115 protein-coding genes, 3 tRNA genes and 3 pseudogenes (1 of these 121 running past the window's edge) are annotated in these 113,015 nt (G+C 66.0%); 47 read left to right on the top strand and 74 right to left on the bottom strand.

Annotated elements, in window-relative coordinates:
- Positions 1–3: 3 nt before the first annotated feature.
- The 14 genes from AC5Y4C_RS18970 to AC5Y4C_RS19035 form a co-directional block, all read right to left on the bottom strand.
- Positions 4–64 (bottom strand) — tRNA-Ala (locus AC5Y4C_RS18970).
- 201 nt (positions 65–265) lie between these two features.
- Complete coding sequence (locus AC5Y4C_RS18975) at positions 266–592, bottom strand: hypothetical protein (RefSeq protein ID WP_499965143.1); 327 nt, start codon at positions 590–592, stop codon at positions 266–268.
- A complete protein-coding gene (locus AC5Y4C_RS18980; RefSeq protein WP_499965145.1) occupies positions 592–1,704 on the bottom strand; it encodes a phage major capsid protein in 1,113 nt (370 codons plus the stop codon). Before AC5Y4C_RS18980 ends, AC5Y4C_RS18975 begins: the two co-directional genes overlap by 1 nt.
- Before the next feature lie 104 nt (positions 1,705–1,808).
- Positions 1,809–1,988 (bottom strand): hypothetical protein, encoded by a 180-nt coding sequence (locus tag AC5Y4C_RS18985; protein WP_499965147.1) that lies wholly within the window; start codon positions 1,986–1,988, stop codon positions 1,809–1,811.
- A gap of 9 nt (positions 1,989–1,997) precedes the next feature.
- The gene (locus AC5Y4C_RS18990; protein WP_499965196.1) at positions 1,998–2,390 is read right to left on the bottom strand and encodes a hypothetical protein; all 393 of its coding nucleotides are present in this window, start codon (positions 2,388–2,390) and stop codon (positions 1,998–2,000) included.
- Between the two features lie 52 nt (positions 2,391–2,442).
- The gene (locus AC5Y4C_RS18995) at positions 2,443–3,099 is read right to left on the bottom strand and encodes a hypothetical protein (protein WP_499965149.1); all 657 of its coding nucleotides are present in this window, start codon (positions 3,097–3,099) and stop codon (positions 2,443–2,445) included.
- Complete coding sequence (locus AC5Y4C_RS19000; protein WP_499965151.1) at positions 3,096–4,451, bottom strand: phage portal protein; 1,356 nt, start codon at positions 4,449–4,451, stop codon at positions 3,096–3,098. The genes AC5Y4C_RS18995 and AC5Y4C_RS19000 overlap by 4 nt, the downstream gene beginning before the upstream one ends.
- Positions 4,448–5,905 (bottom strand): terminase large subunit domain-containing protein, encoded by a 1,458-nt coding sequence (locus AC5Y4C_RS19005; protein ID WP_499965153.1) that lies wholly within the window; start codon positions 5,903–5,905, stop codon positions 4,448–4,450. Before AC5Y4C_RS19005 ends, AC5Y4C_RS19000 begins: the two co-directional genes overlap by 4 nt.
- On the bottom strand, positions 5,902–6,219 hold the full coding sequence (locus AC5Y4C_RS19010; protein ID WP_499965198.1) for an HNH endonuclease: 318 nt from the start codon (positions 6,217–6,219) through the stop codon (positions 5,902–5,904). The genes AC5Y4C_RS19005 and AC5Y4C_RS19010 overlap by 4 nt, the downstream gene beginning before the upstream one ends.
- 104 nt (positions 6,220–6,323) lie before the next feature.
- A complete protein-coding gene (locus AC5Y4C_RS19015) occupies positions 6,324–6,680 on the bottom strand; it encodes a hypothetical protein (RefSeq protein WP_499965155.1) in 357 nt (118 codons plus the stop codon).
- Positions 6,677–7,057, bottom strand: coding sequence for a hypothetical protein (locus tag AC5Y4C_RS19020; RefSeq protein ID WP_499965157.1), 381 nt, complete (start codon positions 7,055–7,057; stop codon positions 6,677–6,679). The genes AC5Y4C_RS19015 and AC5Y4C_RS19020 overlap by 4 nt, the downstream gene beginning before the upstream one ends.
- Positions 7,054–8,331, bottom strand: a complete 1,278-nt coding sequence (locus AC5Y4C_RS19025) for an AAA family ATPase (protein ID WP_499965159.1) — start codon at positions 8,329–8,331, stop codon at positions 7,054–7,056. Before AC5Y4C_RS19025 ends, AC5Y4C_RS19020 begins: the two co-directional genes overlap by 4 nt.
- 2 nt (positions 8,332–8,333) lie before the next feature.
- Positions 8,334–8,618 (bottom strand): hypothetical protein, encoded by a 285-nt coding sequence (locus tag AC5Y4C_RS19030; RefSeq protein ID WP_499965161.1) that lies wholly within the window; start codon positions 8,616–8,618, stop codon positions 8,334–8,336.
- Complete coding sequence (locus tag AC5Y4C_RS19035) at positions 8,615–9,031, bottom strand: hypothetical protein (protein ID WP_499965163.1); 417 nt, start codon at positions 9,029–9,031, stop codon at positions 8,615–8,617. The genes AC5Y4C_RS19030 and AC5Y4C_RS19035 overlap by 4 nt, the downstream gene beginning before the upstream one ends.
- 473 nt (positions 9,032–9,504) lie before the next feature.
- On the opposite strand from AC5Y4C_RS19035, the gene AC5Y4C_RS19040 reads away from it, so the two are divergent.
- A complete protein-coding gene (locus AC5Y4C_RS19040) occupies positions 9,505–10,065 on the top strand; it encodes a helix-turn-helix domain-containing protein (RefSeq protein ID WP_499965165.1) in 561 nt (186 codons plus the stop codon).
- Positions 10,052–11,230 carry a site-specific integrase gene (locus AC5Y4C_RS19045; protein ID WP_499965167.1) on the top strand — a complete coding sequence of 393 codons (1,179 nt, stop codon included), beginning with the start codon at positions 10,052–10,054 and terminating at the stop codon, positions 11,228–11,230. Before AC5Y4C_RS19040 ends, AC5Y4C_RS19045 begins: the two co-directional genes overlap by 14 nt.
- Before the next feature lie 3 nt (positions 11,231–11,233).
- Here AC5Y4C_RS19045 and AC5Y4C_RS19050 read toward each other — a convergent pair.
- From AC5Y4C_RS19050 to dnaA, 10 genes are all read right to left on the bottom strand, one after another.
- A tRNA-Ala gene (locus AC5Y4C_RS19050) sits at positions 11,234–11,306 on the bottom strand.
- A 106-nt stretch (positions 11,307–11,412) separates the two neighbouring features.
- A tRNA-Ile gene (locus AC5Y4C_RS19055) sits at positions 11,413–11,486 on the bottom strand.
- Between the two features lie 39 nt (positions 11,487–11,525).
- On the bottom strand, positions 11,526–12,254 hold the full coding sequence (locus AC5Y4C_RS19060) for a DUF3566 domain-containing protein (protein ID WP_499965169.1): 729 nt from the start codon (positions 12,252–12,254) through the stop codon (positions 11,526–11,528).
- A gap of 34 nt (positions 12,255–12,288) precedes the next feature.
- A complete protein-coding gene (gyrA, locus tag AC5Y4C_RS19065) occupies positions 12,289–15,291 on the bottom strand; it encodes an intein-containing DNA gyrase subunit A (RefSeq protein ID WP_499965170.1) in 3,003 nt (1,000 codons plus the stop codon).
- Between the two features lie 15 nt (positions 15,292–15,306).
- Positions 15,307–17,337 (bottom strand): DNA topoisomerase (ATP-hydrolyzing) subunit B, encoded by a 2,031-nt coding sequence (gene gyrB, locus AC5Y4C_RS19070; RefSeq protein ID WP_499912643.1) that lies wholly within the window; start codon positions 17,335–17,337, stop codon positions 15,307–15,309.
- Between the two features lie 211 nt (positions 17,338–17,548).
- Positions 17,549–18,070 (bottom strand): DUF721 family protein, encoded by a 522-nt coding sequence (locus AC5Y4C_RS19075; RefSeq protein WP_499965172.1) that lies wholly within the window; start codon positions 18,068–18,070, stop codon positions 17,549–17,551.
- Positions 18,067–19,209 carry a DNA replication/repair protein RecF gene (gene recF, locus AC5Y4C_RS19080; RefSeq protein WP_499965174.1) on the bottom strand — a complete coding sequence of 381 codons (1,143 nt, stop codon included), beginning with the start codon at positions 19,207–19,209 and terminating at the stop codon, positions 18,067–18,069. Before recF ends, AC5Y4C_RS19075 begins: the two co-directional genes overlap by 4 nt.
- Before the next feature lie 10 nt (positions 19,210–19,219).
- Positions 19,220–20,113, bottom strand: a complete 894-nt coding sequence (gene gnd / locus AC5Y4C_RS19085; RefSeq protein WP_499965176.1) for a phosphogluconate dehydrogenase (NAD(+)-dependent, decarboxylating) — start codon at positions 20,111–20,113, stop codon at positions 19,220–19,222.
- Positions 20,114–20,156: 43 nt separating this feature from the next.
- Positions 20,157–21,350 carry a DNA polymerase III subunit beta gene (dnaN, locus tag AC5Y4C_RS19090; RefSeq protein WP_499965177.1) on the bottom strand — a complete coding sequence of 398 codons (1,194 nt, stop codon included), beginning with the start codon at positions 21,348–21,350 and terminating at the stop codon, positions 20,157–20,159.
- A gap of 513 nt (positions 21,351–21,863) precedes the next feature.
- The gene (dnaA, locus tag AC5Y4C_RS19095; protein ID WP_499965179.1) at positions 21,864–23,375 is read right to left on the bottom strand and encodes a chromosomal replication initiator protein DnaA; all 1,512 of its coding nucleotides are present in this window, start codon (positions 23,373–23,375) and stop codon (positions 21,864–21,866) included.
- 484 nt (positions 23,376–23,859) lie between these two features.
- Between dnaA and rpmH the strand changes: the two genes are divergently transcribed.
- From rpmH to AC5Y4C_RS19140, 9 genes and pseudogenes are all read left to right on the top strand, one after another.
- Entirely contained in the window at positions 23,860–24,003 is a 144-nt protein-coding gene (gene rpmH / locus AC5Y4C_RS19100) for a 50S ribosomal protein L34 (protein WP_083088040.1), read from the top strand.
- Between the two features lie 22 nt (positions 24,004–24,025).
- The gene (gene rnpA / locus AC5Y4C_RS19105; protein ID WP_499965180.1) at positions 24,026–24,385 is read left to right on the top strand and encodes a ribonuclease P protein component; all 360 of its coding nucleotides are present in this window, start codon (positions 24,026–24,028) and stop codon (positions 24,383–24,385) included.
- Positions 24,382–24,741, top strand: coding sequence for a membrane protein insertion efficiency factor YidD (gene yidD, locus AC5Y4C_RS19110; protein ID WP_499965182.1), 360 nt, complete (start codon positions 24,382–24,384; stop codon positions 24,739–24,741). The genes rnpA and yidD overlap by 4 nt, the downstream gene beginning before the upstream one ends.
- A 43-nt stretch (positions 24,742–24,784) precedes the next feature.
- Complete coding sequence (gene yidC / locus AC5Y4C_RS19115) at positions 24,785–25,828, top strand: membrane protein insertase YidC (protein WP_500008516.1); 1,044 nt, start codon at positions 24,785–24,787, stop codon at positions 25,826–25,828.
- A 47-nt stretch (positions 25,829–25,875) separates the two neighbouring features.
- The gene (locus tag AC5Y4C_RS19120) at positions 25,876–26,454 is read left to right on the top strand and encodes a Jag family protein (RefSeq protein ID WP_499912660.1); all 579 of its coding nucleotides are present in this window, start codon (positions 25,876–25,878) and stop codon (positions 26,452–26,454) included.
- Between the two features lie 66 nt (positions 26,455–26,520).
- A complete protein-coding gene (rsmG, locus tag AC5Y4C_RS19125) occupies positions 26,521–27,213 on the top strand; it encodes a 16S rRNA (guanine(527)-N(7))-methyltransferase RsmG (RefSeq protein WP_499965184.1) in 693 nt (230 codons plus the stop codon).
- Between the two features lie 93 nt (positions 27,214–27,306).
- Positions 27,307–28,232 (top strand): annotated as a pseudogene (locus AC5Y4C_RS19130) (ParA family protein); the annotation flags it as partial.
- 24 nt (positions 28,233–28,256) lie between these two features.
- A complete protein-coding gene (locus AC5Y4C_RS19135) occupies positions 28,257–29,228 on the top strand; it encodes a ParB/RepB/Spo0J family partition protein (protein WP_499912664.1) in 972 nt (323 codons plus the stop codon).
- A 227-nt stretch (positions 29,229–29,455) separates the two neighbouring features.
- A complete protein-coding gene (locus AC5Y4C_RS19140; protein ID WP_499949716.1) occupies positions 29,456–30,214 on the top strand; it encodes an acetyltransferase in 759 nt (252 codons plus the stop codon).
- Here the strand turns inward: AC5Y4C_RS19140 and AC5Y4C_RS19145 are convergent.
- From AC5Y4C_RS19145 to AC5Y4C_RS19180, 8 genes are all read right to left on the bottom strand, one after another.
- Entirely contained in the window at positions 30,204–31,397 is a 1,194-nt protein-coding gene (locus AC5Y4C_RS19145; protein ID WP_499912668.1) for an N-acetylmuramoyl-L-alanine amidase, read from the bottom strand. The genes AC5Y4C_RS19140 and AC5Y4C_RS19145 overlap by 11 nt on opposite strands.
- 164 nt (positions 31,398–31,561) lie before the next feature.
- Positions 31,562–31,894, bottom strand: a complete 333-nt coding sequence (gene trxA / locus AC5Y4C_RS19150; RefSeq protein ID WP_499912671.1) for a thioredoxin — start codon at positions 31,892–31,894, stop codon at positions 31,562–31,564.
- The gene (gene trxB / locus AC5Y4C_RS19155) at positions 31,891–32,865 is read right to left on the bottom strand and encodes a thioredoxin-disulfide reductase (RefSeq protein ID WP_499965186.1); all 975 of its coding nucleotides are present in this window, start codon (positions 32,863–32,865) and stop codon (positions 31,891–31,893) included. The genes trxA and trxB overlap by 4 nt, the downstream gene beginning before the upstream one ends.
- A 109-nt stretch (positions 32,866–32,974) precedes the next feature.
- Positions 32,975–33,556: an RsmA family anti-sigma factor gene (locus tag AC5Y4C_RS19160; protein WP_499965188.1), complete on the bottom strand. Its 582-nt coding sequence runs from the start codon at positions 33,554–33,556 to the stop codon at positions 32,975–32,977.
- A gap of 36 nt (positions 33,557–33,592) precedes the next feature.
- Positions 33,593–34,165, bottom strand: a complete 573-nt coding sequence (sigM, locus tag AC5Y4C_RS19165; protein WP_499965190.1) for an RNA polymerase sigma factor SigM — start codon at positions 34,163–34,165, stop codon at positions 33,593–33,595.
- Positions 34,166–34,355: 190 nt separating this feature from the next.
- On the bottom strand, positions 34,356–37,940 hold the full coding sequence (gene murJ / locus AC5Y4C_RS19170) for a murein biosynthesis integral membrane protein MurJ (protein WP_499965192.1): 3,585 nt from the start codon (positions 37,938–37,940) through the stop codon (positions 34,356–34,358).
- Positions 37,937–40,189: a DUF6049 family protein gene (locus AC5Y4C_RS19175; protein WP_499965202.1), complete on the bottom strand. Its 2,253-nt coding sequence runs from the start codon at positions 40,187–40,189 to the stop codon at positions 37,937–37,939. The genes murJ and AC5Y4C_RS19175 overlap by 4 nt, the downstream gene beginning before the upstream one ends.
- A gap of 77 nt (positions 40,190–40,266) precedes the next feature.
- Positions 40,267–41,070 carry an NUDIX hydrolase gene (locus AC5Y4C_RS19180; protein ID WP_499912680.1) on the bottom strand — a complete coding sequence of 268 codons (804 nt, stop codon included), beginning with the start codon at positions 41,068–41,070 and terminating at the stop codon, positions 40,267–40,269.
- Between the two features lie 99 nt (positions 41,071–41,169).
- Between AC5Y4C_RS19180 and AC5Y4C_RS19185 the strand changes: the two genes are divergently transcribed.
- The 4 genes and pseudogenes from AC5Y4C_RS19185 (at position 41,170) to AC5Y4C_RS19200 (ending at position 43,752) form a co-directional block, all read left to right on the top strand.
- Positions 41,170–42,606: a CCA tRNA nucleotidyltransferase gene (locus AC5Y4C_RS19185; RefSeq protein ID WP_499965194.1), complete on the top strand. Its 1,437-nt coding sequence runs from the start codon at positions 41,170–41,172 to the stop codon at positions 42,604–42,606.
- Between the two features lie 17 nt (positions 42,607–42,623).
- Positions 42,624–43,127, top strand: a complete 504-nt coding sequence (locus AC5Y4C_RS19190) for a pullulanase (RefSeq protein ID WP_499965204.1) — start codon at positions 42,624–42,626, stop codon at positions 43,125–43,127.
- 23 nt (positions 43,128–43,150) lie between these two features.
- Positions 43,151–43,268: pseudogene (locus tag AC5Y4C_RS19195) on the top strand (type II toxin-antitoxin system CcdA family antitoxin); the annotation flags it as partial.
- 118 nt (positions 43,269–43,386) lie between these two features.
- A complete protein-coding gene (locus AC5Y4C_RS19200) occupies positions 43,387–43,752 on the top strand; it encodes a type II toxin-antitoxin system VapC family toxin (protein ID WP_499965206.1) in 366 nt (121 codons plus the stop codon).
- A gap of 30 nt (positions 43,753–43,782) precedes the next feature.
- Here the strand turns inward: AC5Y4C_RS19200 and AC5Y4C_RS19205 are convergent, their stop codons facing one another.
- Both AC5Y4C_RS19205 and AC5Y4C_RS19210 read right to left on the bottom strand, forming a co-directional pair.
- Positions 43,783–44,556, bottom strand: coding sequence for a TIGR03084 family metal-binding protein (locus tag AC5Y4C_RS19205; RefSeq protein WP_499912683.1), 774 nt, complete (start codon positions 44,554–44,556; stop codon positions 43,783–43,785).
- Positions 44,557–44,566: 10 nt separating this feature from the next.
- On the bottom strand, positions 44,567–45,808 hold the full coding sequence (locus AC5Y4C_RS19210; protein WP_500008517.1) for an MFS transporter: 1,242 nt from the start codon (positions 45,806–45,808) through the stop codon (positions 44,567–44,569).
- A gap of 163 nt (positions 45,809–45,971) precedes the next feature.
- Between AC5Y4C_RS19210 and AC5Y4C_RS19215 the strand changes: the two genes are divergently transcribed.
- On the top strand, positions 45,972–46,574 hold the full coding sequence (locus tag AC5Y4C_RS19215) for a YqgE/AlgH family protein (protein ID WP_499904436.1): 603 nt from the start codon (positions 45,972–45,974) through the stop codon (positions 46,572–46,574).
- Here AC5Y4C_RS19215 and AC5Y4C_RS19220 read toward each other — a convergent pair.
- The 7 genes from AC5Y4C_RS19220 to AC5Y4C_RS19250 all read right to left on the bottom strand — a co-directional run bounded on the left by AC5Y4C_RS19220 (position 46,571) and on the right by AC5Y4C_RS19250 (position 51,507).
- Positions 46,571–47,557 (bottom strand): bile acid:sodium symporter family protein, encoded by a 987-nt coding sequence (locus tag AC5Y4C_RS19220; RefSeq protein WP_499964908.1) that lies wholly within the window; start codon positions 47,555–47,557, stop codon positions 46,571–46,573. The genes AC5Y4C_RS19215 and AC5Y4C_RS19220 overlap by 4 nt on opposite strands.
- Entirely contained in the window at positions 47,554–47,895 is a 342-nt protein-coding gene (locus AC5Y4C_RS19225; protein WP_499964840.1) for a hypothetical protein, read from the bottom strand. The genes AC5Y4C_RS19220 and AC5Y4C_RS19225 overlap by 4 nt, the downstream gene beginning before the upstream one ends.
- A 42-nt stretch (positions 47,896–47,937) precedes the next feature.
- Positions 47,938–48,834 (bottom strand): LpqN/LpqT family lipoprotein, encoded by an 897-nt coding sequence (locus AC5Y4C_RS19230; protein WP_499964842.1) that lies wholly within the window; start codon positions 48,832–48,834, stop codon positions 47,938–47,940.
- A 190-nt stretch (positions 48,835–49,024) separates the two neighbouring features.
- A complete protein-coding gene (locus AC5Y4C_RS19235) occupies positions 49,025–49,435 on the bottom strand; it encodes a hypothetical protein (protein ID WP_499904442.1) in 411 nt (136 codons plus the stop codon).
- An 82-nt stretch (positions 49,436–49,517) separates the two neighbouring features.
- Positions 49,518–49,874 (bottom strand): hypothetical protein, encoded by a 357-nt coding sequence (locus tag AC5Y4C_RS19240; protein ID WP_499964844.1) that lies wholly within the window; start codon positions 49,872–49,874, stop codon positions 49,518–49,520.
- Between the two features lie 250 nt (positions 49,875–50,124).
- Positions 50,125–51,027 carry a hypothetical protein gene (locus tag AC5Y4C_RS19245; protein ID WP_499964845.1) on the bottom strand — a complete coding sequence of 301 codons (903 nt, stop codon included), beginning with the start codon at positions 51,025–51,027 and terminating at the stop codon, positions 50,125–50,127.
- Positions 51,028–51,213: 186 nt separating this feature from the next.
- Positions 51,214–51,507, bottom strand: a complete 294-nt coding sequence (locus AC5Y4C_RS19250) for a hypothetical protein (RefSeq protein WP_499964846.1) — start codon at positions 51,505–51,507, stop codon at positions 51,214–51,216.
- Positions 51,508–51,723: 216 nt separating this feature from the next.
- Between AC5Y4C_RS19250 and leuS the strand changes: the two genes are divergently transcribed.
- Positions 51,724–54,600: a leucine--tRNA ligase gene (gene leuS, locus AC5Y4C_RS19255; RefSeq protein WP_499964847.1), complete on the top strand. Its 2,877-nt coding sequence runs from the start codon at positions 51,724–51,726 to the stop codon at positions 54,598–54,600.
- A 23-nt stretch (positions 54,601–54,623) separates the two neighbouring features.
- Here the strand turns inward: leuS and AC5Y4C_RS19260 are convergent, their stop codons facing one another.
- Complete coding sequence (locus tag AC5Y4C_RS19260; RefSeq protein ID WP_499904446.1) at positions 54,624–55,286, bottom strand: SDR family oxidoreductase; 663 nt, start codon at positions 55,284–55,286, stop codon at positions 54,624–54,626.
- Positions 55,287–55,349: 63 nt separating this feature from the next.
- On the opposite strand from AC5Y4C_RS19260, the gene ggh reads away from it, so the two are divergent.
- Complete coding sequence (gene ggh, locus AC5Y4C_RS19265; RefSeq protein WP_499904449.1) at positions 55,350–56,690, top strand: glucosylglycerate hydrolase; 1,341 nt, start codon at positions 55,350–55,352, stop codon at positions 56,688–56,690.
- Positions 56,691–56,692: 2 nt separating this feature from the next.
- Here the strand turns inward: ggh and AC5Y4C_RS19270 are convergent, their stop codons facing one another.
- The 11 genes from AC5Y4C_RS19270 to AC5Y4C_RS19320 all read right to left on the bottom strand — a co-directional run bounded on the left by AC5Y4C_RS19270 (position 56,693) and on the right by AC5Y4C_RS19320 (position 66,512).
- Entirely contained in the window at positions 56,693–57,148 is a 456-nt protein-coding gene (locus AC5Y4C_RS19270; RefSeq protein ID WP_499904451.1) for a MarR family winged helix-turn-helix transcriptional regulator, read from the bottom strand.
- 60 nt (positions 57,149–57,208) lie between these two features.
- Positions 57,209–57,946 (bottom strand): amino acid ABC transporter ATP-binding protein, encoded by a 738-nt coding sequence (locus AC5Y4C_RS19275; RefSeq protein WP_499964910.1) that lies wholly within the window; start codon positions 57,944–57,946, stop codon positions 57,209–57,211.
- A gap of 12 nt (positions 57,947–57,958) precedes the next feature.
- Complete coding sequence (locus AC5Y4C_RS19280) at positions 57,959–59,674, bottom strand: ABC transporter substrate-binding protein/permease (protein WP_499906250.1); 1,716 nt, start codon at positions 59,672–59,674, stop codon at positions 57,959–57,961.
- A 101-nt stretch (positions 59,675–59,775) separates the two neighbouring features.
- Positions 59,776–60,672, bottom strand: a complete 897-nt coding sequence (locus AC5Y4C_RS19285; protein ID WP_499904455.1) for a DUF4436 domain-containing protein — start codon at positions 60,670–60,672, stop codon at positions 59,776–59,778.
- Positions 60,673–60,709: 37 nt separating this feature from the next.
- Complete coding sequence (locus AC5Y4C_RS19290; RefSeq protein ID WP_499904457.1) at positions 60,710–61,501, bottom strand: LLM class F420-dependent oxidoreductase; 792 nt, start codon at positions 61,499–61,501, stop codon at positions 60,710–60,712.
- 21 nt (positions 61,502–61,522) lie between these two features.
- On the bottom strand, positions 61,523–62,485 hold the full coding sequence (locus AC5Y4C_RS19295) for a hypothetical protein (protein WP_499964848.1): 963 nt from the start codon (positions 62,483–62,485) through the stop codon (positions 61,523–61,525).
- A 90-nt stretch (positions 62,486–62,575) separates the two neighbouring features.
- Positions 62,576–62,776, bottom strand: a complete 201-nt coding sequence (locus AC5Y4C_RS19300) for a hypothetical protein (protein ID WP_499904461.1) — start codon at positions 62,774–62,776, stop codon at positions 62,576–62,578.
- A gap of 33 nt (positions 62,777–62,809) precedes the next feature.
- On the bottom strand, positions 62,810–63,727 hold the full coding sequence (locus AC5Y4C_RS19305; protein WP_499964849.1) for an Rv0045c family esterase: 918 nt from the start codon (positions 63,725–63,727) through the stop codon (positions 62,810–62,812).
- A 10-nt stretch (positions 63,728–63,737) separates the two neighbouring features.
- A complete protein-coding gene (locus AC5Y4C_RS19310; RefSeq protein WP_499964850.1) occupies positions 63,738–64,829 on the bottom strand; it encodes an inositol-3-phosphate synthase in 1,092 nt (363 codons plus the stop codon).
- Between the two features lie 51 nt (positions 64,830–64,880).
- Positions 64,881–65,417 carry a PadR family transcriptional regulator gene (locus tag AC5Y4C_RS19315; protein WP_499904467.1) on the bottom strand — a complete coding sequence of 179 codons (537 nt, stop codon included), beginning with the start codon at positions 65,415–65,417 and terminating at the stop codon, positions 64,881–64,883.
- Between the two features lie 243 nt (positions 65,418–65,660).
- Positions 65,661–66,512, bottom strand: coding sequence for a DUF1707 SHOCT-like domain-containing protein (locus AC5Y4C_RS19320; RefSeq protein WP_499964851.1), 852 nt, complete (start codon positions 66,510–66,512; stop codon positions 65,661–65,663).
- 122 nt (positions 66,513–66,634) lie between these two features.
- Between AC5Y4C_RS19320 and AC5Y4C_RS19325 the strand changes: the two genes are divergently transcribed.
- The 9 genes from AC5Y4C_RS19325 (at position 66,635) to AC5Y4C_RS19365 (ending at position 75,764) form a co-directional block, all read left to right on the top strand.
- On the top strand, positions 66,635–67,060 hold the full coding sequence (locus tag AC5Y4C_RS19325) for a DUF5318 domain-containing protein (RefSeq protein ID WP_499964852.1): 426 nt from the start codon (positions 66,635–66,637) through the stop codon (positions 67,058–67,060).
- Positions 67,061–67,103: 43 nt separating this feature from the next.
- Positions 67,104–69,515, top strand: coding sequence for a transglycosylase domain-containing protein (locus AC5Y4C_RS19330; RefSeq protein WP_499904473.1), 2,412 nt, complete (start codon positions 67,104–67,106; stop codon positions 69,513–69,515).
- A 32-nt stretch (positions 69,516–69,547) separates the two neighbouring features.
- Positions 69,548–71,164 carry a glycosyltransferase family 87 protein gene (locus AC5Y4C_RS19335; RefSeq protein ID WP_499964912.1) on the top strand — a complete coding sequence of 539 codons (1,617 nt, stop codon included), beginning with the start codon at positions 69,548–69,550 and terminating at the stop codon, positions 71,162–71,164.
- Positions 71,165–71,318: 154 nt separating this feature from the next.
- On the top strand, positions 71,319–71,609 hold the full coding sequence (gene rpsF / locus AC5Y4C_RS19340) for a 30S ribosomal protein S6 (protein ID WP_499904475.1): 291 nt from the start codon (positions 71,319–71,321) through the stop codon (positions 71,607–71,609).
- 103 nt (positions 71,610–71,712) lie between these two features.
- Positions 71,713–72,207: a single-stranded DNA-binding protein gene (locus AC5Y4C_RS19345; protein WP_499904477.1), complete on the top strand. Its 495-nt coding sequence runs from the start codon at positions 71,713–71,715 to the stop codon at positions 72,205–72,207.
- 39 nt (positions 72,208–72,246) lie between these two features.
- The gene (rpsR, locus tag AC5Y4C_RS19350) at positions 72,247–72,501 is read left to right on the top strand and encodes a 30S ribosomal protein S18 (RefSeq protein ID WP_499904479.1); all 255 of its coding nucleotides are present in this window, start codon (positions 72,247–72,249) and stop codon (positions 72,499–72,501) included.
- 23 nt (positions 72,502–72,524) lie between these two features.
- Entirely contained in the window at positions 72,525–72,983 is a 459-nt protein-coding gene (gene rplI / locus AC5Y4C_RS19355; protein WP_499913307.1) for a 50S ribosomal protein L9, read from the top strand.
- 601 nt (positions 72,984–73,584) lie between these two features.
- Entirely contained in the window at positions 73,585–74,967 is a 1,383-nt protein-coding gene (gene dnaB, locus AC5Y4C_RS19360) for a replicative DNA helicase (protein ID WP_499949742.1), read from the top strand.
- Between the two features lie 524 nt (positions 74,968–75,491).
- Complete coding sequence (locus tag AC5Y4C_RS19365) at positions 75,492–75,764, top strand: hypothetical protein (protein ID WP_500008511.1); 273 nt, start codon at positions 75,492–75,494, stop codon at positions 75,762–75,764.
- 174 nt (positions 75,765–75,938) lie between these two features.
- Here the strand turns inward: AC5Y4C_RS19365 and AC5Y4C_RS19370 are convergent, their stop codons facing one another.
- Positions 75,939–76,373, bottom strand: coding sequence for a MarR family winged helix-turn-helix transcriptional regulator (locus AC5Y4C_RS19370; protein WP_499964854.1), 435 nt, complete (start codon positions 76,371–76,373; stop codon positions 75,939–75,941).
- A 62-nt stretch (positions 76,374–76,435) separates the two neighbouring features.
- On the opposite strand from AC5Y4C_RS19370, the gene AC5Y4C_RS19375 reads away from it, so the two are divergent.
- Positions 76,436–77,143 carry a nitroreductase gene (locus AC5Y4C_RS19375; RefSeq protein ID WP_500008512.1) on the top strand — a complete coding sequence of 236 codons (708 nt, stop codon included), beginning with the start codon at positions 76,436–76,438 and terminating at the stop codon, positions 77,141–77,143.
- A 26-nt stretch (positions 77,144–77,169) separates the two neighbouring features.
- Here AC5Y4C_RS19375 and AC5Y4C_RS19380 read toward each other — a convergent pair whose 3' ends face one another.
- Together AC5Y4C_RS19380 and AC5Y4C_RS19385 are read right to left on the bottom strand one after the other, a co-directional pair.
- Complete coding sequence (locus AC5Y4C_RS19380) at positions 77,170–77,967, bottom strand: DUF1906 domain-containing protein (protein ID WP_499904490.1); 798 nt, start codon at positions 77,965–77,967, stop codon at positions 77,170–77,172.
- A gap of 83 nt (positions 77,968–78,050) precedes the next feature.
- On the bottom strand, positions 78,051–78,701 hold the full coding sequence (locus AC5Y4C_RS19385; RefSeq protein WP_499964857.1) for a maleylpyruvate isomerase family mycothiol-dependent enzyme: 651 nt from the start codon (positions 78,699–78,701) through the stop codon (positions 78,051–78,053).
- 146 nt (positions 78,702–78,847) lie between these two features.
- On the opposite strand from AC5Y4C_RS19385, the gene AC5Y4C_RS19390 reads away from it, so the two are divergent.
- The 5 genes from AC5Y4C_RS19390 to AC5Y4C_RS19410 all read left to right on the top strand — a co-directional run bounded on the left by AC5Y4C_RS19390 (position 78,848) and on the right by AC5Y4C_RS19410 (position 84,892).
- On the top strand, positions 78,848–79,765 hold the full coding sequence (locus AC5Y4C_RS19390) for an LLM class F420-dependent oxidoreductase (protein ID WP_499964859.1): 918 nt from the start codon (positions 78,848–78,850) through the stop codon (positions 79,763–79,765).
- A 96-nt stretch (positions 79,766–79,861) separates the two neighbouring features.
- Positions 79,862–80,269: a YciI family protein gene (locus AC5Y4C_RS19395; RefSeq protein WP_499904497.1), complete on the top strand. Its 408-nt coding sequence runs from the start codon at positions 79,862–79,864 to the stop codon at positions 80,267–80,269.
- A complete protein-coding gene (locus AC5Y4C_RS19400) occupies positions 80,269–81,444 on the top strand; it encodes an RNA polymerase sigma factor (RefSeq protein WP_500008513.1) in 1,176 nt (391 codons plus the stop codon). The genes AC5Y4C_RS19395 and AC5Y4C_RS19400 overlap by 1 nt, the downstream gene beginning before the upstream one ends.
- Positions 81,445–81,563: 119 nt before the next feature.
- A complete protein-coding gene (locus tag AC5Y4C_RS19405) occupies positions 81,564–82,010 on the top strand; it encodes an MmpS family transport accessory protein (protein ID WP_499964863.1) in 447 nt (148 codons plus the stop codon).
- Positions 82,007–84,892, top strand: a complete 2,886-nt coding sequence (locus tag AC5Y4C_RS19410; protein WP_499964865.1) for an MMPL/RND family transporter — start codon at positions 82,007–82,009, stop codon at positions 84,890–84,892. The genes AC5Y4C_RS19405 and AC5Y4C_RS19410 overlap by 4 nt, the downstream gene beginning before the upstream one ends.
- Here the strand turns inward: AC5Y4C_RS19410 and AC5Y4C_RS19415 are convergent.
- Both AC5Y4C_RS19415 and AC5Y4C_RS19420 read right to left on the bottom strand, forming a co-directional pair.
- On the bottom strand, positions 84,835–85,371 hold the full coding sequence (locus AC5Y4C_RS19415) for a hypothetical protein (RefSeq protein ID WP_499964867.1): 537 nt from the start codon (positions 85,369–85,371) through the stop codon (positions 84,835–84,837). The genes AC5Y4C_RS19410 and AC5Y4C_RS19415 overlap by 58 nt on opposite strands.
- 149 nt (positions 85,372–85,520) lie before the next feature.
- Positions 85,521–86,552, bottom strand: a complete 1,032-nt coding sequence (locus tag AC5Y4C_RS19420; RefSeq protein ID WP_499964869.1) for a fused (3R)-hydroxyacyl-ACP dehydratase subunits HadA/HadB — start codon at positions 86,550–86,552, stop codon at positions 85,521–85,523.
- 124 nt (positions 86,553–86,676) lie between these two features.
- Here AC5Y4C_RS19420 and AC5Y4C_RS19425 point away from each other — a divergent pair, with 124 nt between their 5' ends.
- The gene (locus tag AC5Y4C_RS19425; protein ID WP_499913329.1) at positions 86,677–86,883 is read left to right on the top strand and encodes a zinc-ribbon domain-containing protein; all 207 of its coding nucleotides are present in this window, start codon (positions 86,677–86,679) and stop codon (positions 86,881–86,883) included.
- Between the two features lie 45 nt (positions 86,884–86,928).
- Here the strand turns inward: AC5Y4C_RS19425 and AC5Y4C_RS19430 are convergent, their stop codons facing one another.
- Positions 86,929–87,357 carry a hypothetical protein gene (locus AC5Y4C_RS19430; RefSeq protein WP_499913331.1) on the bottom strand — a complete coding sequence of 143 codons (429 nt, stop codon included), beginning with the start codon at positions 87,355–87,357 and terminating at the stop codon, positions 86,929–86,931.
- Between the two features lie 150 nt (positions 87,358–87,507).
- Here AC5Y4C_RS19430 and AC5Y4C_RS19435 point away from each other — a divergent pair, with 150 nt between their 5' ends.
- Positions 87,508–88,530, top strand: a complete 1,023-nt coding sequence (locus tag AC5Y4C_RS19435; protein ID WP_499904512.1) for a zinc-dependent alcohol dehydrogenase family protein — start codon at positions 87,508–87,510, stop codon at positions 88,528–88,530.
- Between the two features lie 7 nt (positions 88,531–88,537).
- Here the strand turns inward: AC5Y4C_RS19435 and lipE are convergent, their stop codons facing one another.
- The 4 genes from lipE to AC5Y4C_RS19455 are packed head-to-tail and all read right to left on the bottom strand — an operon-like array spanning position 88,538 to position 91,900.
- The gene (gene lipE / locus AC5Y4C_RS19440) at positions 88,538–89,779 is read right to left on the bottom strand and encodes a lipase LipE (protein ID WP_499964871.1); all 1,242 of its coding nucleotides are present in this window, start codon (positions 89,777–89,779) and stop codon (positions 88,538–88,540) included.
- Positions 89,769–90,260, bottom strand: coding sequence for a peroxynitrite isomerase (locus AC5Y4C_RS19445; RefSeq protein ID WP_499964873.1), 492 nt, complete (start codon positions 90,258–90,260; stop codon positions 89,769–89,771). The genes lipE and AC5Y4C_RS19445 overlap by 11 nt, the downstream gene beginning before the upstream one ends.
- A 36-nt stretch (positions 90,261–90,296) precedes the next feature.
- A complete protein-coding gene (locus AC5Y4C_RS19450; RefSeq protein WP_499964914.1) occupies positions 90,297–91,400 on the bottom strand; it encodes an NAD-dependent epimerase/dehydratase family protein in 1,104 nt (367 codons plus the stop codon).
- Positions 91,401–91,405: 5 nt separating this feature from the next.
- Positions 91,406–91,900 (bottom strand): nuclear transport factor 2 family protein, encoded by a 495-nt coding sequence (locus AC5Y4C_RS19455; protein WP_499964875.1) that lies wholly within the window; start codon positions 91,898–91,900, stop codon positions 91,406–91,408.
- A 253-nt stretch (positions 91,901–92,153) separates the two neighbouring features.
- On the opposite strand from AC5Y4C_RS19455, the pseudogene AC5Y4C_RS19460 reads away from it, so the two are divergent.
- The 4 genes and pseudogenes from AC5Y4C_RS19460 to AC5Y4C_RS19475 all read left to right on the top strand — a co-directional run.
- Positions 92,154–92,309: pseudogene (locus tag AC5Y4C_RS19460) on the top strand (zinc-binding dehydrogenase); the annotation flags it as partial.
- Positions 92,306–92,707 carry a nuclear transport factor 2 family protein gene (locus AC5Y4C_RS19465; protein WP_499964877.1) on the top strand — a complete coding sequence of 134 codons (402 nt, stop codon included), beginning with the start codon at positions 92,306–92,308 and terminating at the stop codon, positions 92,705–92,707. The pseudogene AC5Y4C_RS19460 and the gene AC5Y4C_RS19465, both read left to right, overlap by 4 nt.
- 7 nt (positions 92,708–92,714) lie before the next feature.
- Positions 92,715–93,527 (top strand): SDR family NAD(P)-dependent oxidoreductase, encoded by an 813-nt coding sequence (locus tag AC5Y4C_RS19470; RefSeq protein WP_499964878.1) that lies wholly within the window; start codon positions 92,715–92,717, stop codon positions 93,525–93,527.
- A 72-nt stretch (positions 93,528–93,599) separates the two neighbouring features.
- Entirely contained in the window at positions 93,600–94,067 is a 468-nt protein-coding gene (locus tag AC5Y4C_RS19475) for an SRPBCC family protein (protein ID WP_499904526.1), read from the top strand.
- A 3-nt stretch (positions 94,068–94,070) separates the two neighbouring features.
- Here the strand turns inward: AC5Y4C_RS19475 and AC5Y4C_RS19480 are convergent, their stop codons facing one another.
- The 5 genes from AC5Y4C_RS19480 to AC5Y4C_RS19500 form a co-directional block, all read right to left on the bottom strand.
- On the bottom strand, positions 94,071–94,829 hold the full coding sequence (locus AC5Y4C_RS19480) for an SDR family NAD(P)-dependent oxidoreductase (RefSeq protein WP_499904530.1): 759 nt from the start codon (positions 94,827–94,829) through the stop codon (positions 94,071–94,073).
- Between the two features lie 78 nt (positions 94,830–94,907).
- The gene (locus AC5Y4C_RS19485) at positions 94,908–96,116 is read right to left on the bottom strand and encodes a DUF1214 domain-containing protein (protein WP_500008514.1); all 1,209 of its coding nucleotides are present in this window, start codon (positions 96,114–96,116) and stop codon (positions 94,908–94,910) included.
- A complete protein-coding gene (locus tag AC5Y4C_RS19490) occupies positions 96,116–96,895 on the bottom strand; it encodes a sugar phosphate isomerase/epimerase family protein (protein WP_499964882.1) in 780 nt (259 codons plus the stop codon). Before AC5Y4C_RS19490 ends, AC5Y4C_RS19485 begins: the two co-directional genes overlap by 1 nt.
- Positions 96,888–98,030 carry a sulfotransferase family protein gene (locus AC5Y4C_RS19495; RefSeq protein ID WP_499964916.1) on the bottom strand — a complete coding sequence of 381 codons (1,143 nt, stop codon included), beginning with the start codon at positions 98,028–98,030 and terminating at the stop codon, positions 96,888–96,890. Before AC5Y4C_RS19495 ends, AC5Y4C_RS19490 begins: the two co-directional genes overlap by 8 nt.
- A 23-nt stretch (positions 98,031–98,053) precedes the next feature.
- Positions 98,054–99,196 carry an LLM class flavin-dependent oxidoreductase gene (locus tag AC5Y4C_RS19500; protein WP_499964884.1) on the bottom strand — a complete coding sequence of 381 codons (1,143 nt, stop codon included), beginning with the start codon at positions 99,194–99,196 and terminating at the stop codon, positions 98,054–98,056.
- Between the two features lie 96 nt (positions 99,197–99,292).
- On the opposite strand from AC5Y4C_RS19500, the gene acuI reads away from it, so the two are divergent.
- Genes acuI through AC5Y4C_RS19515 form a run of 3 tightly spaced genes read left to right on the top strand, consistent with a single transcriptional unit; the run spans position 99,293 to position 103,120 of the window.
- Entirely contained in the window at positions 99,293–100,288 is a 996-nt protein-coding gene (gene acuI / locus AC5Y4C_RS19505; RefSeq protein WP_499904538.1) for an acrylyl-CoA reductase (NADPH), read from the top strand.
- Positions 100,289–100,298: 10 nt separating this feature from the next.
- Positions 100,299–101,468 carry a MaoC family dehydratase gene (locus AC5Y4C_RS19510; RefSeq protein WP_499964886.1) on the top strand — a complete coding sequence of 390 codons (1,170 nt, stop codon included), beginning with the start codon at positions 100,299–100,301 and terminating at the stop codon, positions 101,466–101,468.
- Entirely contained in the window at positions 101,468–103,120 is a 1,653-nt protein-coding gene (locus tag AC5Y4C_RS19515) for a class I adenylate-forming enzyme family protein (protein ID WP_499904542.1), read from the top strand. The genes AC5Y4C_RS19510 and AC5Y4C_RS19515 overlap by 1 nt, the downstream gene beginning before the upstream one ends.
- Here AC5Y4C_RS19515 and AC5Y4C_RS19520 read toward each other — a convergent pair.
- Positions 103,117–103,635 carry a TetR/AcrR family transcriptional regulator gene (locus AC5Y4C_RS19520; RefSeq protein WP_499906258.1) on the bottom strand — a complete coding sequence of 173 codons (519 nt, stop codon included), beginning with the start codon at positions 103,633–103,635 and terminating at the stop codon, positions 103,117–103,119. The genes AC5Y4C_RS19515 and AC5Y4C_RS19520 overlap by 4 nt on opposite strands.
- Positions 103,636–103,804: 169 nt before the next feature.
- Here AC5Y4C_RS19520 and AC5Y4C_RS19525 point away from each other — a divergent pair, with 169 nt between their 5' ends.
- The 4 genes from AC5Y4C_RS19525 to AC5Y4C_RS19540 all read left to right on the top strand — a co-directional run bounded on the left by AC5Y4C_RS19525 (position 103,805) and on the right by AC5Y4C_RS19540 (position 107,653).
- Positions 103,805–104,641 (top strand): mycofactocin-coupled SDR family oxidoreductase, encoded by an 837-nt coding sequence (locus AC5Y4C_RS19525; RefSeq protein WP_499913348.1) that lies wholly within the window; start codon positions 103,805–103,807, stop codon positions 104,639–104,641.
- A 5-nt stretch (positions 104,642–104,646) separates the two neighbouring features.
- The gene (locus AC5Y4C_RS19530; RefSeq protein WP_499964888.1) at positions 104,647–105,849 is read left to right on the top strand and encodes a cytochrome P450; all 1,203 of its coding nucleotides are present in this window, start codon (positions 104,647–104,649) and stop codon (positions 105,847–105,849) included.
- A 67-nt stretch (positions 105,850–105,916) separates the two neighbouring features.
- On the top strand, positions 105,917–106,138 hold the full coding sequence (locus AC5Y4C_RS19535) for a hypothetical protein (RefSeq protein WP_499904548.1): 222 nt from the start codon (positions 105,917–105,919) through the stop codon (positions 106,136–106,138).
- Between the two features lie 12 nt (positions 106,139–106,150).
- A complete protein-coding gene (locus tag AC5Y4C_RS19540; RefSeq protein ID WP_499964890.1) occupies positions 106,151–107,653 on the top strand; it encodes an amino acid permease in 1,503 nt (500 codons plus the stop codon).
- A 1-nt stretch (position 107,654) separates the two neighbouring features.
- Here AC5Y4C_RS19540 and AC5Y4C_RS19545 read toward each other — a convergent pair whose 3' ends face one another.
- Complete coding sequence (locus AC5Y4C_RS19545; protein ID WP_499964892.1) at positions 107,655–108,590, bottom strand: LLM class flavin-dependent oxidoreductase; 936 nt, start codon at positions 108,588–108,590, stop codon at positions 107,655–107,657.
- Between the two features lie 6 nt (positions 108,591–108,596).
- Positions 108,597–109,457 carry an LLM class F420-dependent oxidoreductase gene (locus AC5Y4C_RS19550; RefSeq protein WP_499964894.1) on the bottom strand — a complete coding sequence of 287 codons (861 nt, stop codon included), beginning with the start codon at positions 109,455–109,457 and terminating at the stop codon, positions 108,597–108,599.
- A gap of 28 nt (positions 109,458–109,485) precedes the next feature.
- Between AC5Y4C_RS19550 and AC5Y4C_RS19555 the strand changes: the two genes are divergently transcribed.
- Positions 109,486–110,274, top strand: coding sequence for an SDR family NAD(P)-dependent oxidoreductase (locus tag AC5Y4C_RS19555; RefSeq protein WP_499964896.1), 789 nt, complete (start codon positions 109,486–109,488; stop codon positions 110,272–110,274).
- 74 nt (positions 110,275–110,348) lie between these two features.
- Here the strand turns inward: AC5Y4C_RS19555 and AC5Y4C_RS19560 are convergent, their stop codons facing one another.
- The 3 genes in view from AC5Y4C_RS19560 to AC5Y4C_RS19570 are tightly spaced (each overlapping or abutting the next) and all read right to left on the bottom strand, a layout consistent with a single transcriptional unit that may run on beyond the window.
- A complete protein-coding gene (locus tag AC5Y4C_RS19560) occupies positions 110,349–111,644 on the bottom strand; it encodes an acyl-CoA dehydrogenase family protein (RefSeq protein WP_499964898.1) in 1,296 nt (431 codons plus the stop codon).
- Positions 111,644–112,789 carry a CaiB/BaiF CoA transferase family protein gene (locus AC5Y4C_RS19565; protein ID WP_499964900.1) on the bottom strand — a complete coding sequence of 382 codons (1,146 nt, stop codon included), beginning with the start codon at positions 112,787–112,789 and terminating at the stop codon, positions 111,644–111,646. The genes AC5Y4C_RS19560 and AC5Y4C_RS19565 overlap by 1 nt, the downstream gene beginning before the upstream one ends.
- On the bottom strand, positions 112,786–113,015 hold the end of the coding sequence (locus AC5Y4C_RS19570) for an enoyl-CoA hydratase/isomerase family protein (protein ID WP_499964902.1). The gene runs 547 nt beyond the window's last position; only the last 230 of its 777 coding nucleotides appear in the window; its start codon lies beyond the right edge, outside the window; its stop codon occupies positions 112,786–112,788. The genes AC5Y4C_RS19565 and AC5Y4C_RS19570 overlap by 4 nt, the downstream gene beginning before the upstream one ends.

Consider the following 113,015-nt stretch of genomic DNA (forward strand, 5'->3'; position numbering starts at 1 on the left):
GTGTGGAGCCTAGGGGATTCGAACCCCTGACTTCTGCCTTGCAAAGGCGAAACATCATGCTGTTCTAACGCATTCGCGGCGGCTTAGCTGCTGAAACACATCAGCGTAATTCACGCTGATTATCTGTAACTGTGGCCAATTTGTGGCCAGAAGGTGGCCACGGCGGCCCGGTGCAGGTGTGCGCTCACCCAAAGGATCCGGGGGTCATGGCGCGCCCTTGCCCGGGGTGGTCTACCAACCGGGTTTGACGCCGGGCCGCCGCTGCTCACATGGCCCGGACCCTGTACCGGTTGAGCACGGTCTGCTCGGCGAGGGTCCAGCCGGTGAAGCCGCCACGGACGTCGCTGGTGAAGTCTCCGGCGGTGTCGCTTCTGCCGAGCTGTCCGGGGTTGGTGGTCAAGCGCGCGGCCGCTGTGACGATGACCGCAGCGACCTCATCATTGGGGAACCCGTCTGTGCCGAAGCCGCGCCCGCGGGTGTAGGCGTGGGCCATCGCGGTGATGATGTCGACCGCGTACGCGGCGGTGCTGTCGTCGACGTCAGAGCTGCGGTTGAGCAGCGCCAGCACGTCGTCGGCTTCGACCGCGGGCATTAGGCGTCGGTGAGGACGACGACAGCTTCGGGATGCAGGAGCCCGAGGTCGTATCGGGTGACGACGCGGATGCCGATCTGGTCGTAGTCGGCCCAGCGTTCGGTGAGGATCGTCACGGAAGGTGCGAGATCACGCGCCACGGCGATCTGGGAGGTGTCGGCCAGCACCGCCTTGCCTTTGGCGAGCTTGTTGGTGACGGTGACGGGGATGCCGAACAGCCGATAGGTGGTGTCGGCGGTGACGTCATCCTCGATGAGGTACCGCTGGTTGCCGTCTTTGAGCTTGCGCAGCGCGATGAAGTCGGCGCCGGAGATGAACCACCTGTTAGGGGTGACCTCGGCTGCGGAGGTCAGCGCGATCGCGTCGAGCAGGCTGTCGGCGTCGGTGACGTCCAGTTCCCCGGTCTGCACCCCTGCTTGGTTGGTCAGGCCGGTGATACCGCCGGCGGCTTCGCCTTGGGTCGTCGTGGTGACCGTCGCGCCGGTGGCGCCGAGCCGATCGACGCTCGTCGCGGCGAGTGCGCCGGTGAATGTGACGGTGTAGGGGCCGCCGGCCGACCCGGTGACGGTGGCGTTGCCCGAGCCGATCGTCGATAACCCCTGTAAAGCGGTCTGGACAGTCGAGGCGGCGGCGCCGTTGGCGAGGCTGGATGTGGCCACGCCGCGGTAGGACAGTGTGAACGGCTGCCCGGTGGCGACCGTGACAGTCTGCACCTCGTTGGTGGCCTGCCCGCGGCCCGTGAGTAGGGCGGTGTCGAGCTTGTCGGAAACCACCTTCACTAACCGGTTCTTGAGCGTGGCGTCGATCCCGATGACCGCTTGCCGCGCCAGTTCGCGGCTGTAGCGTTCGATGACTTTGATGCTCTTGCGGTCGGTCGGCATCAACACCACCTCGTCGAAGCTGGTGTCGTGATCGCTTGGGATGAGTTCGTTTTCGCCGACGAACCCGACCGAGGATGAGCCGGTCAGCTTGGGGATGCGCAGCACCCCGGCGGTGTCGAAGATTCGCGGCCCGCTGGACAGGACGACGGAGGCGGCTTCGAGGGGCTGCACAAGCAGGCTGGAAACCTGGTCGGCGAGCAACTGGGGATTAGCAGCGGTGGATTCAACCATGAGAGTCCTTATGTGACTACAGAATCGGGGCTTGTGGTACCCGTGTCACCAGGACAAACGGTGGGGCCGGCCACCAGGACCGGCCCCACCAGAATACCGCCTATTTAGCGAATCCGGCCAGGCCGAGCCGATTTAGGTCCGGGTGCCTTGTCGACGACCAGCGCGTAGGCGTTCGCCAGATCGACCCACTTTCCCGATCCCGTCTGGCTGTTGTCTTCCGCTTCGGCTTTGATCGCGTTCAGCAGCACCTCGGCGGTTTCGTTCTCGAGGTCACGTAGCGACATTTTCTGCTCCTATTGGGCTTGTTGCCGCAGGATCGCGGCGAGATCGACGCTAGACCCTCTCCCCGACACCGGGCCTTGACCGATGTCGCCGGTTGGTCGCCGGCTGGCCAGGTGCGGCTTACGGGTGAGCAAATCGTCGAGAGCGGCGTTCAGCGCGTCGGGGTCGTCGAGATGGCTTTCGGAAAACGGCATGTCGGTGGGGTCGGCTAATCTTCCGGTGGCCCGTACAAGCTCTACATGTAGCCGGTGTGCGAGCTGATCGGCGCGCTGGGCGCGTTGCCGGTATTTGCCGTTCTCGTGGCGTAGTTCCTCGACGTAGGCGCGGGGGAAAGTTTCGGGCTCTTGGTCGGACTCGTCAGCGGGTTCGTCACCGTCGTCGATGTTCAGGCCGTCGGCCTTCATAGCGTTGTTGACGGCTTCGTAGTCCTCGGCGGTGGGCTCCTCTATGGTGTCGTCAGGCTGATTTTGCGGCTCGGTCAAGGCTTAGTCTCCTCGTATACATTGTTGATTTGATGTTGTGTGCCAATACAATTCGCGGTTGACAGTTGCAACCCTTGTGGCTCTGAAACGGGTGCTCCTTTGGCCAGACGCGGCCCTCTCGCCACCACCACCGGCAGAGCTGGCAGGGGTCGGCGTCCATGTGTCGCGTCCAGCCCTCGACGAGCGGCTGTTGCGAGATCACTTCGCTCGCGGCGCGTTGCGCTGTCTCCAACGGTTCCGCGCGGGCCAGCCGCTCGAACCGCAAACCCGCTGTGCGCACCGGGTCGGCGGTTTCCGCCTGCTGGACATCCTCGGCGGCGGGTCCGGCTGCGTTGTCGAGGTCGGTGAGGATGGTGTCGGCGGCCTTGGCGAGCCGGTCGAGGTCATCGGACGGAGTGACGCCGGTAGTGACAGCGGGTGTTCCCGTGAGTGTTTCGAGCTGCTGCAAGATTCCGACATCGGCCAGTCCGACGGCCGCGGCGTTGGCGCGGTTGATGACGGCGGATATGAGCGCTATGGCGGCGTCGCGGGTGAACTGCCCTGTGGTGTACGCGGTGAAAATAGCGGTCACCGTGGTCGCAGTGGATGCGGCGAGTGCCGCGGTTTGGGTTTGGTAGTCCTCGACGCTCACGCGGTCCTCTGCTGCGCCGGTGCCGTCAGGGTGATGGCGGCGGTGTCGAGAGCTTCGGCGCGGCGCGCCACCCGTATCTGGGCGATTTCGTCGTCGTTGTAGCCCAACTTTCCGAGCGCGTACGAGGCGGGCAGCAGGCCCGCGCTGTACAGCTTCACAACGGCATCCGCTTCCTGGGCGACGGAGCGGGTGGCAGCGTCGGCCCATTCGACGCGGGCCTCGAGCTGTAGGGGGTCGCGGCCGTCACGCACGGCAACCATGAGTTTGGCGACCTGCTCCCAGGCCCGGCCGAACGTGGCTTGCCGAGCCTCCGCGCGCGCCGTCAACGACGCTTCGGCCGCCCGCAGCGCGTCGGCGGAGGCCGGGTTGTCGGTGAACACCCCGACGTAGTGCGCGGGCAGCGTGGAGACGGCCATGATTTGCCCGAGAATCACCCGGACGGACGCTTCATAGCCGGACAGGTTGGCTGCCTCGAGCTGGCCGAAGCGGGCTTGATCGTTCTCGGAAATCATCGCGCGGTTGCCCTCGGGGATGGGGTTGACCTCTGTTGTGACCGGCTGGCCGTCGAGGTGGAGGACCGGGTGGCCGGCGCTGTCGATGACGGGTTCTTCAGTGAGTTCGATGCCGGTGGCCCAACGGCGCGGCCGCCCAACGTATTCGGAGGTGACCATCATGTCTGCGAGGCTCTTATTCAGCGCGTCGACAAGGGGTTTGAGGTCGTCGATCTCCGAGCATCCGCGCTCGTCGAGGATTCGGTCGGAGTTGCGCAATGCGACCACCGGCGTCGTGCCCAATGGGTTGCTCAACTCCTCGATCACGCGAAATCCTTGGGTGGTGGCGCCTGTTTGGTTCGCGCGGTAGCGGGTGATGCGGTCGGGTTCGTACAGCACCGCCTCGGTGGTGGTCTTGGTTTCCCAGCGTTTCACGGCGGCGGTGATCTGGCGGGTTCCCGGATCAAGTTGCACCGCAACCTGTTTCGCGGACTCGACCGTGACCTTTGGTCGGCCGAACATGTCGGCCCACACGATTACGAACGAATCGCCCAGGAGCAGTGCTTCGCGGTGCGCCACACCGGAAAGCTGGTCGAGATCATTGCGTATCCAGTCGGGCCAGATGCCGGCGGCGTCGCCCGAGAACCCGGTGATGCGCAGCCGCTCCGCCAGCGCGGTGACCGCGAGCCGAGGAATGTTGGATGCCATGCGGCCGAAGCGTTGCCCGAGAGCGACTTTCGCTTCCGGCGACAGAAACGCAAGGGGTTGTTCCCCGCGGTAGTACAGGTTTAGCTCGTGGTAGCGGGCGGCGGGTTCGTCGAGGCGCTGCAACAGGGTGGTAAGTGTCGGGTTGTCGGTCATGATGCGAAGCTCCGTGTTCTCTTGCGGTTTCGGTTGGTTTGGTGCCAGGCGGCGCGGTCATAGGCGACGATCGCGGCCACGGCGGCGTCGATCTTGCGCGGACTGCCACGCTTGTCCTTCGAGACGAGATCACCCATCGGGGTCGGCTTGGCGACACAGTGCGCCATATGCGCGGACAGTCGGGGGTCGCCGTCGTGGGATACGGCGCGTGTCACGACGGCTTGATAGAGGCGGTCGGTGGCCGGCGCCATCCGCTGCGCGTGCGCGGTGTTCCACTCCAGCACCCGGTGTTCACCGTGCCGTTTAGCCCACGACTCGATCTCTGAGCGCCAACCCCAAGGATCGCAGGCAAGTTCGGTGACGTCGTACTTGCAGAACGCGATATCGACTGCGGTCGTTACGGTTTCGCGCGGGACGCGCCAGCGCGGATCGCCGGGGTTCTCCCACAACCCCTCGACCCAAATATGCCCGTCCAATGTGCAGCCGACCAGTGCTGTGCTATCACCGGATGCGGAGCCGTCGAACGCCAAAACGACACGCTCGCGTGGCTGCACAACCCGTTCGCTCGCGCACCCATCCCATGCACCCCACGGCAGCCACGCCTCGACGCCGGTCACCCATTGACCGAGCCGCAGTTGCCGGAAGCGGGCCTCGGAGATGGTGCGGCGCACCGCTTCGAGGCCGTCCTCTGATAGAAACGGGCGCCTGCAAGCCAACGCCGGGTTAGCGATCCGCCACGCCTTGTGGTCCTCGGTGGCGCACCCGTCCGGGGCGGCGTACTCGCGGAAGTAAAACGCCGGATCATCACCGCGGCGGCCGTGCTCGACGAGCTGCCACATCACACTGTCGGGTGAGCTGGCCGGGGTGGAGATCGCCAGCGTCAACGACTCCGGTCGCTTGCCGGACACCGACGTCACGGCCTCCCACACCTCTTGCGTGACCACGTGTAACTCGTCAACCACCAGCAGGCTCGGGTCATGGCCGTGCAGTGCGCCAGGTTCGGCCGGCAACGGCAACACGGTCGCATCGTTCTCGGGCAGATACAGCCGGTCGGCGTACACCTGCACCCGCTCGGCCAACACCGGGTTGAGTTCGACCATGCGCCGTGCCATCCGCAACACGATCATCGCCTGACGCATATCCGAGGCGACGCACAGGACTTCGGCAGACTCCGGACCGACGAACATCTCCGACAACGCCAACGCAGCCGCCAGTGCCGACTTTCCGTTACCGCGCGGCAGCGACACCAGGGCAGTACGGATACCCGGCGCGAACGCACCCGCAATGATCTCCCGCTGAAACGGCCGCAGCCGAAACTGCTCCCGAACACCAACACCCTTCGGGACAATCAGAAACTCGCCGATGAACCGCTCCCGCCGCTTCGCACGCGACGCCGGCCACCCAGAAAACGGCAGCGGGGCGGCCGCGACGGTGCCCTTCGGGCCTGCCCTCACCCGGCGCCTCCGGTGTGTAACTCAAACTTTGCCTTGGCGGTGCGGCGGTGGCGCTGTTGTTGGGGGGCGTGTCCCCTGGTGCCGATGGCGGCGCGGACTGCTTGACGTTCGACGTCGGTGCAGTGGCGGCCGCGGCGGCTGTTGCATGGTCGGCAGCGGACGGTGATGTTGGCGGGGTGGTAGGCGAGCTCGGGCGCTTCGGCGATGGGGATGATGTGGTCGGTGGTGAGGTCGTCGACCGCTCCGCAGTCGAGGCACCACGGCTGTCGTCGGCGTGCTGAGGTTGACAGGCGTTTCCAGCGTCCGCCGTTCATGTGCGGGTGGTCGCGCGGCAGTTCCTTCGCGGGTCGTACGGGTCGGTGCTCATGGCAGCGTGAGTTTGCTGACGGCTTACCGCATACGACGCAGGGTTTGAGGGTCACGATGCGTCGTCTCCGTGGAGGCGGGCCAGTAGCACGTTGGTCTGTTCGTCGGTGAGGTTCAGCAAATCGACGAGGTGGTCGTGAAGTTCGAGGGTTTGGTTGCGGTCGAGGAACACCTGCACGTCTCCGAGTGGGGCAGGGAGGGTTAGGTGCAGGGCTAGGAGGAGGCTGCGTTCGGGGCCTCCGATGACCATGAGGCGGACCCCTTCGGCGTAGGTGTTGATGACGTCGGTGGGGATGGTGGCGTCGGGGGCGTTGCGGATGGCGTCGCCTTTGGGGTCGTTGGTCACGGGCTGCTCCTGTTGCCGGGTCCAGAGGTCGGGGTCGGGGAAGATCACGCGGTGCTCGGTCATGACTGCTTCGTTGGTGTACGTGTCGTAGGTGTTGTACTTGGACGTATGCCCTCATCAGGGCTTTCAGTAGGTACAACAGGTACAACACCTAACGGCGTGTACTTGCCGATGCCGGTCTTGCCGACGTAACCGCTATCGTGCAGACGGCCTAACAGAACCGCCGCTTGCCGGTTGTCGATCTGTGGAGTCAGTTTTCCTTGTCCGTCGGGGGTCAAGAAGAACACCGCTTCGCTTGCCGTGATCGGCATCGTGTCGGGTGGCAGACGGAGTTCACGTGTGGGCGGGACGATGAAGGCGGGTTCGTCGTTCATGTTGATCTCTCGTTCTTTGTCGCGGTCCCAGAACTGAGCCGGAAAAATAATCTTGCGGCGGGTCATGTGGACTCCGGTTGTGAAAGTGGTGAAAGTGGTGAAATCCCAGGTAGGGGCTGATCTGCGGTTTCACCGGTTTCACCAGTTTCACCACTGAGTGGTGCATAGACGCCTCGGCCGAGTTGGGCGACGTAACCGCCGTCGCGTAGTCGGCCGAGCAGGTTGCCCGCCACGCGGCTGTCGATGCCCAGGTGTTCGGCGAGGTCCTTGGGTGTCGTCGCGGTGCGGGTGTTGACGAACTTCACGGCGTCGAGGGAGCGGTCACCGAGACGGGCTTGCTGGCGTTCGGCGCGGGTGGTGACGGTGGCGGCGGCATCGAGGATGTCTATGCCGTCGAGGGTCCAGATGCCTTTGTCGGTTTTGACGGCGTACTCGTTCTCGGCGATGTCGCGACCGGTGACGGCGAGGACACCTTCGTCGCTTTTGCGTTTGCGGCGCAGCACGAGGATGTAGTCGGCGCTGCCGCTGATGCCTTGAGTGCCGGACACGGTGTCGAGCCAGTCCTCTGCGGCGAGTTTGCGGGTGTGGTGGACGGCGACCAGCGCGGCGCCGGGTACGGCGTCGATGGTGGCTTTGATGCGGCTGCCGAGTTGATAGTCGGCGATGTAGGGATCGTCTCCATGCCGGCGCTGGGGACGTGCCTTACCGAGGGTATCGAGAAGTACAAGCGGCGGGGCGGGGTCGTCAGCGTGGCGGGTCAGCCATTCGGTGATCGTCGGGATGACGGTGCCGGGGGTGATGTCGGTGATGATGTCGAGCCGCTGAGGAAGTGCCTGGTCGGCGTTAAGGCGGCGCATTCGGTGCTGAAGGCGCCGGGGCCCGTCCTCCAAAGCCAGGAGCAGCACCGCACGCGGTTGGACGGGGATGGCCCCGAGGGCTGTTCCGCCATAGGCGCACGCTAGGGCGATGCCGGCGGTGAACCACGATTTGCCGGCCTTGGGTGAGCCGGCCATCACGCCGAAGCCTTCGGTGATTAGGTGAGGAACGTGCTCCACCAGATCGGGGAAGGTCATCTTGTCCAGCTCGGCTGCCGACATCATGCCCGACAACAGGGTGGCGGCCTGGGGGTGTTCGCGGTGCTGGTCGTCTTGTCGGCGCGCATTGCGTTCACGGGTCCGGCGGGTAGATCGTTCCTCGGGGGTGGGCAGCGGAATGGGGCCGCCGTCACGGGCGGCCCCATTCACGCGTACCTTCCGAGGCAGATCGTTGGGCGTCGGCATGTATGTGCCTGACTCGGCGATCGCCTTGCCCTTGGCGATCATCTCGGCGGTGGTGTTCATTGTCAGGCTGACACCTCCCACAGTTCGCTGAGCTGTACGGCGAGGCGCTGGTCGTCGCCTCCGCGGGACCACATCACCCGCATTGCGGCGATGTTCGGCGCGGGCGTCAACCCCTGCGTGAGGAGGTGTTGCGCAGCGTCGCGGTAGCCATCGACGTAATGATCGGTGATCTCGTCGGGGTTGTGGCAGCGGCAGCCGCGTGCATCACGGCAAGGGCAGCAACCCATTTCGGGAAGCCGGTAGGACGCCGATCGGCGGCGGTGGGCCTGCTCAACCGCCGCGTTCACTGGTCGGCCTTCGCGATGAATGCGCCCAGGAGCATATGCAGGATTCCGACGTAGGCGTGAATGACGCGATCTTCGTTGTCGTAGAGTCGGCCCATCGTCGGGTCGGTGCTGAGTAGGTCGGCGACCCGCCAAGCCATCCGCCGCAGCCCTCGTGTGAAGTCGAGAATGGCGAACATCGCGACGTGGTTGGCGTCTTCGTCGGTGAGCCGGTCCAGCAGCCTCAACTCGGCGATGGACTCGGCAAAGGCCATCACGCCCTCGCTGTTCCAGGGAATCTCGGCGGACGCGATGCTTGGGTCGTTCGCGATGATCTCGGCGGCTTCGATGAGCCGCTGGTAGCGGTCACCTGCCTGCACCGGGGGGACGTAGTTGCGGCAGAAGGTGCACAGGCCGCCGTCTCCGTGAACGGGCACTGTGCAGTGCTTGCAGAGATTTCGTGGCATTATGGAGTTCTCCAATCGTCGGTATTGATCTACGGGTTGGATGCAGCGGTCCCCGCTCGACGCGGCAACGTCGGGGTCAACGGGGGCCGTTGTTATTTCCGTGGTCATCAGGCGGCGTCCCCGCCAGATGATCTGTTCGCGGACAGGTAATTCATGACGTCATCACGCAGGTAGCGGATTCTGCGACCGACACGGGTGTACGGCACACCACGATGTAGGTAGCGGTCCTGGGCGAGGCTTGCCTCAGTTGTGCCCAGAAACTCCGCCAACTGACGCGCTGTAGCTACCTCAGGTAGCGACGCTTCCACCACTGGCATTCCTTTCGATTTTGATCCTTCGGTGTATCGAAGTTGATAACACCCGCTTTCACAGTGCATCACGGCTGTTTTGTTGTCAAGGCGGATCGCGTGACTTATCAACTTTGATCTCGTAGTCTCCTCGGCATGGCCAGCGACGACAGCGGTTCTGGTGCGAACAAACGGACTCTTGGAGTGACCGGTGACACCGTCCGTGCGAATATCAGGCGTATCCGCGAGCTGAGGAACTTGTCGATTAACAAGCTGTCCGAAGCCTTGGACACCCTTGGACGACCGATACCGCCGCTTGGTATCCGCCGCATCGAGTCGGGTGACAGACGCGTCGATGTGGATGACCTCGTTGCTTTCGCCTTGGCGCTTAACACCTCGCCGTCTGCGTTGCTCCGTCCGACTGCCGATGATGTCGATGACCGGGTGACGGTAACCGGATCCACGGAGAGCCATCGCGCGGAAGACGTGTGGGATTGGATCATCGGTGAGAAGCCGCTCTTGGCGTGGCGCGGCCTCGATGAAAATAGTGTGTGGGTTGAGTTCGTTCATACGTCGTGGCCTAGTTGGCGCGTTCGCGAGATGTATGACCGCGCTTATCAGGAGGCGGTGGCGCAAGCGCGTGCGGATGGTATCGACCTGGGCACATGGATAGACAGGCTTTCCGGGCGAGAGACGGCGTCTGATGGCGACGATTGAGAAGTACGAAACATTGAGCGGCACAACGCTTTACCGCGTTCGGTACCGGACGCCGGATCATCGGCAGACACAGAAGCGCGGGTTTCGGACGAAGCGGGATGCGCAGGCGTGGGCCGATCAGCTAGAGGTCGACAAGCGTCGCGGTTCGTATGTGGCGCCGGCCGCGGGTCGGGTCCGATTGGGCGAGTACGCGCGGGAATGGCTGGACTCGAAACACAAGCTGAAGCCATCGACGCGGGCCAGGTATCAAGTAGTCGTCGACGGCTTCATCGACGATCACGCGGATATCGCGCTGGGGGACATCAGCCGTTCGCTGGTGCGGGATTGGGTCGCTGATCTGAGCGTCGATCTGTCGCCGGCGTCGGTACACAAGACGATCGGGGTGTTGCGTCAGGTGTTGGCGATGGCGGTCCAGGAGAACCGGCTGGTGACGAATCCGGTTGACGGAGTCGAGTTGCCCGCGGTGCGGCCTGTGGAGCAACGCTTCTTGACGCTTGAGCAGCTACACCGGCTTGCGGCGGCGGCTGGCCGGCATCGACCGTTGGTGTACGTGCTGGGGACGTGCGGGCTGCGGTTCGGTGAGGTCGCCGAGCTACGTTGGCGTGATCTCGACTTACAGAGGCGGACGGTCCGGGTGTCACGGTCGGTCGCGCTCGTAGGCGGGGAGTTCGTCGTCGGGTCGCCGAAAAACGGGAAGGCGCGCACGGTCAGCTTGCCCGCGTTCGTCGCTGACCTCCTGGTGCCAGGTGCCGCGGACACATTGGTGTTCCCCGACACCGAGGGGGGATACATGCGGGGGACGAATGTGCGGCGCCGGTGGTGGGCGCAGGCCGTCGCCGAGGCCGGGTTGTTCCCGCGGGTCGAGAAGAACGCGGCGGGCGAGGACGTCACCATCTACGACTTCAAGCTGCACGAGCTGCGGCACACCGCCGCGTCCCTTGCCATCCAGGCCGGAGCGAACATCAAGGCGTTGCAGAACATGTTGGGTCACGAGTCCGCCGGGTTGACGCTCGACCGCTACGGACACTTGTACGGTTCCGACGTCGAGGCGGTCGGCGTGGCCATCAACGCGCTCTTAACTCGAAAGTGTGGCCAAAATGTGGCCACGGACGATGCTTCGGCTACTCCGCATCACAGCGAAAATACTTCTGAGCTGCGGATTTAACAGTGGAGCCTAGGGGATTCGAACCCCTGACTTCTGCCTTGCAAAGGCAGCGCTCTACCAACTGAGCTAAGGCCCCTCGGGGTGGGTCGGCAGCGTGTGCCAGACCTCGGCGGCCCGCCGCGATCGCGCCCAGATCACCAGCGCCGCCAGCGCGGCGAGCACCACAACCCATCTCATTTTCGTGGGGCTAGGAGGACTCGAACCTCCGACCTCTTCGTTATCAGCGAAGCGCTCTAACCGCCTGAGCTATAGCCCCGAACGACCGACGAGATTACCGCAACGGCACCTGCTCCCGTTAATCGCGATCGGCGAGCGTCACCTCGACTCCGCCGACTAGATCGGTGGTGAGGTTGTAGATGAACGCGCCGACGGTGGCCATCGCCGTCAACAACACGATGTTGACGAGGCCGATCAGCGCTGCGCTGCCGAAGATGGTGCCGCTGGACACCAGCTCGCTGTTGGAGGTGTTGTTCAGCAGGTCGCCGACGTTGCTGTTGAGCTTGGCCCACACGCCCATGCCGCCGAGCACCAGGTACAGGAACGCGACGGCGATCATCCACACGAAGAACAGCGCCACCGACAGCACCAGCGACACCTTCAGCACGCTCCACGGGTCGACCCGGCGAATCTGCATGCTGGCCCGTACCGGTCCGCTCGTGCGGGTGCCCACCTGGACACGGGGACGCGCTGGACCCGCGGGCTCGCCCTGCCTCTCGGTTGCGGTCGCCGGCCGCGGCGGACGCGGCGGGACCGGGCCGGAGAGATCCGGGAGCTCGCTGCGCACGTTCTCCGCGCGCGTCGGCACCTCTGTGCGGGCAGGTGCGGGGACCTCCGCTTCCGCGGGCGGCGCACCGGCCGGCGATCCCGAGATGAAGCGGTTGATCCGCTCCTCGATGCCGGCCGGTTCGTGGGGGCCGGAAGCCTCGGGACGCCGCGGCGGCTGCTGCGGCGGGCGGGCCGTGGCCGCAGAGCGCTGCCAGGGGCGCGGGCCGTCGCCGTTGCCCGGCTCGTTCGGTGAGCTCACCTACCGCTCCTTACGTGGTCGAGTCCGGTCGGGCCTATTGCTCGTCGCGCAAGCGCTCGTCGGCCTGGGCACTGTCAGTTTCCTCGGCGTTGCGTGCGATGGCTACCAGTGTGTCGCCCTCGCCCAGGTTCATCAATCGAACCCCCTTGGTCTGCCGGCCGGCCTTGCGGACCTGCCGTGCGGCGGTGCGGATCACGCCGCCGCCCGAAGTGATCGCGTACAACTCGGTGTCGTCGTCGACCACCAATGCGCCCACCAGCGTGCCACGCCGTTTGTCGTATTGGATGGTCAGCACCCCTTTACCGCCGCGGCCCTGGACGGGGTACTCGTCGATGGCCGTGCGCTTCGCGTAGCCGCCGGACGTGGCGACCAGCAGATAGGTGCCCTCGCGCACGACGTTCAGCGACAACAGCGCGTCGTCGGTGTTGAACCGCATGCCCTGCACGCCCGAGGTGGCGCGGCCCATGGGGCGCAGCGCCTCGTCGCTGGCGGTGAACCGGATCGACTGGCCCTTCGCGGACACCAGCAATAGGTCGTCGTCGCCGGAACACAACACCGCGCCGACGAGCTCGTCGCCGTCACGCAGGTTGATCGCGACGATGCCGCCGGATCGGTTCGAGTCGAAATCGCTGAGGCGCGACTTCTTCACCAGCCCGTTGCGGGTGGCCAGCACCAGATACGGAGCGTCGTCGTAGGACTTGATCTGGATGACTTGTGCGATGCGTTCGTCGGGCTGGAACGCCAGCAGGTTGGCGACGTGCTGGCCACGCGCGGTGCGGGAGGCCTCGGGCAGGTCGTAGGCCTTTGCGCGATAGACCCGGCCTTGGGTGGTGAAGAACAGGATCCAGTCGTGAGTGGAGCAGACGAAGAAGTGGTTGACAATGTCGTCTTGCTTGAGCCCGGCGCCCTGCACGCCCTTGCCGCCGCGCTTCTGACTGCGGTACAGGTCGGTCTTGGTGCGTTTGGCGTAGCCGGTTTCGGTGATCGTGACGACGACGTCCTCGCGCGCGATCAGGTCTTCGTCGGACACGTCGCCGTCGGCGGCGATGATCCGGGTGCGCCGGTCATCGCCGTGCTTGTCGGCGATCTCTTTGAGTTCGTCTTTGACGATCCCGCGCTGACGCTCAGGCTTGGCGAGAATGTCCTCCAGGTCGGCGATTTCGGCCTCGATCTTGGCCAAGTCGTCGACGATGCGTTGCCGCTCCAGGGCCGCCAGCCGCCGCAACTGCATGTCGAGGATGGCTTGGGCCTGGATCTCGTCGATGTCGAGGAGCTCGATCAGCCCTTGGCGGGCCTCGTCGACGGTTTGCGATCCGCGGATCAACGCGATCACCTCGTCGAGCGCGTCGAGCGCCTTGACCAGGCCGCGCAGGATGTGCGCGCGTTCGTTGGCTTTTCGCAGCCGGTAGCGGGTGCGGCGGATGATGACGTCGAGCTGATGGTCCACATACAGCCGGATCATCTGGTCGAGCCGCAGGGTGCGCGGCACGCCGTCGACGATGGCGAGCATGTTCGCGCCGAAGCTGGTCTGCAGTTGGGTGTGCTTGTACAGGTTGTTCAGCACAACCTTGGCCACCGCGTCGCGCTTGAGCTCGACGACGATGCGGATGCCGACCCGATCACTGCCCTGGTCTTCGATATTCGCTATGCCGGAAAGCTTTCCGTCGCGAACCTGCTCGGCGATGGACGTGATGAAGTTGTCGTGGTTGACCTGATAGGGCAGCTCGGTGATCACCAGCGAGGTGCGGCCGCGCGAGTCCTCTTCGATCTCGGCAACACCGCGCATGCGGATGGACCCGCGCCCGGTGGTGTATGCGTCGGTGATCCCTTGTGTGCCAACGATCAAGCCCGCCGTGGGGAAGTCGGGTCCCTTGACGTACTTCATCACCGCTTTGAGCGTGGTCTCCTCGTCGGCGTCGTAGTTGTCCAGGCACCAGAACACCGCGTCGGCCAGCTCGCGCAGATTGTGCGGCGGAATGTTGGTGGCCATGCCGACCGCGATGCCGCCGGAGCCGTTGGCGAGCAGGTTGGGGAACCGGCTCGGCAGGACGGTCGGCTCCTGAACGCGACCGTCGTAGTTCGGGACGAAATCGACTGTCTCCTCGTCGATTTCACGCAGCATCTCCATCGCCAGGGGAGTGAGCCGCGCTTCGGTGTTGTGGCTGACGAACCCGTTGGTGACGAACGCGTGGTCGTCTGTATCGATGCGCAGGCTGTAGACCGGTTGTACGCCGGCGTCGGTCACCGAAGCGACGCGCGCGTAGTAGTACGGCGAGCCCACGTGCGGAAAACACACTTGTTGCTGCGATGTCGGGGATTTTTTGCCAACAACTGTGTTCTCGGCCAGCATCACCACCACGTCGCCGGCCCGGATTTCCTCGATGAGCTTCCATTCGTGCTTGCCCCCGACCACGCACAACAGCGGGTGGTTGGGCGTGCCGGTGACTTCGAAGCCTTCGACCGTACGCACGGTGTAGGTCTGGTGATCGCCGGAGTGAAACAGCCGGTCGGCGAGCACCGGTTCGCCGTGGCGGCCAACGACTTTCAGCTCGATGATGTTGTCCGAGTTCGGCCTCGCCCCGGGCACCACGTCGCGAATGCGAACGGAATCACCATCCGGCAAAGCCACCAACGCATCACCGGTGACGCAATACCTCATCGCCGCCGGGGGATCGTTGCCCGGCGAACCGAAGTTGCCCTGACCGTCGACAAGCGGGTAACGCAGCGACCACGGCTGCGCCATGCGCACCAACGTGTCGTAGATCGACGCGTCACCGTGAGGGTGGTAGTTACCCATCGTTTCGGCAACGGAGCGCGCGGATTTCGCGTGGCTGCGATCCGGACGGAACCCCGAGTCGAACATCGCGTAGAGCACCCGGCGGTGCACCGGCTTGAGGCCGTCGCGCACTTCCGGCAGTGCACGCCCGACGATCACGCTCATCGCATAGTCGATGTAGCTGCGCTGCATCTCCTGCTGGATGTCGACCGGTTCGACCCGGTCGGCGGACTCGTCTGGCGGCAGCGTGGTGTCAGTCATGAGTTCCTTTGTGGACTAAACGTCGAGGAAGCGAACGTCTTTGGCATTGCGGGTGATGAATGAGCGACGGGCCTCGACGTCCTCGCCCATCAGGATCGAGAACAGCTCGTCGGCCGCGGCCGCGTCGTCCAAAGTAACCTGTCGCAGTACCCGCACCGACGGGTCCATCGTGGTCTCCCACAATTCCTTGGCATCCATCTCGCCGAGACCTTTGTAGCGCTGGATGCCGTCGTCCTTGTTGATCTTCTTGCCGGCCTTCAGACCGGCTTCGAGCAACCCGTCGCGTTCCCGATCGGAGTACGCGAACTCCGGCTCGGCGCGCTGCCACTTGAGCTTGTACAGCGGCGGCTGGGCCAAGAACACGTGCCCGTTTTCGATCAGCGGCCGCATGAACCGGAACAACAGCGTCAGCAGCAGTGTCGAGATGTGCTGGCCGTCGACGTCGGCGTCGGCCATCAGCACGATCTTGTGGTAGCGCAGCTTGGAGATGTCGAACTCGTCGTGGATGCCGGTGCCCAGCGCAGTGATGATCGCCTGCACCTCGGTGTTTTTCAGCACGCGGTCGATGCGCGCCTTCTCGACGTTGATGATCTTGCCCCGCAGCGGCAGGATCGCCTGGAACATCGAGTCGCGGCCGCTCTTGGCTGAACCACCCGCCGAATCGCCCTCCACCACATACAGTTCCGACTTGCGCGGATCGGTGGAGCGGCAATCGGCGAGCTTGCCGGGCAGCCCACCGATGTCGGTGGCGCTCTTGCGCCGCACCAGCTCGCGGGCCTTGCGTGCTGCGATGCGCGCCTGGGCTGACGAAACCGCCTTGTTCACAACGACTTTCGCGTCGGCAGGATTCGCCTCGAACCAGTGGGTGAGTTGCTCGTTGCAGACGCGCTGGACGAACGACTTCACCTCGGTGTTGCCGAGCTTGGTTTTGGTCTGGCCTTCGAACTGCGGCTCGGCGACCTTGACCGAGATCACCGCGGCCAGGCCTTCGCGGATGTCGTCGCCGGTGAGGTTGGGGTCCTTGTCTTTCAACAACTTCCGGTCTTTGGCGTACTTGTTGACCACCGACGTCAACGCGGCCCGGAACCCCTCCTCGTGAGTGCCGCCCTCGTGGGTGTTGATGGTGTTGGCGAAGGTGTGCACCGACTCGGAATAGCCGGCGTTCCACTGCATCGCGACCTCGACCTCGTGACCCGGACCCTTGCCGGAGAAGTCGACGACACTGTTGTGAATCGGCTGTTTGGTGCGGTTGATGTGCTTGACGAAGTCGACCAGACCGCCGGGGTAGTGGAACTCCCGCCGCTTGACCTTGTGGGCGGTGGCCTCGGCTGCTTGTTCCTCGGCGGTCTTCGGCGCCTCGGCGGTGTCGCTGACGACCTCGTCGACCACTTCCACTTCCGACACCCGCTCGTCGGTGAGGGTGATGGTCAGCCCCTTGTTGAGGAACGCCATCTCCTGCAGCCGCCGCGCGACGGTTTCGAAGTCGTATTCGGTGGTTTCGAAGATGTCCGGGTCGGCCCAGAACCGCACCGTGGTGCCGGTCTTCTTGGTCTTCTCGCCCTGCTTGAGGGTGCCGGGCACCGAGTGGTCGTAGGACTGGAACCACTCATAGCCGTCGCGTGAGATGTCGACTTCGAGCCGGGTGGACAGCGCGTTCACCACGGAGACGCCGACGCCGTGCAGCCCGCCGGACACCGCGTAGGCGCCGTCTTCGCCGCCGAACTTGCCGCCGGCGTGCAGCTGGGTCATCACAACGTCCACGGTCGGCGCGCCACTGGCGTGCATCTCGACCGGGATACCGCGACCGTCGTCGGTGACTTCGACGCCGCCGTCGGCAAGCAGCCGCACGTCGACGCGGCTGGCGTAGCCGGCCATCGCCTCGTCGACCGCGTTGTCGACCACCTCCCAGATCAGGTGATGCAAACCGCGCTCACCGGTGGAGCCGATATACATGCCGGGCCGCTTGCGGACCGCCTCCAGCCCCTCGAGGATGGTGATGGATGAGGCGCCGTACTCCGTTTGTGCTTTCTTCTTCTGGGCAGCCACGGTCGGACAGGTCTCCTTGGGGTTCGCATGCGAGCGGTTCGGTCACCGCGAGCGGGGTCTTCGCCCAGTCTACCGGTAACTGCCGCCAGCACCGATTCTGAAGCGGTGTTTCTACACAGCTAAAAACGCCGTGTACGAGATTTCGCGACCAGCGGCGCGTCCTGACGCTTGCGGCTTTTCTTTTCGCGGTTCAAGCGGCTCTCAGCGATGCTTATCCGTAGGTGTCGCGCGGTCCACGCCCCGCCACCCGCAGCGGTCCTTTTCGCCACGACGGTGCCACCGGTCCGGTGATCTTCAGCGACGTCACGACGCCGTCGCCGACCGCGGCGGCGATCTTCGCGAGCAGCTGGGCCTGCATCATGCGCAGCTGGGTGGCCCACGCTGTGCTTTCGGCCGTCACGCTGAGCACCCCGTCGTGCAGGGCCGTAGGTGTGGCGTGCTCGGCGATCTGTTCGCCGACCACCGACCGCCAGCGCCCGAAGACCGCTCCTTCGGCCACCCGGCCCGACCATCCGCGCGTCGCCGCGACATCGCGCGCGGCCGCGCCAAGTGGTTGGGGATCTCGGACGTCGGGACCGGGGCCGGACCATGAGCGCCGGTTGCCTTGCCGCCCGGCCACGCGTGTCGTGCCGGTGCCGCGGCGGCCCTGCCCGATGTTCTTGCCCTGCGCGCGGGCGGCGCTGCGGGCCTCTTCCAGCGTGCGGCGCACCAGATCCATCGCGTCGTCGCTCATGACATCACCACCGACATGCGGCCGGCGTCGTCCTCGCACAGCCCGATCATGATGCGCTGGGCCTCGAGCTGTGCCGGAATGTCCTCGACCACTGCCGCCGTCACCAGCACCTGCTCGGCTTCGGCGGCAACCGCAGCCAGCGCCCGTCTGCGCGTGGTGTCGAGTTCGGCGAACACGTCGTCAAGTAATAACACGGGCTCGGTGCCGTCGGACCGCAACAGCTGGTATGCCGCCAGCCGCAATGCCAAAGCCATGGACCACGATTCACCATGGGAGGCAAAGCCTTTCGCGGGCTGCGCACCGAGGATCAGATCGAGGTCGTCACGATGGGGGCCGACCAGGCAGACACCGCGGTCCAGTTCCGCGGAACGGCGCGCCGCCAGTGCGGCCAGCAGCGCCGCTTCCAGATCCGCTGTGTCGCCGGGGCCTAACTCCGCGTCGATGCTCGACCGGTAGCGGACGTCTGCGCTGCGCGACCCGGGTGCCAGCAGCTGGTAGGCCTTCTCGACTTCGGGTCTCAGCTCGTTGGCCAATGCGATGCGCGCAGCCAGTAGCTGTGCTCCATGCTCGGCCAGGTGGCGATCCCAGACATCGAGGGTGTGCAGCAGCCCGTCGTCGCGGGTGCGGTGTCCGGCAGCGGTTTTCAGCAGAGCTGTGCGTTGGCGCAGCACCCGGTCATAGTCGGCGCGGACACCGGCCAGCGCCGGGCGCCGAAGTGTCGCGAGGTCGTCCAGGTACCTTCTGCGCTCGCTCGGATCGCCGCGCACCAGGGCCAGGTCCTCGGGAGCGAAGAGGACGGCGCGCAGCACGCCGAGCACTTCACGTGGGCTGCGAACGGGGGAGCGGTTCAACCGAGCCTTGTTCGCCTTACCGGCCGTGATCTCCAGGTCGACGGACAGCTCACGGCCATCGTTGACCACGATCGTCGAGACCACCGCGCGCGGTCGGCCCGCGCGAATCAACGGTGCGTCGGTGGCCACCCGGTGCGAGCCGAGGGTCGACGAATACCACAGGGCCTCAACAAGATTCGTCTTCCCGTAGCCATTCGGCCCCACGAACACAGTCCGCCCGGGCGCCAACTCCAGGTCCACTTCCGACCAGGACCGGAAGTCGCGCAATCCCAAGTGCCGCACATACATGGGCTGCGAACTATCCCGATTGGCTCACCCGATGAACGGCGTGACCACCGAATTGATTACGCAGAGCGGCAACAGCTTTCATGGTGGGGGAGTCCTCCTGGCGAGACAAGAACCGCGCGAACAGCGATGCAGCGATCCCCGGAACCGGTACCCGCAGCCGAATGGCCTCTTCGACGGTCCAGCGGCCCTCGCCGGAATCCTCGGTGTAGCCGGTGATCTGTGTCAGCCCGGGGTCCTCCTTGAGCGCTTTGGCCAGCAGTTGCTGCAGCCAAGACCGCACCACCGTGCCGTTGGTCCACGCTTGGTAGACGGCTTGCGGGTCTTGAATCAGGTCCTCGGCGTTCAGCAGTTCGTAGCCCTCGGCATAGGCCGACATGAGCGCGTACTCGACACCGTTGTGCACCATTTTCGCGAAGTGGCCGGCACCCACCGGCCCGGCGTGCACGAAGCCGTCTTCGCGCGGGCCCGGCGGCCGCAGCGCGTCGAAAATCGGCATGGCCCGCGCGACGTCGGCGTCGCTGCCGCCCACCATCAACCCATAACCGGCCTTCAATCCCCAGATACCGCCCGAAACGCCGGCATCGAGGAACGCAATCCCCTTCTGCGCCAGGAGCTTTGCATGGGGACCGTCCTCCGTGTACCGCGAGTTGCCGCCGTCGATCACCAAGTCGCCCTCATCGAGCTCCTCGGCCAGCGACGCGATGGTTCCGTGGGTGATCGGCCCCGAGGGCACCATCACCCACACCACCCGCGGGGGCGTCAGCGCTTCGGCAAGCGCAGCCAGTGACGGCACATCGGTGACTTCGGGCCGCGGGTCGTATCCGACGACGTCGTGGCCGCCGTCGCGCAATCGTTCGCGCATGTTGAAACCCATCTTGCCCAGACCCACCAGGCCCAGCTGCATGTATGCCTCCCTCTTGTGGAATCGCGCGGACAGGATCAGCGCGTCAGCCGGGTAGCCGAACGGGCATCAGCAGGTAGACGTAGTCCGACGGCACGGCCGGGAACGGCCCAGCGGCGGGACGCGACGTGTCGTCCCCGGCGGCCGGGCGCAGCACGGCGGGCCGGCTGGGGGTGGTGAATCCGAACGACACCTTCTCGCTGTGGAGCGAAGTCAGGCCGTCGGTCAGGTACGTCGGGTTGAACGCGATGGTGAGCGGGTCTCCCGAAAACTCCACCGGCAGATCCTCTTCCGCGCGCCCGACGTCGTCGGCGCCGGCGGCCAGCCGCAAACTGCCTTCGCTGAACTCCATGCGGACTTGCGCGCCGCGGTCGGCGACCAGCGCCACACGTTTGATGGCTTCCACGAGTTCGGCGACGTCCACGGTGGCGACGGCGGTGTGTTCGGTGGGCAGCAGCTGGCGGAACTTCGGGAATTCTGCGTCGAGCAGTCGCGTGGTGCTGCGTTTGCCTTCGCTTCGGATGCCGAGCAGCCCCTCCTTGCCGACATTTGCGCCCGCACCCAACGCGAGCCCGACCTCGGCGCCGGTGATTCCGGCTCGGGCGACCTCGGCCAGTGTCTTGGCCGGCACCAGCACCGCGGCCTCGATGTCGGCCGATGACGTCGACCACGTCAGTTCGCGAACCGCCAGCCGGAACCGGTCGGTGGCAGCCAAAACAACTGTCTCGCCGGAGATTTCCACGCGGATGCCTGTCAGCATGGGCAACGTGTCGTCGCGCCCGGCCGCCACGGCGACCTGCGCGATGGCCTCGGAGAACAGTTCAGCGGAGATCACCCCGGTTTCCTCCGGCAGCGCAGGCAGCGCCGGATAGTCCTCGACCGCCATGGTGGGCAGCGAGAACCGGGCGCTGCCGCACGTCAGCGCCACGCGGGTGCCGTCGACGCTGACGTCGACCGGTTTGGCCGGCAACGCCCGGGTGATGTCCGACAGTAGCCGTCCGGACACCAAAACCTTTCCGGGAGTGGCGATTTCAGCGGGTACCTGAACCTCGGCCGACACTTCGTAGTCGAACGAGCAGATGGTCAATCCGGTGTCGGTGCCTTCCAGGAGCACACCGGCGAGCACCGGCACCGTCGGCCGGGTCGGCACGTTACGCGCTACCCACGCCACCGCATCGGCGAAGTCCTCGCGGACCAGCCGGAATTTCAAGTCGGTCAAGCCGACCGTCGTCGTCGCCACCTCACACAGCCTTTTCTTGGATCACTGTTCGTCACACACTTCGTCCGCGGTTCCCGGGCCTCACAACCAGGTGACCGTCGTGTACCTACGACGACCGTAATGGCTGTCGAGGCACCACCGTAGAGCTTTCGCCCGCTCGATAAAAGCTAATCGATCAGCCCGACAAGCACTGTCCGCCGGCCCCGCCACGGGTGTGCAGAACCGTTGTCCCCAGCGCCTTCTTCTGATCGAAATCTAGAGAGATAGATAAGCAACAGTAGTAGGGCCTGTGGAATCTGTGGATACCTCGCGTTTGTGCTGAAAGGGTGCCGCACCGCGTTGTGTACGGCCGGTGCACGACTGTGCCCCTAGGACTCTGGCGATGTGCATGGCGGGCGGCTGTCCACGTCCCGGTGCACAGTCGGCGGCGTTGTCGCGGAGTTGTGCACAAGGTTATGCACACGCGCGGTGCCGAAAAAAGGGGTGCACGCGGCCGAGGTTCTTGGCGCCGGCACGGTCGAATGTGGGATGAGATCAGCGCTTGGAGCGCTGGCGGATGCGGGTGGTGAGTTCTTTCACCTGATCGAAAACCTCGCGACGCTGAGCCATCTCGCCGCGGATCTTGCGCTCCGCGTACATCACCGTGGTGTGGTCGCGGCCGAACGCCTGGCCGATCTTTGGCAGCGACAGGTCGGTGAGCTCGCGGCACAGATACATCGCAACCTGGCGAGCCTGTGCCAGCGAGCGGGTCTTGCCGGGCCCGCGCAGTTCCTCGATGGTGGTTTCGAAGTACTCGGCGGTGGCCGCCATGATCATCGCGGTGCTGATCTGCATGCTTTCCGCATCGGAGATCAGATCGCGCAGCACTATTTCGGCGAGTGCGCGGTCGATCGGCGTCTGGTTCAGCGACGCGAATGCAGTCACCCGGATCAGCGCACCCTCGAGTTCGCGGATGTTGCGTTCGATGCTGCTGGCGATCAGCTCCAGGACGTCGTCGGGCACGTCGAGCCGGTCCATCTGTGCCTTCTTGCGCAGAATCGCGATGCGTGTCTCCAGCTCCGGCGGCTGGACGTCGGTGATCAGACCCCACTCGAACCGCGTGCGCAGCCGGTCCTCCAACGTGGCCAGCTGCTTGGGCGGCCGGTCCGACGAGATCACGATCTGCTTGTTCGCGTTGTGCAGAGTGTTGAAGGTGTGGAAGAACTCCTCCTGGATGCCTTCCTTGCCTTCGATGAACTGGATGTCGTCGACCAGAAGCACATCGATGTCGCGGTAGCTGCGTTTGAACGCGACCTTGCGGTCGTCGCGCAGGGAGTTGATGAAGTCGTTGGTGAACTCTTCGGTGGAGACGTACTTGACCCGCATGCCGGGGAAGAGGCGCTGGGCGTAGTTGCCGGCCGCGTGCAGCAGGTGGGTCTTGCCCAGCCCGGACTCGCCCCAGATGAACAACGGGTTGTACGCGCGGGCCGGCGCCTCGGCGATGGCGAGGGCGGCGGCATGTGCGAAGCGGTTCGACGCACCGATGACGAACGTGTCGAAGGTGTAGCGCTTGTTGAGGCTGACGCCCTGTGACTGGCCGGCGGGATTGTGGGCGGGTTTGTTCAAGAAGTACGACGGCCACGACTCGTGCGCGCTGGCCAACGCTTCGGTGTCGTCGTCGACCTCGTCGTCGCTGTCGAGATGCGGGTCGTCGAGCTGTGGCCCGGCGGGCGGGGGTTCGTCGGCGTCCCCGGGCTCCGGCGGCGCAATCCGCACGCCGAGCTCCACACGTTGGCCGAGCCGGCGGCTCAGCGCGTCGATGATCTGGTTGCGCAGGTGGCGTTCGATCTCGTTCTGGACGAAACTGCTGGGCACCGACAGCAGCGCGAACCCTTCGGCGATGGTCAGCGGTTTGACCAGGGTGAGCCATGCCCGCTGCTGTGGAGTCAGCGGTGGACCGGTGCGGTCGCCGTTGCTGGCTGACGAGCCGTTCGGGATGTCGCCGTTGAGTTCGGAGACGACGGTGTTCCATACCTCGGCGAACGGCGCGTCGGGTTCAGCGGTCAACGACGAGAACCCCCTTTGGCGTCGGTCGAGGGTCGACAAAAGTAACGAGGTCAACTGTCCACATAGTTATCCACAGGTGTGGACAGGACAGCGGCTCGCTTCGATGTCGCTCGGCGTGAGTCTTCGGCCGCTCCGCATGGAAACGGCACTGCCAGAAGCTAACAGGTTTGGCGAAGGCTGGCCAACCGTTCGGCAACATTGCCGACGACAAGCCGGCGTGTCGCTTGACGATGGTGACGGTTGTGACAACAGTGATCGCCGCTGTGGTGCCCGGACGCCGTTTGACCGGCGGTATCGGTGTCAGTACCCTCAAACGGTCGCCCGAAAGTCGGCGATACGGCAGCGAACCGGGGGAGTGTCCACCGGGGTCCGCGCCGGTTAGCGAGCGAGACGAGCTTACGAGCGGCATCCGCGTCAGCTTCGGCATGGTGGGTTAGACGATGCGCGAGTCGACGAGGTGCCAGACGCATGAGGAGAAAATGCCGTGGCCAAGGGCAAGCGCACCTTCCAGCCGAACAATCGCCGGCGCGCACGCGTGCACGGTTTTCGCCTTCGGATGAGGACCCGCGCGGGGCGCGCGATCGTATCCAACCGCCGGCGCAAGGGCCGGCGGACGCTGACTGCTTGAGTCGGCGCGGATAGCGACGACGGTGCTTCCGGCGCACAACCGGATGACGCGGTCGACGGAGTTCGGCGCCACTGTCAAAAACGGGGTGCGGGCCGTCGAACGGGATCTCGTGGTGCACGCGCATCGCTGTGACCGCCCCGACGACGTCGGCCCGCGGATCGGCCTGGTTGTCGGTAAGTCCGTCGGCTCCGCCGTGGATCGGCACCGGGTGGCGCGACGGCTGCGTCATGTCGCGCGCAATCTGCTCACCGAACTCGACCCGGCGGACCGGATCGTGATCAGGGCGCTGCCCGGCAGCTGCTACGCGATCTCGGCGCGGCTGGAACAGGAGCTGCGGTCGGGTCTGACGCGTGCCCGGGTGCTGCCGAGGAGCCAACGGTGAGAGCGGACCTCACGGCGGCGCGTCGCTGGCCGGTGCGCTGTGCAATCTTCGCGATCGAGCTGTACCGCACCTACGTGTCACCGCTGCGCTTGCCGACATGCCGGTTCATGCCGACCTGTAGCCAGTACGCGGTCGAGGCGCTGACCGAGTACGGCTTGGTCAAGGGCGGCTGGCTGACCGCGGTGCGGCTGGCGAAATGCGGACCGTGGCATCGCGGCGGATGGGACCCAGTCCCGGAGGAACACAACAGCATTCATCGGTGCGGCGACGTGGAAGCGCTTGCCCGAAGCCCAGAATGTGCAGCCGACGGCTGGGAGACCCCAGCGCAGCGAGGGGAGAGCACGTCCCGTGTTTGATCTGTTCAGCCTCGACATCATCTACTACCCGGTGTCGGCGATCATGTGGCTTTGGTACAAGGCCTTCGCCGCAGTGCCGTTCCTCGGCCCGTCGAGCTTCTTCACATGGGCGCTGTCGGTGATGTTCCTGGTGTTCACGTTGCGCGCGATTCTGTACAAGCCGTTCGTTCGGCAGATCCGCACCACCCGCCAGATGCAGGAGATGCAGCCGCAGATCAAGGCGCTGCAGAAGAAGTACGGCAAGGACCGGCAGCGCCTGGCGCTGGAGATGCAGAAGCTGCAGCGCGAACACGGGGTCAACCCCATCCTCGGGTGCCTGCCGATGCTCGCGCAGATCCCGGTGTTCCTCGGGCTCTACCACGTGCTGATGTCGTTCAACCGGACCCAACACGGCATCGGTCGGCTGGGGCTGAGCCCCGATCAGAACCGCCAGATCGGCAACTACGTGTTCAGCGTCGCCGACGTGAACCACTTCCTCGACGCCAACTTGTTCGGTGCGCCGATCGGGGCGTCGATGACCCAGTCGGCGGGAAGCATCGCAGCGTTCCACGAATTCAACCGGCTGTCGGTGATTTTGATCGGGGTGCCGCTGATGCTGCTGGCGGGCTTCGCGACGCACATGAACAGCCGGGCGTCGATCACGCGGCAGAGCCCCGAGGCGGCGGCCAACCCGCAGACCGCGATCATGAATCGCCTTGCGCTGTACATCTTTCCGCTCGGCGTCGTCGTGGGTGGTCCGTTCCTGCCGCTGGCCATCATCATCTACTGGTTCGCCAACAACATCTGGACGTTCGGGCAGCAGCACTACGTGTTCGGCAAGATCGCCAAAGAGGAAGAGGCGAAGAAGCAGGAAGCGCTCGCCCGACGGGCGGCGAATGCACCCGCACCCGGCGCGAAACCGACCCGGCCCAAGAAGGCAGCGGGGGACGGAGCCGGTGACGGCGCGGTGAAGTCCGACGCCGACGCCGCGGATGGCCGCTCGGGAAAGAGCGACAGCGCACCTCCAAACGGTGCAGCCTCGGACGGCGGAGGCGGCGTCGGCCGGACGCCGCGACCGGGCGCGCGTCCGAAGAAACGCAAACGTTGAAGCCGGATGCCGCGACAGCGGCGGGCACATAGGGGAGAGGGACACGGATGAGCGACGCAGAGACCGCCGAGCGCGAGGACAACGTCGACGACAACGTGAACGACGACTCGACGGGCGATGTGAGCGACGAGGCGGCCGGCAGTACCAAGGTCGACGACCTCGAGGAGCGCTTGGTGGCCGAAGGCGAGATCGCCGGGGACTATCTCGAGGAGCTACTCGATTTGTTGGACTTCGACGGTGATATCGACCTCGACGTCGAGGGCAACCGAGCCGTCGTCAGCATCGACGGTGGCCAGGACTTGGTGAAGCTGGTCGGCCGCCGCGGTGAGGTGCTCGACGCGCTGCAAGAGCTCACCCGGCTGGCCGTGCATCAGAAGACAGGCGAGCGCAGTCGGTTGATGCTCGACATCGCGAACTGGCGCCGCCGCCGCCGCGAGGAGCTGGCCGCCCTCGGACAAAAGGTGGCCCAGCGAGTGTTGGAGACGGGAACCCGCGAGCAGCTCGCCCCGATGACGCCATTCGAGCGCAAGATCGTGCACGACGCGGTGGCGGCGATCCCCGGTGTTCGCAGCGAGAGCGAAGGTCAGGAGCCCGCGCGGCGCGTCGTCGTCCTGCTGGATCAGTAGGCCCGACTTACATCGATGTAGTTCGATGGCCGCGATTGTCCCGGCCGCCGCGGAGGGATGTTTCACGTGAAACATGGCGTGCCGCCTGATCCCCCGCCCGCTGCGGGTCGTCTACTCGGAGATCGCCTCGGCTTGGCGATGCGGTACGCCGAGCTCCTCGTCACTGCCGGCGTCGAGCGGGGACTGATCGGCCCACGGGAGGTCGACCGCATCTGGGACCGCCACATTCTGAACAGCGCGGCTATTGCTGAGCTGCTGCCGCCGGGTGCGCGAGTAGCGGACATCGGCAGCGGGGCTGGCCTTCCCGGCATACCCCTCGTCCTCGCGAGGCCGGACCTACGGATGTCGTTGGTGGAGCCGATGCTGCGCCGCGCCACCTTCTTGCTGGAGGCGGTCGACGCGCTCGGGCTCGGTGTCGCGGTCGTCCGCGGCAGAGCGGAGGAACCGGACGTTCGCGCTCAGGTCGGCCCGGCAGACGCCGTGGTGTGCCGGGCGGTCGCGTCGCTCGATAAGTTGGCGAAGTGGTCGGTGCCGCTGTTGGTGCGCGGGGGATTGCTCATTGCGATCAAAGGCGAGCGAGCCGAGGAAGAAGTGGAACGGTATCGGCGTGTGATGGCGTCGTTAGGTATAGAGACTGTCAGGGTGGTGAGATGTGGCGGGGACGACTTAGATCCGCCGACGACCGCAGTGGTCGGGGAGCGGACCGACGCGACCCCACGGCAGACGCGAAGGCGAGCGCAAAGCGGGAGGCGACCGTGACGACGGGCGACACGTCCAGAGAAGCGGCCACCGCGGACGCGAATGTTTCACGTGAAACCTCGATAGCGGGGCCGGGGAGCGTCACCGACGTAACGCCGAGCAACCCCGCCGCCGACACCGACTCCCCGTGGCGCGCCGACCCGGCCGACACCCCGATCGGCGCCGCCGCGCACCGGGCCACGCAGATTCTGCACACCACGCACCCCCGCCTCCCTCGACCGTCGCGCCGGCGGATCTTCACGGTCGCGAATCAGAAGGGCGGCGTCGGCAAGACCACCACCGCGGTGAACCTCGCGGCGGCTCTCGCGCTGCAAGGCCTCAAGACCTTGGTCATCGACCTCGATCCGCAGGGCAATGCGAGCACCGCCCTGGGCATCGAGCACCGGCACGCCGGCACGCCGTCGTCATACGAGATGTTGCTCGGCGAACTACCGCTGGCCGACGCGATCCGCAAGAGCCCGCACAGCGAGCGCCTGTTCTGCGTCCCGGCGACCATCGACCTCGCCGGCGCGGAGATCGAATTGGTCAGCATGGTGGCGCGGGAGAACCGGTTGCGCACCGCGCTCGCAGCCCTGGACACCACCGACTTCGACTACGTCTTCATCGACTGCCCGCCGTCGCTTGGCCTGCTGACCATCAACGCGCTCGTCGCGGCACCCGAGGTCCTCATCCCCATCCAGTGCGAGTACTACGCGCTCGAGGGGGTGTCGCAGTTGATGAACAACATCGAGATGGTCCGAGCGCATCTGAACCCGGCGCTGACTGTGTCGACGGTGGTGCTGACCATGTACGACGGCCGGACCAAGCTGGCCGACCAGGTGGCTGAAGAGGTCCGCCGGTACTTCGGTGACAAGGTGCTGCGCACCGTCATCCCGCGCAGCGTCAAAGTCTCCGAGGCGCCGGGCTACAGCATGACGATCATCGACTACGACCCGGGCTCACGCGGAGCGATGAGTTACCTCGACGCCAGCCGCGAACTCGCGCACCGCGACGGCCCCGCTGGGCCACCGAGTCGCTGACAGACCAACGAAGAGGAGGCACTGATGACCCAAGCGTCACGCCGCAAGGGCGGCCTCGGCCGCGGGCTGGCATCGCTGATCCCGACCGGCCCCACCGAGACCGGTGCGGCGGGCCTCGGACCGCGCATGGGTGACGCCGCCGCGGACGTCGTGCTGGGTGGTCCGCCCGCGGTCGACGCCGCGTCCGTCGGTGCGGTGTACCGAGAGATCGACCCGGCGATGATCGTGCCGAACCCGCGTCAGCCGCGACAGGTGTTCGACGACGAAGCCCTCGCCGAACTCGTGCACTCCATCCGCGAGTTCGGGTTGATGCAGCCGATCGTCGTGCGTGCTCCCGATTCGGCCGGCCGCTATCAGTTGGTCATGGGGGAGCGGCGCTGGCGAGCCGCCCAGCAGGCCGGCCTCACCGCGATCCCCGCTATCGTGCGCGAGACCTCCGACGACAACATGCTGCGCGACGCTTTGCTGGAGAACATCCACCGGGTGCAGCTCAACCCACTCGAGGAGGCGGCGGCCTACCAGCAGCTGCTCGACGAGTTCAACGTCACCCACGACGAACTTGCCGCGCGGATCGGCCGGTCGCGGCCGTTGATCACGAACATGATCCGACTGCTGCGGTTGCCGATCCCGGTGCAGCGCCGCGTCGCTGCGGGCGTGCTCTCGGCGGGCCATGCCCGCGCGCTGCTGGCACTGGAGGGGGGTCCGGACGCACAAGAGGAGATGGCGGCCCGGATTGTCGCCGAGGGGCTTTCCGTGCGCGCCACCGAGGAGGCGGTCACGCTGGCCAACCGCGGCGACGCCACACCCAGTACCGGCCCGCGCCGCAAACCGATCCAGATGCCGGGCTTGCAAGACATCGCCGAGCGACTGTCGGGCGCGTTCGACACGCGGGTCACCGTGAGCCTGGGCAAGCGCAAGGGCAAGATCGTCGTCGAGTTCGGATCCGTCGACGATTTGCAGCGGATCGTGGCGCTGATGGACAACGCGAACCGCTGATTTCGCCCGTGCGCTGACACCGGGCCGATACGTCACTGTGACGGCATCAAGACCGGATCGCGACGTGCAAGTGACCTCCGCGCGAAAGATTGTGTGGCTCAGGAATTTTCACGCTGCGGGGGAGTCGACCAATGCAGAACCGCCGAAACTGGCCCATACCGCCCACCCTCTTTTATTCTGGAAGCGCTGCCTTGGGCAGCAGCATCCCATGGAGGCCTCAGAGCGTAGTGTCTGCCCGAATCACGCCACTGCGGCTCGAGTATTTCGAGCAGCTTCCTAAGCATGCCCGGCGCTGCGTGTACTGGGAAGTCGACCCGACTGCGCTGGGCAGCGACGACCACTTCGCCGATCCCGAGTTCGAGAAAGAGGCCTGGCTGTCGATGGTCATGCTCGAGTGGGGTGCGTGCGGCCAGATCGCGGTCCCGGCTCGGCACGAACGCACCGATGCCGAAGACGGCGGCGAAGACACCGCCCTCGACGCGCCGTGTATCGGCTACGCGCTGTACGCGCCGCCGGGCGCGGTGCCGCGCGCGAGATGTTTCCCCACCGCTCCGGTGAGCCCGGATGCGGTGTTGCTGACGACGTTGGGGGTCGAGCCCGAACATGCCGATACGCTGTCGCGGCGCCTGATCGCGCAGGCGGTCGCTGATCTGCAGCGCCGCGGCGTGCGGGCGCTGGAGGCGTTCGGTCGCACCGCCGAAGCCGACGAACTCGTCGACCATCGCGCCGCGCCGGCAGACGTCAAGCCGGTGGTCGAGCCGTTCGGTGACTGCTCGTTCGACCAGTGCATGATCACCGCGGACTTCTTGCTCGACGTCGGCTTCACGGTCGTCGCCCCCCATCCGTACTTCCCGCGGCTGCGGCTGGAACTCGACCAAGGCTTGGGGTGGAAGGCCGAAGTGGAGGCGGCGCTGGAGCGGCTGCTGCAGAGCGCGCAGATGGAGCCGGTGGGCGCCGGTGCCTGCAGGGTGGACGCTACCGACTGAGCCGGCTGGTCTGTTCCACCGACAGTTCGTGCGCCAGCAGCTCGGCGAACGTGAAAGTGCCTGTGGGGCGGTCGTTTTTGCCGAGCAGATAGAGGCGCTTGACCGCGGCCAGAATTCCTTCGGCGATCGAGTCGCGGGTCTGTGCGGTTACCAACATCGCGCGGTCGCGTGGATTCGTGATGTAGCCGATGTCCACCTGAACCGTCGGCATCCGCGTCAACCGCAGCAGATCCCAGGTGCGGCCGTGCGCGCGGCAGTCCAGTAATCCCGTGCGCGCCACCACTTCACGCTGAATGAAGTCGGCGAGGTTGCGCCCGATCGTCGACACCGAGCCGTGCGAGTTGCCGAAGTGAAACGACGCAACACCGTTGGGCAGCGGACTGGGCTGGGTGGCGCAGCGCAAGCTGATCATCAGATCGGCGCCGACGGTGTTCGCCGTTGCGGCCCGCTCGGCATCCGACGGGCTGCGGTTGGCCGGGCGGGACAGAAACGTTTCCATCCCGATCGCGGTCATCCGGCCCTCGAGCCGTGAAGCCAAGTCCCACAAGATGTCTGACTCGCTGATCGGCCCTGCGGGCCCTTGCACGATCGCGCCGTGATCGTCACCGCCGCGGCCCGGGTCGATGATGATTCGCTTGCCGGACAGCCGTGGACCGGAGCTGCGCACCAGCTCCTCTTCCCGAATCGCATGCGGGGAACCGCCGGTCACGCGGGAACCGAGAAAGTACAAGGAGCGCAACGTTTCTGGGCCGCAGATACCGTCCGGAGTGAGCCCGTACTCGCGCTGGTAGGACATCAGTGCGTTGTGCGTATGCAAACCGAAGTGGCCGTCCACCAGCCCGGTGTAAAAGCCCAGATCTTGCAGTCGGGCCTGCAGCGAGGCCACGTCGTCGCCGTACATCGGCGCGCCGAACTGGTGATGCAGGACCCGTGCGCCGAGCCGGTATGACGCCTCTTTCAACGCCCGGTACGTGGCTTCACCGACGACCCCGTCGACGAGCAGGCCGCGATGCTGCTGGAACGCCCGCACGGCTTGGTCGAGTTCGGCGTCGAACAGCTCGGGGACCGAATGCTTTCCGGTGGTCAGGTCCGCGTCGGGATCCTCCAGCCAACCGAGCGACGCGAGCGCGCTGCGGATTTCGGCAACCGCGCTGCTGCGGTCGCCGCGGCGCAGAGTCGACATAGAAGGCCTTTCGGTCACGGTCGTCGAGCCAGACGTCACGTCGCGCGGTTGTCGTGTTCTCAATGCTTCTCGCGCAACCGGCTCATCGCCGAACTACACATATTGTCGCAGACGGTTCTCCGAATCGAGAAAACGCCAGGCGACCCGGCGGGCCGCCTTGTCGGCTAGATCTCGTCGGCGAGCTCCCGCAACAGGGCCGCCTTGCTCTTGGCGCCGACGATCCGTTTGACCGGCTGGCCACCCTTGAACAGGATCAGCGTCGGGATCGAGATCACCTGGAAGTCGCGGGCGGTCCCCGGATTGGCGTCGATGTCGATCTTGGCGACGGTCAGCGCGCCGGACTTCTCTGCGGCGATCTCCTCGAGCACCGGGGCCACCATCCGGCACGGCGAGCACCACGTCGCCCAGAAGTCGACCAGGACGGGCCGCTCGTTGGCGAGGACGTCCTGGGCGAAGGAGTCGTCGGTGACGGCGATGGTCGCAGTGGATTCGGTCACAGCGGTGCTCCAATCAAGTTGTCGGCGGTGTCGGTGTGGGCGGTCTCGGCGAGCCAGCGTTCGGCGTCGATAGCCGCGGAACAGCCGGTGCCGGCCGCGGTCACCGCTTGCCGGTAGGTGCGGTCCACCAGGTCGCCGGCGGCGAAGACCCCCTCCGCTGAGGTGTGGGTACTGCGGCCGCGCACCAGTACGTAGCCGTCGCCGTCGACGTCGATCTGGTCGCGGACCAGATCAGAACGGGGATCGTGGCCGATCGCGACGAAAACGCCGGTGACGTCGAGCGTGCTGTCCTCGCCCGTTCTGGTGTTGTGCACGCGAAGCCCGGTGACGCTGCTGTCGCCGAGCACCTCAGAAACCACGGTGTTGGTGAGGAAGCGGATCTTGTCGTTGTCTTCGGCGCGGGCCAGCATGATTTTCGACGCACGGAACTCGTCGCGGCGGTGCACGATCGTGACGCTTCGGGCGAAGCGGGTCAGAAACGTCGCCTCTTCCATTGCCGAGTCGCCGCCGCCGATCACCGCGATGTCCTGCTCGCGAAAGAAGAACCCGTCGCAGGTGGCACACGAGCTGACCCCGCGGCAGAGCAACTCCTGCTCGCCCGGTACGCCGAGGTAGCGCGGGGCAGCTCCCATCGCCAGGATCACCGCGCGGGCATGGTGGGTTTCGTCGCCGACGGTGACGGTCTTCACCGGCCCGGTCAGCGACACCGCGTCGACGTCTTCCATGCGCAGGTCGGCGCCGAACCGCAGTGCCTGCTCGCGCATTTCGTCCATCAACTCGGGGCCGGTGATACCGGCGCGGAATCCCGGAAAGTTCTCGACTTCGGTGGTTGTCATCAGCGCGCCACCGAATTGCGAGCCTTCGAACACCACGGGGGACAGCTGGGCGCGGGCGGCGTAGATCGCCGCGGTGTAGCCGGCCGGTCCTGAGCCGATGATGATCAGGTCGTGGACGGTGGGGGACGACGCCATGTCAGCCTTTCTGCCCGTGGTCTGCTCGCCATCGTGTCGGACTCCGGGGGCGATGGTTCAAACACCAGGGTATGTGGCGGTGTTCCCGGCCCTTGTCATGGCGCCCGTGTCATGGACGGCGGATCCGGGTGTCGGCGACCAAGCCGGTGTCCGCCGAACTGCAGTTCGGCCGTACCGCCAGCGCCGCGACGGTGTCCGGGTTGTCACCGGGCAGCACCAGTACGACGGCCGGCGCACCGCTGATCTGGACTTGCCGGGCACCCAGCACGGGGCCGGCCGCCGGGTATCCCAGCCCGCTCAAGCACGACGAGCGGCGGCGAGGGTCCGCGAGTCCGCCGAAGTCGGGTGGCTGGTTGAGCATCGCGATAATTTCGTGGTCGGCAAGCGGCACGGTCGGGGCGGACGGTGCGGAGGTCAGCTGCTGAGGCGAGAACGCGGTCCCGGGGCCGCTGTTTCGAAGGAGCATGGCCGTGCCCAGGCCGGCCGCCGCAACCGCGGCGGCGACGCCCACCGCGGCGCTGATCCGGGCGGCCGTGGTCCGCCGAGGCGGCGACGTGGCGCGCAAGGCGCAGACCACGCGCGCGGTGACCGCCGTCGGGACCTCCGGCGCCGAGTCGGCGTCGGCGCCGAGGCGGGCGAGGTCGGCGCGGATTCTGTCGACCGCAGGCACCGCCGGTCTGCCGCTGTCCATGCACCTGTTGTACCGCGGCCGGGCGACGGACTTGTGTTATCCGGCGGCGCTGCGGGCGGCGTCGGGGTGAAAGTAGCGCAGCATCAACGCCAGCCGGGCGCGCCCGCGGGCGCATCGGCTTTTGACCGTGCCCTGCGGTACGCCCAGCAGCCTGGCGGCGTCGGCCACCGAGTACCCCTGCATGTCGACCGCGACGACGGCGGCGCGCTGCTCGACCGGCAGCCGCATCAACGCCCGCTGCACTTCCACTGCGGTGTCGGTGCGCGAGCTGGGGTCGCTGACCGGGTAGACATCGTCTTCGATCTGGACGGTGACGTGAGTCTTGTTGCGCCGCAATCGATCAAGGCAGGCATTGACCACGATGCGGTGCAGCCAGCTGCTGACGGCGGCGTCGTTGCGGAACGAAGCCGCGCTGCGATGCGCCGACAGCATGGCGTCCTGCAAAGCGTCTGCGGCGTCTTCCCCGGTGCGGCTGGTGAGCCGGGCCAGCCGGTAGAGCTGACGTTGATGGCGTAGGAACAGCTCCTCGAATGCGTAGCGGTCGCCTGCGACGTGTGCGGCGAGCAATTCTGCGTCGGAACGTTGCTGTGATCCCCCGAAGCACCCCACAGCCGAACCTTAAGCCGACGCAGGGGCACCCCTGAACGCTAACTGGGAGATTGCTGACGATCGCAATCAGTCGTCGGCTATGTACGGTTAGCCCGCGTTCCGCGCATCGCAGATCGGTCCACGTGGTGCGGTTAGCCGATGCGGTCTGGGTCGCGCGCAAACTCCATCGATGGCATTCACTGGACGACGGCTACGTGGTGCCTTCGAGCGAGACCTCGTAGATATTGGAGACGCTTTGGCCGTCTGTGCTGCCCAACGTCGAAATCCACACCAGCACATGCGATGTCGCGGTCGACGTGTTGACCGGGATCCGGTTCGGGCCGGGCTGCACCGGGGTGGGAGCGGTCAGCGCCGCGGTGTCATCGAGGCTGCCGGGCGAGGCACTGTTGGCGGCACGGATTTGAATCTGCGTGCCGGTGCTCGACAGGTTGATGTTGACCGCGGTGAGCTTGGTGGGCTGGGCAAGTTGCAACATCAGCCCGACACCGTTCTTGAAGTTCGGAAACGGGACGCTGTCGGTGTAGACGTCGGTCTTCCACGCGGTCGACGTGTTGCCGTCGATGGCCAATCCGGCGTCGCCGGGGTTGTCCGGGCCACCGCCCGGTGAAAAGACTTCTGCGCGAACAGGTTTGATGGTGTTGCCGCTGGTGCCCGGCGCCGACGGCAGACTGCTGGTGGGATTGAGGCCCAGCTGATCCTGGGTGCTCGAGTAGCCGTCGTCGAAGCCGTTGAACAGCGCTGCGGCCAACAACGTGGCCACCACCAGGATCGCGCCTACCACACCGAGTCCGATCAGCAGGCTTTTCCGGCGCCGAGCGCGCTCGTCGTCGTCCAACGCACTCGAGTTACGAAAGCCGTAGCTGCGGAAGCGCGACGACGGTGCCGGCGCCTCGACCGGGGTGATCAACTCGGTGCGGTCGGCATCCGCAGTGGCCTGCTGTAAGACATTCAAAAGCGTTGCAGCGCTTGAGATTCCGCCCGCCTTCTGGACAGATCGCGCGGCGGCCGCGGAAATCTGGAACGGAATCGTGTTGTCGACGACTTTCGGCTCGATCGGATTGCCCGCCGGATCGAGGTCGGCCGGCGCCAACCCGCTGGGCACCCCACTTTCGGGTAATGGCCAGCGATCCACCAGCAGTGCGTACAACGCAGCACCGATGCCGCGCAGGTCGCTTTCCGGCGTCGCGTCGGGCATGGTCGCCGGAAAGGCCAGCGCCACATTGCCTTCGATACTGACGCGCACGCGGCTGGGGTGGTCGATCGACAATGCGACACCGGCGCGGTGAGCCGCTTCGGCGGCTGCAGCCAGTGACTGCATCGCCCGGGCGCCACCGATCGGCGACGGCGAAGTGTCGGCCACCTCCTTCAGGGAACCGCCGCGGATCCACTCCGACACCACCAGCCCCCCGTGGCGGGTGCGTGCGACGTCGAGCACGCGGGCGATGCCGGGCAAGTCGATCCGGCTCAGCCGCAGCGTGCGGGCGAGGATGTCCTGGACGACATCCGCGGGCAGCTGTCCATCGGGGTCGACGAACGTCAGCGCCACCTGACGGTCCAACGCGGTGTCCAGGGCCTGCCAGAACTGCAGGCTCTCCGGTCCGCCGTGGAACACCAGCAGCCGGTAGCGGCCGTCGGCGATGATCGCGCCCGGGATGAGAGGGACGTCGGCTTCTGAACGTGACGAGTCGGCCGTGTCGCGCGGCGCGGCGATGCCCATCGACTCCCGCGTCGGGTCGCCGGCGAAATCGCCCGGTGAGCGATCTGGACGGCCAAGCCCCGTCGTCTCGAGATGTTCGGTCGGCTCGGCGGGCACGTCAGGCTGGAAATCGTCCGCCGCCGGCCGCTGCAGCCGGGTGGTCGCATCCGAGGCGGTCCTGCCCGCGTCCTCGTCGGTCACCGCCATCCTCTCCCGCGCGTCGGCGCGCACACCGCCGGCCCCGCGCGGGCCGGGCTGGGGCCGCATCAGGGGGCTTCGCGCCAACGAAAACCTCTGTTCAGAGTACGTGAGGGTGGTATCCGGGCGAGGCCGGTCCGAAACCGGAATTGCCTCGCGAGCTGTGTTCTGCGCAAAGCGGTGCAGGCGCCGGCGCACCGCGGAAACCGCCGCGTGAGCCTCGGGCACCTGGGCGCTGAGCATCACCGCGGCGATGATCGGCGCCATGATCAGGCCCAGCAGCACCAACCGCACCAGCGATCCGGCGCCGCCGCCGTGCTCTGTCAGGCGGTGGAACCCCAGCAGCCGGTCGGCAACGTAGGCGGCGAGCGCTGCCAGCAGCGATGCGGCGGTGGTGACCAGCACGGTGCGTACCACCTCGGCGGTGTAGAGGTGGCCGTGCGTCAGGTTCAGGGCGGGGCGCAGCAGCAGGTAACCGGCGATCGCACCGGCGAGGAAGCCGAGCCCGTTGGCAAGGCCAAGGTACCCGGCGACCATCTCGGGATTGTCGATCACGTGATGTGCCGTGAGCTGTTGCACCGCAAGGGATGCGGCGATCTTCACGGTGGTGATCACGACGATGATCGCGATCGGCGTCCACGGCCGCTGGCGCGCGTAGAACACCCGCAGCTGCAGCAGCACCAGTGCGTACGGGATGAGCGTGAAGGCTGACAACGCGATCGCGCTGCCCAGGTAGCCGGCGTCGACGGAGCCGAACTTGCCGTAGGCGAAAAGTGCCGAGCCGATTGCCGATCCGCCCACGGTCATGACCGCGACCGTCGGAATCAGCGTCACCATCGTGAGTCGGGTGGCCAGCGCGAGGTCGTCGAGCACGGCCGGAATGTCGTCGGCGGCGGCGTTGCGGGACAGGCGCGGCATCACCACAGTCAGCACCGTCACGCCGATCATGCCGAACGGCAGCATCAGCACCAGCCAGGTGTAGTTGTAGATCGCTGGGCCGGAAGCCGCTGCCCAGCTTGCGATCTGGTTGCCGACCACCAGACCGAACTGGCTGATCAACACGTACAGCACCATCGCGGCGGCCATCGCGCCGAACTGTTTGAGCCGATCATCGAGGCCCCACAGCGGACGCAGGCTGATGCGCTCGCGGGTGATCGCCACCAACAGCACCACGGTCTGCGCGGCCACCCCCAGCGTGGTGCCGATGCCCAGCACCAGAAGTTTGGTGTTGCCCGGCTCCACCGAGAGTTCGCCGGGGACAAAGACATACACGCCCAGCGTCGCGATCGCGACGAGGTTGTTGACCACCGGTGCCCAGGCAGGCGGCCCAAAGATGTTGCGGTTGTTCAGGATTGCCATGAACACCGACGACAGCCCGTAGAAAAGTACTTGAGGCAGGAGCAGATACGCGAACGCGATGGTGAGCGGCTTGTCCACCTGGGGGTCGCTGCCCAGCATCAGCCGGACCAGCAGCGGCGCCCCCGCGACGGACAGCGCGGTGGTGACGATCAGCAGTGTCGTGGCCAGCGTGACCAGCCTGCGCACGAATGCGGCGCCGCCGTCGGGATCGTCGCGTTCGGCACGGGCCAGCACCGGCACGAAGATCGCGGTGAAGGTGGCTTCCAGCACCAGCGCGGCGACCATGTTGGGCAGCTGATTGGCCACCGAGAACGCACTCGACAGCGCGGCGCCGAGGATCGCGGCCAGCAGCACGATCCGGGTGAAGCCGGTGATGCGGCTGACAAGGGTCGCGAACGCCATGCCCCAGGACCGCGACACCACCGCCGCGTCGGTCAACTCGGCCCGAGCGGCAGTGGGTGATGCGGCGCTTGAGCCCGCAGCGTCGGGCCGGGCCGCGGCGGGCCGGCTGCCGGCGGTCACTGCGGTTCCGGCCGGTCGAGGTCGGCGGGATCGGGCTGGCCGCGGAACCGGTGCCACAACCGCCGCCCGGCCAGCGCCACCAGCACCGCCGCCGCCGCCATCGTGATCGCGAACAACACCTTGCCGTAGGCGTTGGAATGCACCGACAACCGCACCGGCTCACCCAGTTGCAGACCGTCGGGTGTGCGCAGGGTGACGTCGACGGCGACGCGTTGAGTGAAGTTGACCTCGATGGGCACCCGCAGCGGCAGGTATCCCGGCGGGAGTTCTTGCACGCCGATATCGGTGGCTGTCATGCCGGGCGGAGTGTCCACCTGCAGCCGCACCTTGATGGGCACCGGCAGGTCGTTGCGCAGCGCCAGCGGCAGCGGACTGTGCTCGGTGGCCAGGGTGTAGGACCCGCCGGGGTTCACGATCGTCACCGCCCCGAACATGTCGTCGACCGCGACGTCGACGGCCGACATCCGTTGCCGCGCTTCGTCGTTACGGGCGTCGGACGCGATCGCCTGGCTCAGCGCGCGCAGCATGTCTTCGCGCAGCGGCGCGGTGTACTGGGTGCCGCTCAGCCCGGTGCGCGGGTCGGTGGTCAACGCCGACGTCAGCCCCCACAGCCGGCCGACCTGACGAGTCATGTGGGCGGTCACCGCGTCGTCGATGCGATTGCGGCCGGGGCTGGCCATCGTCTGCGAACTCGACGTCGCTGTCGCGGCGGCCTCGCCGATCAGCGCTTGGAGCGGGCGGGGCGCGGCCAGGCCGGCGTGCACGGCCGTCGCCAAAGCGGTCATGATCGCCTGCGCGTCAGGCGCCTGTAGATCCCACGCCAGCGGTGGCATCAAGATCTGGCTGCGCGGCGCGGTGTCGGGGTTGAGCCCAAGCCATAACATCGCGCCGATTGCGTCCTGGCGGCGCGCCGCCTCCGAGTCATGACTGTTAGGCACGACCAGCGAGTGGTCCAGATACGACGGCGACACCGGGCTGCGGCCGGCCGCGGCGAGCGCGGCGCCGACCGTCGGATCGAACGGTGCCGCGACCAGCCGGTCGGACAGCCGGTGCGGGTTCACGTTCGCCGGCTGCGGCTTGCCGTCGATTTCGTCTTGCGCGGTGCAGTCGGCGGCGGAGATCGCGACAGTGGGGCCGTGCGCGGTCAGCAGCTGGGCTGCTGCCGAGGTCAGCGTGCCGTCACCCATCAGCGTGACACCGCGCGTGGAGTTCACCCCGAGGATCTGGTCGACGACGTCGGCGGCGTTTTCCGTCGCAATAGCCGCCAAACCGGGGTCGCCGACCCGCTGCAGCGCGTCGAGGTCGGCTTGGGCGTACGGCGTCGGCGCCACACACATCCGCCGAGCCAGCGCGCGCAGCCGGTCCAACCAGCTCGTCGCCGCGGCCTGACCGGCGCCCGGATGGGTGGGGGAGTTGCGGTCGTCGGGCTTGTCGGTGACGACGTAGCCGGCCGTCATCGCGTTGACGGTCACGAGCAGGTCGGGGTCCACCGCCAGGCACAGCGCCCCGCCGATGCGACCGCCGGGGTCCACGGTCGGTGAAGTGGCGAAGTCCGCGGCTGACAGCAAGATGTCCAGCCGCCCGCCCGGGGCCAGCGACGTCGCCAACTCGTCGTCGACGAGCCGGACCGGCGTCACACCGCCCGGCGCGCCGGGGGCGAGCCGCGGCCGGTCGGCCAGTGGCCACAGCATCGTCACGGCGACGGGTTTAGACGTGTCGGGCGGCACCACCGACGTCAGCGCATCGGCCGACTCCACCGACGGGTCCGCGGGCACACCGAGCACCGGCAACAGGAAGCGGCCGTCGTCGAGTCGGGCCGGCTCGCCGTAATCGGGGGTGCCGTTGACGTTGACGAGCAGCGGGTACACGCCGGGCTGGTCGATGCCCAGCGACGGCGCCGACGACGAGCGCAGCGGATACGCGAGTGTGAAGCCGCTGGACTGGCCGCGTTGCAACTCGGGAGCCACGGTGACGAAGTCGCCGACCGGGCGGTATTGGTCAGTACTGCCGTCGAGGTTGGTCCGCAGCCCCTGCGGTGACGTGACCGGCCCGGCGTGCTCGAGGCGGACGACGATGTCGCGCACCGAGCGGTCGCCGACGTTGCGGACGGTGCCGTTGACCGTGACAGTGGCGTCTCCCGTGGTCGTGACGATCCCCGGGGTGACGCGGTCGATGCTGACTTCCAGGAAGCGGACGTCGCCAGGTTCGCCTGCCGCGGCGCGCGGCCCCAGGGCCATCACCGCGGGCATCGCGACCAGCATTGCCGCGACGACGAGCCGCAAAGCCGCTGCGGGTGCCCGCAGGAGTGCGCGGCGCCGCGAAGGTGTCACTGCCGGCGCCTGTGACCGTTCGTCCGGTCGGACTCGCCACTATCTGCTTCTTGCGCAAGCGGCTCGCGAGCTTCGCGCAGTCGCTCGCCCTCTGGCGTCTGCTCGTCGCGCCGCCGTCGGGTCCGGCTGTGTGTCTGGCGCCGCCGCCACGGTGTGCTGTGCGGCAGCGGCGGCAGCGCGCCGGGCCCCTTGGTGTGCAGGGTCTGGATCAGCTCACCGGCTACCTCCGCGAGCCGGCGTTCGTCGGCGTAGGCCAGCCGCGACGGCAGCTCGTCCAGCGGCACCCAGGCCACCTCGCTGACTTCGAGGTCGCGGTCGGACAGCTCGCCGCCGAGGAAACGCAGGAGGTAGTGGTGCACGGTCTTGTGGACGCGCCGGCCTTCGGTGACGAACCAGTAGTCGATGCTGCCGAGCGAGGCGAGCACGTCGCCCTGGATGCCGGTTTCCTCGGCAACTTCCCGGATCGCGGTCTGCTCGGCGGTCTCGCCGAGTTCGATGTGGCCCTTAGGCAGCGACCACAGCATCCGGCCGCGCCGGTCGATGCGGCCGATCAGTGCCGCCATCTGGCTGCCGTGCGGATCGTCGAGTCCGTCGACCACCAATCCACCCGCAGAGGTTTCGTGCACGGTACGCAAGCGGTCCGGCGATCGGCGGCCGCGTTTTGCCGGTTTCGTGTCACTGCTTGGGGTGGGGGTTTGCTTCGTGGACTGCGGGGCTGCGGTGTCAGTGGGGGCGGCGGCACGCTTGCCTCGGCGCCGACCTCGGCGCCGTCGCGGCCTTGCCTGTTCGCCGTCCGACACCCAAGCGATAGTAGCTGTCATGACATTTCACTCCTGGCCCACGCGCCGGTGGACGGGGCGCACCGTATGGCTGGGGAGTGCGCATTAGGGTAGTCGAACGTGCCTGAAACCGCCTCCGACGCCGAACTGCTCGCCGGCGCCGCGGTTGCACTGAATCAGCACGCGGACACGCTTCGCTCCCTGGGCTCGGTGTTCGTCCGGGCGAACCGCGAACTGTATCTGGTGGGCGGCAGTGTGCGAGACGCGGTCCTGGGCCGGTTGGGCGCCGACTTCGACTTCGCCACCGACGCACCTCCCGAAGAGGTGCAGCAGATCCTGCGTCCCTGGGCGGATGGCTTGTGGGACATCGGCATTGAGTTCGGCACCATCGGGGCTACCAAAGGCGAGCACCGGTTCGAGATCACTACCTTCCGCTCCGACACCTACGATCAGGTGTCGCGCAATCCGGACGTGCGGTTCGGCACCAGCATCGACGAGGACCTGGTCCGCCGCGATTTCACGGCGAACGCGATGGCCGTGCGGATCACTGCGGACGGCCCGGCGGACTTCATCGATCCGCTCAACGGGCTGGCGGCGATCCGTGATCGGCTCCTCGATACGCCGTCCGCGCCGGAGGTGTCGTTCGGCGACGACCCGCTGCGGATGCTGCGGGCGGCGCGGTTCGTCTCGCAGCTCGGCTTCTCCGTCGCGCCGCGGGTGCGTGCCGCCATCGAGCAGATGGCGCCGCAGCTAAGCCGGATCACCGCCGAACGGGTGGCCGCCGAACTCGACAAGTTGCTGCTGGGTCAGGACCCGGTGGCCGGCATCGAGCTGATGGTCGACACCGGCATGGGCGACGTGGTGCTGCCGGAGGTCGGCGCGATGCGGCTGGCGATCGACGAGCATCATCAGCACAAGGACGTCTACCGGCACTCTCTGACCGTCCTGCGGCAGGCGATCGAGCTCGAGAACGACGGCCCGGATCTGGTGTTGCGCTGGGCGGCGCTGCTGCACGACATCGGCAAGCCGGCGACCCGCAAGCTCGAGCCCGACGGCGGGGTCAGCTTCCACCATCACGAGGTGGTCGGCGCGAAGATGGTGCGCAAGCGGATGCGCGCCCTGAAGTACTCCAAGCAGATGATCGACGACGTCTCGCAGCTGGTGTATCTGCATCTGCGTTTTCACGGTTATGGGGACGGCAAGTGGAGCGACTCGGCGGTGCGGCGCTACGTCACCGACGCCGGCCCCCTGCTGCCCAAGCTGCACAAGCTGGTCCGCGCTGACTGCACCACCCGCAACAAGCGCCGCGCCGCGCGGCTGCAGGCCAACTACGACGATCTCGAGCGACGCATCGCCGAGCTCGCCGCCGAGGAGGATCTGCAGCGGGTGCGGCCCGACCTCGACGGCAACGAGATCATGCAGCTACTGGGGATCCCGGCCGGCCCCCAAGTCGGAGAGGCGTGGCGGTACCTGAAGGAGTTGCGGCTGGAGCGCGGCCCGCTGTCGAAAGAGGAGGCCACCGCCGAGCTGCTGAAGTGGTGGAACGCGCGAAGCTAGGGCGGCGTCCAACCGGCATGGAGTACTGCTTCGGTGCCGGTGACGGCTCCGCGTCGATGTGGGTGGGCACACCGGACACCGACCTCGACGGCGACGGTGAGCTGGACGCATTGCGGCTGGATTTCGACGGCGACGGTCGCCTCGACGACGCGATCGCCGACCTCGACGGCGACGGGCTCGCCGACCACGTCGCACTGGATGTCGACGACGACGGCACCGCCGAAAGCTGGTTCACCGACGACGGGTCGGGCACGTGGGCGGTGGCGACGCAGCGCTCCGGTCAACTGCGCTGGTTCAGCCTCGACGGCATCGAACACACCGGTGGCCCGAGCGTCGACTTCGACGGCGACGGGCAGGCCGACGACCGGCTGGTCGACAGCGATGGCAACGGACTCGCCGACCGGGTGCTGTGCGACGACGGCGCAGTCGGCTACGTGGACACTGACGGCGACGGGCGCTGGGACCTCGAGCTCGCCGACACCGACGGCGACGGTGTCGCCGACATGTCGAAACAGCTGTAGCGATCCGCCTGGTGTGTACATTTATGTGTATGGCCCGGCTGAATGTCTACGTTCCCGACGAGTTGGCCGAGCGCGCCCGTGCTCGAGGGTTGAATGTGTCAGCGCTGACCCAGGCCGCAATTGCCGCCGAACTCACGCGAACGGCGATGGCGAGCTGGCTTGGTGACCTGCCCGTCGTCAGCCGACCCGTTGAGCATGAGACGGCGATCGCCGCGCTCGACCAGGCGCGCGACGAGTTCGGCAGGTGAGCGAGGCGAGTATCGTCCTTGACGCATCGGCCATGGTTGACCTGTTGCTGGGTCGCATCGGAGCCCGCGATCGCCTGGAGATTGCCCAGGTTCACGTGCCGGCACATTTCGACGCCGAGGTGCTCTCCGCGGTCGGCCGGCTATGGCGGGCGGACCTGGTCGATGTCGAAGACGCCACCGCCTGTGTTGAGGCTCTCCAACGCGCGCCGTTCACACGCCACCCGTCCGACAGCCTTGTCGTCGGTGCCTGGCGCCGACGGAACAGCTTTCGCCTAGTTGACGCGCTCTACGTCGAGCTTGCTGAGCGACTTGGCCTTCCGCTGCTGACCACAGACACGCGATTAGCGAATGCATACTCCGCAGCGGAATTGCTCTGATGCCGAGAGCGACGCTTTGCGTCGGCAGGTTCAGCGGCCGGGCCCGGGCGGGCCGGCGAACGCCTGCGCGATCGTCAGCCAGTGCGCAGCGTCGTCGCCCTCTGCCTTGACGTCGAGTGCCGACAGCGGCCGCCGTTGCGTCACCAAGTAGCAGAAGTCCAACGCTGAACCGGTGATCCGCTGACGAGCATCCTCGGGGCCCCACGTCCATGTGGAACCGTCGGGAGCGGCCAGCTCCACCCGAAACGGCTCGGCCGGCACAGGCAGGCCGTGCACCGCATACGCATAGTCACGGGTGCGCACCCCGAGGTGTGCGATCGAACGCAGCCGCGCGGTGGGCTCCCGCTGCACCTGCAGCGCGTCAGCCACGTCGAGGCCATGCGCCCACGTCTCCATCAACCGCGCGGTGGCCATCGACGAGGCGCTCATCGGCGGCCCGAACCACATCAGCTTGCGGGTCGGCGGTACCGCGAGCAGCTCGTCGTGTAGCCGCCGACGCGTGATGCGCCAGTCGTCGAGCAGCTCGGCAGGCGACCGCCTCGACTCCTCTTCGGCCGCGGCGTCCACGAACCCGGTGGGATCGGCGGCCGCGGCCGCCAGCAGCTCGCCGAACGCGGGTTCGTCGGTGACCGACGTCAGCGCCACCCGGTCGGTCCACAACAAGTGACCGATCTGGTGCGCAATCGTCCAACCGGGCGCGGGTGTGGCTGTCCGCCAACGGCTTTCAGGCAGCGAGGCAACCAGGGCGTCGAGTTCGTCACTCTCTGCGCGCAGGTCGTCGACGATAGGAGCCGCATCCGCCATGCCGCAAACATTAACCCTCGGCAGAGCCCACGTGCCGCCGGCCGACCGCGGCGTGCACCACCATGCCGGCCAGGTAGGCACCGGCCGCCGCCAAGGCGAGTGCGGGGGAGTGGCCGTCGGCCGGTACCAGGGCCGCGGCCGCCGCGGCCGCCGCCACGAACGTCAGCCAGAAAAGCGAGTCCTGCACGGCGAACACATGGCCGCGGCGGGGGTCGTCCACGTCGATCTGCATCGCGGTGTCCGCGCACAACTTGACCACCTGCCCGGCTGCGCCGAGGAAGAGCGCGCACACCAGCATCACCGGCAAGACCAGTGCGGCGCCGACGAGCTGGACCGCGGTCGCCGCTGCGAGCGCAATGTTGGCAGCGGCGATCCGGCCCACGCGTCGCACGAGCGCCGGCGTGAGCAGGGTTGCGGCGAACGCGCCGGTGGCCGCGGCGGCAAGGAACACCGCGGCCACGCCAAGGCCCGCGACGCCTTGCGCACCGGTGTGCCGCGCGATCACCAGCAGCAGCAGCGTGTTGACGCCGAACGCGATGCGATGTGCAGCAAGTCCCGACAGAGTCGCCGCGACACTGGGTGTCGCGACGACGGTCCGCAATCCGTGCAGCCAGCCGGTGGCCACGGCGTAGACGGCCGAACCGTGAATGGATCGCGCGGTCTCGTCTGGGCCGAGGGTGTGCGGCGGGAACCGCAACGCCAGCAGCAGCGCCACAAGAACCGGGGCGGCGACAACGAAAATGACTGCGGCAGAAGCGGTGTCGTTGGCGCCGAAGAGCCAGCGGGTCACCAGCATGAAGTTGGCGCCGACGAAGCTGGCGACGGCCCCCACCGCAGTGGCGAGCGCGTTCATTCGCACCACTTGATCGCGCGGCACCACATGAGGCAGCGCCGCTGACAACCCGGAGGTGACGAACCGGTTGACGCCGTTGACCAGCAGGGCCCCGGCGAGGATCACATGGCCGCCGGAGCCGATGGCCAGCAGCGCGCCCACACCGACGACGAGGATCAGCCGCGCGGCGTTGGCACCGACCAGCACGAAGCGGCGGTCCCACCGGTCCAGCAGCGCACCGGCGAAGGGCCCGAGAAGCGAATACGGCAGAAACAGCACCGCGAACGACCACGCGACGTCGCCCGGCGTCGCGGCCCGATCAGGGTTGAACAGCAATGCTCCGGCAAGCCCCGCGTTGAACAGCCCGTCGCCGAACTGGCTGGCGACGCGCAGAGCGAGCAGCCGCCCGAACTCGGGCATGGCCCGGACCGACCGCCACACCGCGGCCGGTGCGTGCACGTCAACCACTCAATTCACTTCCTGCCAGCCGCCGCCACAGAGCGAGCCGAACCTACAGTACAAATATCGAGCCCAGCATCCGCCGATCGCCCCAATTGCGCTGTGCTGGTGACATGATGGTGACGTGGCTTACTCAGAGGATCCGGAGGATTACGCTCCCACTACCAATCGGGTGCGCTCCGGCACTCTGCTGTTGGCCAACACCGATCTGCTCGAGCCGACGTTTCGGCGCAGCGTGATCTACGTCGTCGAGCACAACGACGGCGGCACACTAGGTGTGGTGCTCAACCGGCCGAGCGAGACTGCGGTGTACAACGTGTTGCCGCAGTGGGCAAAGTTGGCGGCCAAGCCCAAGACCATGTTCATCGGGGGTCCGGTCAAGCGCGACGCGGCGCTGTGCTTGGCGACGCTGCGGGTGGGTGTCACCTGTGACGGTGTGCCGGGGCTACGTCACGTGCAGGGCCGCGTGGTGATGGTGGACCTCGACGCCGAGCCCGACTCGATCGCCCCGTTGGTCGAAGGGGTGCGCATTTTCGCGGGCTACTCGGGGTGGACCATCGGTCAGCTCGAAGGCGAGATCGAGCGGGATGACTGGATCGTGTTGTCCGCGTTGCCTTCTGACGTGCTCGTCGAGCCGCGAGTGGACCTTTGGGCGCGGGTGCTGCGGCGTCAGCCGTTGCCGCTGTCGCTGCTGGCAACCCATCCCATCGACGTCAGCCGCAACTAGCCGGGGGCAGTTTCCGGCACGCCTTGCCGGGACAGCCGACCAGCGATCACCGCGCACACCAGCAGCTGAATCATGTGAAACACCATGAGCGGCAACATGATCAGACCCACACCGGCCGAGCCGAAGAGAACCAGGGCCATCGGCAGACCTGACGCCAGGCTCTTCTTCGATCCGCAGAACAGCACGACAATCGCGTCGCCCCGGTTGAGCCGCGCTAGCCGGGCCAGCATCGAGGTCACCGCTAGCACCACCGCCAGCAAGGCGCCACAGACCGCCACGAGTGCGGCCAGCCGCCACGGCGTCACCGCGCTGAAGACGCGTTCGGTGATACCGGCCGAGAATGCGGCGTAGACCACCAGCAGGATCGAGCCGCGGTCCACCACTTTGGTCAGCGTCGTGTGCCGGTATACCCAGTCCGCGACCCACGGCCGCAGCAGTTGCCCGACGACGAACGGCGCCAGCAGTTGCAGGACGATGTCCACCACGGCGGTTCCGTCGAACCGCGCACCGCCGCTGGTTCGCATCAACGCGACCACCAACAGCGGGGTCAGGATCACACCCAGGATGTTGGAGATCGTGGCGCTGACGATCGCCGCCGCGACATTGCCGCGAGCGATCGACGTGAACGCGATCGACGATTGCACGGTCGACGGCACCAGGCACAGGAACAACAACCCGGTGTAGAGCTCGGCGTCGAGCAGGCTCGGTTCGAAGACTCGCGCCGCCAGGCCGAGCAGTGGAAACACGATGAACGTGACCGCGAGCACCATCAGGTGCAGGCGCCAGTGCCGCAGCCCGTGCAGGGCCTGCACCGGCGACAGCCGCACGCCGTACAGCAAGAACAGCAGAGCGATTGCGACTTTGGTGGTCACTGACACGACGTCGGCGCCGACACCCGTTGCCGGGGCCAGCGCGGCCAGCCCGACGGTCGCGAGCAGGGCCAGAACGAACGAGTCGACGGGCAGCCGCGGGATCCGCGCTATCGGCACGACTGTGTGCAGGAAGCGCAGGGTAGGTCACGCTGACAGGAACCACCGCGCTGCAAGGCGACGTGCGCATAGCGGGCGCCCTGCCACACCCCGACGGCGACCGTGCCGACCGCTCCGGTGATGCACAGCGCCAGCAGCCCGACCGAGGGCCGGCTCGACAGAGCGACGACACCACCGGCGGCCAGCATCATCGCGGCCGCCAACTGGGTGGGTGCGACCGCACGCAGCACCTGTTGTGCACCACCGGCCGGAGCCGGCCGCGCCAGCGCCCGGGCACCCAGTACTGCCAAAAATCCGGCGGCGCACAGGCACAACACACCGGCAACGAGCATGCGGTCACAATACGAGAGCGCCGAAAGCCCCGCAGAGGGCGCCTACCGGGTGGGTGCAGGGGCGGGCTGGGCTGCCGGCGCGGGCGGTGCTGCTGTCGCCGGTGCGACCCGGAAGCCATTGACGATCGCGTCCGTGGCGTCGGCGGCGGACGGCGCGCCCTGAATGTTGGCCAGCGACGTCACCGACAACGACACCAGGTACCGGTCGGCGCCGGCCGTCGCAATCACATGCCGCCGCGACGTGTTCAGCGTCATGTCGTTTTGGCGGTAGGTGCCCTCGATGATCGACGACGGGAACCCGTAGAAGTCCGCAAACGACGCGTCGGTGGTGCGCCAGGCCGGCAGCGACTGGCTGTCGACGAACCCGTGGGTGATCGCTTCCTTCGGGTCGAAGTCGCCGACCAGCTTGTAGACGACCAACTGCGCATTAGGCGTGTAGAGGTCGGGGCTGGTTCGGTTGGCGATCACCGCGAACGCGTCCGGCACGTTCGGGTCGGGCACCTGCGTCCAGCCAGGCGGCATCGGCAACGTGATGTTGAAAGCCTGGAAGCCTTGTGCGCGTTGGGGTTCCAGCTTGACGTTCTTGCTCTTCAGGAAGTCGGTGATGGTGCCCGACGTGGCTGGCACCAACGTGGGCGCGGGCACGGCGGGTGTCGCGGCGGTGACCCCGGACTGCGGCACCATCGGCGCGGAGGGCGCTCCGGCGACGGGCGCGCTGGGCGCGGGAGCGAAGCCGACCGGCGCGCGCTGCACGGGCGCGGCAGCGACCTGGGGGACCGCGTGCGGTGCCACCAGGCCGGGCGCGACGGTCACGGTTTGGGTGACCGTGACGGGCGTCGGCACGGGCGGGGGCAGTGGTTCGGCGCCGGCGCTGGGGATGGACAGGCAGACGACACCGGCAGCGCCTGCGGCGCACGCTCCCGCCGCCGCTAACCACATTCGGTGCTTCGCGATGCCACCGTCTCGTCGCGCAAGTCGCTCTTCGCAGTTGACCATCAGGCTCCCTCCTCCTTCCCCGCGCGCGCGGCGAGAGCCGACGGTAACAACCGTCACTCTGGTACCACTAGAGCTGGAACCGACCTCTGATCGGTCCGCAACGCAACCGAGACCTGGCCATGCAGCCCGGACGCTAATGCGGACGACCGTGATTTACCGATGCAGGTGAGACCCATGGATAGACGACGTCGACGTATTCATCACGGGACACAACCAGGGTGGGCGCAGGCGTCAACATGTCGACGTAGTTGTGACCCGCGCAGCCTTTCCTGCTCAAATTATCCAACTCCAAGACGATTTCACGGGCCTTAGCGATATCGAGTCGCCATACCACATGGGTCTTGTCGAGGTCGATATTGGCCGCGCCTGACTGGATGCGAAATTCGTGCGTCACGCCGGCGTGCTCGAGAAGTGATGTCCCTTGATGCAAGGCGTCGCTTAGCGCGGCTCGAAATGTGTCAACGCCCGCGCCATCCATGGTCAACAGCACCGCGTCATGCCCGTATTCGAACTCGGGCAGATAATTCACACGAATAACACTCATCAAATTTCTACCAATCGCAGCCGATTGTGCTGACGGGGCGATTTGTCTCGCAGCGCCGGCGAGGCTAGTCCCATAGATTTGATCACGGTGACTCCACCTGCCCCGGATTGGGTGCACTGGCGATGCTTGCCAGTAGCGACTGGTGAAGATTTTCGGTCAGTTTGTTGACTTCAGATTCCAGCGCCGACGACGTGTCGGTGCCGATAACGAGCGATTGCTCGATGAGTGCGCCGCCCGCGGCGCTGTTAACGGCATAGTTGTGGATGTCACATCGAACGACGCGGTCACCACTGCGGAGAAGACCTGAGGCGCGGGTAGCTACCACGCCGTATCGCGGTTCGAAAAAGAGTTGATGGCAACGGATTTCCGTGACTCCACCGTCACGCAAGATGCGATCAGCGTTGTCAAGCATCAGCGATTCGGGCACTGTGCCGGGCACCCGATAGAGGTTAAGAACCTCACAACCATCCCAGTAGGTACGGTTACTCAACCGGCGCAGCAGTAGACGTGTCACGGTAGCGCCATCAACGGTGGCAACGGTCCAGGCGGGTGGGACTTTGAGTTCAGGAAGCCAAAGATATAGGTGCTCCGTCGGCACACCCACTAGTGGGCCGACAGCATCGGAAATCTCCAGGGCCAGGGAAGATACGGAAGTAGGGTCTAGTGGCGTCGTCATGATCTACGGCTGCTCAGGCGAGTGCGACGGCGCCCAGCAATAACAGCAATAGCAGTCCGCCGCCGGCCACGGCAGCACCTTCGCCGGGATCGGGAGACGGCGCATCGATATGCGGAACGCTGATATGGGGTATGAGGTCCGGACCAGATGCCGGCGGCGGTGCCGGCATGGTCGCGCCGTGGAAGGGTGTCAGCAACGGGTCTTGCGGCGGTCCGACAGCCCCGGGAGGTGCCGGGGCTGAGGGGTCCAGCAACCACGGCGGCAGATCCGTAACGATGGGGGGCCCGCTCGGTGTCTTCTTCACGGGCGGTAGTTCCCCGATGGGGATGTTCTCCCAATCAGAACCCGGCCCCGGGCGAGGCTTGTAATCCCAGTGTGGATTGTGGCGCTCGTCGCCGGGGAAGTATCTCCACTCTCCGCCGTGCTCGTCGTAAAGGCTCTGACCGCCTCGTGCGGCCGCACTGGGACGGCTGGCCGGTCCAGGTGCCAGTTTTCCGTCGACCGGAGGACGAACCCCTTCGGGCGGTATGCCCTCCGCTGGTGGCTCGGGCGGTGGGGCTGGCTGATCGGGTCCTTGTTTCCAGACGTGGTCGAGACCCTCTATGTATTCCGATAGCCGTGCGGCGGCGTTGGTCAGCTTGCCTGCTACTTCGGTGTCAGTGGCGAGCAGGGACGAAACTCGGGCGGCAATATGCTCGGCATGTATTTGAGCTTGGGTTTGGCGGGCTGCGCGCACCGCGGGGTTTAGACCAACTGCTCGGTCGGTCACCGCGAAGTGCTCCTCAACCGTGAAGCCGTCGGCTTCTGCCCGAGCGACCGCGCGCAGCACGGCGTGTTTGGCGTAGAAAATGTCCTCCGCGCCGGTGTGGGCGATTTTTGCTGTGGCCCGCAAGTTATCACCCGCGTCGGTCGCCATGCGGCGGTCTTTCGCGGTATGAACGTAGGCCGCCTCTGCAGCGTCACCGTGCCATTCGGTGCCTCCGGGAGATTGGGCTTCGCGATGAACTGCGGTGAACGAGTCCTCCCACTGCTCGGCGCAGCTTTCCCAGTGCGTGGCGGCTTCGTGCAGGTGTGGTATCCCAGCGGCGCGCTTCAGACAGCGTTACCACGCTTCCCCCACGGCATCGACAGTTGAGGCGTTGGTGGCCTCCTGCACGACGTACGCGTGTGCTGCCGTCCTCGCATTCGCGCCGGTGCAATCGACCCACTGTCCGAAGGTGGCGCTAACTCTGGCGACCGTTGCATGGATATCGGCGACCGCCGCAGCGGTGGCCTGCTCCGTGGCTGGTACGCGCGGGGGCGTCGAGCCGGTAGCAGCTACCTCGGCAGCGCGACGCCGGCACATGGCAGCGAAGTCCAGCAACCGATCGGAATCAACGGCAATCCGCCCGTTCATAGAACCTCCTTATCCCTGCTACCTGATCCCTGCGACTGGCATGCCTTGTGACCGCTGCCGGGTTTGAAGCCGGCGGATCGAGCCGCCCAAATCAACGCTACGACAGCGTGCGCGACGACTGAGACAGGAACTGCTCACACTGGGATCGCCAGCACCGGGGCTTGCGCGGCACCGTCTGCGGGCGCGCCATCAGAGGCCGCTGACTAACCTGTGGGGGTGACCGACTCCCCGTCCCCTACCGGCCCACGCGCCGAGGCCGACGTGCCCGAGTTCCGCTACACCGCGGAGCTCGCCGGCAAGATCGAGCGGTCATGGCAGCAATACTGGGCCGAGACCGGCACGTTCAACGTGCCCAATCCGGTCGGGTCGCTGGCACCTGCGGACGGCAGCGCCGTGCCCGACGACAAGATGTTCGTCCAGGACATGTTTCCCTACCCGTCAGGCGAAGGCCTGCACGTCGGGCACCCGCTGGGCTACATCGCCACCGACGTCTACGCGCGATACTGCCGGATGACGGGCCGCAACGTGTTGCACGCGTTGGGTTTCGACGCCTTCGGCCTGCCCGCCGAGCAGTACGCGATCCAGACCGGCACGCATCCGCGCACGCGCACCGAAGCCAACATCGTCAACTTCCGCCGTCAACTGGGGCGGCTGGGATTCGGTCACGATTCGCGACGCAGCTTTTCCACCACCGATGTCGAGTTCTACAAGTGGACGCAGTGGATCTTCCTGCAGATCTACAACGCCTGGTACGACGACGACGCGAATAGGGCCCGGCCCATCGCCGAGCTGATCGCCGAATTCGAGTCAGGCGCGCGCACATTGGCGGACGGCCGCAGCTGGGCGGAGCTCTCGAAGGGCGAGCGCGCCGACGTCGTCGACTCTTTCCGGCTGGTCTACCGCGCCGACTCGCTGGTCAACTGGTGCCCCGGCCTAGGCACCGTGCTGGCCAACGAAGAGGTCACCGCCGAGGGCCGCAGTGAGCGCGGCAACTTCCCGGTCTTTCGAAAACGATTGCGGCAGTGGATGATGCGCATCACCGCCTACTCCGACCGGCTGCTCGACGACCTCGACCTGCTGGACTGGCCGGAGAAGGTCAAGACCATGCAGCGCAACTGGATCGGCCGCTCCACCGGCGCAGCGGCCTTGTTCGCCGCCACCGCGAACGATGGTGCACCGGTGGACATCGAGGTGTTCACCACGCGGCCGGACACGCTCTTCGGCGCCACCTACATGGTGCTGGCGCCTGAACACGACCTCGTCGACCGGCTGGTAACCGACCACTGGCCGGAAGGTGTCGATCCCCGCTGGACCTTCGGTGCCCAGAACCCGAGGGCGGCCGTCGCAGCCTACCGGCGTTCGATCGCCGCGAAGTCGGACCTCGAGCGTCAAGAGAACAAGGCGAAAACCGGTGTCTTCCTTGGCACCTACGCCACCAACCCGGCCAATGGTGAGCGGGTGCCCGTCTTCATCGCCGACTATGTGCTGGTGGGCTACGGCACCGGCGCCATCATGGCGGTCCCCGGCCACGACCAACGCGACTGGGAGTTCGCTACCGAGTTCGGGCTACCTATTGTGGAAGTCATTGCCGGAGGCGATGTTTCGCGCGAGGCCTACACCGGGGAGGGACTCCTCGTCAACTCCGCCTACCTCAACGGTCTCGACGTGCCCGCCGCCAAGGAGGCGATCACGCGGCGCCTGGAATCCGATGGCAGAGGCCGAGCCCGGATCGAATACAAGCTGCGCGACTGGCTGTTCGCTCGCCAACGGTACTGGGGCGAGCCGTTCCCGATCGTCTACGACGAGGACGGCCGCCCCCATCCGCTGCCCGAGTCGGAACTGCCCGTGGTGCTACCCGACATCTCCGACTACTCACCAGTGCTGTTCGACCCCGAGGATGCCGACAGCGAGCCGTCGCCGCCGCTGAACAAGGCCACTGACTGGGTGCACGTCGAACTCGATCTCGGCGACGGAGTCAAGACCTACACCCGCGACACCAACGTGATGCCGCAGTGGGCTGGCAGCTGCTGGTACGAGCTGCGTTACACCGACCCGCACAACTCAGAACGGTTCTGCGCCAAAGAGAACGAGGCGTATTGGATGGGTCCCCGGCCCGCCGAGCACGGCCCGAATGACCCAGGCGGCGTCGACCTTTACGTCGGCGGCGTCGAGCACGCGGTGCTGCACCTGCTGTATTGCCGGTTCTGGCACAAGGTGCTGTTCGACCTGGGGCATGTGAGCTCATGTGAACCCTACCGGCGACTGGTCAACCAGGGCTACATCCAGGCGTTCGCCTACACCGACTCCCGCGGCGCCTACGTGCCCGCCGCCGAGGTCGTCGAACGCGACGGCAGGTTCTACTACACCGGCCCGGACGGCGAGATCGAGGTATTCCAGGAGTTCGGCAAGATCGGTAAGAGTTTGAAGAACTCGGTGTCGCCCGACGAGATCTGCGACGAGTACGGCGCAGACACCCTGCGAGTGTACGAGATGGCGATGGGACCGCTGGAGGCGTCAAGGCCTTGGGCCACAAAGGATGTGGTGGGTGCGCACCGGTTCCTGCAGCGGGTGTGGCGGTTGGTGGTCGACGAGCAGACCGGCGAAACCAGGGTGTCCGAGGAATCCGTCGACGAGCAGACGCTGCGGGCGCTGCACCGCACTGCCGCCGGTGTCGCCGACGACTATGCGGGCCTGCGTAACAACACAGCGATCGCCAAGCTGATCGAGTACACCAATCACCTGACCAAGCAAGGAATCACGACACGCGCTGCGGTCGAGCCGCTGGTGCTCATGCTGGCCCCCGTGGCGCCGCACTTGGCGGAGGAGATGTGGCGGCGGCTCGGCCACGACGGGTCGCTGGCGCACGGCCCGTTCCCGCAGGCCGACGAGCGCTATCTGACCGAGGACACCGTCGAATACCCCGTTCAAGTGAACGGCAAAGTGCGCGGCCACATTTCAGTGCCTGCGGACGCGGACAAGGACGCGCTGGAGGCTGCTGCTCTGGCCGACGAGAAGGTGGCGACGTTCTTGGCCGGTGCGACGCCGAAGAAAGTGATCGTGGTCCCCGGCCGGCTGGTCAACCTCGTCGTCTAGGCGCTCACCGGGAAACCCGAGGTTCAGCCGCGGTGACGGATCACGACCTCGTGCACGTGTCCGTCCGGCGGGGTGGCGACGATGTCGGCGATCGCCCGGGCAACCGTCTCAGGCCGTAGGTAATTCGCGGGATCGTAGTCGCCGCCTTCGAATTCGCGGAGCTGACGCTGCATGTCGGTAGCAATACGCCCCGGGTGAACCGACGTCACCCGCAACGACGGCTCCTCCGCCCGCAGCGAATCCGCGTACGCACGCAGCGCGAACTTGCTCGCCGAGTAGGACGCCATTCCGGGCAACACATGCAACCCTGCGCCTGAATTGACAAACAGCACTTGCCCTTTCGCGCGGCGAAGCGCAGGCAGCAGCGCATGGGTCAGCGCCACCGCGCCGATCACGTTGATTTCGAACGTCGTTCGCCAGTCGGCGATGCGTGACTCGGCGAGCCGGTCCGGAAACGCCACCCCGGCGTTGTGTACCAGGACGTCGAGCTCCTCACCGACGTCGAGATCGAGCGCGTCGGCGTCGGTCAGATCCAACGGCACCACAGAAGCGCCTACTCGCCCCGCGACGGCGTCCAACCGCTGGGACGGCCGCCCCGCGAGCAGCAGCGTATGCGTGGGAGCGAGGGCATCGGCGATGGCGGACCCGAGGCCGCCGCCGGCCCCGGTGATCAGCGCGGTCGGCATGCCAGCCACCTTATCGGCTCGCTTGGCAAGCGAGCGGGCGTGACCGGCCGCATCATAGAACCGATGGCCCCCGATCCCAGCTTCTCGCCGACGCAGCTCGCCGCCCGAGCGGCCTATCTGCTACGCGGCAACGACCTGGGTGTGATGACGACGGCCGCGCCGCTGCTGTATCCGCACATGTGGAGCTGGGACGCGGCGTTCGTCGCGGTGGGTTTGGCGCCGCTGAGCGTCGAGCGCGCGGTCGTCGAGCTGGACACGCTTCTGTCGGCGCAGTGGGCGAACGGGATGATCCCGCACATCGTGTTCGCCAACGACGTCGACGGCTATTTCCCGGGTCCGGCCCGATGGGCCTGCTCCGAGTTGGCCGAACATGCCCCGGCACATCACCAGACGTCGGGCATCACGCAGCCGCCGGTGCACGCGATCGCGGTCGAGCGCATCCTCGACCACGCCCGCCGGCGCGGCCGCTCCACGCGACAGGTCGCCGAGGCATTTCTGGACCGCCGCTGGGACGACTTGGTCCGCTGGCACCGATGGCTCGCCGAGGCCCGCGATCAGCGCGGCCGCGGCCGCATCACGCTGTATCACGGCTGGGAGTCCGGAATGGACAACTCACCGCGATGGGATGCCGCCTACGCCAACGTGTCACCCGGTGCGGTCCCGGCATATCGACGCAAAGACAACATGATCGTGCTCGACCCGTCGCAGCGGCCCACCGACGGCGAATACGACCGCTACCTGTGGTTGCTCGAGGAGATGAAATCCGTCCGCTACGACGACGAACAGTTGCCGACGGTGATGAGCTTCGTCGTCGAGGACGTGTTCGTCTCCGCGATCTTCTCGCTGGCCTGTGAGGTGCTGGCCAACATCGGCGAGGACTACCACCGGCCGAACGCCGACATCAAAGACCTGTACAGCTGGGCTGAACGCTTCCGCGCCGGAGTGGTCGAAACCGCAGATGAAAGAACCGGAGCGGCAAGGGATTTCGATGTTCGCGCGAACAAGTGGATCGTCACGGAGACCGTGGCCCAATTCGCCCCGCTGTTGTGCGGCGGCTTGCCGCACGACCGGGAGCGCGCGCTGCTGCGGTTGTTGGAAGGTCCGAGGTTCTGCGGTCATCCCGACCTGAAGTACGCGTTGATCCCGTCGACGTCGCCGGTTTCCCGCGACTTCCGGCCGCGGGAGTACTGGCGCGGGCCGGTCTGGCCCGTGATGACGTGGTTGTTCTCGTGGGCGTTTGCGAGGCGAGGCTGGGCTGAACGCTCGCGCACGTTGAGCAGAGAGGGATTGCGCCAAGCCAGCGACGGCACGTTCGCGGAATACTACGAGCCCTTCACCGGTGAGCCGCTGGGCAGCATGCAGCAGTCCTGGACCGCCGCAGCGGTGTTGGACTGGCTCGGGTAGAGCTAGGTGGCAGACTGGCCGCCCAGCCGCTCCAGCGGTGCGAGGGCACGCGCCAGCAGTTCACGGTCTTCGGCCGACAGCGCGGCGAGCATCTCGGCCAGCGCGGCGCGCCGGTTCGCCAGCGACTCCCGATGCACGGCTAGACCTTTCTCGGTGATGTCGACTAGCACGGCGCGCAGGTCGGACGGGTCCTTCGACCGCTTCACCAAGCCGAGCTTCTCGAGCCGGCGGATAGCCACGGTGGTGGTCGGGGTCCGCACCCGCTCGTGGGCGGCCAACTCCGTCATGCGGATCGGTCCGCGGTCGATGAGCGTCACCAAAATCGACAGCTGAGCCAGCGTCAGGTCACCGGTCGCCACTCGAGTGGTGTCGCCCCGGCGCAGTACCGAGAACAGCTTGGAGAGCACCCGGTGCAGCCCTTCGGCCAGCTCGGTGACCTGCTGCTCGGTCTCGACCATAATTCGCCAGTCTAACCTGTCGGTGGCTGCCAGGACCCTATCCGGCAATATCTCCGAAAGTCATAACAGCTGCGACAAAAACCGTTGTAGACGCTCAGTCTCGGGTGCGTCGAAAATGCGCTCTGGCGGACCGGATTCCACCACCCGGCCATGGTCCATGAAGACCACGGCGTCCGACGCGGAGCGGGCGAAGCCCATCTCGTGGGTGACCACGATCATCGTCATACCCTCAGAGCCTAGGTCGGCGATCAACGCCAAAATGCCCTTCACGAGTTCCGGATCGAGCGCCGAGGTCGCTTCGTCGAAGAACATCACCTGCGGCGCCATCGCCAACGCCCGCGCAATCGCCACCCGCTGCTGTTGGCCACCCGATAACGTCGCGGGCCGGACGTCGGCCTTGTGCCGCAAGCCAACTCGGTCCAGCTGTGCCAACGCAAGTTCACGGGCGGCCTCTGCCGAGAGCCGTTTGAGCTTGCGCGGCGCCAGCATCACGTTGTCGATCACAGTGCGGTGCGGAAACAGGTTGAAGTTCTGGAACACCATCCCGATCCGCTGTCGCAACTGGTCGGGGTTGTCCTCGAGCACCGACCGGCCGTCGAGCAGGATGTCACCGCGGTCCGGTTCGTAGAGGCGATTGAGGGTGCGCAGCAGCGTCGACTTGCCGGACCCGGACGGCCCGATGACGGCGACGGTGCTTCCTGCCGCCACGTCGATGTCGACGCCGCGCAACACGGCGTTTTTACCGAACGACAAATGAATCTCTCTGCCGGACAACGAAACCGGCTGCGGACGTGCCACCTCGGCCACCACTTACACCATCTCCTGAGCCTCGGCGAGGGGGTCTTCCGGTTCGGCCACCGCACGGCCCTGCCGTAGCCGGTTGTCGATGTAGTTCACCAGATGCGTCAGCGGAATGGTCAGCGCCAGGTAGAACAGCCCGGCCGCCACCAACGGCGACAGGTTGCCGGTCTGCGCGTTGAGGTCGCGGCCCACTTGGAACAGCTCACGCTGTCCCGCGACCAGACCGAGAAAATACACCAGCGCGGAGGCTTTCAGCAGCGAGATGAACTGGTTGACCAGTGCTGGCAGGACCCGCCGAATGCCTTGCGGCACAACGACAAGGCGCATCGCACGCCGGTAGCTGAAGCCGAGCGCGCGAGCCGCCTCCATCTGTCCGGGTTCGACGCTTTGGATACCGGAGCGGAAGATCTCACCCACGTAGGCCGCCGCCATCAACCCGAGCGCCGCGATGCCCAGCGGATACGGGTTGTTGCCGGTCAATCCGCCCACCACCGGCCCCACGCCCAGACCGATCAGCAGAATGACCACCACCTCCGGCAGACCGCGGAACACGTCGGTGTACACCCGCGCCGGCCAGCGCAGCCACCGGGCCCGCGAGATGCCCGCGACGGCCAGCACCATGCCCAGCACCACCCCGATGATGCTGGCGCTGATCGTCAGGATCAGCGTGTTGGGCAGCCCGGTCTTGAACAGGTCGGGGATCGCCTGCTTGTAGAGACCCCAATCGAAGAACGCGTCTTTCAGTTGCGCCAGCGTGGATTTCGGGGCGGGGGCGGTGCTGGCGCGCGGAGTGTGGCTCGCCGCGATCGCCGCGAAGTCAGGCAGGACCGGCTGCGGCGCCGACTTCGAGCCCGGCTTCCAGCCTGGCGGCAGCGCCCGAGGCACCCACTCGGAATACAGCCGCGACCAGGTGCCGTCCGCGATCACCGCGTCCAAACCCGCGTTCAGCGCGTCGATAAGCGGCGTGTTCTCTTTGGCGACCGCCCACGCCACGAAATTGTCCAAACTGAAAGTGTTTTCGACGATCACGGCCTGGTCCCCGGGGCGCACGGTGCCTACCGCCTGCTGCGACGGTGCCACCCATGCGTCGATTTGACGTGTCTTGAGGCTGCCGTACACCGTGTTGTAGTCGGGAAACTTCACCGGCTGCAGATGCAGGGTGTCGATCACGTAGGCCTCTTGCACGGTGCCTTGCACCACGCCGATCCGCTGGCCGGGTGCGAGCTTGTCGAATCCGGTGATCGGCGAGCCGGGCGGCACCACCAGTGAGAAGTATCCGAAGTCGTAGCCGTTGGTGAAGCCGACGGTCTTCCGGCGCGCGTCGGTGGTGGTGATCGATGACGAGCCGACGTCGAACCGCCGCGACGCCACCTGTGCGAGCAGGCCGGAGAAGTCGGTGCCGACGAACCGCACTTGCAACCCGAGTTTGGCCGCGACCGCCCGCAGCAGTTCGTTGTCGAATCCGCTGAACTGGCCGGCCGAGTTGATGCAGACGCTGGGCGGGGCGTCCGACAGGGTGCCGACGACGAGCGTGCCGGGTGTGCCGAGGCCCAGCTTGGTGACGTCGACGGCGCTCAGCGGTTCGACGGTCGCGGTCGTGTACTTGTCTTCGGCCGAGCCTTTGGCAGCCTTGGCGAGATTGGTTGGCAGCGGGCTGGCGGCTTGCACGCCGGGTGGCGAGCATTGGTCGGCCGCCGCTGCGGGCGCACCGACAAGCGCAGTCATCAGCAGCACGGCGGCCAACGCCCAAGCGCGAATCACACGCCGAGCGTACGGTTGTTCGCGCGCGGGCTCGCGCTATGTGCGCACCAGCAGTGCGTCGGGCGTCATTCCGAATGCCGGTGCCACGCGAAGATGTACAGCGCCATCGCCGTCACCAACGCGAGCAGCACCCACAGCACCAATGCCTGGTCGATCCACGCGCCCGGTGGTGGAGCACCGGGCAGGATGTTGCGCAGCGGCACGATCGCAAACAGCATGGCCGCGTACCAGGTGGAGAACGGCGGCACGAACTTCTTCTTGCCGCGCAGCATTTGGATCGCGACGAACAACGCCATGATCGGCAGGCTCAGCAGCACCACGCAGATGCCGAGGTCGAAGAACAACGGCCCCTGCGCCCGGTGGAGGGTGAGCGTCACATTGTCCCCGTCGGGTGCCGACTGGGTGGCCGGTCCGCTGCGCCTGGCCGAAATGTCCCAGCCTTCTATCGATCCGGTCACTTCCACGCGTGCCGACACGTAGTCGCGGTTGTCACCGTCGCCCACCAGCACGTCGGCACTGATCTCGTCGGTGGTGTAGGAATCGAACGGCCAGCGGTCCGGGTGGCCGTTGGCGTCGATCGTCGTCTTGTACTGCGCGGTGGTGGGTTTGCCCTTCTTGTACTCGAGGTCGCCCAGCTCGTTGGCCGGGTACATCCGCACAGCGATGTCCTGCTTGACCACGTCGAGGTTGGTATCCATCAGCGAATCCTCTGGATACACAAGCACTTGCACGTCGAGGCGGTTGTCGGTGGTGTGCAACGCGATGAGGTTCACCACCACCACCGTGTCGTCGGTGGTGCCGAGGTTGGCCGGCGGAAGCGGCCGCGCGGAGCCGCTCAGCGCGTGATACCCGAGTAACGATCCGACGTAGAGTGCGGCGAGGATGAAGACTATGCCGCCGACTGCTGCGAATTTCCGCCAACGAGAGCGCCGAACCGGCGCGGGCGGCGTCTGAACGACCACCCGGGAAATCTAGCGTGAGTTGTTTTGTCTGCGTGGCTTATTGAGCCCGGCGAGCCTTCCACCGGCATAACGCCTCGGCTTGGCTCAGGTCGTAGTCGGGACCGTTGACGCCGACCGTCAGAAACGTGACGCCCAGATCAGCCATCGCATCGGCCTCGGCCAGCAGGGCGTCCTCGGAGCGACCCTGAACGCCCGCGGACCGCTCGATCGACTCGGGGTCGCGGCCCACCGCGGCGCAGTGCTGCGCCAAGACCTCGGCTTTGCGTGGGTAGCTTTCGCGGTCGACGAACCCGTGCCAGATGTCGGCGTGCTCGGCCACCAGCCGCAGCGTCTTCTGCTCGCCCTGGCCGCCGATGAGCACCGGAATGTGCCGGGTCGGTTGCGGATTGAGCTTGGCGAACCGTGACTCGATGCGTGGCAGTGCCTCGGCGAGGTCTCGCAGCCGGCTGCCCGCGGTGCCGAAGGGGTAGCCGTATTCGTCGTAGTCCTTCTGCTTCCAGCCGGAGCCGATGCCCAGGATCAGCCGGCCGTTGGAGATGTGGTCGACCGTGCGCGCCATGTCGGCGAGCAGCTCCGGGTTGCGGTACGAGTTGCAGGTCACCAGCGCGCCGATCTCGATCCGTGAGGTCTGCTCGGCCCACGCGCCCAACATCGTCCAGCACTCGAAGTGTGGTCCGTCGGGATCGCCGTAGAGCGGAAAGAAGTGGTCCCAGTTGAACGCCACGTCGACGCCGATGTCTTCGGCGCGGCGGACGGCGTCACGGATGTTCGCGTAGTTCGGTGCGTGCTGCGGCTGGAGTTGGACGCCGATGCGAAGAGGGAAGGCCATGCGGCCACGGTATCGCGCAGCTCAGTGGCGGCAGTTCTCGTACCTGTCGATCAGAGCCTGTTCGGGCGGCGACGGCCGGTAGTCGCGCCTGATGCACGTGCCGATCGACACGGTGACCGGGCCGGTCGCCTGCCCGTAGAAGCCGAGCCGGCCTTGGTACTGGTTGGTGGCCGAGTACAGCACCGGCGCGGGCAGCCGCGCGACGACCGGCAGGTGCTGCTCGGCGAGCCGCAGCGCCAGCGCGGTGTCGTCGGCGCCGATCTTCTCCGACGCCCATAGCGGTCCGGTGACCGCGCCGTTGATCGTGAAGACGTCGGCGTGCGGGATCGACTGGTCGGCGTTGAGCGTGTCCCACAGCTCCATCTCGGCAGGGGTCGGCAGTCGCCGCGAGGTGTGAATCTCGGCAGGGTGCTGCTTGCCGGCGTTCACGGTCCATTCACCGGCGGCCATGTCGGCGAAGTTACTGGCCAGGGTGCCGACGGCCGCGGCGACCGCACGGTAGTCAGCAGCGTCGGGCAGTTGGATGGTGCCGGAATTCGGAACCGTCGCAGTGGCGGCGCGCAGTCTGACTGTGCCACCGGGGAATTGGCGGCGCAGCGCTACCCAGCTACCCGCCTGCTGAACGACTTGCTCGCGGTTGCTTACCGGGCGACCGCCGTTGTCCACGCGGAACAGGTTGTCGCCGGTGCGGATGTCGAGCTCGGTGCGGTAGCCCTTGTAGTCGTTGGTGGCCATGTCGTCGATGTAGGACGACGTGACTGCGGCCACCTGATCGGCGGTGACCTCGCCGGCCACGTCGACGTCGAATTCGGCGTACGCCGGTCCGCGCGCCGCGTCGTCGTCGAACGTGGTGTGCACCTGCGTCACACCCGCCAGCGTGCGGATGCGCTGGCTGAGCTTGTCCACCTCGGCGCTCCGATCGGGCGGCGCCGCCGTGCACGCGGCCAGGACCAGCACCACCACCGCCAGCCATCGCCATCGCACCAGCCGATTCTGCCAAGGCGACCGCATCCACGTCGCTGAGCCGGCCGCCCAGCGCGTAATACATCAGTTCGCGGCCCTGTCGCTCCGTCGTCACCAGGCCGGCGGCTTGGCGCACCTCGAGATGTTTGACGATGGCCTGGCGGCTGATCGGCAGTTGTCGTGCCAGCGCGGAGGCCGACGCCGGCGCGGCACCCAGCCGGGCCGCTGCACGAGGGACCACACCTGCTCGGCGCTGGCGTCGATGTCGACGGTCCGCTCGATCCGGTCGAGTTGCTGGTCGGTCTCGGTCATGATGTGAACGAATGCGACCCTGCTGTTGTACTTCTATGACCGAGTTGCGCCGAGCACTTCGCGCAAGATCTCGACGAGCACCAGCGGCTGGTCGCTGTGCACCGAATGCCCGGCGTCGGCCACCACGTGCACGCGCTGGAATCCCGGTGCGGTGCGGGCGAATTCGTCGGCGTCCTCGTCGTTGACGAAGGCGGACCGTGCGCCCCGCACCAGCGTGGTGGGTGCGGACAGCGCGGGCACGGCGTCCCACAACCGCTGGAAGCCGGAGTAGTCGGCGTCCTGACGGAAGGAGTCGTAACGCCACGTCCAGGTGCCGTCGTCGAGGCGCTTCGAGTTGTGAAAAACCCCGCGGCGCAACGACTTTCGGTCTCGGTGCGGTGCCGCGGCGACGGTCACGTCCACCATGGACTGAAAGGTCGGGAAGGTGCGCTCGCCCTGGATCAGCGCCACCGTGCCCTTCTGCTCGTCGGTCATCTCCGCGTGACGGGCCGGGGAGGTGGGGGTGACGTCGACGAGCACCAGCCGCCGCACCAGGTCGGGCGCCTGCGTCGCCAGCCGGATCGCGGTCAGCCCGCCCAGAGAATGGCCGACGAAAACGTCTGCGGCCGCAGCCCATTCGCGCAACACAGGCAACAGCGTCGCCGCGTTCTGGAGGGGCCCGTAATCGCCGTCCTCCCGCCAGGCGGACCGGCCGTGCCCGGGCAGGTCGACGGCCAGCGCCGGCTCACCGAGTCCCAGAATGACGGTGTCCCAGGTATGCGCGTTCTGCCCGCCGCCGTGCAGGAACACCACCCGTGGCGGCGCGGACCCGAACCGCAACGCGCTGACGGGTCCGGAGTCCAGCCGTTCGACGACCGGCAGCGGACCGCTGACACCGGCCTGCTCGGCGTTTTCGGGCAGCAGCGCGAATTCGTCGAGACCCAACAGGTCGTCGTCGGAGATCTCCGTCACGGCGACGACACTAGCCGCGGATGAAGTCCTCGAGCTGGGCGCGGGCCACGTCGTCGGGCATCTGTTCCGGCGGGCTCTTCATCAGGTAGGCCGACGCCGGGATGATCGGGCCGCCCAGTCCGCGGTCCTTGGCGATCTTCGCCGCCCGCACCGCGTCGATGATCACGCCTGCCGAGTTCGGCGAATCCCACACCTCGAGCTTGTACTCCAGGTTCAGCGGCACGTCGCCGAAGGCCCGGCCTTCCAGCCGCACGTACGCCCACTTGCGGTCGTCGAGCCAGCCCACATGGTCGGACGGGCCGATGTGGACGTCTTTGGTCTTGAACTCGCGCTGCAGGTTGCTGGTAACGGCCTGGGTCTTGGAGATCTTCTTGCTCTCCAGCCGCTCACGCTCGAGCATGTTCAGGAAGTCCATGTTGCCGCCGACGTTGAGCTGCATCGTGCGGTCCAGCTGCACGCCGCGGTCTTCGAACAGCTTGGCCAGCACCCGGTGGGTGATCGTCGCACCGACCTGGCTCTTGATGTCGTCGCCGACGATCGGCACCCCGGCGTCGGCGAACTTCTTGGCCCACACGGGGTCTGAGGCGATGAACACCGGCAGCGCGTTCACGAACGCCACACCGGCGTCGATCGCGCACTGGGCGTAGAACTTGTCGGCCTCTTCGGAGCCGACCGGCAAGTAGGAGACCAGCACGTCGGCCTCGGCGTCGCGCAGCGCCTTGACCACGTCCACCGGCTCGGCGTCGGACACGTCGATGGTGTCGGCGTAGTACTTGCCGATTCCGTCGAGGGTGGGTCCGCGCTGTACCACCACGTCGGTGGGCGGCACATCGGCGATCTTGATGGTGTTGTTCTCCGACGCGAAGATCGCCTCGGACAGGTCGAAGCCGACCTTCTTGGCGTCGACGTCGAATGCGGCGACGAACTTGACGTCGCGCACGTGGTAGGGGCCGAACCGGACGTGCATCAGGCCGGGAACCGTCGAGCTGTCGTCAGCGTGCTGGTAGTACTGCACGCCCTGCACCAGTGAGGACGCGCAGTTGCCGACGCCGACGATCGCGACGCGCACCTCCGAACCGGCGCCGGTCTTATTGCCACTCATGAGCGGTTCTCCTTACTCCTGCCACTTGACGTTTTTGTGCGGTGCGAGTGGTTACTCGGCGAGTCCTTGGGCTACTCGTTCCGCGGCGATCAGATCGTTGAGCCATTTCACTTCCCGCTCGCTGGACTCCAGGCCCAGCTGATGCAGTTGGCGGGTGTAGCGGTCGAACGAGCTACTGGCCCGCGCGACGGCTTCACGCAGACCTTCCCGCCGCTCCTCCACCTGACGGCGCCGGCCCTCCAGAATCCGCATCCTCGCCTCTGCGGGGGTGCGGTTGAAGAATGCGAGATGCACGCCGAAGCCGTCGTCGGTGTAGTTCTGAGGACCGGTGTCGGCGACGAGCTCGGCGAACCGCTGCCGACCAGCCTCAGTGAGCCGGTACACCCGGCGCGCACGGCGCACGGGAGCTCCGGCCGGTGCCGCATCCTCCGCGATCAGCCCGTCGAGCTGCATCCGGCGCAGCGCCGGATAAAGCGAACCGTAGGAGAACGCGCGGAAAGCACCCAGTAAACCGGTAAGGCGTTTCCGCAGCTCGTAGCCGTGCATCGGCGACTCGAGCAGAAGTCCCAGGATGGCGAGCTCCAGCACCGAGTCACCTCCTTTGCTTGGCCGTTACGACCCGTCGACACCTCGGGCCATAGTATCGCGCCGATATATTCGCGGCCAGCCCCCGGTCAGCCCCGGGCCAGCCCCCGCCAGCCCCGGGCCATGCCCGGGCCACGCTCCTGCGCGAGGGTGCGTGTCTGCCCACCGGCACGCCGGAGCCGGGCGTGCAACACCGCACGCTCGCGCCGCGCGCCAGGCGGCCAGGCGGCCAGGCCCAGGTGCCCGTCAGGACGGCGGGTATTGGCTGAGGATGTCGCCCTGCGGACCGACGGTCAGGTAGCCGCTGCGCTCATAGGTCGTCGAAACGTAGATCGCGATCACCACCGCGTCAGGAGTCGTCGGATCCTTGCTGGGCTCGATGTTCATGTAGGTCGACTTCACGTCCTTCTGCTCGATGCCCAAGATCTGCGGCGCACCCCGCAGCCGGCCGATGATCGCAGGCACGTCGAACTTCGCAAGGTCGACCAGACGCTCGCCGTCGCTGATCGCGCTCACCGACGGATCGCTGTCCCAACCGCCCCGATACGTGTACCGAAGCGTGCGCCGCTCGTCGGCGGGGTCGGCGCGCTCCATCGACGCGTAGTCGGGGTAGATGGTCAGGCTGAATCCCAGCGTGTCTCCCCACTTCTTGCGGGCTTGGGTGAACAAGCCGGTCAGCCCGTTCGCCGAGTGCAGCAGCCGCGGCGGCGCCTGGACGTTGGCGGCGATGCCGTCGGGCGCAGCGCCCGGGTCGTTGCTCAGCGGTGACGCACTGCTGCCGAAGAGGCCCCAACCGATGCCCACGCCCAACAGCACCAGCACCGCCGCCACGGCGATCCGCATGCCCCAGCCCGCATCACCAGTGCGGGCGCGCGGCGACTTGAGCCGAGGCAACTGCACCGGCGCATTGCTGGTCTGGAGGTCAGACACCAATGCGTTCAATTCGCCCAGCGTCATCGCGTTGGTCGCAGCACTGACCCGCTGACGGTGTTCTTCCATCGACAACTGGCCTTCGGCGAGCGCGGTGTCGAGCACCTGGCAAGTGTCGTTTCGGTCGCTGTCTTTGGCCCGGGTGCTCATCGACTGCCGCGTCGCCACGACGATGATCGTAAGAGCGCGCCCACCGATTCGACGGGCAACTGCCCAGCGCAGCCAGCGGCGACAGATCGGCTGCCCCTTCTGTGCTTCCACCGTCGGTGGAGGCACGTACTCTGGTCACCGTGCGATTGCAGCGACAAGTGGTGGACTACGCGCTTCGGCGCCGGTCCCTGCTGGCCGAGGTGTATTCGGGGCGCACAGGTGTCACCGAGGTCTGCGACGCGAATCCCTACTTGTTGCGGGCAGCCAAGTATCACGGCAAGCCCAGTTCGGTGATGTGCCCGATCTGCCGCAAGGAACAACTGACTCTGGTGTCGTGGGTGTTCGGCGATCACCTTGGCCCGGTCTCCGGGTCTGCCCGCACAGCCGAAGAGCTGGTGATGCTGGCGGCCCGATACGACGAATTCTCGGTACACGTGGTGGAGGTATGCCGGACCTGCAGCTGGAACCATCTGGTCAAGTCGTATGTGCTGGGAGCGGTCCGTCCTCCGACAGGATCGCGTGGCACTCGGACGGCGCGCAGCGGCGCGCGCACGGCCAGTGAATAGGGGAGAGCGTCCCGACCGGTCAGCCACCGACAACCGTCCCGGAATGGCGGCTGACCGCGCCGCCCGCCCTCCGCAGCGGCCCGGCCCGGCCTACGGTCCGGCTCGCGCGCCCCGACCTCCGGCACCGCGACCGTCGCGCCGCACCACTCCCGTCGACGGCGGTCCTACAAGCGTCATCCCACCGGTCGGTGAGCACACCGAGCCGCTGCGCGACGAGGTCGACGTCGTCAAGGCCGCGCTCGACGGTGGACCCCCTCCCAAGCCGCCGCACGGCCGTCCGCCCGGGGGCGGCCCCCCATTCGGGCCCAGACGTCCCGCGCGTCACATCAACTGGAAGTGGGTGCGGCGCGGTGTCATCATCGCCGCTGCGCTGCTCATCGTGCTGCCCCTGGTCACGTTCTCGATGGCTTACTTCATTGTCGACGTGCCGCAGCCCGGCGACATCCGCACCAATCAGGTGTCCACCATCTTCGCTAGCGACGGCACCACTGAGCTCGCGAAAATCGTTCCGCCAGAAGGCAATCGGATCGACGTCAGCATCAGCCAGGTGCCTCAGCACGTGCGCGACGCGGTGATGGCCGCCGAAGACCGCGACTTCTACTCCAATCCCGGGTTCTCGTTCAGCGGTTTCGCACGCGCGGTGAAGAACAACGTGTTCGGCGGCGACACGCAGGGCGGCTCGACGATCACGCAGCAGTACGTCAAGAACGCGCTGGTGGGTTCGCAGCGTGCCGGCGTCGGCGGTTTGGTCCGCAAGGCCAAGGAATTGGTGATCGCCACCAAGATGTCCAGCGAGTGGTCCAAAGACCAAGTGCTGCAGGCGTATCTGAACATCATCTACTTCGGCCGCGGTGCGTACGGTATCGCGGCGGCATCCAAGGCCTACTTCAACAAACCCGTCGAGCAGCTCACCGTCGCGGAAGGTGCGTTGCTGGCAGCGCTCATCCAGCGGCCGTCCAGTCTTGACCCGGCCGTGGATCGCGAGGGTGCCGAGAAGCGGTGGAACTGGGTGCTCGACGGCATGGTGACCATCGGAGCACTGCCGCAGAACGAGCGGGCAGCACAGGTGTTTCCCGAGACGGTGGCGCCAGATCAATCTCGCATGGAAAGCCAGACCACCGGGCCCAACGGTTTGATCGAGCGCGAAGTCACCAAGGAGCTCCTCGACCTGTTCAACATCGACGAGCGCACGCTCAACACTCAGGGCCTGCAGATCACCACCACCATCGATCCCAAGGCGCAGTCGGCCGCCGAGGACGCGGTGAACCGTTACCTCGAGGGCCAGGACCCCGACATGCGCGCCGCGGTGGTGTCCATCGATCCGAAGACCGGAGGCGTCAAGGCCTACTACGGCGGCAGCGACGCCAACGGTTTCGACTTCGCCCAGGCAGGCCTGCAGACCGGCTCGTCGTTCAAGGTGTTCGCGCTGGTGGCCGCGCTCGAGCAGGGCATCGGGCTGGGCACGCAGATCGACAGCTCGCCGTTGACGGTCGACGGGATCAAGATCACCAACGTCGAAGGCGAAAGTTGCGGCACCTGCAACATCGCCGAGGCGCTCAAGCGGTCGCTGAACACCAGCTACTACCGGTTGATGCTGAAACTGAAGAACGGCCCGTCCGACGTCGCCGACGCCGCACATCGCGCCGGCGTTGCCGAGAGCTTCCCCGGCGTGGAGCACACGCTGTCCGAGGACGGCAAAGGCGGTCCCCCGAACAACGGAATCGTGTTGGGCCAGTACCAGACTCGGCCCATCGACATGGCATCGGCGTACGCCACCATCGCGGCCTCGGGCATCTACCGGGCCCCGCATTTCGTGCAGAAGGTGGTGAACTCCCAGGGCGAGGTGCTGTTCGACGCGTCGACGCAGGAAAGCGGCGGCGACCGTCGCATCGACGAAGGAGTCGCCAATAACGTCATCTCTGCGATGCAACCGATCGCGGGCTACTCCAACGGCCACAACCTGGCCGGCGGCCGGCCCTCGGGCGCCAAGACCGGCACCACCCAGCTGGGCGACACCGGCGCCAACAAGGACGCCTGGATGGTCGGGTTCACGCCGTCACTGTCGACGGCCGTGTGGGTCGGCACTGTGCGCGGCGACAAGCCGCTGGAGAACAAGTGGGGATCACCGGTGTGGGGGTCGACGTTGCCGTCCGACATCTGGAAGGCGACCATGGACAACGCGCTCGACGGCACACCGAACGAGAAGTTCCCCAAGCCAACGATGATCGGCGGGTATGCCGGCGTGCCTGCCGCCCCGCCACCTCCGCCGCGATCGACACCGCCGCCCTCCTCGGCGCCCACTCCCACGCCTGGTGAGGTGATCCAGCCCAGCATCGAAGTGGCCCCCGGCATCACAATCCCGTTGGGACCGCCCACCACGGTTCCCGCGGCGCCGCCGCCTGGCGGCGACAACGGTGGACAGGGTCCGCTGCCCGGGCCGCCACCGCCGCCGTGACCGACGCGGCGGCAGAGCAGCACGCGGCTGCGGTGGTTTCGCCGCAGCCGCTCGCGGCCGACCGGCGCAGCCTTGACGACCGCGATTTCCCCAGCCGCACAGACCCAATCGGCGCTGCGCTGGCCGAGACCATCGGCGGTCCGGTGGGCCGGCATGCCTTGATCGGCCGGCAGCGGTTTCTGACGCCATTGCGGGTCATGTTCCTCATCGGGCTGGTGTTCCTGGCGTTGGGTTACTCGACCAAGGCCGCCTGCCTGCAAAGCACGTCCACCGGCAGCGCCGACACCCGAGTCGCCAACTGGCAGAACAACCGTCAGTACTACGAGTTGTGTTACTCCGACACGGTTCCGCTGTACACCGCAGAGCTGCTGAACCAAGGCAAGTTTCCGTACAAGTCCAGCTGGCGCGAGACCGACTCCGCCGGAAAACCCAAGACCCAGTACGACGGGCGCCCCGCGGTGCGGTACATGGAATATCCGGTGCTGACCGGGCTCTACCAGTACGCGTCGATGGCGCTGGCCAAGACGTACACGGCGCTGACCAAAGTGGTGGGGATACCTGTGATCGCCGAGGTGGTGATGTTCTTCAACATCTCCGCGTTCGGGCTGGCGCTGGCGTGGCTGGCCACCGTGTGGGCGACGTCCGCGCTGGCGGGCCGGCGGATCTGGGATGCGGCGCTGGTCGCCGCCTCGCCGCTGCTGATATTCCAGATTTTTACCAATTTCGACGCGCTCGCAACGGCCTTCGCGATCGGCGCGCTGCTGGCGTGGGCCCGTCGAAAACCCGTCTTGGCCGGCGTGCTGATCGGCCTGGGCGTCGCGGCCAAGCTGTATCCATTGCTGCTGTTGGTGCCGCTGCTGGCACTCGGGGTGCGCACGGGCCGGTTGCGCGCGGTGGCCCAGACCGGCGCAGCCGCCGCGGCCAGCTGGCTCGTGGTGAATCTGCCCGTCATGCTGCTCTTTCCGCGAGGGTGGTCGGAGTTCTTCCGGCTCAACGCCCGTCGCGGTGACGACATGGATTCGCTGTACAACGTGATCAAGTCGTTCACCGGGTGGTCGGGCTTCGACGGCAACCTCGGGTTCTGGGAGCCGCCGGTGGTGCTGAACAGCGTCGTCGCTGCGCTTTTCGTCGTCGCTTGTGCCGCAATCGCTTACGTGGCGTTGACGGCCCCGCGCCGACCCCGCGTCGCGCAGCTGGCGTTCCTGGTGGTCGCGGCGTTCTTGTTGACCAACAAGGTGTGGAGTCCGCAGTTTTCCCTGTGGCTGGTGCCGCTGGCGGTACTGGCGCTGCCGCATCGGCGAGTCCTGCTGGCGTGGATGACCATCGACGCGTTGGTGTGGGTGCCGCGCATGTACTACCTGTACGGCGATCAAACGCGCGGACTGCCGGAGCAGCCGTTCACCGCCACCGTGCTGCTGCGTGACATCGCGGTCATGGCGTTGTGCGCGGTGGTGGTCTGGCAGATCTATCACCCCGAACGCGACCTCGTCCGGTTCGGCGGCCGTATCGACGACCCGTCCGGCGGCGTCTTCGAGAACACGCCTGACGCGCCGCCCGCGTGGCTGCCGTCGTGGTTGCGCCCCCGCGCCGCCGGCCCACCGCCCCTTGTGCGCGAGCGTGCGGGTCTGCGCGCCGACACGCCGGTCTAGGGCGTACCGCAGCGCACGCTCGGCCGGAGCGAACCAGTGCGATTTCGCAGATCAGCCGCCATTCCTGTAACCTGATCCGGTTGCCGACGCAGGCGACCCTCCTGCCACGGATACGCCGTGGCCGCACACGACCAGAGGAGGTGATGAGGTTCCCATGCGTCCATACGAAATCATGGTCATCCTCGACCCCACCCTTGACGAACGCACCGTGGCTCCGTCGCTGGAGGCGTTCCTCAACGTCATCCGCAACGACGGCGGCAAGGTCGACAAGGTCGACATCTGGGGTCGGCGCCGGCTGGCCTACGAGATCGCCAAGCACTCCGAGGGCATCTACGCGGTGATCGACGTGACGGCAGAACCCAAGACGGTGACCGAGCTCGACCGTCAGCTCAGCCTGAACGAGTCGGTGCTGCGTACCAAGGTGATGCGCACAGACAAGCACTGAATGCGTACCGCACGTCAGTTGCTCTGCGTAGGCTCGCGCACGACAAGCACCGTGCCTGACTGCTCCGTTTACGCGAGGAGCGACATGAGTCGAGGAGGATCTCGTGGCTGGTGACACCACGATCACCGTCGTCGGAAACCTGACGGCCGACCCTGAACTGCGTTTCACCCCCTCCGGCGCTGCCGTCGCCAACTTCACGGTCGCGTCCACGCCGCGCATCTACGACAGGCAGAGCGGGGAGTGGAAGGACGGCGAGGCGTTGTTTCTGCGGTGCAACATCTGGCGGGAGGCGGCCGAGAACGTCGCTGAAAGCCTCACCCGCGGGTCGCGGGTGATCGTCACCGGTCGGCTCAAGCAGCGCTCATTCGAAACCCGCGAGGGCGAGAAGCGCACCGTCGTCGAGGTCGAAGTCGACGAGATCGGCCCGTCGCTGCGCTACGCCACAGCGAAGGTCAACAAGGCCAGCCGGGGCAGCAGCAGCGGTGGATTCGGCAGCGGCGCACGGCAATCCGGCAACCAGGCCACCAACGATGATCCGTGGGGCAGCGCCCCGGCGTCGGGGTCCTTCGGCGGCAGCGACGACGAGCCGCCCTTTTAATCACAACGAACATTCACGAAGAGTCGAGGAAGAAAACCGATGGCGAAGTCCAACAAGCGGCGCCCCGCGCCCGAGAAGCCGGTGAAGACACGCAAGTGCGTGTTCTGCGCCAACAAAGCTCAAGTGATCGACTACAAGGACACCGCGCTGCTGCGCACTTACATCAGCGAGCGCGGCAAGATCCGGGCCCGCCGAGTGACCGGCAATTGTGTGCAGCACCAGCGTGATATCGCGATCGCGGTCAAAAACGCGCGCGAGGTTGCCCTGCTGCCGTTCACCTCATCGGCCCGCTGAGCAATCCACGAACAGGAACGACGATGAAGCTCATACTCACCGCCGAAGTCGACCATCTCGGTTCGGCCGGCGACCTTGTGGAAGTCAAAGACGGTTATGGCCGCAACTATCTGCTGCCGCGTGGCCTGGCCATCCTGGCCACCCGTGGCGCGGAGCGTCAGGCCAGCGAGATCCGGCGTGCACGTGAAGCCAAGACGGTGCGCGACCGCGAGCACGCCGACGAGCTGAAGAAAGCCCTCGAAGGCATTGGCTCTGTGTCACTTCCGGCACGCACTGCGGGTGGTTCGGGCAAGCTGTTCGGCTCGGTCACTGCGGCTGATGTCGTGTCGGCGATCAAAAAGGCCGGTGGCCCCAGCATCGACAAGCGGACGGTGCAGATGCCTCAGGCGCACATCAAGTCGATCGGCAGCCATCCGATCGTGGTGCGGCTGCACCCCGAGGTACAGGCCACGGTGACGCTCGAGGTCATCGCCGAGCAGTAGCCGGCCTCGGCGCGCTATCCGCGAATCCGACTGGACTGCATCGGTTTTCGGTTCGCTGCCGGCTGCGCGCCGCGACCTGCCGCCGCCGGAGCTTGCGAGCTAATTGTCGGCTATCGCAAATACTTGGGCTACGACGTCCTCACCACGGGTTCTGGCGGACGCCCGGCCCGCGCACCTCGCCGCTGGACGCTGCCAGCAAACTAGCCGCGGCTGCGACGCCGCAGCGAATCTAACCATTCGTTAACCTGTACCTCAACTCAAGGCAACACAACACGCCCGAAACGGCAACCCGGCGAGACACGCCGTAGCGATTCTCATCCACAGGCCACACACCGCGAGAAGTCGGCTTCAGCAGCGAGTATGTGGACAAATATTTGCGTCATCCACAAGTTGTCCACAAGCCGTCAACATGACGCAGAGCAGATATCCACACGCGATACACAGGTTCATCAACAGCACCGCTTTTCAGCTCCGCCAGCAACCTTTAACGTCGGAGCGTCCCGGGGTAACCCGGCGCGTCGAGTCGGTGAGTTGTCGGCACCGTGACTTATCGTCGAGACAGCCGTGCGAACGTACGTTCGGGAGGAGGTGGGGCGCCGTCATGGCCGTGGTCGACGATCTCGGGCACTCTGGCTTAGGCGTTCCTCCGACCAGTGAGGAGTTCGGCCGTCAGCCGCCCCAAGACATCGTCGCCGAACAGTCGGTACTGGGCGGCATGCTGCTTTCCAAGGACGCTGTCGCCGACGTCGTGGAAAAGCTGCGGCCGGGTGACTTCTATCGTCCTGCCCACCAGAGCATTTACGACGTCATCCTCGATCTCTCGACGCGGGGTGAGCCGGCCGACCCGGTGACCGTCGCAGCAGAACTCGACCGACGCGGACTGTTGCGGCGGATAGGCGGCGCACCGTATCTGCACACGTTGATCTCCACGGTGCCCACCGCCGCGAACGCCGGCTACTACGCCGGCATCGTCGCGGAGAAGGCGTTGTTGCGTCGGCTGGTCGAGGCCGGAACGCGGGTCGTGCAGTACGGATACGCCGGTGCCGACGGGTCCGATGTCGCCGAAGTGGTCGACCGCGCGCAGGCCGAGATCTACGACGTCACCGACCGGCGGTTGTCGGAAGACTTTGTGCCGCTTGAACAATTGCTGCAGCCCACCATGGACGAGATCGACGCGATCGCGTCCAGCGGTGGCCGGGCGAGCGGGGTACCGACGGGGTTCGTCGAGCTCGACGAGCTCACCAACGGACTGCACCCCGGCCAGATGGTCATCGTCGCCGGCCGGCCCGGTTCAGGTAAAAGCACACTGGGACTGGATTTTCTGCGGTCGTGTTCGATCAAGAATCAGATGGCCAGCGTCATGTTCTCGCTCGAGATGAGCAAGTCGGAGATCGTGATGCGACTGCTCTCGGCCGAGGCGAAGATCAAACTTTCCGACATGCGCTCGGGCCGCATGGGCGACGACGACTGGGCGCGGCTTGCGCGGCGGATGAGCCAAATCAGTGAGGCGCCACTGTATATCGACGACTCGCCGAACCTGACGTTGATGGAAATCCGCGCGAAGGCCAGGCGGTTGCGCCAGAAGGCAGACTTGAAACTGATCGTCGTCGACTACCTGCAGTTGATGACGTCGGGCAAGCGGTTCGAGTCCAGACAGCAAGAGGTGTCGGAATTCTCGCGTAACCTCAAGCTGCTGGCCAAAGAGCTCGAGGTGCCGGTAGTTGCGCTCAGCCAGCTGAACCGCGGCCCCGAACAGCGCACAGACAAGAAGCCGATGCTGGCTGACCTCCGTGAGTCGGGGTCGCTGGAGCAGGACGCGGACATCGTGATTCTGGTGCACCGGCCAGACCTCTTCGATCACGAGAACGAAGAGCGCCTCGGCGAAGCGGATCTCATTGTGGCCAAACACCGTAACGGTCAAACGAAGACGGTCACAGTGGCGCATCAGCTGCATTACTCGCGCTTCACCAACATGGCGAGGTAGAGGCATTCTGTTCTGGCTTCTCAAGTAGATGTCCAATTCTCATGTCAAATTTCCACCTGATGTCCAATTGGACCTTTGGATGAGAATGCAGGCAGTGCGGAGCCGCCGCGATTGCGACGAGAGTAGGAAGCGCAAAAAGTCATGAGTCGTCCGCCTGTCAGCGCGGATATCGCGGCACGGTTCGCTCAGCTGTACAAGGGAGGCGTCGACAGGCCAACGCATCCCCAACTTTCAGCGGTTTTCAGAAGGTACGGATTCGATGACGTTGCACCACACCATCATTCGCAAGGCGGGGGACCGAACAAAGAATCCCGCGTGCGAAAGGTGCTCGAAGCCGTTGTCCGGAGGCCCCGGGACGCGCGTCAGATCATCGAAGCGTTGTTGGTGGACCTCCGTGCGCTGGGATGTGTTACCAACGGAGTCATTGAACAAGAGGTGATCTCGAGAGTTGCCACGGCGTTCGCGGCCCAAGGCGCCCGGACTCCTACATATCGTCGATACACGTCGCCGACGCCGGTGACGCAGTGGAAGCCGCCCTCACCTGCCGCGACGGAACCTACAACGTCGTCGACGACAAGCCGGTCACCAAGCGCCAATACGCGCAGGCGTGCGCCGATGCAGTCGGGGTTAGGTTGTGGGTCACAGTTCCTGGCCGAATCGGCCTGTCCATGGGTAACCGCCTGACCTCGTTGACTCGCTCACTGCGTGTCAGCAACGCCCGATTCCGAGGCGCTGCCGGGTGGCGGCCACGTTACCCCGGCGTCAGTGAGGGCTACCAAGCCATGGCGCACGCTTGACGGTCAGACGGGAACTCGCCGACATGGGTGCCACTAACACCGTTCCACCGCCGCGCCGAAGCGCTCAAAGCCGTTACAGCACAAAGCCGTTAGAGCCACACCACTGACGTCGCCGCCTTCGCAAGTTCCTCGCCGGCCCCGGAATTCGACTACGGCGGCCAGCGCGCGGCACGCTTATTGACGGCCGACCCTATCGAGTGCTTCGCGAAGCTCGTCGGCTTTCTCTGCTGTCAGATTGCACGCGGTATTGATCTGACCGGGGACCGCCCACACTCGGTCGCGCAGCTTTTCGGCCGCCGGCGTCAGATCGACAAGGACCCGTCGTTCATCCTGGGCATCACGTTTGCGGCTGACCATGCCGGACTGCTCGAGGCGCTTCAGCAGCGGAGTGATGGTCCCGGTGTCCATGCCGAGCTTGGCACCTAGCTCGCCGACCGATCGGGGTGCATCACCGAGCAGCTCGAGCATCACCAGGTACTGCGGGAACGTCAGGCCCAGCGGCTCGAGAAACGGCTTGTGCATCCGCACGAGCCGATTGGCCGCGCCGTAGAGCGCAAATGACAGCTGCTCGTTGACGGAGTGACTTTTCTTGCGGCGGCTGCGGCTCATAACCTCTGCTGCAATAGTATCTAGTGCACTAGATAATTCGGCGACTCGCGCTGATCGCTCTCATGATCCCGCCCTATTTGGAGACACGCAAGATGCCTCAGGCCAGGCCGTTTCACGACATCGTCCGCGACCGTCGCTCGATCCGCAGCTTCCTTCCCACACCCGTTCCTCGCGCCCTCATCAATGAGGTGTTGGAGGACGCCCGTCACACCCCATCGAACTCGAATATCCAGCCCTGGGATGTCCATATCGTGTCGGGGTCGACGCGCGACAAAGTCAGCAGCGCAATGCTCGCCGCAGAGGCGGCCCAGCAGATGAGCCCTGACTTTCCTTGGGCGGTCGACGAACTCTACGGCGTTTACCGCGAGCGGCAGGTTGCCCAAGCCGCCGCCTACTACCAAGCCCTCGGCATCCCTCGGGAGGCCCGCGAGGAACGACGCGTGGCAATGCGCCGGAACCTGGAATTCTTCGGCGCACCACATGCCTGCCTGCTCTTCATGCCCCACCTCTACGACGGCGTTCGCGTCGCCGGCGATATCGGGATGTATGCGCAGACGTTCCTGCTGTCACTTGCCGCGCATGGCATCAGCGGAGTGCCGCAGACGTTACTCGGCTTTTTCGCCGAACCTATTCGCGACGTCTTGGGCATCGACGCGTCGATGAAGCTGCTGTTCGGAATCTCGTTCGGCTACCCGGACATGTCGTCACCCGCGGCGGCGTACCGGATTGACAAGGCACCCCTCGAAGAGACGGTTACCTTCCACGATTGAGGCAAGATCGGTCGCAGTCGCTGACGTCACGGATGCAGATTCCACTGGCCGCAATCTTGGGCCAAAACGTCGTTGACGTCGACTTCATATCCGCCGACCAACGGGCCGGGATTCGATTTGGTACTCACGATGCGTTGGTAGAGAACGGCCGCCGGGTGGACCTGGTTGCCAGACCAGGCCCGCGTCTGCCATGCCCACCGGCGCCCGGGCGTGCGCGAATTCCCGACCACCCCATCGGCGATGGCCCACTGGCACACGTCGATTCCGCCATAGACGCCGGTGCGCTGCACACCCAGCACCGAATTGATTCCCCGAAACCATTGCAGCGCAACGTTGTTCCAGGTAGTTCGGTCTATGTCGTCGTCGATGGAGAAGAAGATCGGTGCGCTCTGGCCGCCACCTGCAGCAGTGTGCAACTGCCAGGCCGTCTTGGCGTCTGCGACACCCCCGGCGAACCCGCGGGTGAAGTCCGATGGTGCGGTCCCGCCAGGCTTCCCGTATTGGTAATTGCTGACGATCACCAGCCCCGCTTTCGTCAGCGACTCGGCATAGGGCCGGGTGATCGGCTTGGCGCCAAAGGTCGAGCCAGGCCGCGACAGTGACACGTAGTTGATCACCCCGGCGTAGCCCGCACCTCGAATGTGTTCGGCGGGAATTTGATGCGCGGCAAAGTCGATCAGTTGGGGAGCGGCGGCCGCAGCAGTTGGTATCCGGGCCCCTGCTACTCCAATCCCGGCCAGCACCGACGCAGTGGCCGCGTAGCGCAGTGCGTCGCGCCGGGAAAAAGATCGCCGAAGACTGAACGACTCCGGCGGGTGCTCCACGGCTGGATGTTAACAGTGAGACTGTTGTTAATGATGTAGCCTTCTGGGGCGATTCGGTTACAAAGCAATCGCGATATGGCCGCTCACGCTGCGGTGGCTTGCACTCGTGACCGAAGAAGCTGCACCCCCGGGCCGTCGAGCTCGTCGAGGTAGGGCACGCGGCCGGCCATGCTCATGACCAAGGCAAGGGTTGATCCGGTAACCAGAGGACCGCTGCCCGCCGCAAACGGCCCGTCGTCTGCTCGCAACTGAAGCCCAGCCACCCGGCTACGACTGGCAACTGCGAAGTTGCGTCGGGCGAAGAACTCGGCCACTGGCGTCAGCGCGTCGACGCTAGGTGACCGCTCCAGCCCTAACGGCTGACGGATATCTTGCGCGTGCACGACGACCTCACCCAGATAAGCGGGGATGTGGCCGGAGGGCGCGGTGGTGCTTGCTATGACGGCGCGGAACCGATCAAGTGTCGCGGCCGGGGTGTCACCGCGGTGCTCGGCCAGCCGCCGCTGGTTGTGCACGTCAGGGCGCATACGCGCTCCCAGCATGCTGCGCAGCCACTTCCACCGGTTCAGACTCGCGGCCGCCGTCAGGTGTGCGACGACGTCTTCGACATCCCAATTCCCGCACAAGGTGCCGTGCCGCCACTGCTCGTCGCGCAGGGCTGCGAGGTCCTCCGCCAACGCCGCACGCTCGGCGTGCGCCAATGCCCACAGATGGTCGTGCCGGGGTCTGGCCATATCGCTCCATTCGTCATTTCGGCCTCGATGCCGTCACTGGACGTAGACCCGCGCCGGCCGCAAGACTCATCGAGGACGTCAGGGGTACCCGTCGCTCCCACGAGGCGCCTGGAATCACGAGTGGAGCGCGCGCGTTGGTTGCCAACATGCCTACCGGGATCGTCGTCATGGCTCGCCCCGATGCCCCCAATCTCGTCGATGACGTAATCGCACAGGCACGACGAGCCCACGAGCTCGGCGTCGCTCAAGTCTGGCTGCCGCAACAGATGAACTATGACGCCATCGCGCTCGCAGCGCTCGTGGGAGCCGCCGTGCCGGGGTTAGGCGTGGGCACCTCGGTGGTGCCCGTCAATCCTCGCCATCCGCTGATCATCGCTTCGCTGGCACAAACGGCGCAGGCGGCCGCCCATGGCAACTTTAGCCTGGGGCTCGGTCTGGGCGCACGCGAGATCGAACGCCAGGCCTTCGGCATCGCCTGGCCGAACACCATCACACGGCTGCGTGAGCATCTGACGATCCTGCGCTCCGTGCTCGACGCGGGAACCGTCGATTTCCACGGCAGCGAACTCAGCGCTAGCCCCAGCTGGCCGGTGCAGGTGGCCGGCGGTACTCCGATCCCGATATACGTCGCAGCGATGGGGCCTAAGGCATTGCAGGTTGCCGGCGAACTGGCTGACGGGACGTTGCCGTATCTCGCCGGGCCTCGGACCCTCGCCGAATTCATCGTGCCCGAGATCACCAGAGCAGCGCAGCAAGCCGGCCGTCCCCTACCGCCCGTGATCGCCGCGGTGCCCGTGCTGCTGTCGGAGGATGCCGGCTCCGCTCGCGTGATCGCGGCGCAGCGGCTGCGCGTCTACGAGTCAATTCCGTCGTACCGCAACGTGATTGCCCGAGAAGGTGTCACCGATATTGCTGATCTCGCGGCGGTCGGACCCGAAGAGTCGGTCCTGTGCCAGCTGCGCCGTTATCGCGATGCTGGAGCCACCGATGTGGTGATCAGCCCGCTGGACCGAACGAATTCCGCGGATCGCGAAGCGCTTTGGCGCCTTACAGCGGCGCTCTGAAACGAAAATCGGGTAGTGGATGTCGAAATCTTCGTGACGGCTCCGTCCCACAGATGAGTGACCAATTAGGGTCACCACTTGCGAAGGGAGAAAGTCATGGCGAAGTACCTGATGCTCAAGCACTACCGAGGCGCGCCGGCAGCGGTCAACAACGTGCCGATGGACCAATGGACGCCCGCCGAGATCGAGGCGCACATCAAGTACATGAACGATTTTGCGGCCCGGCTGCAGGACAGCGGCGAGTATGTCGATTCTCAGGCCTTGGCACCGGAAGGTGTTTGGGTGCGCTACGACGGCGAGGGCAAGCCGCCCGTGACCGACGGCCCGTTCGCCGAGACCAAAGACCTGATTGCCGGCTGGATGGTCGTGGACGTCGACAGCTACGACCGCGCAATCGAATTGGCTGGTGAATTGTCGGCCGCACCTGGCGCGGGCGGCACGCCGATCCATGAGTGGCTCGAGGTTCGGCCGTTCTTGACGCACACGTCGCCCGACACCGAGTGATGGCCGCCCACGCGGTGGACGGGACGCAGCTGCGGGAGCTGATTCCCGGCGTGTTGGCTGCGCTGGTCCACCGCGGGGCAGACTTCGCGACCGCCGAGGACGCCGTCCAAGACGCCCTCATCCGGGGCATCGAGACGTGGCCGGACCAGCCGCCGGACGACCCGAAAGCGTGGCTGATCACGACCGCATGGCGACGCTTCCTCGACATCACCCGCTCCGACGCTGCTCGGCGCCGCCGCGAGTCCTTGGTCGCCAGCGAGCCGCGATCCGGTGCGGGTGGCCCAGTCGATGACACGCTGCACCTCTACTTCCTGTGTGCCCACCCGGCGCTCAGCCCGTCCTCGGCCGTCGCCTTGACGCTGCGGGCGGTCGGTGGTTTGACCACGCGTCAGATCGCCCGGGCCTACATGGTCCCCGAGGCCACGATGGCGCAACGGATCAGCCGCGCCAAGAAGACTGTGAGCGAAGCAGGACTGAGCAGTTTCGGTGACCTGCGCACCGTTATGAAGGTGCTCTACCTGATTTTCAACGAGGGCTACAGCGGGGACGTCGATCTGGCCGCCGAGGCAATTCGGCTGGCGCGGCAGCTGGTCAAGATGACCGACGATCCGGAGGTGCAGGGACTGCTCGCCCTGTTCCTGCTGCACCACGCGCGACGCCCGGCCCGCACACGTGCCGACGGCAGCCTGGTGCCGTTGTCCGAACAGGACCGCAGCCTCTGGCGGCGCGATCTGATCGCCGAGGGCGTCGCCATCGTGCAAGCCGCACTAGCGCGTGACCGGCTCGGGGAGTACCAGGCACAAGCTGCGATCGCGGCGCTGCATGCCGATGCGCCATCAGCCGACGAGACCGACTGGGTTCAGATTGTCGAGTGGTACGACGAGCTGGTTCGACTCGCGGACAGTCCCGTGGTTCGGCTCAACCGCGCCGTCGCGGTCGCTGAGGCGGATGGACCGCATGCGGGGCTTGCCGCACTGGCGGAAGTGGACCCATCCGTTCCTCGCTACACCGCTGCGATGGCCTACTGCTACGAACGCGCTGGTGAAATCGGCACGGCCGCAGAACGATACGTGGAGGCCGCCGCGAAGGCGCCGTCCGTCGCCGAACGCAATCACCTCACTTTCCGGGCGGCCACGCTGCGAAAGCAGCTCCTAGACGACGGTCGCAAGGCATGAAACGACACATCCCTGTGTTGTGGAGTCGAAGACCGTATCGTAATCTCAACCTAGTTGATTAGCACTTCTACAGGAATCCTCACCGTCCGCGCCTGTCGCCGCTCATGAAAGGGTCACGGATGCAACGGGTTTCGTTCAGACGGCGACTCCGCCGCCGCTGGATGATCGTCGTTGCGGTGGTCGTCGTGGCGGTGGCTGGATTCGCGGTGTATCGCCTGCACGCCATCTTCGCCTCCCATGACGTCACGTCGACATCCAGCGGGTCTGAGAACGAGATCATTCCGTTCAATCCCAAACACGTGGTCATGGAGGTCTTCGGGCCGCCCGGCACGGTCGCCACCATCACCTACCTCGACGTGAACGCCCAACCGCAGCGCGTCGACGATGCAGCCCTGCCCTGGACGTACGACACCACCACCACTGAGCCGGCCGTGGCTGTCAACGTGCAGGCCCAGGGCAACAGCAGTTCGATCGGCTGCCGAATCAAGATCGACGACGTGGTCAAAGACGAGCGATCGGTGAACACCTTGAACGCATTCACTTACTGCCTGGACAAGTCCGGATGAACATGCAACGGATTCCAGACCTCATCCGGCGGTACTCGGTGCTCATCGCGCTGTTCTGGCTAGGTCTGGCGGTGGTGACCAATGTCTTTGTCCCGCAACTAGAAACCGTTGCCGAATCGCACAATGTGTCGCTGAGCCCGCACGACGCACCGTCGCTGCAGGCCAGTAAAGAGATCGGCAAGAAGTTCGGCGAGTTCGACTCCGACAGCTCTGCGATGATCGTGTTGGAGGGTGATCAGCCGCTCGGCGCCGAGGCGCACCACTACTACGACGGCTTGATCGACAAACTCTCCCGAGACACCAAGCACGTCGAGCACATCCAGAATTTCTGGGGAGATCCGCTGACCGCGGCGGGCTCTCAGAGCGCCGACGGCAAGGCGGCATTGGTTCAGGTGTACCTCGCCGGCAATCAGGGTGAATCGTTGGCCAACGAGTCGGTCGATTCGGTACGCGACATCGTCGACCACACGCCACCGCCGTCGGGCATCAAGGCCTACGTCACCGGACCTGCGCCCCTGATCACCGATCAATTCGAGGTGGGCCGTCACGGCACGCTGAAGACCACGCTGATCACCATTGGGGTCATCGCGGTGATGTTGTTCTTCCTCTACCGTCGCCTCACCACGGTGTTGCTGGTGATCTTCACCGTGATGATCGAATTGACCGCGTCACGCGGCGTCGTCGCCGTCCTCGCGAACGCAGGCATCATCGACCTCTCGACATATTCGACGAATCTGCTGACGCTGCTTGTCATCGCCGCCGGAACCGACTATGCGATCTTCATTCTCGGTCGTTTCCACGAGGCGCGTTACGCCGGCCAGGACCGTATTGCGGCGTTCAGCACGATGTATCGCGGCACCGCTCACATCATCCTCGGTTCCGGCCTGACGATCGCAGGCGCGGTGCTCTGCCTCACCTTCACCCGGCTTCCGTACTTTCAGAGTCTCGGAGTACCCGCCGGGATCGGCGTCCTCGTCGCGGTCGTGGCGGCGCTGTCGCTGGCGCCTGCCCTGCTGGTTGTCGGCCGCCATTTCGGCCTGTTCGAACCGGCGCGCCCCATGCGTACGCAAGGTTGGCGACGCATCGGCACCGCCATCGTCCGCTGGCCCGGGCCTGTTCTGGTGGCGACGGTCGCCATCGCGCTCATCGGCCTTCTCGCGCTGCCGAACTACAAGACGAACTACGACAACCGCCACTACATGCCGGGCAATGCCCCCGCGAATGTCGGTTACACGGCCGCCGAACGCCACTTCTCCGAGGCGCGGCTGAATCCCGAAGTGTTGATGGTCGAAGCCGAGCACGATCTCCGGAACCCCACCGACATGATCCTGCTGGAACGTGTCGCGAAGGCGGTCTTCCACACTGACGGCATCGCACAGGTGCAGTCGATCACCCGGCCGCTCGGCACACCGCTGAACCACACGTCGATACCGTTTCAGATCAGTGCCGGCAACGCTTCTCAGATCAACAACCTGCCCTTTCAGCAGGCCCGCGGCGCGGATCTGCTCAGGCAGGTCGACGTGATCAACGACTCGATAAACGTTCTGCGCCAACAGTATGCGTTGCAGCAGCAATCCAGTGCCATTACCGACGAGCAGGCCAAAGCATTCCAGCAGACGGTCGCCACAGCGCAGGAGTTGCGCGACAAGATTGCCAATTTCGACGACTTCTTCCGGCCGCTGCGCAACTACTTCTATTGGGAGCCGCACTGTTTCGACATCCCGGCCTGCTGGGCGCTGCGCTCGCTCTTCGACGCGCTGGACGGCATCGACGAGTTGACCGACCAGTTGGCCAACGTCTCGGGGAGCATCACCAAACTCGATGAGCTGCAACCCAAACTGTTGGCGTTGATCCCGCCGCAAATCGCCAATCAGCAGACCAACCGTGATCTCACGCTGACCAATTACGCCACCACCTCAGGCATCAACGACGAGACCGCGGCGGCGCTGCAGAACTCGACTGCCCTGGGACAGGCGTACGACGCGTCGAAAACCGACGACTCGTTCTACTTACCGCCAGAGGCGTTCACCAACCCGGAGTTCCTGCGCGGGCTCAAGCTGTTCCTGTCACCGGACGGTAAAGCCGCCCGCATGATCATCACCCACGACGGCGATCCCGCGACGCCGGAAGGCATTTCGCACATCGACGGCATCAGGCATGCCGCGCGGGAGGCCGTCAAGGGCACCCCTCTGGCCGGGTCGAAGATTTACATCGCCGGCACTGCCGCCACCTACAAGGACATCCAGGACGGCGCCAAATACGACCTCATGATCGCCGGCATCGCCGCGCTGAGCCTGATTCTGCTCGTCATGATGTTCATCACCCGAAGCGTCGTGGCCGCATTCGTCATCGTGGGTACCGTGGCGCTGTCGTTGGGAGCCTCGTTCGGGCTCTCCGTGCTGATATGGCAGGACCTCTTGGGTATCCAGCTGTTCTGGATCGTGTTGGCGCTCGCCGTCATTCTGCTGCTGGCAGTGGGGTCGGACTACAACCTGCTACTGATCTCTCGTTTCAAGGAGGAGATCGACGCCGGCTTGAACACCGGCATCATCCGCGCCATGGCCGGCTCGGGAGCGGTGGTGACGGCGGCCGGGCTGGTGTTCGCAGCCACGATGGCCTCGTTTGTCTTCGCCGACTTGCGGATTCTCGGTCAGATCGGGACGACGATCGCGCTGGGTCTGCTGTTCGACACGCTGATCGTGCGGTCATTCATGACGCCGGCTGTTGCCGCGCTACTCGGCCGCTGGTTCTGGTGGCCGCTGAGGGTGCGTCCACGGCCCGCCAGCCAGATGCTTCAGCCCTACGGATCACGGCCCGCGGTTCGTCAACTGCTGCTCTGGGAGGACGACGATGCAATCGCGGAATCACCGCGGCGTTCGTGAGGCGGGCTGAAATCGGTTGCATCTGCGTCGTTTTCAGCGACTGGCTCGACTGACACGTTGCGCAGGTTTGCTTTCAACCGTGCGACCCGGTGCAGCTGAGCGGCCATATTCATGGAGGTGAGCATCGGGATGCCGCCGATGAACGTCCGAAATGAGGGGTGGCCGCCGTCCAGATCGAGAACGAACAGACAGCCGACCACATAGAAGAAGCCCATGGTGAACAAAGCCGCGGGTATCGCGTAGGCGAGGGGTGACCGAGCGTCGGTCACCAGTTCGGTCGCATACTCCAATTCCTCTTGCGACAATCGTTGCCGCTTGCGAAGTTTGGCCAGCACCGCTTTGTGGGCGCCGACTTTCTCACCCAGCGGATGAGACGTCCGCCTCTCCAGCCGGCTGATGTACAGGAAAACGCAAGTGGCAAAGACGATTTCCATCACGGCGGCGAGAATCGTCAGATCGCCCCACAGACCGAGAGTCAACTCGTCGCTCCTCGACTCCAGTGCATCATCAAGAGAACGTTACCTGCTCAGTGCCCACGCCCGAAGACGCGGCGAGTGTGCGGAATCGGACAGCTGCCACGGCGTGTCGCGTGCGAAACCGCAACGCGGCGGAGCGGACGGGCCGGCTATCAGCGGAAGCGGATGTTCACCGTGGCCAGGCCGAAGATTTTCCGGCCACCGGACTTGGCTCCGACGATGACGACACCGCTGCGGGTCGCGGGATCCAGCGACTTGATCCGGCCGCTGAACTCGATGTCTGCACCTTCGGCGGCGGAGACGATCGCCGGTGCGGACAGCCGCACTGCGTAACGGGTGACCGCTCCGGGATCGCCTGACCAAGCGGAGACATATCCGGCACCCAGGCCCATGGTGAGCATGCCGTGGGCGATCACGTCGGGCAGCCCGGCGAGCTTGGCGATGCTCTCGTCCCAGTGAATCGGGTTCGCATCGCCGGCCACGCCGGCATAGTTCACCAGGTCGCCGCGCGACAGCCGCGTGTGGTGCACTGGCAGCTCGTCGCCGACGTGCACCTTCTCAAGAGGCGGAGTCCCCGGGGTACGGGTGGCGCCTGTTTCGGAGATGCGGATCTCGCCCGCAGGGCGGACTGTCTTCTCGTAGGCGGCATCGGACTGACCGACTTCGAGGATGTTGACGTCGTGCATCATCGCGCTCGCTACGGCAGCCTTGATGGTCGGATCGACGTCCTCGGCGGTCACGCCGACAACGGTGGTGTGCAGGGTGTGCACCCGCTCGCCGGCAGTGTCGGTAAAGGTATTGGTGACGGTGATCAGATCTCTACCGGCGATCCGGCGCACCGAGGTCAATTCGACGTCGATTTTCAGTTCGTCGCCGGCGACTATCGGGCGGTGTTGCTCGAAGACCTCTTCGGTCTGCATATACGTGTCGTAGCCGACGACGACCTCTTCGAACATGCGGCGATTGCAGGTCATGCCCGGCACAGAGGTGAACGTCAGCGGCGCGACCAGGTCCGGATAACCCAGCTTCACTGCGGCGTCGACGTCCCAATGCGCGGGGTGATAGTCCTGCACAGCACGCGCGTATTCGCGCACCTTCTCGCGGCCGACCAGGTACGTGCCGTCCATCTGGTAGTAGTGGCCGACCCGCGACTCAAGCGGCGACACCTCTGCTGCTGCGGTCATAAATCTGCTCATCTGTTCTGTCGGCTTGTCGGTGTGGCCAACCAACTGACACTAACGCGCGGGCGCGGTAGCGATGCAGCCGCCGACCGGCCGCCCGGCCCAGTGGCGCCCCTACGCTGGTGTCGTGTTGTTTTTCCTCTTCGGCTACGGCAGCAAGCAGCAGTACCTAGGTCCTGGACAAGTCCGCACCTGCCCTCGCTGCCACAACACCACGCAGTGGAGCCGGATGCGGCAGTTCAAACAGTTCAGCGTGTTCTTCATTCCGATCGCACGGTGGAATCGCAGGCAGTACGAAGTGTGCGGGATCTGCGGTGCTTACATTGCCGGTTGAGTGCTCGCGCGTTGGATGCCCGCTTTCACCACATAGTGCTTGGCTCTAGATGTGGAGCGCGAGTAGGTAGCCAAGTGGAGCCATCGCAAAGTAGGCGGCGACACCGATGGGTATGCCGATGAGCGGTGTCCGTTGCAAGATCCCAGCCACGACCGCGCTCACGACAGCCCCGGCACTGCCTGCAATCAGGCACATCCATGGAATCAGAACAAGCACGTTCTGGCCTGCTGCCGATAGGTGGCACACCTTGTCGGCGCTGCCGTCATGGCAGTGGTCAGTGGCCATTGCCAGCGGCAACATGAGTACGATGGCGAGGCCAAACCCCAGCATCTCGAGCACCGTGAAGACGCCGACGAACCAGGCCCAGTGTTTGTTGTGCCGGCGTGGGTTCTGCTCGGAACCGGTCGCGCCGCTCTGAACCGGGGAACTGTGGACCACCGGCGCATTGCCGGCGTCGGTGCTGTCGGTTCCCACTGCGGTAATCTTAAGCGGCGTATCCAGCCGTTCTGCAGGCAATTCCGCGGTGGGCCACCGTCAGCGATACGTCGATTGAAAAGCCGACGTCGGTTGACGCGCTTGGCCGGCTGAGTAGCGAGAACTTCGAGACGGAGAAGGAGATGAGCCATGCGTGGTGTTGTGATGCATTCCCCGGGCGACGTGCGGGTCGAAGACCGAGACGACCCGCAGATCGTCGAACCCACCGATGCCGTTATCCGATTGACCGCGACCTGCATCTGCGGGTCCGACCTCTGGCCGTACCGCGGAGTCGAGGCGGCAGACCACCAGGTGATGGGCCACGAGTACGTCGGCGTCGTGGAGGAAATAGGCGCAGATGTCAAGAACGTGACAGTCGGCGACTATGTCGTCGGATCGTTTTTCGCGTCGGACAACACCTGCGATATCTGCCAGGCGGGATACCAAAGCCGTTGTGTACAAGCCGTTTTGATGGGTGCTGCGATCGGGACCCAGGCTGAACGTGCCCGTATTCCGCTGGCCGACGGCACCCTGGTCGTTCTGCCCGGTCAGCCGGACCCGGCGCTGGTGCCGTCGCTGCTCGCGGCGTCCGACGTGCTGGGCACCGGTTGGTTCGCCGCCGTCGCCGCAGAGGCGGGGCCGGGCAAGACCGTCGCCGTGGTCGGTGACGGCGCAGTTGGTCTGATGGGTGTGCTTGCGGCCAAACAGCTTGGCGCCGAACACATCATCGCGATGTCACGGCATCCCGACCGGCAAGAGCTGGCGCGGTTCTACGGTGCCACCGAGATCGTCGAAGAGCGGGGTGACGACGGCGTGGCGAAGATCAAAGAACTCACCAAGGGCCTCGGTGCTCACAGCGTCATCGAGGCGGTCGGCACTCAGGAATCCATGCTGCAGGCCATCCGCTCGACGCGGCCAGGCGGGCATGTCGGCTTCGTCGGCGTTACCCACGGCGTGGAGCTTCCCGCTGACGAGCTCTTCATATCGGCAGTGCATCTGCACGGCGGCCCTGCGCCGGTACGGCGGTTTCTGCCGGAGCTGGTCCGATTGATCTGGGACCGAAAGATCGATCCGGGCAAGGTTTTCGATCTCACCCTTCCGCTGGAGGAGGCGGCCGAGGGATACAAGGCGATGGACGAACGGCGCGCCGTCAAGGTGCTGCTGACAGTCTGATCGTGTATCACATGATGTGGCGCGGGATCTCGGCAGTGATGCGGTCCAGCAGGGCGGTGTAGCGATTCGCCTCGCGGTGCCTGCCCGGTTTTCCGCTGCTGACCAGCCCGGCGGCAAGTTGCCGTTCGGGATCCGCCCAGACGGCGATATTGGTCAATCCGGTGTGGCCGAATGCCGCAGGTGCATCGCGGCCGAACGGCCCGAACCGTTTCGACCCGAGCATGTATCCGGTGCCCCACCGCAGGGGGGCCAGACCGGTGGCGAGATCCGGTCGCAGCCGGCGGCATTCGGTGGTCGCCGCCCGTAGGGTGTCCGGCCGCATCACGCGCACACCGTCGAGTTCGCCTCCGCGACGCAGGATTTCGGCGAAGCGCGACAGTTCGTCGGCCGTCGACACCGTGTTCGACGACGGCACCACGCCAGTGAGGAACAGCGGCGTGTTGGAGAACGGGATGATCTGCTGGGTGGTACCACCGACCGCCATGCGGAAAGCCGCGGCGATCGGCTTCGGAAGCGGCTTGCCGGTGACGTGGCTGGGCGCCACCAGCGGTACATCCCGTTGCGCCACACCGTAATTCGTCCACCGGAATCCGAGCGGCTGAAGGATCTCAGTTGCCAGGATATCGCGAATGTTCTTGCCCGTGGCCGCCGAGACGATCTCGCGCACCAGTGGACCCCACGTCACACCGTGATAGATGTGCACCAACCCCGGACGGTACAGCGGCTTCAACTCGCCCAGCATCGCGCGGGCGTAGTCGCTGTCGTCCATGCGTTTGAGGTCGGGACGCGGACCGGTGGCGAACGGTACTCCCGCGCTATGGGTGATCACGTGCCGGATCGTGGTCCGGTCCTTGCCGTGGCTGGTGTAGTTGGGTAGGTAATCGCACACGCGGTCGTCGAGGGAGAAGTGTCCGCGCTCGACGAGCATGTGTACGACGGTCGTGGTGATGGCTTTCGCAGCCGAGTACACACAGAATGGCGTTTGCGTTGTGACAGGAACCTTCTCGGCATCCGGCGGATCGGTGGGGGCGTTGCCCCAGCCGTGGCCGATCGCCCGGTTCAGCACCACCTTGCCGTTGTGCCGCAGGCACAGCTGGATGGCGGGGTGCATGCCGGCTTGGTACCAGTGCCGCGCTGCTTGCCAGATCCGCTCGACCGCCGCCGACCCGATCTCTGAGTGATCTTCGGGGCCCACGGCAGTGACGGCGTCGAGATCAGCCGGGACTCCGATTCTGCCGTCACCGGTCACGTGACGTCCTCCGCAACGTGGCGGACAGATGGTGTTGCAGCGGCTGGCCGACTGCCGCCATCTGCAGGGCGTAGCTCAGCTCGGCGCCGTCTACGCGAATCGAACGGCGCACTGCCGTCACCTCTTTCGCCGACTCGGTGCATGCCACGGTCGTGGAGGCCATCACCATCTCGATGGTGGTCCCAGTGACCGTCAGTGTGCCTTCTTCGATCTCGGTGATGCCGGTCGGGTGCGCCAGCACCCATTCGACGCGTCCCGCCGAGGGCACCCGCACGTATCCGGTCTCGGCATGCAACGGACGCCCGCCGTCGTCGGCTTTGGTCCTTTGACCGTATGTCAGGAACGGCTTGCCGGCGTGGTCGAACGTGACTTCCTCGACGTAGCCGAACGGCTCGATCGTCGGGTATTCCCCGCGACCCCGACCAGTCCAGGTGCCCAGCAGGGGAGCGAGTACGGCGATGTCGGGATGGAGCGCGGCCACGCTGATCAGCGTACGGATGTCGCAGTGGAACCCAGGTCAGAAGTTTGTCGGTGCCAGGACATCCGGTCCGTACTTCTGGGCGATCAGCTTCCACGGATCGGCATAGGGCCCGCGCCGTTCGATCCAGCGCTGAACCATGAACAGCAGCCGCAACGCGGGTCGCAGCACGGGTCCCAGTGCCTGTAGGACGATGCGACGGCGGCCTTGTGCAGCGGTGATCCACGCCTTGGTCTGAGACCAGTCGTGTTGTTGGAACTGCAGGAGCGCTTGGGATTCGGTGGTGTCGAAGAAACCGGTGAAGCTCCACCCGCGGTCGTCGCCGGGATCGCCGGGCAGGCTGGCGGACGGGCCGAGCCGCCCGATACCGAACGCTTCCATCATGTCGTCCTCGACGTCACGCTGAGTGTGCAGATGGGAGTCGTCGCCGCCGATCAGCAGGATTTTGCCGTCGATCGTCTCAGCCCGGTCGACAGCGTTGGCAAACGCCAGCCCGGCATCACGCGCATCTACGGTATGTAGCCGATTGTCGCCCGGCGTGGCACGGATCAGAAGGAAGTAGTCGCGGTCCAGACTCGAACCGGCGTCGGGCGAGATCACACCAGCCAGCCGCAGGGCCGCCCACGGCAGACCGCTTTCCCGAACCACGGCCTCCGCCAGCAGCTTGTCTTCGCCGTATTGGTCGATGGGGCTCGGCGGCGTGTCCGGCGTGATTCGCTCGGGGTAGCGGTACGGATTGCGGGAACCGTACACCGCAGCGCTGGATGCTTTGAGGAACAACGGTGGCGTGGGCAGCGCTTTCGCTGCCTCCACGAGATTGCTGGTGCCTTGGACGTTCACCTTTCTGGCGAATCGCGGGTTGCGGTACGACGCCGGCGAAAACACCGCCGCCAAATGGACGATCGCTTTCGGCTGGTGTCGGTTGACCACCTCGTGCAGGGCGTCGGCGTCGAGCAGGTCGACGTAAGCGGGCACCAGAGTCCCGGGATGGGACTGACGCGACAGCTTCTCCGCCTCGGCGACGGTCTTGTCGTTGCGCAGATCCATCGCGACGACGGTGCGGCCGCGGCGGAGCAGAATCTCCGTGCAGCGCCTGCCTATCTGTCCGAATGCACCGGTCACCAGCACCGTGTCGACGGGCACGCCGCTCACCGCGCTACCCTCGGTGCGAACCTGGCGGCGACCATACGCATTCGGTCTGAAACCCGCACGCAGACAAAGGGATTGAAGACGTCTTCGCGCAACCGGGTCAGCGTGGATGTCTTGATGCGCCAACGCCCGTCGGCCTTCTCGTAGGTCTCGTGGTAGTGGCCATAGCCCGCCAGGTTCACGCCTGGTGCAAGGCGCACCACGTCCTGCAACGCCCACACGCCCCGCGCAGTGGCGGCGGATGTCAGCTCGATCTCGGGTGCATGCACCTGATGCACCGTCGGCTGTGAGCGTTTGCCGAGTGTCCTGCGCAGAAAAGCGACGAATTCGTCGGCGCCGACGATCACCTTGCCCCCGGCTTGCGATGTGTCGCTGACGAAGTCGTCGGTGAATAATTCCCGCCACGCGCCCCAGTCCTTGGCGTCCAGGTACCGGCAGTACCGGGCCTTCAACTGCTTGATCGCCTCGATCTCCCGCAGAGCGTCCACGTCCATTGCAGGGTGACCTCCTGACATCCTCACCAAAGAGCGTGACAGTGTAAGCCGAAGTCGTAAAGTCGGCAGGAACGGATCGTCGCTGAGGAGTCGTGGTGCGGGCAGTGGTGGGCAGGCAGGGGACCGCGACATCGTGTTGAGCCACGAGTTCGTCGGCGAGGTGATCGGACACGGTCCCGGCTGTACAGATCAACATCCGATCGGCAGGCGGGTCACGTCCATACCGATCCGCTTGGTCAACGGCGGCGCCGACGGCACGCTTGACGCGATCACGTCGGGACGGCTGGACCCGCTGCCCAGTGTCGGCAAGGTCATCACATTGCACGAGGTTCCCGACGCGCTCGAGCTGGCCCGCAAGTCCGACGGTCCACCCCGCATCGTCGTGCACCCGAACGGAGCTCCAGCATGACGAATTACGACGACCGGCAGGATATTTCGGACCTGCTGGTGCGTTACGCCACCGGAATCGACCGCCACGACTGGCCGTTGTTTCGCACGGTGTTCACTGCGGACTGCCGGCTCGACTACGGCGAAATCGGTACCTGGGACGGCGTCGAAGCGGTCACGGCGTTCATGGAGGCCGCGCATGCCGGGGTCCAGACGCTGCACCGGATGAGCAATCAGGCGATCACCGTCGACGGGGACCACGCACAGGCGCGTACCTACGTGGACATGATCCTGGTCGGCGACAACAACTCTGGCGTGAATGCGATCGGCTACTACGACGACGAGGTCGTGCGCACCGATGGTGGCTGGCGCATTGCCCGGCGCCAATTCACGGCCGTCCGAATGGCCCCACTGAGCTAGGAGAGCCGTGACATTCGCCGGTACATATGGACCGTGGGCTTTGGTCGCGGGTGCCTCCGACGGTGTGGGTGCCGCGTTCGCGGAGGCACTTGCCGACCGCGGGGTCAACGTCGTGCTGCTGGCCCGCCGTCAAACCGTGTTGGAGGAGGTGGCTGAGGGCATCACCGAGCGCACCGGCGCTCAAACCCGGGTACTCGCAATCGATCTCGCTACTTCTGATGCAGCGAAACGTGTCATCGACGCGACCCAGGATCTCGACATCGGCTTTTTGGCTTACTGCGCCGGCGCAGATCCGAACTTCCAGCCGTTTCTGGCCACTTCGATAGCGACGGCCGAGGCCATGGTGCAACGCAACTGTGTGGTTCTGATGCAACTGTGCCATCACTTCGCGGCGCCGATGGTGAAGCGCGGCAGCGGCGGCATTGCGATCTTCAGCTCGGGCGCTGCGCTGGCCGGCGGCCCCAACATGGCGGTCTATGCCGCCACCAAGGCATTCGACATGGTGTTCGCCGAAGCGCTGTGGGCAGAACTGCACGACAAGGGTGTCGACGTGCTCGGCCTGGTTCTCGGGAAGACCGACACCCCGGCGCTGCGGCGGCTCGAGTACGAACGCGGCTTGCTCAGCTCGCCCGACGAATCGCCCGGCGACGCCGACAGTGTGCAGACCGTCGTCACCGAAGCGTTCGCGGATCTCACCTGCGGCCCGACGCTTTTCGTCGGCGACACCATGCGCGCCGCCGCACAAGTGCTGCAGTCGTTGACCCGCAACGAGGCGGTCAACCTGATCATCGCAGCCAGTGCCGCATCGATGGGCGAATGACGCCGTGCTGCTTCACTCCTCGGATCCGGTAGGGTGCGCGAAGTCACGCTGATTTCCCCCGCGGGAGGCGCTATGCCGGGTCGGCCATTTTCGTTCGAGGTGAATATGAGCAGCCGCGCGCCGGCTGCGGCGTTGTTCCGGCTCGAGACGGACGCCAGCACCTGGTCGCAATGGGCCAAACCGCTGATCATGCAAGCCGGCTGGGCACAACAAGGTGATCCGCCGCCGGCCGGGGTGGGCGCCGTCCGCAGAGTCGGCATGTGGCCGGTCCTGGTGCAAGAGAAGACACTTGAGTACGAGCAAGACCGCCGCCACGTCTACGAGCTGATCGCTCCCCGCACCCCTGCGACCGGTTACCGGGCAGAAGTGCTGTTCACTCCCAATGCGACGGGCGGCACCGACCTGCGGTGGAGCGGCTCCTTCACTGAAGGGGTGCCCGGCACTGGGCCGCTCATGCGCGTGATCCTTGGCAGTGCGGTCAGGTTCTTCGCCCGGCGGCTGGTCAAGGTCGCCGAGCGTGAATTGCCGACGCAGCCGTGAGTGCTACTTGGGCGCGAACCGCTGCCCGGCGTCCAGCCGGATGCACTGCCCGTTGAGCATCTGGTTCTCCACGATCGCCACTGCCAGCTTGGCGAATTCGTCGGGCCGACCGAGACGGCGGGGGAACGCGGCGTCCTTGGTCAGCTGGGTGGCGAACTCGTCGGGAATGCCTTGCGTCAGCCCCGTCGCGAAAAGGCTTGGCGCAATGGCAAGTACGCGGATCCCCAGGCTGCCCAGATCCCGGGCCATGGTCAGGCACATGCCGGCAATCGCTGCCTTGGCAGCGGTGTAGGCGACCTGGCCGATCTGGCCCTCGAACGCCGCGATCGACGACGTGTTGATGATGACGCCGCGTTCGTCGTCTTCGGGTTCGTTCTTGCTCATGTGCCATGCGGCGAGCCGGCTGACGTTGAACGTGCCGATCAGGTTCAGGTCGATGGTGGAGCGGAACGAATCCAGGCTGTGCGGGCCGTCCTTCTTGACGGTGCGCTCACCGATGCCGCCGCCCGCGGTGGTCACAGCAATGTGCAGGCCACCCAGCGCGTCGACCGCCTGCTGCAACACCTGCTCGGTGCCGGCGAAGTCGGTGACGTCGACGGGGAAGAAGCTTCCGCCGATCTGGTCGGCCGCCTCTTGGCCCTTCGATTGCGGGCGGTCCAGCACCGCCACGCGCGCGCCGCGCTTGGCCAGTGCCTCGGCGGTTGCCCGGCCGAAGCCTGATGCGCCGCCGACGATCACTGCCTTCTTCCCCTCGATCTCCACCTGGCTTCCTTTCCACAAAGCGGCCGAACTGTAAAGCAACCTAGCTGACGGGCTGAGTTGGGCAGAAGGCGGGCGGATTCACAATCCATACCGCTGCCGGACGCCGTGGAACCGCGCCCACATCTGCGTAGTCCGCTCCTCGACGGTCACCGTCGCCGTGTCCGCGGGCAGGGCCTGCGCAAGCTCCGCCCTCTTGACGAGCCGGGTCCTCAGCGCCGCCGGCTGGCCCTCGAGCATGTGCCGATAGGTGATGTTGCCGCGTTCGAAGCCCTGGGTGTCGATCCAGTTGTGGTAACCGGGATCGTCATGGGCCACGATCAGCCGGACCTTGCCGTCTTCGTCGACGACCGTGCGGCTGGGCGTGTAGCTCACCGGCCGGTACAGGAAGTCCATGCTGGTGAAGAACACGCCCATGTTGGTGAACGACCACAACCCCTCGTGCATGTCGAACTCGATGATCAGCGCCTCGTCCCGCGCTAGCACCCAGTGCATGTTCACCGCCGCCCGGCCGCGTTTGGCGTCGGCGCTCGTCGAGGCGGGCTGGGGAAATCGGTTGGGGTGCTCGGCGTCGACTCCGCCGTGGGTGAACGGAAACTCCGGCCAGTCGCTCATCAGGCCTGTGATGAACTCCCCGGCCCAGTGCATCGCGGCGATCATCGTCTCGGGAGTGGGCACGGGCCGGGGTGCGGCCATGTCGACGCGTTCGATGGACAGTCGGGCGGGCCGTTCGTCCCAGCGGTCAAATCCCTGACGGATGAACAGTTTTCGCGACTCGGCAGTGGTAGCCAGCCAATCTGGTTCCCGCGGGGATCCGCCGACGTACAGCTCGAAATCACCGTCTGAGTCCGTCGTCAACTGATGGCCGAACAGATTCGCCTCCGGAACATCGCCGAACGGCTCGTGCAGCACAGCGGGACCATCAGCACGAGAGCCCTGCACCGTGATGTTGAAAAACCTTGCGGTACCGCGATTCCCGGTGATGCGGTACGTCGACCGCCCGTCGATCCACGCCTGCTGATAGGTGAAATCGGCACAGTCCCCTCCGAGTTTGCGCAGAGGTGTGCAGAACGCGTGAATCACCGGATACTGGGTGTCCTTGGTTTCCAGCGCCAAGTCGAAGGCCTGCCCGAGGTTTTGGGTGAGGAACCGGAACGCGTCGGCGCGGTGCAGGCCCGACGCAGGGTTGTGGTCCTTGAACGCCCGCTGACCCGCGGACTTCAACTGCTCGCAGAACTGCCTCCACGCCGCGCTCAGCGCGGTGTCGTCGGACCCGTCACCGAAAGCCATTATGCACCGGCCCTTTCCAGCATCGCCGTGAGAACTGCGCATGCCCGCTGCACAGCGGCGAACCGGCCCTCCCGCTCGATCCGCGGACCGATGAGCTCGATATCGAAACCGTGCGGATAACCGCCCGCGAGCGCTTGATTGACGAACGCCTCGATCGGGATGGCGCCGTCGCCGGGCACCGCCCTGGCCGGCAGCGCACGGTCGCCCAGCACGTAGTCGCTCAGCTGGATCAGCTGGGTTCGCGGCAGCGCGCGCTCGACCAGCTCGCCGAAACCGGCTTCTGCCCAGCAGTGGAACAGATCAACGCAGATGCCGATGCCGGCCATCTCGGCGAGGGTAATCGTGTCGCGCAGCGTGTGGGCGATGTGAATGTCGGCGTACAGGCTGGACGCCGGCTCGATCGCCAATTCCACGCCCACCTGTTCTGCCGCTCGCACGCACGGCTGCACCGCCGTGCAGAACTGCGCGGCGGCCTGCTCCCACGTCGATGTGCCACGCCCGCCGGTCAGCATGTAGATCACCCGCGCACGCAGTGCGGCCGCTGCGTCGACGACACGCAATAGCCGGTCAGTGGACGAGAACACATGGCAGACCGTTTCCACGGCGTAGCCGCCGTCGCCGACCACACCGGTGAGCCCGGGTTCGAACAGTTGCGTGTCGATCAGGCTCAGCCGCCGCAATCCCAATGCGCGCCAATGCGCCGCCAACTCGCCCAGCGGTGCGCCGGCGAACGAGACGCTGTGCACCGACAGGCGGTGGTGCGTCGCCGCGTCAGCCACGGTTCTCGATCTCTACACCGAAACGGTCACGGAATGGCCGGAATTCAGCATGCAAGGCGTCGAGGTCCTCGCCGATGTCGACCAGCAGCTGAGCGGAATAGGAGAACTTGCCGTGCCGGTCACCGGGATTGTCGGCCAGATACGCGCGCATCGCGGCGATCGCATCGTCGCCGAGCGGCCAGCCGGCGAACTCGTAGAACCGTCGGACCGTGCCGACGGGGTCGGCGATGAAGTCGGTGTAACGCACATGGAGGATCCGCGGATCGTCGACCAGAGGGTTGGTCATGGTGTTGGCGATGCTCTCGCGCGTCAGTTCGAGGTGCATCTTGGCCGCCGCGTGCAGATCGATCGGCCCGACGATGCCCTCGAGGATGTCGGCCATCATCATGGCGCGAGATGCGGCGACCTGAACGGGGTCTCGGTGCAGCCACATCAGCGACGCGTCTGGATAGGCCGCGAAGAACTCTTTGAGCCGGAACCCGTGGAAACCCTTGAGCACCCAGTGCTTTCGTGGCCGCCGGTACTGGAATTGCTGCAGCATCGCCTTGTGGATGCGGTATTGCGCGGCCGGATCGGTGGGCAGCCCGCCGACCACCGTCTGCATCGGCACCCGCCACCACGCCGTCGGCGTCATCACCCGGAAGTCGAACGCCCAGGTCCGTTCGTCCTCGGGCAGGCCGTCGCCGAGCATGTCGTTGTAGGGATGGCTGTGCAGCCATTTCGGCATCTGGGCGTTGATCTCTCGCCAGTCGGCGTCGGCCTTCGCGCGGCGCGGATCGTCGGGACCGGTGAGGCCGGGAGGCGGTGACGGATACATCACCTCCCAGAAATGAAGCGCCCGCGCCGTCGGGTCGACGGACATCAGCGCGTGCATCAACGTGGTGCCCGACCGTGGCTCGCCGGTGACGAACATCGGGCGTTCGATCACCTCATCGGCAACGGGGTAGCGGTTGCGGTCCTCGAAGAACTCCAGCCGCGAGGTCAGCAGCCAGTGGCACACCTCCGCGGCGCGGCGCTTTCCGTCGTCATCCAGTCCGAGGCTGTTGAGGTGCTCGACGGCCAGAGCGAATCGCTCCGGCAGCGTGGGGTCGCCGTAGTCGTCAAGACCCGTCTGCGCCTCGGCCCGCGCCAGCATCTCCGAGGCGTTCAAGGGCGCGCTCACGCCGGAACTCCGCACAGCTGCAACAGTTCGTCCTCGGCCGCCCGGACGTTGTGTGCCGACGCGGCCGCATAGTCCAGACCGGCCATCGCCCCGTAGTCGAGGATCTTGGGCACGCGCAATCCCGCGTCGACGTAGGTCTTGACGACGCGCGCGACCTGCTGCGGTGTGCCGTGCGGCACGACGGCCAGGATGGCCTCCGGATCGACGCGACCGAGGAAGTCGATGATCCGCTCCCGAGTAAGCACCCCGGGGTCGATGTCGAGAGAGCCGCGCCAATTCTCGCCCATCGGATGCTCGAACCCGAAGCGGCGCAGAACCTCTGCGGAGACCTGCAGCAGAAACGCCTTGACCAGCGGCGCCTCCAAGATTTGCGCCAGTTGGGCGTCGTCGCGTCCCATCAGGCAGACTTGGATGTAGCACGGTGTGATGGCCATCGGATCACGTCCGGACCGCTCAGCCGAATCCCGCACTGCGCCAAGCAGTTCCGCGTAGTGGTCCGGCGTCCAAGCACCGGCCGGCCACCACCCGTCGGCGTAGCGTCCGGCGATCTCGAGCATCCGCGGCCCACTGGCCCCGATCCAGATTTCCGGGAACTGCCCGCCGTAAGGCTCGGTGTCCAACCGCGCGTGGCGCAGCCGGTAGAACTGTCCGTCGAAGTCGACCGGGCCGTCGCTTTCCCACAGCAGCCGGATGACTTTCACCGCCTCCTCGAAGCGGCTGACCGGGCGGGCGAAGTCGAAGCCGTACGGGACGACGTTCTCGCTTTCGCCGCTGCCCAGTCCGAGGATGAACCGGCCCTTGGCCAGATGGTCGATGGTCAACGCAGTCTGCGCCAGCATGGCGGGGTGGCGACGCACGGTGTCGACCACGCTGGTCGCCAGCGGCGTGTGCTCGGTCAGCACGGCCACCGCCGCGGCGACAGCCATGCCGTCGAGGTGCCGGTGCGGCGACGGTGACGCGGTGGCCAGGTCGGTGAACTCGGGAGTCCAGATGGAGTCCGGCCAGAAGCTGACCATGTGATCCGGCAGCCATATCGAGTGGTAGCGCCCTGCGTCCAAGCTCGCGAGCTGCGAGAAGTCCACCGGAAGCGTGGTGCGGAAGAATGCCGCAGGCTGCACCGCGGCGCTGTCCGCGATCATATGGGCGACCAAGGCGACGGAAATATCATGCTCATCATCGAGAATGATATTCTCCGCGTCGAGACCCGGACCCATATTGCGGCAGGAGGCCCATTGATGTTCTCGGCGATTCTGATCGACAAGGGCGACTCCGGGCAGACGGTGGAGGTCACCGAGCTCGACGAGGCGCAACTTCCCGACGGCCCGTCAACCGGCTGGGTCAGCGTCGACGTCGAGTACTCCACGCTGAACTACAAGGACGGCTTGGCGATCACCGGCAAGTCGCCGGTGGTCCGCAAATTCCCGATGGTTCCGGGGATCGACCTCGCCGGCGTGGTCACCGACAGCTCGCATGCGGACTTCGCGAAGGGCGACCGGGTGGTGCTCAACGGCTGGGGGGTGGGCGAAACGCACTGGGGCGGGCTGGCTCAGCGCGCCCGCCTCAACGGCGACTGGCTGATTCCGCTGCCGTCGGAGTTCACGGCGCGGCAGGCGATGGCGATCGGCACCGCCGGCTACACGGCAAGCCTCTGCGTCGAGGCGCTGCTGGCCCACGGGGTAGCGCCGGACCAGGGTGAGGTGCTCGTGACAGGTGCTACCGGCGGAGTCGGCAGCGTCGCGGTCGCGTTGCTGAGCAAGGCCGGCTTCAAAGTGGCCGCGGCCACCGGAAAGAGTTCGGAGACAGAGTATTTGCAGCGGCTCGGCGCGACCACGGTGGTGGATCGTGCCGAGTTGGCCGAGGCCGGCAAGCCTCTGCAGAAGGAACGCTGGGCCGGCGTGGTCGACGCGGTCGGCAGCCACACACTCGCGAACGCATGCGCGCAGACCCGCTACGGCGGCGCGGTCGCGGCCTGTGGTCTCGCGCAGGGCATGGACTTCCCCGCCAGCGTGGCCCCGTTCATCCTGCGCGGCGTCTCGCTGCTTGGCATCGACAGCGTGATGGCGCCGCGCGGCCGGCGGCTCACCGCATGGGCGCGGCTGGCACGCGACCTGGACGTGGACGCGCTCGAATCGATTGCTCGGGAGATCGGGCTGCAAGAAGCGATTTCCGCGGCGGGGGACCTCATCGACGGCAAGGTCCGCGGTCGCATCGTCGTCGACGTCAACCGCTGAGGAGACGCAAATGGCCGAGCTCGATCTGTCCGACGTCGACCACCGGGTAGGCAAGCCCGTCGGTGGCGGGCAGTTGTGGGATCCCTGCAGTAGCAGCGACATTCGTCGGTGGGTGATGGCGATGGACTATCCCAACCCGCTGCACTGGGACCAAGAATTCGCGCGTGCGTCGAAGTTCGGCGGCATCGTCGCGCCGCAGTCGATCGCGGTCGCGCTGGACTACGGCCATGGCGCCGCACCGGCGTGCGTCGGCCATATTCCCAACAGCCATTTGATCTTCGGCGGCGAGGAGTGGTGGTTCTACGGCTGTCCGGTACGGCCAGGTGACCAGCTCTTCCAGCAGCGCCGCTTTCACGACTACAAGGTGGTGCAGACGAAGTTCGCCGGGCCGACCATGTTTTCTCGTGGCGACACCGTACACACCAATCAGCACGGCGTGCTGGTGGCTCGTGAGCGTTCGACGGCAATCCGGTATCTGTACGAAGAAGCCAAGAAGCGTGGCATGTTCGAAAGCCAGCTCGGCGAGGTCAAGCGGTGGACTCGTGACGAGCTCGTCGGCATCGAGAAGCTGCGCCGGGACTGGCTGGAATCCAACCGGGCGGGCGTCTCCCCGCATTTCGACGAGGTGAAGGTCGGAGACACGTTGCCGCGCCGCGTCATCGGGCCGCACAGCATCGCGAGCTTCACCACCGAATATCGTGCGTTCTTGTTCAACATTTGGGGCACGTTCTACTGGGTCACGCCCGAAGGTGTCGACGATCCGTGGGTGTACCAGGATCCCGGCTGGGGGGAAGAATTCCGCTTCGACGAAGAAGACGCCAAGATCGATCCGCGCAAGCGTGACGGACTCTACGTCGGACCTTCGCGAGGCCACATCGACGCCGACAAAGCCAGCGAGGTCGGAATGGCCCGCGCCTACGGCTACGGGGCGACCATGGGCGCCTGGTGCACCGACTACCTGGCCTACTGGGCCGGCCACGACGGCATGGTCCGCCATACCAAGGCAGACTTCCGCGGCCCCGCCTTCGAAGGCGACGTGACGTATTTCGACGCCGAGATCGTAGGCAAGGAGCCGGAATCCGTCTGGGGCGTGCCACTGGTGAATGTGCAGCTGCAGCTGACCAACCAGAATGGGGAGCGGCTGGTTGACTGCACCGCCGAGGTCGAGCTGCCGGTGTGATGACAGAGCCGCTGTCCATCGTCTCGGGACCTCCGCTGAGCAGCGAGCCGGGGCTCGGGGCGCTGACGTTGCCGGGCTTCCTCCGCGAGGTCACCGAAATGTACAGCGCCCGCGAGGCTTTGGTGTTCCGCGCATCCGGCGGTGTGACGCGTTGGAGCTACACCGATTTCTACGACCACGCCGTCGACGTAGCCCGCGCTCTGCGCGCGTCGGGCGTCGGCAAAGACACCCGCGTCGGCGTGCTGATGACCAACCGGCCGGAATGGCTGGCTGCGGTGTTCGGCATCGCGATGGCCGGCGGGGTGGCTGTCACTTTGAGCACGTTCTCCACAGCCGCTGAACTCGACTATCTGCTTGCTTCGTCGTGCATCTCGGTGCTGCTGTTCGAGCGCAACGTGCTCAAGAAGGACTTTGCGGAGATGCTGGCGGAGTTGGGCGCGACGTCGCTGCCCGCCCGCGCCTATCCGTTTCTGCGGCAGTTGGTGGTGGTCGGCGACGACGCGCCGGGCGTCGAGACCTGGGATGACTTCCTGGCGCGGGGGCGCGACGAACCTCGTGAGCTGGTGGAGGCGACGGCCGCGGCGGTCCGGCCCAGTGATGCTGCCGTGCTGTTCTTCTCGTCGGGGTCCACCAGCAGACCCAAGGGCATCCTCAGCGCGCATCGCGGTGTGTCGATCCAGCTGTGGCGGTTCCGGCGTATGTACGGGTTCGGGCCACAGGACTACGTGCGCTGCTGGTCGGCCAACGGATTTTTCTGGTCGGGCAACTTCGGGATGTCGGTCGGCTCCACGCTGGCCGCGGGCGGCTCGTTGGTTCTCCAGCCGACGTTCAACGCCGCCGAAGCGCTGGAGTTGATGCAGGCCGAGCGAGTGAACTTTCCGTTCGCGTGGCCGCATCAGTGGGCACAGTTGGAGAGCGCACCGAACTGGAACGACGTGGACCTCAGCAGCATGCGGTTCGTCGACTTCAAGACGCCCGTCGCACGCCATCCCACGGTGTCCACCAAGTGGTTCGAGCCCGGACACGCCTATGGCAACACCGAAACCTTCACGATCACAACATGTTTCCCTGCGAACACCCCGCCCGAGGTGCATGCCGAAAGCAGCGGCGAGGCGCTTCCCGGCGTGACACTGAAGATCGTCGACCCCCTCACCGGTGACATCGTGCCGCGCGGGCAACGCGGCGAAATCTGCGTCAAGGGTCCGACGCTGATGCTCGGCTACATCGGGACGCCTCTAGACGAAACCCTGGACGCTGCAGGGTTTTTCCGTACCGGCGACGCCGGGTATCTCGACGACGTGGGCCGACTCTACTGGGAGGGCAGGCTCACCGACATCATCAAGACCGGCGGTGCCAACGTCTCGCCGTTGGAGGTCGACGAGGCGCTGGCCGCCCATCCCAGTGTGAAGGTGGCCCGCACCGTGGGCGTACCGCACGATTCACTCGGCGAGGTCGTCGTCGCCTGCGTCGTGCCGCACGACGGGTCGGCGCCGGACGCCGACGAGATTCGCAGTTTTCTGAGAGAACGGCTGGCCAGCTACAAGGTTCCGCGGCACGTGCTGTTCTTCACAGACGACGAGATCGCCCTGACCGGCAACGCGAAGATCAAGACGGGAGATCTTCGGCAGCTGGCCGCCACGCGACTGGCCTAGCCGTCCGCCGCAGTGCTGAGCTCGTAGGTGTTCAGATAGCGCTCGACGAACGCAGTCGCCTCGGAGTGCCCGCGCGTGATGCCCAGGCCCTGCTCCATCCCCAGGATGCGGGAGAGGCTTGCGACGATCATCGACATCACCACCGGTGGAAACGCTTGCATGTCCACCCGGTGCGCCCGCAGCACCAGCGCCATCGCGGCCTCCTCCATGTCCCGGAAGCGCTCGGAGTACGCGATGATTTCGCTGCGAATTGCCTTGCGGTGGTTGGCAAGAGCCATGAACTCCATGAGCAGCTGGCTGCCCTGTGCGCTGTTCAGCTGCCACAGCGCGCGAAGCGGCTCACCGTCGGTGAGCGCTGCACGCAGACGTTCGAGGTTGGCTTCTGCACCCGCCCGGAAAACAGCCAGGAACAAGTCGTCCATGCTGGGGAAGTAGTAGTGCACCAGTGCCGGCTTGACACCGGCTTTGGCAGCCACCCGCCGCGACGTCGCGGCGGCATAGCCGTCTTCGAGCATCAGTTGGGCAGTCGCCCTGATCAGCGCTCTGCGGGTACCTGAATCCCGCACGCCGGCTTTCGCAGATGTCATCTCGGCCTTTCCCTGCCCTTGACCGACCACTCTACGTGGTGCTACACATACCGCAAGGCAATTATTGGGCGATCGCCCAAAAATGAGAAGGGCTGCGATGGCGGGACGGGTCGAGGGAAAGGTCGCGCTGGTCACCGGCGCGGCGCGCGGTCAAGGCCGCAGCCACGCCGTGCGACTGGCGCAGGAGGGCGCGGACATCATCGCCGTCGACATCTGCCGGCCGTTCGACAAGTCGCCGGCACCGGGCGCCACGCCAGAAGACCTGGCGCACACCGCGGAACTGGTCAAGAACCTGGACCGGCGGATCGTCACGGCCGAGGTCGACGTGCGCGACTTCGAGGCGCTGAGAACCGCCGTCGACGCTGGTGTGTCGCAACTCGGCAGGCTCGACGTGATCGTCGCCAACGCCGGAATCGGCACCATCGGTTCGCGGCTCGACAAGATAAACGACGACGTCTGGCAGGAGATGATCGACGTCAACCTGAGCGGAGTGTGGAAGACCGTCAAGGCGGGCGTCGGCCACATCAAGGCCGGCGGTCGAGGCGGCTCGATCGTGCTCACGAGTTCGGTGGCGGGCCTCAAGGCGTATCCGCACACCGGGCACTACACGGCCGCGAAACACGGTGTCGTCGGGCTGATGCGGACGTTTGCCGTTGAGCTGGGCCAATATTCGATTCGGGTCAACTCCGTGCATCCCACCCATGTGAACACTCCGCTGCTGTTGAACGAGCAGACGTACCGGCTGTTCCGGCCGGATCTACCAAATCCCGGGCCCGATGATCTCGCCCCGGTGTGCCAGACGTTCCACATGTTGCCGATTCCCTGGGTGGAAGCCGAGGACATCAGCAACGCCGTGTTGTTTCTCGCCTCCGACGAATCGCGTTACGTCACCGGCGTCACGCTTCCTGTCGACGCCGGCAGCTGTCTGAAGTAGGGATCATGACCATCGCGAACTCCACCGCCGTCTATTACGACCCGTACGACATCGACATCGTCACCGACCCGTACCCGACCTACGCGCGGCTGCGTGACGAGGCGCCGATCTACTACAACGACCGCTACGACTTCTGGGCGCTGTCGCGCTTCGCCGACGTCGAGAAGGCCCTGTTGAACTGGGAGACGTTCTCCAACCAGCGCAGCGACATCCTGGAGCTGGTGAAGTCGGAGTTCGACATGCCCAAGGGCGTGATGATGTTCGAGGACCCGCCCGTCCACACGATGCTGCGCGGGCTGATGTCGCGGGTGTTCACGCCGCGACGGATGGCTGAGATCGAAGACCAGATCCGCCGGTACTGCGTGAATTGCCTTGACCCGCTGGTAGGTTCGGACAGCTTCGACATCATCGCCGAACTGGCCGCGATGATGCCGATGCGGGTCATCGGCATGCTGCTCGGCATTCCGGAGTCCGATCAGGTGGCGGTGCGCGATGCCAACGACGCCAACCTGCGCACCAAACCCGGTGTACCGATGAAGGTTTCCCAACCGGACCGGATCGCCGACGGGCGCATCTATGCCGACTATGTGGAATGGCGGTCCAAAAATCCCTCCGACGACCTGATGACGGCGCTGCTGAACGTGGAGTTCGAGGACGAACAGGGCGTCACCCGCAAGCTCACCCGAAAAGAGGTGCTGCACTACACCCAAGTGGTCGCAGGTGCCGGCAACGAGACCACCGGACGGCTGATCGGCTGGCTGGCGAAGGTGCTCGCCGAACACCCGGACCAGCGCCGTGAAGTGGTCGAGGACCGGTCGTTGTTGCAACGTGCGGTCGACGAGACGCTGCGCTTCGAGCCCACCGGGCCGCATGTCGCGCGGTACATGGCAAAGGATTTCGAGTGCTACGGCACCACCGTGCCCGCGGGCAGCGCGATGCTGCTGCTGTTCGGCGCGGCCAATCGCGACCCACGCCGCTACGAAGACCCCGACCGGTTCGACATCCACCGCGACAACATCAGCCACCTGACGTTCGGCAAGGGACTGCATTACTGCCTCGGCGCGAACTTGGCCCGGCTGGAGGGGCGGGTGGCACTCGACGAACTACTGAATCGCTGGCCCCAGTGGGACATCGACTACGACACCATGAAATTGGCTCCGACGTCCACCGTTCGCGGCTGGGAACGACTGAGGTTGCTGCTGCCCTGACATTGCCGTCGGCACGCTCGCGGTGTTGACTGTCGGTACGCCGTGGCGGGCGCGGAGGTGATGGTCGATGGCGCGGATCGATTTCCAGGCCAAGACACCGTTGATCGGGATGTCGATGGTGTTCCTCGCGATGTTCATTGTCGCGGTGACCGCTTATCTGCACGCCGGGTGGTACTCGATCATCGGCTACGCTGCTGCGGCCGGCATCGCGGTGTTCGGCTTCGTGTTCACATTTCGTGACATCCCGAATCCGCCTGTCGCCGGTCAGCAGCAGAACACCGACGAGTGAGGAACCAGGTCGATGGCCGCCACCCCCGCATCGCGCACGCCGTCGGATTACGACCGGTCCGCCTTCACCCACGAGGAGGCCGGCTACCACAAGGGTCTGAAACCGCGCCAGCTGCAGATGATCGCGATCGGTGGCGCGATCGGCACCGGGCTGTTCCTGGGTGCCGGTGGTCGGCTCGCAAACGCCGGCCCTGCATTGTTTTTGGTGTACGGGATCTGCGGCGTGTTCGTATTCCTGATCCTGCGTGCGCTGGGCGAGCTTGTGCTGCATCGGCCGTCATCGTGTTCGTTCGTATCCTATGCACGCGAATTCTTCGGTGAGAAGGCAGCTTTCGTCGCCGGCTGGATGTATTTTCTGAACTGGGCGATGACGTCGATCGTCGACTCGACCGCGATAGCCACGTATTTCCATTACTGGTCGGGGTTTTCAAGCGTTCCGCAGTGGCTCATAGCGTTGATCGCCCTGGCCGTCGTTCTGGGGATGAATCTGATTTCGGTGACGCTCTTCGGCGAGCTGGAATTCTGGGCGGCACTGGTCAAAGTGCTTGCGCTGCTGACGTTTCTGGTGGCAGGCACGATCTTTCTGGCCGGCCGTTACCACGTGCAGGGCCAGCCGACCGGGTTCAGCGTGATCGCGAACCACGGGGGTCTGTTCCCGACGGGACTGTTTCCTTTGGTGATCGTCACCTCGGGGGTGGTGTTCGCCTATGCCGCCGTGGAGTTGGTGGGCACGGCAGCCGGTGAGACCGCCAATCCCGCGAAGGTCATGCCCCGCGCGATCAACTCGGTGATCGCCCGTATCGCGCTCTTCTACGTCGGCTCGACCTTCCTGCTGGGCCTGCTGTTGCCGTACTCGGATTACAAGCCCGGCGAAAGTCCCTTCGTCACATTCTTTTCCAAGATCGGCGTCAACGGTGCCGGCACCATCATGAACGTCGTTGTCCTGACGGCAGCGTTCTCGAGCCTGAACGCGGGTCTGTATTCGACCGGCAGGATCCTGCGTTCGATGGCGATGAACGGCAGCGCGCCGAAGTTCACGTCGCTGATGAACCGGCGCGGTGTTCCGTACGGCGGCATCTGCCTCACCGCCCTGATCGGGTTGTTCGGCGTGCTGCTCAACGGCGTGGTGCCCGAGATGGCGTTCGAGATCGTCCTGAACATGGCCGCGTTGGGCATCATCGCGTCATGGGGCACGATCGTGCTGTGTCAGCTGCAGCTGTACCGCTGGTCGAAACAAGGCATCCTGAATCGGCCCACTTTCCGGTTGTGGGGTGCACCCTGGACCAGCTACCTGACGATGGCGTTCTTGGTCGCGGTCCTCGTTCTGATGGCACTCGACCCGCCGATCGGCACGTGGACGGTGTCCACCCTGGCAGTCATCATTCCTGCGCTGATCGCAGGTTGGTATGCGGTTCGGGCCCGCGTGCTGGCCGTCGCCCGGGATCGCATGGGTTTCACCGGGGAGTTCCCCGTTGTCGCGAACCGTCCACTGCCGGACACCAAACGTAAGGACTGACCTAGTCGAACTGCGGCAGAACCGTCGACGCGAACAACTCCAACGTGTCGTCGGCGGCGCGGTCGTGGGTGAACAGCACGATCTGGCGAAAGCCAAGTCCTTTCAACTCGCCAAGCCGTTCGACAACTGTCGGCGGGGTGCCGATCAGCCCACCTTCATGCAGCCCGAATGCTGGTACGCCGAAACGCCTTTCGGCGACCTCGCGCACCTTGGGCAACGACGCCTCGTCGGGAGCCAGCGCCATCACCGCCTCGATCGACAGCACGATCGAATCGAAGTCGCGCCCGATCTGCTCGCACAGTGATCGCAGCACCGACACCTTGTGTTCCAGCTCGCCGAGCGCGTACGTCGGCACATTCCAGATGTCGGCATAGCGCGCGACCAACGGCAGCGTGTACTTTTCACCCACACCGCCGACGATGATCGGCGGCCGCGGTTGCTGAACCGGACCCGGCTTGATCGGCATCGCCCGCACGGTGTAATGCGTTCCGGCGAAGTCGATCACGTTGTCGCTGAAGGCCTGCGTCAAGATTTCCAGCGTCTCGCCCAGCCGTTCCGAGCGCTCGCGAAAACTGCCCCACGGCAGACCTGTGCGGTGGTGTTCGTCCTCGATCGAACCGCTGCCGATGCCTAGATACAGCCGGCCCGCTGAAATCTGATCCAGCGTGGTGGCCATCTTGGCCAGAACCGCGGGATGGCGAAACTGATTGCACAGCACCATGTGTCCGACCCGCAGCCGCTCGGTGCGGCTCAGCAGCGCCGTCGCCACCGTCCAGGCCTCCATCGACGCCACGTCGGGCATGCCGGGTCCGTACAGGTGGTCGTACAGCCACAGCGAACCGATGCCCAGCTCTTCGCAGCGCAGCGCGCGGTGCAGGATGTCGGCGTACGAGAAGCCCATCTGCGGCACGTAGATGCCGATGTCGAGATCAGACATGGCCGGTTATGTCAGCGCGGCGGCGAGTCGGCGCCACTGCTCACGCGGGAACGCGGTGGGGTCCGCGTCGAGCGCCTGGATGCAGACGTGGTCGGCGCCGGCGGACCGGTGTTCGTCGACCCGGCGGGCGACGGCGTCCTCGTCGCCCCACGCGATCACCGCGTCGAGCAGCCGGTCGCTCACCGAGGACAGGTCGTCGTCCGAAAACCCGAGTCGCCGAAGGTTGTTCGCGTAGTTGGGCAACGCGAGGTAGGAGCGCAGCCAGTTCGCGCCGATTGAGCGTGCGGTGTCGCGGTCGTCGCACAGGATCACCGTCTGCTCGGGATACAGCACCGGGCCAGCACCCATCGTCTCGCGGGCGAACGCCGTGTGCTCCGGTGTCACCAGGTAGGGGTGTGCGCCCGCGGACCGCGTGGCCGCCAACTGCAGCATCTTCGGCCCAAGCGCGGCCAGCACGCGGTGCTCGGCAGGCACCGGCGGCGACGCGGCGTCCAACCCGTCGAGAAACGATCGGGTGGCCGCCAACGGCCGGCGGTACCGGCCGGGCTCTTTGGAGTCGATCAGCGGCGCGTGGCTGACCCCGATTCCCAGCAGAACCCGCTCTCCGTGCGCTGCGGTGAGCGAGGCGAAGGACTGCGCCGTCTCGTCAGGCGTGTGCATCCACAGGTTCAAGATTCCGGTGGCGATCACCGTGCGCGTTGTGCACTCCAGCAGGTGCGCCACCGAATCGAACACCGGTCCGCCGACGTCGGGAATCCACAACGCCGAATAACCGAGTTCCTCGAGTTCGGCAGCGGCCTCGCCCACTTGGGCCTTGTCGCCGTACCGCAGCTGCGAACTCCATATCCCAACACCGGACAGTTTCACGCCCTTGACGGTAACGTGCGTCTTTGCGATGAGTAATGCAAGGTGCGCCGGCAAGACCGCGCTGGTGACTGGCAGCAGCCGGGGTCTGGGTAAGGCGATCGCCAAGCGGCTGGCCCGCGAAGGGGCGACCGTCGCGCTTACCGCGCGGACGATGGAGCCCGACCCCAGATATCAGGGTTCGCTGAGGGACACGCTCGACGAGATCACCGCAGACGGCGGCGCGGCGATCGCAGTGCAGGCCGACCTGTCCAAGCCAGAGGAGCGGGACCGGCTGTTCACCGAGGTCGTCGAGCAGATCGGCGCGCCCGACATTCTGGTCAACAACGCCGCCGTCACCTTTTTGCGGCCGCTGGACACCTTCCCGGACCGACGGGTGCGGCTGATGTTCGAGATGCACGTGCTCGCGCCGCTGCACCTGACTCAGCTGGCCATCCCGGCGATGCGGGAACGCGGGCGCGGGTGGGTGCTCAACGTCACCTCGGTCGGCGGCGATTTGCCTGAGGGGCCCCCATTTTCCGAATTCGACCGCACAGCCGGCTTCGGGATCTACGGAACCGTGAAGGCGGCGTTGAACCGGCTCACGAAAAGCCTTGCCGCCGAACTGTATGACGACGGCATCGCCGTGAATGCCGCAGCACCGTCGAACCCGGTCGCCACCCCGGGCGCCGGCACCCTGGATCTGGCCAAGACGGACACCGAAGACATCGAGCTCATCACGCAGACTGCGCTGGAGCTGTGCACGGGCGATCCGAAGACGCTCACCGGCCGCATCGCGCACACACAGTCGTTCCTGCCCGAAACCGGTTGGCTGCGTTAGCCTCCACCGCGCCGAGGACACACTTGTTGGCGTGAAAACCGTGCAATAGCGTCAACAACTGTGTTCTCGGCGGCTCAGTTGCGCGGTATGCCCGCCAGCTTGTCAGCGAACTTGGCCTCAGCCGCCTCGCGCAGCCGCAACAGGTGCTCGGACGGGAACACGTCCGGCGCCGGCGTGCGGTCTTTGAGCAGCAGACGAGCGAGCGTCACCTTGTGTACCTCGGTGGGCCCGTCGGCCAGTCCGAGCACGAACGACTCGACAAGGTACTGCACGAACGGCATCTCGTGCGTCACGCCCAGCGAGCCATGTAATTGCAATGCCCGCGCCGACACGTCGTGCAGCACCTTCTGCATCATCGCCTTGACCGCGGAGATGTCGGTACGAACGGCCTTGTAGTCGTTGTGCTGGTCGATCTTCCACGCTGTCTGCAAGGTCAGTAGCCGGAACGCCTCGATCTCCATCCACGAGTCCGCCACCATCTCCTGCACCAACTGCTTGTTGGCCAGCATCTCGCCCTGGGTGTACCGGGATACCGCTCGCTCGCAGATCATGTCGAAGATCCGCCGCACCAGCCCGACGGTACGCATCGCGTGATGAATCCGGCCGCCGCCCAAGCGGGTCTGGGCGACGACGAACGCTCCGCCGCGCGGACCCAGCATGTGGTCGCCCGGGACGCGCACGTTCTCGTAGCGCACATAGCCCTCGCGGCCGCCGCCCAGAGGCTGATAACCCAGGCCAACGTTGCGCAACACGTTGATCCCGGGTGTCTCCGCCGGCACGACGAACATCGAATACCGTTGGTAAGGCGGCGCATCGGGATCGGTCATCGCCATCACGATGATGAACGACGCGATCGACACGAACGACGAGAACCACTTCTCTCCGTTGATCACCCAGTGGTCGCCGTCCTGGACGGCCGTGGTGGTGAACACCTTCGGGTCCGCGCCACCCTGCGGCTCGGTCATCGAGAAGCATGACACGATCCGGTTGTCCAGCAGCGGCTCGAGGTAACGCTGCTTGAGTTCCGGTGTGCCGTAGTGGGCCAGGATTTCGCTATTGCCGGAGTCAGGGGCTTGCGAGCCGAAAACGATTGGCGCGCACTCCGAGCGGCCCAGGATTTCGTTCAGCAACGCCAGCTTCACCTGGCCGTAGCCGGGTCCGCCGAGATGCGGGCCGAGATGGGTGGCCCACAAGCCACGTTCTTTGACGATTTCCTGCAGCGGCGGAATCAGAGCTTGGCGCACCGGGTCGTTCAGGTCGTGAGACTCGTTGACGATCAAATCGATCGGCTCGCACTCCTCGCGGACGAAGTCGTCCACCCATTCCAACTGTGCGGCCCATTCGGAGTCGGTGGAGAAGTCCCACGCCACTAGTCGTCCTTCCTGCTCTGTCTGGCGACGCCGGCGTCGACCAGCTCGGCGATCGCGTGGTCGTCGAGGCCCAACCGCCGCAGCACCTGGCAGGTGTGGTCGCCGGGCAGAGCCGACGGAGTAGGTTGTGCCGGAACGGTTTTGGAGAACCGGGGTGCGGGCGCCGGTTGGAGCACCCCGCCGACTTCGACGTACGATCCCCTGACCACGTTGTGCGGATGATGCGGGGCCTCGCTGATCGACAGCACCGGTGCTGCGCAGCAATCGGCCGAGTCCAGTTCGCGTTCCCACTCGGCGCGGGTCTTCTGTCGGAACCGGGCCGCGAATGTCTCGCGGTGAGCACTCCATGCCGACGGATCGTCGTAGTCGTGCGGGATGTCGAGGTCCATTCGCCGGCACAGGTCCGCGTAGAACTGTCGCTCGAGCGCTCCGACCGCCATGTGCTTGCCGTCGGCGGTTTCGTACACACCGTAGAAGTGCGCCGCGCCGTCGAGAAGGTTGTCGTACCGATGATCGCGCCACGTGCCGGCGGCCACCATCCCGTGGTACGGAGCCATCAGCGCAGCGGCACCGTCGACCATCGCCACGTCGAGCACTTGACCCTCGCCCGATTCGCGGGCGTGCAGGATCGCGCTCAACAAGCCCACCGCCAAAAGCATTCCGCCGCCGCCGTAGTCGCCGACGAGGTTCAGCGGCGGAACCGGTGTGTCTTGGGTGCCGATTCCGTGCAGCGCGCCCGCCAGTGCGATGTAGTTGATGTCGTGGCCGGCGCGGTCGGCGTACGGACCGTCCTGGCCATAGCCGGTCATCCGCGCGTATACCAGCCGGCCGTTGACCTGGTGCAGCTCGGCGGGCCCGATACCCAGGCGCTCGGCCACCCCGGGACGAAACACGTCGACGAACGCGTCGGCGTCTTCGACCAACCGGTGCACGAGTTCGCGGCCACGCGGGTCCTTGACGTCGAGCGCCACCGAACGCTGGTTGCGGCGCACGGTGTAGTCGATGGGCAACCCGCCGTCGACCTGACGTGGCTGATCCACCCTGACCACGTCGGCGCCGAGGTCGCCGAGCAGCATGCCGCAGAACGGGCCCGGCCCCAAGCCGCCCATCATCACCACCCGCACGCCGCGCAGCGGCCCGCTCACGTGGACCACTTCCGGCGCAGCGCGGCGGCTTCGTCAGTCGCGTGGCTGAGCACCTGGTTGCGGTTCTCGAGCTCCAGGGCCGACGCCAGGCTGGCGGCGTCGGTGTTGACTTGCAGTGCCCGCTTGGTCAGCTGCACACCCAGCGAAGTGAGACCGGCGATGGCACAGGCGATTTCGAGGGCGCTGTCCAGCAGGCGGTCCGCTTCCACGACCCGGCTGACCAGGC

It is taken from the genome of Mycobacterium sp. NGS35 (assembly GCF_059812855.1).

Bases quoted from the DNA above. Each gene is read 5' to 3' on its own strand.
- AC5Y4C_RS18975 (WP_499965143.1), bottom strand. From the start codon at position 592: ATGCCCGCGGTCGAAGCCGACGACGTGCTGGCGCTGCTCAACCGCAGC.
- AC5Y4C_RS18980 (WP_499965145.1), bottom strand. From the start codon at position 1,704: ATGGTTGAATCCACCGCTGCTAATCCCCAGTTGCTCGCCGACCAGGTT.
- AC5Y4C_RS18985 (WP_499965147.1), bottom strand. From the start codon at position 1,988: ATGTCGCTACGTGACCTCGAGAACGAAACCGCCGAGGTGCTGCTGAAC.
- AC5Y4C_RS18990 (WP_499965196.1), bottom strand. From the start codon at position 2,390: ATGAAGGCCGACGGCCTGAACATCGACGACGGTGACGAACCCGCTGAC.
- AC5Y4C_RS19000 (WP_499965151.1), bottom strand. From the start codon at position 4,451: ATGACCGACAACCCGACACTTACCACCCTGTTGCAGCGCCTCGACGAA.
- AC5Y4C_RS19010 (WP_499965198.1), bottom strand. From the start codon at position 6,219: ATGAACGGCGGACGCTGGAAACGCCTGTCAACCTCAGCACGCCGACGA.
- AC5Y4C_RS19015 (WP_499965155.1), bottom strand. From the start codon at position 6,680: ATGACCGAGCACCGCGTGATCTTCCCCGACCCCGACCTCTGGACCCGG.
- AC5Y4C_RS19020 (WP_499965157.1), bottom strand. From the start codon at position 7,057: ATGACCCGCCGCAAGATTATTTTTCCGGCTCAGTTCTGGGACCGCGAC.
- AC5Y4C_RS19025 (WP_499965159.1), bottom strand. From the start codon at position 8,331: ATGAACACCACCGCCGAGATGATCGCCAAGGGCAAGGCGATCGCCGAG.
- AC5Y4C_RS19040 (WP_499965165.1), top strand. From the start codon at position 9,505: ATGGCCAGCGACGACAGCGGTTCTGGTGCGAACAAACGGACTCTTGGA.
- AC5Y4C_RS19045 (WP_499965167.1), top strand. From the start codon at position 10,052: ATGGCGACGATTGAGAAGTACGAAACATTGAGCGGCACAACGCTTTAC.
- gyrA (WP_499965170.1), bottom strand. From the start codon at position 15,291: ATGACTGACACCACGCTGCCGCCAGACGAGTCCGCCGACCGGGTCGAA.
- AC5Y4C_RS19075 (WP_499965172.1), bottom strand. From the start codon at position 18,070: ATGAGCGACGACGCGATGGATCTGGTGCGCCGCACGCTGGAAGAGGCC.
- recF (WP_499965174.1), bottom strand. From the start codon at position 19,209: ATGTATGTGCGGCACTTGGGATTGCGCGACTTCCGGTCCTGGTCGGAA.
- gnd (WP_499965176.1), bottom strand. From the start codon at position 20,113: ATGCAGCTGGGCCTGGTGGGTCTGGGCAAGATGGGTTTCAACATGCGC.
- yidC (WP_500008516.1), top strand. From the start codon at position 24,785: ATGTGGCTTTGGTACAAGGCCTTCGCCGCAGTGCCGTTCCTCGGCCCG.
- AC5Y4C_RS19120 (WP_499912660.1), top strand. From the start codon at position 25,876: ATGAGCGACGCAGAGACCGCCGAGCGCGAGGACAACGTCGACGACAAC.
- AC5Y4C_RS19135 (WP_499912664.1), top strand. From the start codon at position 28,257: ATGACCCAAGCGTCACGCCGCAAGGGCGGCCTCGGCCGCGGGCTGGCA.
- AC5Y4C_RS19145 (WP_499912668.1), bottom strand. From the start codon at position 31,397: ATGTCGACTCTGCGCCGCGGCGACCGCAGCAGCGCGGTTGCCGAAATC.
- trxB (WP_499965186.1), bottom strand. From the start codon at position 32,865: ATGGCGTCGTCCCCCACCGTCCACGACCTGATCATCATCGGCTCAGGA.
- AC5Y4C_RS19160 (WP_499965188.1), bottom strand. From the start codon at position 33,556: ATGGACAGCGGCAGACCGGCGGTGCCTGCGGTCGACAGAATCCGCGCC.
- AC5Y4C_RS19175 (WP_499965202.1), bottom strand. From the start codon at position 40,189: ATGCCCGCGGTGATGGCCCTGGGGCCGCGCGCCGCGGCAGGCGAACCT.
- AC5Y4C_RS19190 (WP_499965204.1), top strand. From the start codon at position 42,624: ATGGAGTACTGCTTCGGTGCCGGTGACGGCTCCGCGTCGATGTGGGTG.
- AC5Y4C_RS19205 (WP_499912683.1), bottom strand. From the start codon at position 44,556: ATGGCGGATGCGGCTCCTATCGTCGACGACCTGCGCGCAGAGAGTGAC.
- AC5Y4C_RS19210 (WP_500008517.1), bottom strand. From the start codon at position 45,808: ATGCCCGAGTTCGGGCGGCTGCTCGCTCTGCGCGTCGCCAGCCAGTTC.
- AC5Y4C_RS19225 (WP_499964840.1), bottom strand. From the start codon at position 47,895: ATGCTCGTTGCCGGTGTGTTGTGCCTGTGCGCCGCCGGATTTTTGGCA.
- AC5Y4C_RS19230 (WP_499964842.1), bottom strand. From the start codon at position 48,834: ATGTGGTTAGCGGCGGCGGGAGCGTGCGCCGCAGGCGCTGCCGGTGTC.
- AC5Y4C_RS19235 (WP_499904442.1), bottom strand. From the start codon at position 49,435: ATGAGTGTTATTCGTGTGAATTATCTGCCCGAGTTCGAATACGGGCAT.
- AC5Y4C_RS19245 (WP_499964845.1), bottom strand. From the start codon at position 51,027: ATGGCGACCGACGCGGGTGATAACTTGCGGGCCACAGCAAAAATCGCC.
- AC5Y4C_RS19250 (WP_499964846.1), bottom strand. From the start codon at position 51,507: ATGAACGGGCGGATTGCCGTTGATTCCGATCGGTTGCTGGACTTCGCT.
- AC5Y4C_RS19260 (WP_499904446.1), bottom strand. From the start codon at position 55,286: ATGCCGACCGCGCTGATCACCGGGGCCGGCGGCGGCCTCGGGTCCGCC.
- ggh (WP_499904449.1), top strand. From the start codon at position 55,350: ATGGCCCCCGATCCCAGCTTCTCGCCGACGCAGCTCGCCGCCCGAGCG.
- AC5Y4C_RS19270 (WP_499904451.1), bottom strand. From the start codon at position 57,148: ATGGTCGAGACCGAGCAGCAGGTCACCGAGCTGGCCGAAGGGCTGCAC.
- AC5Y4C_RS19280 (WP_499906250.1), bottom strand. From the start codon at position 59,674: ATGACTGCGCTTGTCGGTGCGCCCGCAGCGGCGGCCGACCAATGCTCG.
- AC5Y4C_RS19290 (WP_499904457.1), bottom strand. From the start codon at position 61,501: ATGGCCTTCCCTCTTCGCATCGGCGTCCAACTCCAGCCGCAGCACGCA.
- AC5Y4C_RS19300 (WP_499904461.1), bottom strand. From the start codon at position 62,776: ATGACCGAGACCGACCAGCAACTCGACCGGATCGAGCGGACCGTCGAC.
- AC5Y4C_RS19310 (WP_499964850.1), bottom strand. From the start codon at position 64,829: ATGAGTGGCAATAAGACCGGCGCCGGTTCGGAGGTGCGCGTCGCGATC.
- AC5Y4C_RS19330 (WP_499904473.1), top strand. From the start codon at position 67,104: ATGGCGGCTGACCGCGCCGCCCGCCCTCCGCAGCGGCCCGGCCCGGCC.
- rpsF (WP_499904475.1), top strand. From the start codon at position 71,319: ATGCGTCCATACGAAATCATGGTCATCCTCGACCCCACCCTTGACGAA.
- rpsR (WP_499904479.1), top strand. From the start codon at position 72,247: ATGGCGAAGTCCAACAAGCGGCGCCCCGCGCCCGAGAAGCCGGTGAAG.
- rplI (WP_499913307.1), top strand. From the start codon at position 72,525: ATGAAGCTCATACTCACCGCCGAAGTCGACCATCTCGGTTCGGCCGGC.
- dnaB (WP_499949742.1), top strand. From the start codon at position 73,585: ATGGCCGTGGTCGACGATCTCGGGCACTCTGGCTTAGGCGTTCCTCCG.
- AC5Y4C_RS19370 (WP_499964854.1), bottom strand. From the start codon at position 76,373: ATGAGCCGCAGCCGCCGCAAGAAAAGTCACTCCGTCAACGAGCAGCTG.
- AC5Y4C_RS19375 (WP_500008512.1), top strand. From the start codon at position 76,436: ATGATCCCGCCCTATTTGGAGACACGCAAGATGCCTCAGGCCAGGCCG.
- AC5Y4C_RS19385 (WP_499964857.1), bottom strand. From the start codon at position 78,701: ATGGCCAGACCCCGGCACGACCATCTGTGGGCATTGGCGCACGCCGAG.
- AC5Y4C_RS19390 (WP_499964859.1), top strand. From the start codon at position 78,848: ATGCCTACCGGGATCGTCGTCATGGCTCGCCCCGATGCCCCCAATCTC.
- AC5Y4C_RS19395 (WP_499904497.1), top strand. From the start codon at position 79,862: ATGGCGAAGTACCTGATGCTCAAGCACTACCGAGGCGCGCCGGCAGCG.
- AC5Y4C_RS19400 (WP_500008513.1), top strand. From the start codon at position 80,269: ATGGCCGCCCACGCGGTGGACGGGACGCAGCTGCGGGAGCTGATTCCC.
- AC5Y4C_RS19405 (WP_499964863.1), top strand. From the start codon at position 81,564: ATGCAACGGGTTTCGTTCAGACGGCGACTCCGCCGCCGCTGGATGATC.
- AC5Y4C_RS19410 (WP_499964865.1), top strand. From the start codon at position 82,007: ATGAACATGCAACGGATTCCAGACCTCATCCGGCGGTACTCGGTGCTC.
- AC5Y4C_RS19420 (WP_499964869.1), bottom strand. From the start codon at position 86,552: ATGACCGCAGCAGCAGAGGTGTCGCCGCTTGAGTCGCGGGTCGGCCAC.
- AC5Y4C_RS19435 (WP_499904512.1), top strand. From the start codon at position 87,508: ATGCGTGGTGTTGTGATGCATTCCCCGGGCGACGTGCGGGTCGAAGAC.
- AC5Y4C_RS19455 (WP_499964875.1), bottom strand. From the start codon at position 91,900: ATGGACGTGGACGCTCTGCGGGAGATCGAGGCGATCAAGCAGTTGAAG.
- AC5Y4C_RS19465 (WP_499964877.1), top strand. From the start codon at position 92,306: ATGACGAATTACGACGACCGGCAGGATATTTCGGACCTGCTGGTGCGT.
- AC5Y4C_RS19475 (WP_499904526.1), top strand. From the start codon at position 93,600: ATGCCGGGTCGGCCATTTTCGTTCGAGGTGAATATGAGCAGCCGCGCG.
- AC5Y4C_RS19485 (WP_500008514.1), bottom strand. From the start codon at position 96,116: ATGGCTTTCGGTGACGGGTCCGACGACACCGCGCTGAGCGCGGCGTGG.
- AC5Y4C_RS19495 (WP_499964916.1), bottom strand. From the start codon at position 98,030: ATGCTGGCGCGGGCCGAGGCGCAGACGGGTCTTGACGACTACGGCGAC.
- AC5Y4C_RS19500 (WP_499964884.1), bottom strand. From the start codon at position 99,196: ATGATCGCGGACAGCGCCGCGGTGCAGCCTGCGGCATTCTTCCGCACC.
- acuI (WP_499904538.1), top strand. From the start codon at position 99,293: ATGTTCTCGGCGATTCTGATCGACAAGGGCGACTCCGGGCAGACGGTG.
- AC5Y4C_RS19510 (WP_499964886.1), top strand. From the start codon at position 100,299: ATGGCCGAGCTCGATCTGTCCGACGTCGACCACCGGGTAGGCAAGCCC.
- AC5Y4C_RS19515 (WP_499904542.1), top strand. From the start codon at position 101,468: ATGACAGAGCCGCTGTCCATCGTCTCGGGACCTCCGCTGAGCAGCGAG.
- AC5Y4C_RS19520 (WP_499906258.1), bottom strand. From the start codon at position 103,635: ATGCTCGAAGACGGCTATGCCGCCGCGACGTCGCGGCGGGTGGCTGCC.
- AC5Y4C_RS19525 (WP_499913348.1), top strand. From the start codon at position 103,805: ATGGCGGGACGGGTCGAGGGAAAGGTCGCGCTGGTCACCGGCGCGGCG.
- AC5Y4C_RS19530 (WP_499964888.1), top strand. From the start codon at position 104,647: ATGACCATCGCGAACTCCACCGCCGTCTATTACGACCCGTACGACATC.
- AC5Y4C_RS19535 (WP_499904548.1), top strand. From the start codon at position 105,917: ATGGCGCGGATCGATTTCCAGGCCAAGACACCGTTGATCGGGATGTCG.
- AC5Y4C_RS19540 (WP_499964890.1), top strand. From the start codon at position 106,151: ATGGCCGCCACCCCCGCATCGCGCACGCCGTCGGATTACGACCGGTCC.
- AC5Y4C_RS19545 (WP_499964892.1), bottom strand. From the start codon at position 108,590: ATGTCTGATCTCGACATCGGCATCTACGTGCCGCAGATGGGCTTCTCG.
- AC5Y4C_RS19555 (WP_499964896.1), top strand. From the start codon at position 109,486: ATGAGTAATGCAAGGTGCGCCGGCAAGACCGCGCTGGTGACTGGCAGC.